At 46.2% G+C, this 115,343-nt stretch carries 99 protein-coding genes and 4 tRNA genes (1 of these 103 cut by a window edge); 27 read left to right on the top strand and 76 right to left on the bottom strand.

Annotation, left to right across the window (positions count from 1 at the left end; all coding sequences use genetic code 11):
- Positions 1-560 carry the 5' portion of a serine hydroxymethyltransferase gene (gene glyA, locus GQS64_RS06390; RefSeq protein WP_077991948.1) on the bottom strand. The gene continues 748 nt to the left of window position 1, outside the view, so the window shows 560 of its 1,308 coding nt (coding positions 1-560); its start codon is at positions 558-560; its stop codon lies off the left edge, out of view.
- Between the two features lie 384 nt (positions 561-944).
- Here glyA and argC point away from each other — a divergent pair, with 384 nt between their 5' ends.
- Positions 945-1,880 (top strand): N-acetyl-gamma-glutamyl-phosphate reductase, encoded by a 936-nt coding sequence (gene argC, locus GQS64_RS06385; protein WP_198231024.1) that lies wholly within the window; start codon positions 945-947, stop codon positions 1,878-1,880.
- Positions 1,881-2,032: 152 nt separating this feature from the next.
- Here argC and GQS64_RS06380 read toward each other — a convergent pair whose 3' ends face one another.
- The 6 genes from GQS64_RS06380 to pcsA form a co-directional block, all read right to left on the bottom strand.
- Positions 2,033-3,139 carry a COX15/CtaA family protein gene (locus tag GQS64_RS06380; RefSeq protein WP_198231333.1) on the bottom strand — a complete coding sequence of 369 codons (1,107 nt, stop codon included), beginning with the start codon at positions 3,137-3,139 and terminating at the stop codon, positions 2,033-2,035.
- A 124-nt stretch (positions 3,140-3,263) separates the two neighbouring features.
- The gene (locus tag GQS64_RS06375; RefSeq protein ID WP_198231023.1) at positions 3,264-5,033 is read right to left on the bottom strand and encodes a hypothetical protein; all 1,770 of its coding nucleotides are present in this window, start codon (positions 5,031-5,033) and stop codon (positions 3,264-3,266) included.
- Positions 5,034-5,157: 124 nt separating this feature from the next.
- A complete protein-coding gene (locus GQS64_RS06370; RefSeq protein WP_077991942.1) occupies positions 5,158-6,447 on the bottom strand; it encodes a L,D-transpeptidase family protein in 1,290 nt (429 codons plus the stop codon).
- Between the two features lie 180 nt (positions 6,448-6,627).
- Positions 6,628-7,044, bottom strand: a complete 417-nt coding sequence (locus tag GQS64_RS06365; RefSeq protein ID WP_077991941.1) for a DUF6163 family protein — start codon at positions 7,042-7,044, stop codon at positions 6,628-6,630.
- A complete protein-coding gene (locus tag GQS64_RS06360) occupies positions 7,044-8,093 on the bottom strand; it encodes an enoyl-CoA hydratase/isomerase family protein (protein ID WP_198231022.1) in 1,050 nt (349 codons plus the stop codon). Before GQS64_RS06360 ends, GQS64_RS06365 begins: the two co-directional genes overlap by 1 nt.
- A gap of 130 nt (positions 8,094-8,223) precedes the next feature.
- Complete coding sequence (gene pcsA / locus GQS64_RS06355; RefSeq protein WP_077994519.1) at positions 8,224-8,991, bottom strand: phosphatidylcholine synthase; 768 nt, start codon at positions 8,989-8,991, stop codon at positions 8,224-8,226.
- Between the two features lie 179 nt (positions 8,992-9,170).
- Between pcsA and GQS64_RS06350 the strand changes: the two genes are divergently transcribed.
- From GQS64_RS06350 to GQS64_RS06340, 3 genes are all read left to right on the top strand, one after another.
- Positions 9,171-10,388: a UbiH/UbiF family hydroxylase gene (locus GQS64_RS06350; RefSeq protein WP_077991938.1), complete on the top strand. Its 1,218-nt coding sequence runs from the start codon at positions 9,171-9,173 to the stop codon at positions 10,386-10,388.
- 140 nt (positions 10,389-10,528) lie between these two features.
- Positions 10,529-11,005: an NUDIX hydrolase gene (locus tag GQS64_RS06345; protein ID WP_198231021.1), complete on the top strand. Its 477-nt coding sequence runs from the start codon at positions 10,529-10,531 to the stop codon at positions 11,003-11,005.
- Between the two features lie 1,404 nt (positions 11,006-12,409).
- Positions 12,410-16,165: a vitamin B12-dependent ribonucleotide reductase gene (locus tag GQS64_RS06340; protein ID WP_198231020.1), complete on the top strand. Its 3,756-nt coding sequence runs from the start codon at positions 12,410-12,412 to the stop codon at positions 16,163-16,165.
- 342 nt (positions 16,166-16,507) lie between these two features.
- On the opposite strand, the gene miaA is transcribed toward GQS64_RS06340, so the two are convergent.
- Positions 16,508-17,377 (bottom strand): tRNA (adenosine(37)-N6)-dimethylallyltransferase MiaA, encoded by an 870-nt coding sequence (gene miaA, locus GQS64_RS06335; protein ID WP_198231019.1) that lies wholly within the window; start codon positions 17,375-17,377, stop codon positions 16,508-16,510.
- Between the two features lie 14 nt (positions 17,378-17,391).
- Here miaA and serB point away from each other — a divergent pair, with 14 nt between their 5' ends.
- A complete protein-coding gene (gene serB / locus GQS64_RS06330; RefSeq protein ID WP_198231018.1) occupies positions 17,392-18,291 on the top strand; it encodes a phosphoserine phosphatase SerB in 900 nt (299 codons plus the stop codon).
- A 429-nt stretch (positions 18,292-18,720) separates the two neighbouring features.
- Here the strand turns inward: serB and GQS64_RS06325 are convergent, their stop codons facing one another.
- The 8 genes from GQS64_RS06325 to GQS64_RS06290 form a co-directional block, all read right to left on the bottom strand.
- On the bottom strand, positions 18,721-20,217 hold the full coding sequence (locus tag GQS64_RS06325; RefSeq protein WP_077991930.1) for a Do family serine endopeptidase: 1,497 nt from the start codon (positions 20,215-20,217) through the stop codon (positions 18,721-18,723).
- 137 nt (positions 20,218-20,354) lie between these two features.
- Positions 20,355-20,540, bottom strand: a complete 186-nt coding sequence (locus GQS64_RS06320; protein ID WP_198231017.1) for a DUF2065 domain-containing protein — start codon at positions 20,538-20,540, stop codon at positions 20,355-20,357.
- Positions 20,540-21,436 (bottom strand): protease modulator HflC, encoded by an 897-nt coding sequence (hflC, locus tag GQS64_RS06315; RefSeq protein ID WP_077991928.1) that lies wholly within the window; start codon positions 21,434-21,436, stop codon positions 20,540-20,542. The genes GQS64_RS06320 and hflC overlap by 1 nt, the downstream gene beginning before the upstream one ends.
- A complete protein-coding gene (gene hflK, locus GQS64_RS06310) occupies positions 21,436-22,623 on the bottom strand; it encodes an FtsH protease activity modulator HflK (protein ID WP_198231016.1) in 1,188 nt (395 codons plus the stop codon). The genes hflC and hflK overlap by 1 nt, the downstream gene beginning before the upstream one ends.
- A gap of 112 nt (positions 22,624-22,735) precedes the next feature.
- On the bottom strand, positions 22,736-23,242 hold the full coding sequence (locus tag GQS64_RS06305) for a dihydrofolate reductase (protein WP_077991925.1): 507 nt from the start codon (positions 23,240-23,242) through the stop codon (positions 22,736-22,738).
- Positions 23,242-24,036, bottom strand: coding sequence for a thymidylate synthase (locus GQS64_RS06300; protein ID WP_198231015.1), 795 nt, complete (start codon positions 24,034-24,036; stop codon positions 23,242-23,244). The genes GQS64_RS06305 and GQS64_RS06300 overlap by 1 nt, the downstream gene beginning before the upstream one ends.
- Positions 24,037-24,517: 481 nt before the next feature.
- Positions 24,518-25,684 (bottom strand): M20 aminoacylase family protein, encoded by a 1,167-nt coding sequence (locus GQS64_RS06295; protein ID WP_198231014.1) that lies wholly within the window; start codon positions 25,682-25,684, stop codon positions 24,518-24,520.
- A gap of 50 nt (positions 25,685-25,734) precedes the next feature.
- A complete protein-coding gene (locus tag GQS64_RS06290) occupies positions 25,735-27,039 on the bottom strand; it encodes an MFS transporter (protein WP_198231013.1) in 1,305 nt (434 codons plus the stop codon).
- Between the two features lie 157 nt (positions 27,040-27,196).
- On the opposite strand from GQS64_RS06290, the gene GQS64_RS06285 reads away from it, so the two are divergent.
- Positions 27,197-28,099, top strand: a complete 903-nt coding sequence (locus tag GQS64_RS06285; protein WP_198231012.1) for a LysR family transcriptional regulator — start codon at positions 27,197-27,199, stop codon at positions 28,097-28,099.
- Positions 28,100-28,256: 157 nt separating this feature from the next.
- Here the strand turns inward: GQS64_RS06285 and GQS64_RS06280 are convergent, their stop codons facing one another.
- Positions 28,257-28,418: a hypothetical protein gene (locus GQS64_RS06280; RefSeq protein ID WP_198231011.1), complete on the bottom strand. Its 162-nt coding sequence runs from the start codon at positions 28,416-28,418 to the stop codon at positions 28,257-28,259.
- 224 nt (positions 28,419-28,642) lie between these two features.
- On the opposite strand from GQS64_RS06280, the gene GQS64_RS06275 reads away from it, so the two are divergent.
- The 5 genes from GQS64_RS06275 (at position 28,643) to GQS64_RS06255 (ending at position 32,980) form a co-directional block, all read left to right on the top strand.
- Positions 28,643-29,395 (top strand): transporter substrate-binding domain-containing protein, encoded by a 753-nt coding sequence (locus tag GQS64_RS06275; protein WP_198231010.1) that lies wholly within the window; start codon positions 28,643-28,645, stop codon positions 29,393-29,395.
- 67 nt (positions 29,396-29,462) lie between these two features.
- The gene (locus GQS64_RS06270) at positions 29,463-30,182 is read left to right on the top strand and encodes an ABC transporter permease (RefSeq protein WP_077991911.1); all 720 of its coding nucleotides are present in this window, start codon (positions 29,463-29,465) and stop codon (positions 30,180-30,182) included.
- Entirely contained in the window at positions 30,182-30,889 is a 708-nt protein-coding gene (locus GQS64_RS06265) for an ABC transporter permease (RefSeq protein WP_077994512.1), read from the top strand. The genes GQS64_RS06270 and GQS64_RS06265 overlap by 1 nt, the downstream gene beginning before the upstream one ends.
- Before the next feature lie 42 nt (positions 30,890-30,931).
- Positions 30,932-32,185: an NAD(P)/FAD-dependent oxidoreductase gene (locus GQS64_RS06260; RefSeq protein ID WP_198231009.1), complete on the top strand. Its 1,254-nt coding sequence runs from the start codon at positions 30,932-30,934 to the stop codon at positions 32,183-32,185.
- Between the two features lie 18 nt (positions 32,186-32,203).
- Complete coding sequence (locus GQS64_RS06255; protein ID WP_198231008.1) at positions 32,204-32,980, top strand: amino acid ABC transporter ATP-binding protein; 777 nt, start codon at positions 32,204-32,206, stop codon at positions 32,978-32,980.
- A 264-nt stretch (positions 32,981-33,244) separates the two neighbouring features.
- On the opposite strand, the gene lpxB is transcribed toward GQS64_RS06255, so the two are convergent.
- From lpxB to GQS64_RS06185, 14 genes are all read right to left on the bottom strand, one after another.
- On the bottom strand, positions 33,245-34,411 hold the full coding sequence (gene lpxB, locus GQS64_RS06250) for a lipid-A-disaccharide synthase (RefSeq protein WP_198231007.1): 1,167 nt from the start codon (positions 34,409-34,411) through the stop codon (positions 33,245-33,247).
- Complete coding sequence (locus GQS64_RS06245) at positions 34,404-35,276, bottom strand: LpxI family protein (RefSeq protein ID WP_198231006.1); 873 nt, start codon at positions 35,274-35,276, stop codon at positions 34,404-34,406. Before GQS64_RS06245 ends, lpxB begins: the two co-directional genes overlap by 8 nt.
- Before the next feature lie 2 nt (positions 35,277-35,278).
- Positions 35,279-36,106 carry an acyl-ACP--UDP-N-acetylglucosamine O-acyltransferase gene (gene lpxA, locus GQS64_RS06240; protein ID WP_198231005.1) on the bottom strand — a complete coding sequence of 276 codons (828 nt, stop codon included), beginning with the start codon at positions 36,104-36,106 and terminating at the stop codon, positions 35,279-35,281.
- Positions 36,107-36,115: 9 nt separating this feature from the next.
- Positions 36,116-36,595 (bottom strand): 3-hydroxyacyl-ACP dehydratase FabZ, encoded by a 480-nt coding sequence (gene fabZ, locus GQS64_RS06235; RefSeq protein ID WP_077991901.1) that lies wholly within the window; start codon positions 36,593-36,595, stop codon positions 36,116-36,118.
- 4 nt (positions 36,596-36,599) lie between these two features.
- On the bottom strand, positions 36,600-37,643 hold the full coding sequence (lpxD, locus tag GQS64_RS06230; RefSeq protein WP_077991899.1) for a UDP-3-O-(3-hydroxymyristoyl)glucosamine N-acyltransferase: 1,044 nt from the start codon (positions 37,641-37,643) through the stop codon (positions 36,600-36,602).
- Between the two features lie 47 nt (positions 37,644-37,690).
- Positions 37,691-40,105: an outer membrane protein assembly factor BamA gene (bamA, locus tag GQS64_RS06225; RefSeq protein ID WP_077991898.1), complete on the bottom strand. Its 2,415-nt coding sequence runs from the start codon at positions 40,103-40,105 to the stop codon at positions 37,691-37,693.
- 228 nt (positions 40,106-40,333) lie between these two features.
- Positions 40,334-41,482, bottom strand: coding sequence for an RIP metalloprotease RseP (gene rseP / locus GQS64_RS06220; RefSeq protein WP_198231004.1), 1,149 nt, complete (start codon positions 41,480-41,482; stop codon positions 40,334-40,336).
- A gap of 15 nt (positions 41,483-41,497) precedes the next feature.
- Positions 41,498-42,313 (bottom strand): phosphatidate cytidylyltransferase, encoded by an 816-nt coding sequence (locus tag GQS64_RS06215; protein WP_198231003.1) that lies wholly within the window; start codon positions 42,311-42,313, stop codon positions 41,498-41,500.
- Between the two features lie 76 nt (positions 42,314-42,389).
- Positions 42,390-43,139 (bottom strand): isoprenyl transferase, encoded by a 750-nt coding sequence (locus tag GQS64_RS06210; protein WP_255520164.1) that lies wholly within the window; start codon positions 43,137-43,139, stop codon positions 42,390-42,392.
- 9 nt (positions 43,140-43,148) lie between these two features.
- Positions 43,149-43,709, bottom strand: coding sequence for a ribosome recycling factor (gene frr / locus GQS64_RS06205; RefSeq protein ID WP_077991895.1), 561 nt, complete (start codon positions 43,707-43,709; stop codon positions 43,149-43,151).
- Positions 43,710-43,736: 27 nt separating this feature from the next.
- Positions 43,737-44,456, bottom strand: coding sequence for a UMP kinase (gene pyrH, locus GQS64_RS06200; RefSeq protein ID WP_077991894.1), 720 nt, complete (start codon positions 44,454-44,456; stop codon positions 43,737-43,739).
- 149 nt (positions 44,457-44,605) lie between these two features.
- Entirely contained in the window at positions 44,606-45,529 is a 924-nt protein-coding gene (gene tsf, locus GQS64_RS06195) for a translation elongation factor Ts (RefSeq protein ID WP_198231001.1), read from the bottom strand.
- A gap of 119 nt (positions 45,530-45,648) precedes the next feature.
- A complete protein-coding gene (gene rpsB / locus GQS64_RS06190; RefSeq protein ID WP_077991892.1) occupies positions 45,649-46,425 on the bottom strand; it encodes a 30S ribosomal protein S2 in 777 nt (258 codons plus the stop codon).
- 213 nt (positions 46,426-46,638) lie between these two features.
- Positions 46,639-47,463 carry a cell envelope integrity EipB family protein gene (locus GQS64_RS06185; protein WP_198231000.1) on the bottom strand — a complete coding sequence of 275 codons (825 nt, stop codon included), beginning with the start codon at positions 47,461-47,463 and terminating at the stop codon, positions 46,639-46,641.
- A 163-nt stretch (positions 47,464-47,626) separates the two neighbouring features.
- Here GQS64_RS06185 and GQS64_RS06180 point away from each other — a divergent pair, with 163 nt between their 5' ends.
- The 3 genes from GQS64_RS06180 to GQS64_RS06170 are packed head-to-tail and all read left to right on the top strand — an operon-like array spanning position 47,627 to position 49,287.
- Positions 47,627-48,088 carry a RidA family protein gene (locus GQS64_RS06180; RefSeq protein ID WP_077991888.1) on the top strand — a complete coding sequence of 154 codons (462 nt, stop codon included), beginning with the start codon at positions 47,627-47,629 and terminating at the stop codon, positions 48,086-48,088.
- A gap of 3 nt (positions 48,089-48,091) precedes the next feature.
- Complete coding sequence (locus GQS64_RS06175) at positions 48,092-48,811, top strand: glycerophosphodiester phosphodiesterase family protein (protein WP_077991887.1); 720 nt, start codon at positions 48,092-48,094, stop codon at positions 48,809-48,811.
- Positions 48,812-48,864: 53 nt separating this feature from the next.
- Positions 48,865-49,287, top strand: a complete 423-nt coding sequence (locus GQS64_RS06170) for an HIT family protein (protein WP_198230999.1) — start codon at positions 48,865-48,867, stop codon at positions 49,285-49,287.
- A gap of 94 nt (positions 49,288-49,381) precedes the next feature.
- On the opposite strand, the gene clpA is transcribed toward GQS64_RS06170, so the two are convergent.
- Entirely contained in the window at positions 49,382-51,727 is a 2,346-nt protein-coding gene (gene clpA, locus GQS64_RS06165) for an ATP-dependent Clp protease ATP-binding subunit ClpA (RefSeq protein WP_198230998.1), read from the bottom strand.
- A 6-nt stretch (positions 51,728-51,733) separates the two neighbouring features.
- Entirely contained in the window at positions 51,734-52,096 is a 363-nt protein-coding gene (gene clpS, locus GQS64_RS06160) for an ATP-dependent Clp protease adapter ClpS (protein WP_369805229.1), read from the bottom strand.
- A gap of 255 nt (positions 52,097-52,351) precedes the next feature.
- Here clpS and GQS64_RS06155 point away from each other — a divergent pair, with 255 nt between their 5' ends.
- Positions 52,352-53,806, top strand: a complete 1,455-nt coding sequence (locus GQS64_RS06155) for an SPOR domain-containing protein (RefSeq protein WP_198230997.1) — start codon at positions 52,352-52,354, stop codon at positions 53,804-53,806.
- A 42-nt stretch (positions 53,807-53,848) separates the two neighbouring features.
- The gene (locus GQS64_RS06150) at positions 53,849-54,124 is read left to right on the top strand and encodes a hypothetical protein (protein WP_198230996.1); all 276 of its coding nucleotides are present in this window, start codon (positions 53,849-53,851) and stop codon (positions 54,122-54,124) included.
- A 35-nt stretch (positions 54,125-54,159) separates the two neighbouring features.
- On the opposite strand, the gene GQS64_RS06145 is transcribed toward GQS64_RS06150, so the two are convergent.
- The 3 genes from GQS64_RS06145 to GQS64_RS06135 all read right to left on the bottom strand — a co-directional run bounded on the left by GQS64_RS06145 (position 54,160) and on the right by GQS64_RS06135 (position 57,011).
- Positions 54,160-54,591, bottom strand: a complete 432-nt coding sequence (locus GQS64_RS06145) for a DUF1489 family protein (RefSeq protein ID WP_198230995.1) — start codon at positions 54,589-54,591, stop codon at positions 54,160-54,162.
- Positions 54,592-54,601: 10 nt separating this feature from the next.
- Positions 54,602-55,999: an L-serine ammonia-lyase gene (locus GQS64_RS06140; RefSeq protein WP_198230994.1), complete on the bottom strand. Its 1,398-nt coding sequence runs from the start codon at positions 55,997-55,999 to the stop codon at positions 54,602-54,604.
- A 334-nt stretch (positions 56,000-56,333) separates the two neighbouring features.
- A complete protein-coding gene (locus GQS64_RS06135; RefSeq protein ID WP_198230993.1) occupies positions 56,334-57,011 on the bottom strand; it encodes a nitroreductase in 678 nt (225 codons plus the stop codon).
- Between the two features lie 96 nt (positions 57,012-57,107).
- Between GQS64_RS06135 and GQS64_RS06130 the strand changes: the two genes are divergently transcribed.
- Positions 57,108-58,076, top strand: a complete 969-nt coding sequence (locus GQS64_RS06130; protein ID WP_198230992.1) for a DUF1624 domain-containing protein — start codon at positions 57,108-57,110, stop codon at positions 58,074-58,076.
- Positions 58,077-58,120: 44 nt separating this feature from the next.
- On the opposite strand, the gene GQS64_RS06125 is transcribed toward GQS64_RS06130, so the two are convergent.
- On the bottom strand, positions 58,121-58,507 hold the full coding sequence (locus GQS64_RS06125; RefSeq protein WP_077991873.1) for a MerR family transcriptional regulator: 387 nt from the start codon (positions 58,505-58,507) through the stop codon (positions 58,121-58,123).
- 437 nt (positions 58,508-58,944) lie between these two features.
- On the opposite strand from GQS64_RS06125, the gene GQS64_RS06120 reads away from it, so the two are divergent.
- Positions 58,945-59,328 (top strand): hypothetical protein, encoded by a 384-nt coding sequence (locus GQS64_RS06120; RefSeq protein WP_198230991.1) that lies wholly within the window; start codon positions 58,945-58,947, stop codon positions 59,326-59,328.
- 655 nt (positions 59,329-59,983) lie between these two features.
- A complete protein-coding gene (locus GQS64_RS06115) occupies positions 59,984-60,367 on the top strand; it encodes a VOC family protein (RefSeq protein WP_198230990.1) in 384 nt (127 codons plus the stop codon).
- 155 nt (positions 60,368-60,522) lie between these two features.
- Here GQS64_RS06115 and rpoC read toward each other — a convergent pair whose 3' ends face one another.
- The 12 genes from rpoC to GQS64_RS06055 form a co-directional block, all read right to left on the bottom strand.
- Positions 60,523-64,731 carry a DNA-directed RNA polymerase subunit beta' gene (rpoC, locus tag GQS64_RS06110; RefSeq protein WP_077991865.1) on the bottom strand — a complete coding sequence of 1,403 codons (4,209 nt, stop codon included), beginning with the start codon at positions 64,729-64,731 and terminating at the stop codon, positions 60,523-60,525.
- A gap of 147 nt (positions 64,732-64,878) precedes the next feature.
- Positions 64,879-69,018 carry a DNA-directed RNA polymerase subunit beta gene (gene rpoB / locus GQS64_RS06105; protein WP_198230989.1) on the bottom strand — a complete coding sequence of 1,380 codons (4,140 nt, stop codon included), beginning with the start codon at positions 69,016-69,018 and terminating at the stop codon, positions 64,879-64,881.
- Between the two features lie 354 nt (positions 69,019-69,372).
- Positions 69,373-69,744, bottom strand: a complete 372-nt coding sequence (gene rplL, locus GQS64_RS06100; protein ID WP_077991862.1) for a 50S ribosomal protein L7/L12 — start codon at positions 69,742-69,744, stop codon at positions 69,373-69,375.
- 99 nt (positions 69,745-69,843) lie between these two features.
- On the bottom strand, positions 69,844-70,362 hold the full coding sequence (gene rplJ, locus GQS64_RS06095) for a 50S ribosomal protein L10 (RefSeq protein WP_077991861.1): 519 nt from the start codon (positions 70,360-70,362) through the stop codon (positions 69,844-69,846).
- A 319-nt stretch (positions 70,363-70,681) separates the two neighbouring features.
- Positions 70,682-71,383, bottom strand: coding sequence for a 50S ribosomal protein L1 (gene rplA / locus GQS64_RS06090; protein WP_198230988.1), 702 nt, complete (start codon positions 71,381-71,383; stop codon positions 70,682-70,684).
- A gap of 4 nt (positions 71,384-71,387) precedes the next feature.
- Entirely contained in the window at positions 71,388-71,816 is a 429-nt protein-coding gene (rplK, locus tag GQS64_RS06085; protein WP_077971159.1) for a 50S ribosomal protein L11, read from the bottom strand.
- A 167-nt stretch (positions 71,817-71,983) separates the two neighbouring features.
- Complete coding sequence (gene nusG, locus GQS64_RS06080; protein WP_077971157.1) at positions 71,984-72,514, bottom strand: transcription termination/antitermination protein NusG; 531 nt, start codon at positions 72,512-72,514, stop codon at positions 71,984-71,986.
- Between the two features lie 19 nt (positions 72,515-72,533).
- Entirely contained in the window at positions 72,534-72,746 is a 213-nt protein-coding gene (secE, locus tag GQS64_RS06075; RefSeq protein ID WP_077991858.1) for a preprotein translocase subunit SecE, read from the bottom strand.
- A 376-nt stretch (positions 72,747-73,122) separates the two neighbouring features.
- Positions 73,123-73,198: transfer RNA gene (locus GQS64_RS06070), tRNA-Trp, on the bottom strand.
- 47 nt (positions 73,199-73,245) lie between these two features.
- Entirely contained in the window at positions 73,246-74,421 is a 1,176-nt protein-coding gene (gene tuf, locus GQS64_RS06065; RefSeq protein ID WP_077991855.1) for an elongation factor Tu, read from the bottom strand.
- A gap of 162 nt (positions 74,422-74,583) precedes the next feature.
- Positions 74,584-74,657: transfer RNA gene (locus GQS64_RS06060), tRNA-Gly, on the bottom strand.
- Positions 74,658-74,680: 23 nt separating this feature from the next.
- A tRNA-Tyr gene (locus GQS64_RS06055) sits at positions 74,681-74,765 on the bottom strand.
- A 206-nt stretch (positions 74,766-74,971) separates the two neighbouring features.
- Here GQS64_RS06055 and GQS64_RS06050 point away from each other — a divergent pair.
- Complete coding sequence (locus GQS64_RS06050) at positions 74,972-75,805, top strand: TrmH family RNA methyltransferase (protein WP_198230987.1); 834 nt, start codon at positions 74,972-74,974, stop codon at positions 75,803-75,805.
- Between the two features lie 97 nt (positions 75,806-75,902).
- Here the strand turns inward: GQS64_RS06050 and GQS64_RS06045 are convergent, their stop codons facing one another.
- The 10 genes from GQS64_RS06045 to GQS64_RS06000 form a co-directional block, all read right to left on the bottom strand.
- Complete coding sequence (locus tag GQS64_RS06045) at positions 75,903-76,622, bottom strand: rhomboid family intramembrane serine protease (RefSeq protein ID WP_198230986.1); 720 nt, start codon at positions 76,620-76,622, stop codon at positions 75,903-75,905.
- On the bottom strand, positions 76,606-77,679 hold the full coding sequence (locus GQS64_RS06040; RefSeq protein WP_198230985.1) for a hypothetical protein: 1,074 nt from the start codon (positions 77,677-77,679) through the stop codon (positions 76,606-76,608). Before GQS64_RS06040 ends, GQS64_RS06045 begins: the two co-directional genes overlap by 17 nt.
- 134 nt (positions 77,680-77,813) lie before the next feature.
- On the bottom strand, positions 77,814-78,245 hold the full coding sequence (locus GQS64_RS06035) for a L,D-transpeptidase (RefSeq protein WP_198230984.1): 432 nt from the start codon (positions 78,243-78,245) through the stop codon (positions 77,814-77,816).
- A gap of 122 nt (positions 78,246-78,367) precedes the next feature.
- On the bottom strand, positions 78,368-78,871 hold the full coding sequence (locus GQS64_RS06030; RefSeq protein ID WP_077991849.1) for a hypothetical protein: 504 nt from the start codon (positions 78,869-78,871) through the stop codon (positions 78,368-78,370).
- 583 nt (positions 78,872-79,454) lie between these two features.
- A complete protein-coding gene (locus GQS64_RS06025; protein ID WP_198230983.1) occupies positions 79,455-79,883 on the bottom strand; it encodes a DUF2155 domain-containing protein in 429 nt (142 codons plus the stop codon).
- A 93-nt stretch (positions 79,884-79,976) separates the two neighbouring features.
- The gene (locus tag GQS64_RS06020; protein WP_077991848.1) at positions 79,977-80,375 is read right to left on the bottom strand and encodes an NADH:ubiquinone oxidoreductase subunit NDUFA12; all 399 of its coding nucleotides are present in this window, start codon (positions 80,373-80,375) and stop codon (positions 79,977-79,979) included.
- A 104-nt stretch (positions 80,376-80,479) separates the two neighbouring features.
- Positions 80,480-80,968 carry a GNAT family N-acetyltransferase gene (locus tag GQS64_RS06015; protein WP_198230982.1) on the bottom strand — a complete coding sequence of 163 codons (489 nt, stop codon included), beginning with the start codon at positions 80,966-80,968 and terminating at the stop codon, positions 80,480-80,482.
- Between the two features lie 5 nt (positions 80,969-80,973).
- Positions 80,974-82,473 carry an Asp-tRNA(Asn)/Glu-tRNA(Gln) amidotransferase subunit GatB gene (gatB, locus tag GQS64_RS06010; protein WP_198230981.1) on the bottom strand — a complete coding sequence of 500 codons (1,500 nt, stop codon included), beginning with the start codon at positions 82,471-82,473 and terminating at the stop codon, positions 80,974-80,976.
- 139 nt (positions 82,474-82,612) lie between these two features.
- The gene (gene tig / locus GQS64_RS06005) at positions 82,613-84,109 is read right to left on the bottom strand and encodes a trigger factor (RefSeq protein WP_198230980.1); all 1,497 of its coding nucleotides are present in this window, start codon (positions 84,107-84,109) and stop codon (positions 82,613-82,615) included.
- Positions 84,110-84,259: 150 nt separating this feature from the next.
- A tRNA-Leu gene (locus tag GQS64_RS06000) sits at positions 84,260-84,342 on the bottom strand.
- A gap of 937 nt (positions 84,343-85,279) precedes the next feature.
- Between GQS64_RS06000 and trmFO the strand changes: the two genes are divergently transcribed.
- Genes trmFO through GQS64_RS05985 form a run of 3 tightly spaced genes read left to right on the top strand, consistent with a single transcriptional unit; the run spans position 85,280 to position 88,044 of the window.
- Entirely contained in the window at positions 85,280-86,683 is a 1,404-nt protein-coding gene (trmFO, locus tag GQS64_RS05995; protein WP_077991843.1) for a methylenetetrahydrofolate--tRNA-(uracil(54)-C(5))-methyltransferase (FADH(2)-oxidizing) TrmFO, read from the top strand.
- Positions 86,680-87,354: a phosphoglycolate phosphatase gene (gph, locus tag GQS64_RS05990; RefSeq protein ID WP_077991842.1), complete on the top strand. Its 675-nt coding sequence runs from the start codon at positions 86,680-86,682 to the stop codon at positions 87,352-87,354. Before trmFO ends, gph begins: the two co-directional genes overlap by 4 nt.
- 60 nt (positions 87,355-87,414) lie before the next feature.
- On the top strand, positions 87,415-88,044 hold the full coding sequence (locus GQS64_RS05985; protein WP_198230979.1) for a YrbL family protein: 630 nt from the start codon (positions 87,415-87,417) through the stop codon (positions 88,042-88,044).
- 70 nt (positions 88,045-88,114) lie between these two features.
- Here GQS64_RS05985 and GQS64_RS05980 read toward each other — a convergent pair whose 3' ends face one another.
- The 8 genes from GQS64_RS05980 to GQS64_RS05945 form a co-directional block, all read right to left on the bottom strand.
- On the bottom strand, positions 88,115-88,393 hold the full coding sequence (locus GQS64_RS05980; RefSeq protein WP_077991838.1) for an HU family DNA-binding protein: 279 nt from the start codon (positions 88,391-88,393) through the stop codon (positions 88,115-88,117).
- A gap of 240 nt (positions 88,394-88,633) precedes the next feature.
- Positions 88,634-91,060 carry an endopeptidase La gene (lon, locus tag GQS64_RS05975; RefSeq protein ID WP_077991837.1) on the bottom strand — a complete coding sequence of 809 codons (2,427 nt, stop codon included), beginning with the start codon at positions 91,058-91,060 and terminating at the stop codon, positions 88,634-88,636.
- Positions 91,061-91,236: 176 nt separating this feature from the next.
- Positions 91,237-92,511, bottom strand: coding sequence for an ATP-dependent Clp protease ATP-binding subunit ClpX (gene clpX, locus GQS64_RS05970; RefSeq protein WP_077991836.1), 1,275 nt, complete (start codon positions 92,509-92,511; stop codon positions 91,237-91,239).
- A gap of 241 nt (positions 92,512-92,752) precedes the next feature.
- A complete protein-coding gene (gene clpP / locus GQS64_RS05965) occupies positions 92,753-93,391 on the bottom strand; it encodes an ATP-dependent Clp endopeptidase proteolytic subunit ClpP (RefSeq protein ID WP_077991835.1) in 639 nt (212 codons plus the stop codon).
- A gap of 438 nt (positions 93,392-93,829) precedes the next feature.
- Positions 93,830-94,651, bottom strand: a complete 822-nt coding sequence (locus tag GQS64_RS05960) for a hypothetical protein (RefSeq protein WP_198230978.1) — start codon at positions 94,649-94,651, stop codon at positions 93,830-93,832.
- 12 nt (positions 94,652-94,663) lie between these two features.
- Complete coding sequence (trkA, locus tag GQS64_RS05955) at positions 94,664-96,040, bottom strand: Trk system potassium transporter TrkA (protein WP_077991832.1); 1,377 nt, start codon at positions 96,038-96,040, stop codon at positions 94,664-94,666.
- Between the two features lie 3 nt (positions 96,041-96,043).
- Entirely contained in the window at positions 96,044-97,408 is a 1,365-nt protein-coding gene (locus GQS64_RS05950) for a sigma-54-dependent transcriptional regulator (protein WP_077991830.1), read from the bottom strand.
- 14 nt (positions 97,409-97,422) lie between these two features.
- Positions 97,423-99,690: a sensor histidine kinase NtrY-like gene (locus GQS64_RS05945; protein WP_077991829.1), complete on the bottom strand. Its 2,268-nt coding sequence runs from the start codon at positions 99,688-99,690 to the stop codon at positions 97,423-97,425.
- Positions 99,691-99,885: 195 nt separating this feature from the next.
- On the opposite strand from GQS64_RS05945, the gene GQS64_RS05940 reads away from it, so the two are divergent.
- Complete coding sequence (locus GQS64_RS05940) at positions 99,886-100,143, top strand: hypothetical protein (protein ID WP_198230977.1); 258 nt, start codon at positions 99,886-99,888, stop codon at positions 100,141-100,143.
- Between the two features lie 794 nt (positions 100,144-100,937).
- Here GQS64_RS05940 and GQS64_RS05935 read toward each other — a convergent pair.
- Positions 100,938-102,002, bottom strand: a complete 1,065-nt coding sequence (locus tag GQS64_RS05935) for a restriction endonuclease (protein ID WP_198230976.1) — start codon at positions 102,000-102,002, stop codon at positions 100,938-100,940.
- A 1,604-nt stretch (positions 102,003-103,606) separates the two neighbouring features.
- On the opposite strand from GQS64_RS05935, the gene rirA reads away from it, so the two are divergent.
- Genes rirA through GQS64_RS05920 form a run of 3 tightly spaced genes read left to right on the top strand, consistent with a single transcriptional unit; the run spans position 103,607 to position 105,849 of the window.
- On the top strand, positions 103,607-104,065 hold the full coding sequence (gene rirA, locus GQS64_RS05930) for an iron-responsive transcriptional regulator RirA (protein WP_198230975.1): 459 nt from the start codon (positions 103,607-103,609) through the stop codon (positions 104,063-104,065).
- 27 nt (positions 104,066-104,092) lie between these two features.
- On the top strand, positions 104,093-105,358 hold the full coding sequence (locus GQS64_RS05925; protein ID WP_369805246.1) for a bifunctional 2-C-methyl-D-erythritol 4-phosphate cytidylyltransferase/2-C-methyl-D-erythritol 2,4-cyclodiphosphate synthase: 1,266 nt from the start codon (positions 104,093-104,095) through the stop codon (positions 105,356-105,358).
- Positions 105,355-105,849: a CinA family protein gene (locus tag GQS64_RS05920; RefSeq protein WP_077991824.1), complete on the top strand. Its 495-nt coding sequence runs from the start codon at positions 105,355-105,357 to the stop codon at positions 105,847-105,849. Before GQS64_RS05925 ends, GQS64_RS05920 begins: the two co-directional genes overlap by 4 nt.
- Positions 105,850-106,308: 459 nt before the next feature.
- Here the strand turns inward: GQS64_RS05920 and GQS64_RS05915 are convergent, their stop codons facing one another.
- The 8 genes from GQS64_RS05915 to pdhA form a co-directional block, all read right to left on the bottom strand.
- Positions 106,309-107,658 carry a ferric reductase-like transmembrane domain-containing protein gene (locus GQS64_RS05915; RefSeq protein ID WP_198230974.1) on the bottom strand — a complete coding sequence of 450 codons (1,350 nt, stop codon included), beginning with the start codon at positions 107,656-107,658 and terminating at the stop codon, positions 106,309-106,311.
- 184 nt (positions 107,659-107,842) lie between these two features.
- A complete protein-coding gene (locus GQS64_RS05910; protein WP_077991822.1) occupies positions 107,843-108,304 on the bottom strand; it encodes a type II toxin-antitoxin system RatA family toxin in 462 nt (153 codons plus the stop codon).
- Between the two features lie 3 nt (positions 108,305-108,307).
- Positions 108,308-109,276, bottom strand: coding sequence for a lipoyl synthase (gene lipA, locus GQS64_RS05905; RefSeq protein WP_077991821.1), 969 nt, complete (start codon positions 109,274-109,276; stop codon positions 108,308-108,310).
- A gap of 73 nt (positions 109,277-109,349) precedes the next feature.
- Positions 109,350-110,810 (bottom strand): dihydrolipoyl dehydrogenase, encoded by a 1,461-nt coding sequence (gene lpdA / locus GQS64_RS05900; RefSeq protein ID WP_198230973.1) that lies wholly within the window; start codon positions 110,808-110,810, stop codon positions 109,350-109,352.
- A 93-nt stretch (positions 110,811-110,903) separates the two neighbouring features.
- A complete protein-coding gene (locus tag GQS64_RS05895; RefSeq protein WP_198230972.1) occupies positions 110,904-111,476 on the bottom strand; it encodes a hypothetical protein in 573 nt (190 codons plus the stop codon).
- Between the two features lie 2 nt (positions 111,477-111,478).
- Positions 111,479-112,834 carry a pyruvate dehydrogenase complex dihydrolipoamide acetyltransferase gene (locus tag GQS64_RS05890; protein ID WP_369805245.1) on the bottom strand — a complete coding sequence of 452 codons (1,356 nt, stop codon included), beginning with the start codon at positions 112,832-112,834 and terminating at the stop codon, positions 111,479-111,481.
- 52 nt (positions 112,835-112,886) lie between these two features.
- Positions 112,887-114,284 carry a pyruvate dehydrogenase complex E1 component subunit beta gene (locus GQS64_RS05885; RefSeq protein ID WP_077991817.1) on the bottom strand — a complete coding sequence of 466 codons (1,398 nt, stop codon included), beginning with the start codon at positions 114,282-114,284 and terminating at the stop codon, positions 112,887-112,889.
- Between the two features lie 17 nt (positions 114,285-114,301).
- Positions 114,302-115,342 (bottom strand): pyruvate dehydrogenase (acetyl-transferring) E1 component subunit alpha, encoded by a 1,041-nt coding sequence (gene pdhA / locus GQS64_RS05880; protein ID WP_077991815.1) that lies wholly within the window; start codon positions 115,340-115,342, stop codon positions 114,302-114,304.
- Position 115,343: the final 1 nt, after the last annotated feature.

Here is a 115,343-nt window from a genome sequence, read left to right as displayed (position 1 = left end):
TAGGCCGTGCCGCCAGCAAGTATAAGCTTGGGCTTATTTTCGCGGGCGATACGGGCGACTTCGTCCATGTCTATTTTCTGGTCGTCGCGTCTCACACCATAGGAAACCACGTTAAACCATTTGCCTGACATGTTGACCGGTGAACCGTGGGTCAAATGCCCGCCGGAATTGAGATCAAGACCCATAAATGTATCGCCCGGTTTCAGAAGCGCGAAAAAGACCGCCTGATTCATCTGGCTACCGGAGTTCGGCTGCACATTTGCAAAGGCTGCGCCAAACAGCTTTTTTGCCCGTTCTATTGCAAGATTTTCAACCACATCAACATATTGGCAGCCGCCATAATAACGTTTGCCAGGATAACCTTCGGCATATTTATTGGTAAGAACCGAACCTTGTGCTTCAAGTACAGCACGCGATACGATGTTTTCCGATGCAATCAACTCGATTTCATCGCGCTGACGGGAAAGCTCGCCGCGAATGGCATCATAGATCTCGGAATCAGTTGTTTGAAGATCGTCATTAAAAAAGCGCTTTTGCGCCACATCCACTTGGTCGCTCATGGGAAATATTCCTAACAATGAAAAATAGCCGCTCAATAATTATCACAGCGTTACAATATGTTATACGCTTTCACAGCCAATAGCCAATATTTAGCAAAAATTCTTCACAAAAATGGCCGGTTTTTACCAATTTTATTTGGCAATCATCTTTTTGCGGTTTTCACACCCCTGTTAGCAGTCCTGTTGATATAAACGCACAAATATTGAAAAACGCGCAAATATTGAAAAAAGAATTGTTTTTTTATTCCCTGAAGCAGGTATATTGGCTTTCTCCATAATGGCAATGTTCATAGGTTATATGTTCTTCCAAATTTCCAAAATCCGGTTTACTTCAATCCGGTCAATCATTTTGAACATATCGCCAAGACGCTCAGGTACAAAACAATGCGGACAAAAGTTTTTATTGATGGTGAACATGGTACAACGGGCTTACAAATCAGGAAGCGGTTGGCATCACGTGATGATCTCGAAATTCTTTCCATCCCTTTGGAAGACCGGCACAATGATGCTGCGCGTTTCGAGCGTTTGAACGAAGCCGATATTGCCATTTTATGTCTTCCCGACGATGCGGCGATTGCAACAGTCAATGCCGTTGCTGAAAACCACAAATTACGCATTATTGACAGTTCGACCGCTCACCGTATTTCGCCACAATGGGTCTATGGTTTTGCCGAACTTACCGAAGGGCAAGCAGAGCGGATTGGTTCCGCACGATTCGTCGCCAATCCCGGCTGTTATCCAACCGGAGCGCTCAGTATCATCCGGCCATTGCGCGAAGCGAATCTTATAGACGAGAATTTTCCGGTCTCCATCAATGCGGTGTCGGGCTATACCGGCGGCGGGAAAAAAATGATAAACCGGATGGAAAATCAGAATAGCGATGACAGGATTACTGCCAATTATTTCCTTTATGGACTCAATCTCCGACACAAGCATGTGCCGGAAATTCGGGTTCATGGGAAACTGGCAAAAACACCGCTTTTTGTGCCCAGTGTCGGACGGTTTCCTCAAGGTATGATTGTGAATATACCTCTTCACAACTCGCTTTTGAAAAAACACGTCACCGGCAATGATCTAAGAACAATTTTCAATGACCATTATCGTCATAGCAAACTTATCAGCGTCGCGACAGAAGAAGAAAATAACCGTTTGGTACGCCTTGATGCCGAGCTGCTTGCTAACACCGACAAGCTGAAAATATTTGTATTCGGCGATGATGCTGCCGGAATTTACAATATTTCGGCGGTACTTGATAATTTGGGTAAAGGGGCTTCCGGTGCTGCTGTGCAGAATCTTGATCTGATGATCGGAAAATCTTGACGCCGTAACATCACCAAAATCTAAAAATTAAAATGTAAAAATAAAGGTCGGCTATTTCTTTAGCCGGCCTTTTATTTAAGAATTCACTCTTTGGCTTTCCAGCGGACTAGAAAAACAGCGTTTCCGGTCAATTCCAATAGCCATGGTTCCGGTTACGCGCTTAACTCTCTCGCTTTATTTACGCTTGTTTCCGCCGGATAGGCACCTTTGGTCGCACGCCAATGGGCAACAGCGAATACAAGAACCAGTAACGCTACGCCCTGATGGATCAATCCCCAACTGATCGGAGCTTCGAGCAACAAGGTGATGATGCCGAAAACAGCCTGCACAATGATTGCTACAAGCAGCAGCATTGCACGCCTTGCATGTGTTGTTCCCGAAGCGAGCTTTTCAACCTTCAAAGCATGGACAAGCGCTGCCAACAACAGAAGATAGGCAAAACAACGGTGAACAAATTGCACAGTCAGTCTGTTCTCGAAAAAGTTCCGCCACGTCGGTTGATCGGCAAGCAAGCCTTCCGGCACCAACTGCCCATCCATCAAAGGCCAGGTATTATAGACCTTGCCGGCATGCAATCCTGCGACAAGCGCACCAAGGTAAATTTGTACAAGCACCATCAACACCAGCCAACCGGCAAATTTCTGTATGCTGCGATTGGCAGGCTTGTCGCTATAGTCGGCAAGTCCGCGTGAAACATATGTGACAAAAATCACCACAATACAAGCCGTGACAAGATGGATTGCGAGACGATATTGACTGACGCTCGTCAAATCACTGGCACCGAGACCGGAAGCAACCATCCACCAGCCAATTGCACCCTGAACGGCAATAATCACCGGAACGGCTATCAATTGCGGAAGAAAGGTTTTCTCTATCCGCTTCGTTGCCCAGAACCAGATAAGCCCGAATAAAGCAATAACGCCGACAAGACGTGCCAACAGGCGATGCGCCCATTCCCACCAGAATATTCCCTTGAATTGAGAAAGTGTCATTCCCTGATTGACGACTTTATATTGGGCTATCTGTTGATATTTCTCGAATTCGTCCTGCCATTCGGCTTCACCAATTGGCGGGATGACACCGTGAACCGGCTTCCATTCGGTGATCGACAATCCCGATCCGGTCAAACGCGTGGCACCGCCAACAATGACTATTGCCAAACACAGAATTAAAACCGCATAAAGCCAAAGCTGTATCATCTTGCGATTGCGTGCCTGTCTGGCATTCGGCACGGTTTCATCAATTGCGGTCATAGTCATCATCAGACGCTTTCACTTGATAATATGCGCCGGAATTATCCGGTTCTTTTTCCTATTGGTGCAGCAATGTTCTCAAGAAAACAAGGGTATAATCCGCGACAAGCCGTCGCGTCCGGCGAGTTTATCAACTGTCGATAAGCGTGAACAGCGGTTGATCCGAATATTTTGAAAACAAATTGCGCCAGCTATCCTGATCGTTCAAATCATGACAGGAAATAACGAGGCAATTGCTTTGTTTGAATATCTCTTCGACACCGAATTCGGACACCTCTGACATTGCAATCAGAATAACCGCATATTGTTCTTTCAGTGCGTCAATGAGTGTCGGTATATCGCTTGCAAAATCTTTCGCTCTAAGAAGACTTGCAATCCCCCTCGGTAAAATATCGACACCGGTGTCATAATCGCTATAAATAACTTCGGAAATCTTCGCATCTCCCGTAAGCACATCGGTAAAACCGCGGTGCGGACCAATCAAATTCCCGATTTCATTGGTTGAAATATCAACAAGCAAAACGGATTTTTCCACGCTCCTTAACTTCATTGACAAACGTGCCGAGGCTTGGGCCGCGTCTTTCCCGACAACCGTGACAATCCTCAGATTGAACTTTCGGATCTCGTCAACCAATCCGGCAAAGTCCAGTTTTAATTGTTCAGGTGCTTTTACCGGCGCGCTAGAAATATCGACACTATTTTTTGAAGTTTGCGATTTTTCCTGTCCGGAGACGTGTTTTCTTTCTTTCTTCCAACACTTTGCTAAAAAAAGGCTAGCGACAAGAAGAACTAAAAAAATGACAAGTGTAAAGATTGAAAGTGGCCACCCAAAACGGGACAAGAGAGAGCGTTTTTCAACGCTTATCGGACTGACTTCGATATTTTGGTTGTCCGCCAAGCCTCTATCATCTGTTTTTTTATCATAATCCGCCCATATAGACTTCAACTTTTCTTCCAGTTGATCGAGGGCTTGTTTACCCGATTGATTATTTATGTCACCGGCTTTAATAAGCTCGTCACGCAAACCGTTCTCGACCTTCACACAGAGATCGGCTTCGGTATAAAGGCGTTCAATAGCGAGATTTATATGGCGATCGAGTTCCTGCTTTAACGCATTTTGTTCGCTCATCATCGCTTCGATTTGCGGGTGCGTGCTGCCCAACTGCGTTTCCATATGGGCTATTTCTGTTGCCAATTTATTCAAATTTGCCCTTGTATTTTGAACAGCCGGATCTCTTGCAATAAAGTCGAGATCGAGCGGCGATTTTCCGGTCTCAAGCAAGTTTCCCAGAACTTCGATGGAAGCCATATAAGCAATGCGATTATCGACTGCGGAAATCAGCGCGCCATAAAGTTCTGCGTTACCAGCTTTATAATCGTCCGTTTTCCAATTGTTTTTGAAATTTTCGAGAGCAGATTCAAGATGTTTGTTGCGCTCCTCGCGTATTTTGGAAAGCTCGTTCCCGTTCCCGCGCTGATCGCTGTTTAAAAAGTCTTTTGTCAAAACGTTCAAAACATTTTGCAACATCAAGCGGGCACGTGTTCCACTTTCATCAGAAAAAACCAATTCGATATGATCGGGATATTCTTTGATAGAAAGCGAATGATAGAAAGCTGTCAGATCATTTCCAACGGCTGCATCCTTAAAAAAACGAGCCATTTTTTGATAAACGGTGTCGGATGGCAAAACTGGCGGCACATTTTCTTTTATGCCATCGGATGTCATGAAACCGGCTTTTTGCCGGATTGAAAATTCGGCTTTTGCATCATAGATTTCCGGCTTTGACAGGCAGTAAAGAAGAGCAATAACAAAACAAACGACTGTAGCCAACAAAACCATGACAATGTTTTGTGGCGTAAATTGCTTGAAGTAATTATCCGATCCGGCTTTTCTGGTCATTCCCGTTCAACTGGTACAAAGGCTGTTATGCTCCAGATAGACCAGAAGGAGTAACTATCCCCTTAAAAAAACAAAATAAAACCGCCTTGAAGGCGGTTTTTGATGTTTTTGTTATCAATTTTGCTCAACCGGCTGTATCAAGAGCCAATTGTGACGATCCGTCAAGGTGATAGATGTCGTCACGGAACTGGACCACGCCTTCGCCTGTCGACCATGCCGAAATATAGACAAAATGAAGCGGAATAGGATCCGGAATGTTAATCGGCGTATTCTGGCGGGAAGAAATCACCGCCTCCATACGTTCTCTGTCCCAACCCGGCGTATTTTTCAAAATCCATACATTGAGATCGCGAATGTTCTGGATGCGGATACAACCTGACGAATCAAAGCGCATCAGACTGTTAAACAGCGTCTGGATTGGCGTGTCATGCATGTAAACCGAATAAGGATTGGCAAAATTGATTTTCGTCGAAGACATCGCATTGATTTTGCCGGGATCCTGCCTGAACATCATGCCGACAGCTTCATCGCTATGCCAGTCAATGCTTTCGGGCGACACCTCTTCACCACGACTGTTGAAGACGTGGATGTTGTTGTCGGAAAGATAGGATGGGTTTTTCTGCATTAACGGAATAATATCTTTCCGGATAATGGACTTTGGTACAGTCCAGAACGGATTAAGAATAACCTGACTGATTTTTGAGTCCAACAATGGTGTTTGCCGGTCAATCTTGCCGACGACAGCCGTATGACGTTGAACGACAACGCCATTTTCAACCGCTTCGATTTGAGCGGCGGGTATATTGACCATAACAAAACGTTGTTCTTTCGATGTCATCTCGACTTTCGGCTTCAAACGCTCGACATTGATGTGGAGCTGGTTCAGCCGCGTCTGGGCATCAACATTCAACGATTTATATGTTGATTCACCGGTCACACCATCTGCCGGTAAACCATGACGGGCTTGAAAGCGTTTAACGGCAGCATCGACATAAGTATCGAAAGATTGAGACATCCCGATGCCGCTTTGAAGATCACCGGAAGCAGCAAGGCGCTGACGCAGTGCAATAACTGCAGGATGTGTTACACCAATTCGCAATTTCCCCTGTTCTGTCGGCACTCTTTGCCAACCACCGCGGCTCACGATCTCTTCATATTGCGCTATTGCCCTTTGTGTGTATTCAACAGTTGCAGAACTCAACACCGGCTGGTTTGAAGCAACTCTTGCTCCGGCGGAAGGGGCCGCGTCAAACTGGTCGTCCCAACGTGCGCGTCCGGATTGGGCAAACAACATATTGTTCGCCTGAGCAATTGTCGGTGCACAGGACAAAGCCGTTAAAGTGACCAGAGATTTCAGAAAAAGTCTTCGCCCGATAAGAGAGTTTTTGGCAGATGTCATATTTTTATGTGTCATTCCCGATTTTTCCAAGCACACCATTGCCGATAAATATCGACACCCATGCTAAAAAATATTTAATGGAAGTATTGTTGCGTTTTCTTTGCTTGATACATTTTTGTGTCTTTATCATGTCTAACGAAAAGTACACCTTGAACATTTCGATGATATAGACAGCTTCCCGTTAAAAATAGGTAACTAGAGTAACTTTTTGTTAGTTTTGAGGTGGAGCAAAACTTGCATCATAATAAATAGCAACAGAATCAGGAAATGGAATACCGCAAGTGAGGGAAAGAAAACAAAGTTCGCGCTATAGAGAGTAAATGCCAATGATTCCGTCAGTGCGGCAAAAAACCATAAAATAATTCCCCAGAGCGACCCCATCCATAGTCCGAGAGCCGCAATCGGGTAAATCACCGACAAAACAACGGTCAAAACCTGCCAAAGCCACGGCATCCGGTCGATACGCCACAATTCACCGGGAAATACGCCAACAAGTCGGATCCAATAAAAAATTGCAAATAAAAGAGCAATAACAGCAATACAGCGAAGAAAAATTGAATAAGCCGATAATACCAGATTTGGTTTAACCACTTGACGCAACTGGTTATCCATCAAATCTCCAATTCTTTCTCGATCGGCTGAAAATAGGAATCGACAATTTCATCGCTTACTCCGGCTAAACTATCCGGTTGCCAATGCGGATCATTGTCCTTGTCAATCAATACTGCACGCACACCTTCATAAAAATCATGGTTGTCCATCATATGATGGGCAATTCTGTTTTCAACTTTCAAGCAATCATTAAGTCCCAGCGGCTTACATTGCGTCATCGACCGCCAAATGACAGCCAGACTGGTCGGCGAGCGTTTCAAGAGAGTTTCAAGCGTTGTTTTTGCAAACTCGTTCCCCTCGCCTGCTTTCTGTTTTAATATGTTGATACATTCTTCAAGTGAGTCCGTACCGAAACATTCACCGATTAACGATCTTGTTTCGGCGCCGGTTTCAAAATTGACCTCGACAGAATATTTTTCCAGAGCCGGACGTGGATTGCCTTGTTCGATAATACTGGCTCGCAAATCTTCCAGATTTTCTTGCGATACAGCATGGGTGGCCAACCCTGTTTGCAAACAGTCGCCCCATTTGCATCTGGCACCGGTCAGCGCCAAATACATACCGAAATTTCCGCCCAAGCGTGAAAGAAAATCACCGGCGCCGACATCCGGAAAAAAACCGATAGCACTTTCCGGCATAGCGAAAAGTGTGTTTTCGGTAACGATGCGATGAGAACCGTGAACCGAAATACCTGCGCCACCCCCCATACAAATCCCGTCGAGTATCGCAATATACGGCTTCGGAAAACGTCCGATATAACCGTCAAGCTTATATTCGGAAGAAAAATAATTGTATGCCGGACGCCCTGCCTTGCCTTCTTTATAGGCCGAGACAACATCGCCACCGGAACAGAATGCTCGCCCCTCTCCCTCGACCATCACGCACAATACGTCATCATCGGTTTCCCAACTGCGCAACGCTTTTTCAATAGCAAGCACCATGTTTAAACTTAATGCATTCAACGATTCGGGGCGTGTGAGCCGAATGATTCCGGCGCGACCTTCTTTCAAAAACGTGACCTCGTTCCCGCCACCAAAATCAAGTTGCATCGCCCAAAACTCCTTAGGAAAACTGAAAGGCTTTCGCTATTTAAATCATTATGCACATCAAAATCAATCGACCTTGGCAGTTCCGAACGCACGCAAACGACAAAAATTAATTTTTGGTAAATTTTGGCGCTTAAGCTCTACGCGCCCCCAAGCCTGGAAACAATTGCATGACCGCACCGATAAGATAAATATACAAACCGGAAATTGTCATGCCGATTTTCACCCATTCGGGAGCATCGAGCCGATAACAAATGCCGATAATACCAAGCGCACACCAGATCAGAAAAATAGTGAGGTTAAGCGGGCGCAAACGCACCACCCTGACGGGATGCAGAAAATAGATCGGGAGAAATGAGATAATCGCCGATATGACCACGATGCTGAACGCTGCCCATTCGCCGGGTTTGACAATAAACAAAGTGAAAATCAACATGTTCCAGACAACCGGAAAACCTTTAAAAAAGTTCTCCTTGGTTTTCATACCTGTGTCGGCGTAATAAATCGCGGAAGAGACGACTATGATTGCGCCTGAAAGAAACGACAATCCTTCGCCCATAAAACCGCTTTGATAAAGTGCAAATGCAGGAATGAGGACGTAAGTAACATAGTCGATAATATTGTCGAGCAGCTCGCCCGACCATGTCGGAAGAACATATTTGACTTGCAGTTTTCTGGCGATGGGTCCGTCAATGCCGTCTACCAACAGCGCAAGACCGAGCCAACCGAACATCGCTGTCCATTCTTTCTCGGAAGCGGCAACCAATGACAGGAAAGCCAGAAACGATCCCGATGCAGTAAGAAGATGAACAGAAAATGCCCGTGCTTGTGGCATTGTTACTTTTTTATGACGTAACTTCTCAGCACCACTCTTTATTTTGCCGGCAAGTTTGTTTTTCAAAGCAGTATAGTCCCTCTTGTCAAATGTGATTATCACATTCCTGCATGAATTTTTATGCTCTTTGTATCACCGATCACAAAAATTGAAACAATTGATTGTAATTACTGGATTGATCCACATATTGTGTTAACACTGATAAGTGATTGTTCCCGAACATAATCCAGCAGAAAGGCTTGGCAATGGCAGCTCCGGCAGATAAAAACAAGAAGGCAATAGCAATCATCGGCGCGGGGCCGGCGGGCATGATTTCTGCGCTTGCAGCAGCGCAAAAAGGTTTTCGATCGTTTTTGATCGGCCCTGATACAAATGCCAATGATTTACGTACCACTGCCTTGATGATGCCGGCTATCAAAATTCTCGATTCTCTTAATATCTGGAAAAATTTGCAAGATGAAGCGGCAGCACTTTCAACCATGCGAATCGTTGACGGGACAAAAAGGCTCATCCGCAGTCCGGTCGTGAGCTTCCGTTCATCGGAAATCGGCGAAATCGCATTCGGTTACAACATGCCGAATGTGGCCTTGAACAGCGCAATCAATAAGGCCGTTCTTGACTGTGAACTCGTCGAAAGATTGGAACTTTCCGCAAAATCGGTTGTGCATTCTAACGACCACATAACGATCACTCTTGACGACGATACCACATTGGACGTTGGTCTTGTCGTTGCGGCCGACGGAAGAAATTCAAAAGCACGTATTGCTGCCGGAATTGATTGTCGCCAATGGAACTATCCTCAAACTGCGGTTATTCTGAGCTTTTCGCATGAATTTCCACACAATAATATATCGACCGAATTCCATACGGAAGACGGGCCGTTTACACAAGTTCCGTTGCCAGGCAACAAATCGAGTCTGGTTTGGGTTCTCAATCCCGAACGCGCCAATAAAATTCTTGGTCTTGGGCCGGAAGGACTTGCCCGTGCAATCGAAGAGCGTATGCAGGCAATGCTTGGAAAAGTGACCGTGATAACGCCGGCTCAGGCGTGGCCATTATCCGGTATTGTGCCGAAATCCTTTGCGACAAAACGAACAATTCTTGTTGGCGAGGCAGCCCATGTATTTCCGCCAATCGGTGCGCAAGGGCTCAATCTCGGCGTTCGCGATGCCATCAATATGGTCAAAGCCATAGAGAGCGACGTGAGCGATCCGGGGAGTGATCGGGTTATGGAAAACTACAATAAATATCGAAAAACCGATATTTGGGTTCGTACCGGTTCTGTCCATGCTCTCAACAAAGCACTTCTTTCCGATATGTTGCCTGCACAACTGGTCAGAAGTCTCGGCCTCGAATTGTTGAGAAATTTTGCACCGCTCAGAAATATTTTTATGCGTGAGGGAATGTATCCGGGAAATGGTATTCGCGCGATCGTCAAGACTTTTTGCCCGTCTCCCAAATAGATTTTGTAATAAAATATCAAAAGTTTTTGTGTTACACTTCAAGAGGTACTATGAGTGACAGAAAATAAATAACTTTCTCTGTCACAATACGAAAATTATTTTGATTGCTTTCAAAATGCTCATTGCGAAAAAGGTTTCACATGGTTCAATCTGCCGGTATCAATGGTGATCTGGTTGCTGCCGATAAGAAGATAGTGGTCGACGGCAACAATTTTTTGCAAGTTGGTGCACTGGTTTATCGCCTGCAAAAAGGGGCTGTCGAATTTCTGCTCATTACCAGTAGAGGTACCGGCCGCTGGATTATACCGAAAGGCTGGCCCATGCCGGGCCGCACTTTGTCCCAGGCAGCCCTTCAGGAAGCATATGAAGAAGCGGGTGTGCGCGGCATTGCGGAAATCGCATCAATAGGTTCCTATCAATACACCAAGAATGACATGCCGGGAGGCGAAAACGGGAATTTCAGTGTCGACGTATTTGCCGTTCTTTATTCCCATCAAGAAAAAAAATGGCCGGAACGGGGGCAGCGTATTTTTGAATGGGTTACTCCCGAAGAAGCAGCAAAGCGGGTTGTGGAACCACAACTGAAAAAACTGTTATTGGATTACCGCCCCCGTTGATAACGCCGTCCGCCTATTCTTGAACGGGTTACTCCCGAAGAAGCAGCAAAGCGGGTTGTGGAACCACAACTGAAAAAAACTGTTATTGGATTACCGGCCTCGTTGATAACACCGTCCGCCTATTCTTGAACGGGTTACGCCCGAAGAAGCAGCAAAGCGGGTTGTGGAAAAACAACTCAAAAAAACTGTTATTGGATTACCGCCCCCGTTGATAACACCGTCTGCGTATTCTTGAACGGGTTACTCCCGAAGAAGCAGCAAAGCGGGTCGTGGAAAAACAACTCAAAAAAACTGTTATTCGATTACCGCCCGCGTTGATAACACCGCCCGCGTATTCTTGAACGGGTTACTCCCGAAGAAACTGCAACCCGAGTCGGAGAACCACAACTCAAAAACTGTTATTGGATTACCGCCCCCGTTGAAAACACCGTCTGCATATTCTTGAACGGGTTACGCCCGAAGAGACCGCAACCCGAGTCGGAGAACCACAACTGAAAAAAACTGTTATTGGATTACCGCCCCCGTTGATAACGCCGTCCGCGTAGATAACACCGCCCACGTTGATAATACCGGTCCCGTTGATAAATGTTGTTACCCCACTATATTGTCTGCACTGGTGAAGGCAAATTTGAAATGCCCTGCCCCACCCCAATTTCTCGGGACTCATCGGTGAAGCTGTCAAGCAATCAATCCGGCGCATTCATCCGGTCAATCATGGTGATTCGATCAATCATGCTGATTCGGTTTCGGGAATTTCCCTATGTCACCATTTTATCAGCGTTTTTTAAAATTATGTTCCTATCGCGTTCATATTTTTAATACGGAATAGAGTCACGCTGTTTGAAAAAAAATAAAGCGTTGAATTATATCGTCCCCGTTATTCACATCATTTTTCCACTGTGAAACATACCATATCTAGTTGTTTGGTGATTTGAACAAACGACTCCTTGACGGCAATGGCGTTTTGCTCTTTTATGCATAATTGCTCCTGCATTGAAAAATGGAGGACGTTTCAAATCTGTAATCATGCGTAGTTTTGTGTGCAGTCAAAAGGTTGTAATTGCGAGCAGGAATAGCTCGCATTTTTGTTGTTGTGTGCACATAAAAAGGTTCACTAAGCGTTGTGTAAAACTTAAAAATTTATGAAAAATTTACTATATTTTGTGTTAGTTATCCGTTAGCACCACAGAATGTAGTGCATGCATCTTTTTTATACGAGATGTTTGACAGGTATCGGATATGGGCAGAACAGTGTTTCTGTTTGCCATTATCTCATACCGGTTGTTGAAATTGGGGGTTAGTCTCTGCCATCCGGTTTTGTGATGGGAGAGGTTTTGGAGAGATTTGTATCGGGCGGATTTTGCCGACCAGTTACAAACACAACATATTGAATAAGGACAGGCTATGAAAATCGCGCGCCATTTCACCAAGGAGGGACAATCTCCCTATTCAGGAATTGAATTCCATAAAGCGACAAGTGAAATAAAAAATCCGAATGGTTCGATTGTTTTCCGGCTCGAAAATATTGATGTTCCAAGCCAGTTCAGTCAGGTAGCGGCCGATATTCTGGCACAAAAATATTTCCGCAAAGCGGGTGTTCCGGCGGTTCTGAAAAAAGTCGAGGAAAACGGTGTTCCTTCGTGGCTTTGGCGCTCGGTTGCCGATGAAAAAGAACTTGCAAAGCTGGCAGAAGACCGTCGCTATGGTTCGGAAATGGATGCGCGTCAGGTTTTCGATCGTCTGGCAGGAACATGGACATATTGGGGGTGGAAAGGCAAATATTTCGATACTGAAAGTGATGCTCTCGCTTTTCACGATGAACTTGCTTATATGCTGGCGACCCAGCGTGTAGCACCTAACAGTCCGCAATGGTTCAATACCGGACTGTTCTGGGCTTATGGCATTGATGGCCCAAGTCAGGGGCATTTTTACGTCGATTGGAAAACCGGCGAGCTGACACGGTCCAAATCGTCCTATGAACATCCGCAACCTCACGCTTGCTTCATCCAGTCGGTTGCCGACGACCTTGTCAATGAAGGTGGCATTATGGATTTGTGGGTGCGTGAAGCCCGTCTATTCAAATATGGCTCAGGAACCGGCTCAAACTTTTCGCAATTACGCGGTCAGGGAGAAAAGCTTTCCGGCGGTGGAAAATCTTCCGGCTTGATGAGCTTTCTGAAAATCGGAGATCGGGCAGCCGGTGCAATCAAATCCGGAGGTACGACACGGCGCGCCGCCAAGATGGTTGTTGTCGATATCGACCATCCCGATATTGAAGCCTATATCGACTGGAAAGTGCATGAAGAACAAAAAGTTGCTGCTCTGGTTACCGGTTCCAAGATTGTCAAAAAACATCTTACGGCCATTATGAAAGCCTGCATCAATTGCGAGGCCGATAATGGAGATTGTTTTGATCCTAATAAAAATCCGGCTTTGAAGCGTGAAATCCGTGCAGCCAAAAAAGATCAGGTTCCCGAAAACTACATCCAGCGCGTGATCCAGTTTGCCCGCCAAGGCTTTCGGGATATGGAATTTGACACATATGATACAGACTGGGATTCGGAAGCCTATCTCACAGTATCAGGCCAGAACTCCAATAATTCGGTTTCCTTGAAGGACGAGTTCTTGCGTGCTGTCGAAAATGATAGCGATTGGAACCTTATTCGCCGCACAGACGGAAAGGTGCACAAAACAGTGCGCGCCCGTGACTTGTGGGATCGTATTTCCTACGCAGCATGGGCTTCGGCCGATCCCGGAGTTCACTTCAACACAACAATGAATGATTGGCATACGTCGCCGGCTGAGGGGCCGATTCGCGCGTCGAACCCGTGTTCCGAATATATGTTCCTCGACGATACAGCCTGTAATCTTGCATCCATCAATCTGTTGACCTATCGGAACCATGATGGCTCCTATGATCTTGATGCTTATGAACATAGCGTTCGCCTATGGACGATTGTTCTTGAAATATCGGTCATGATGGCACAATTCCCGTCAAAAGAAATTGCCAAACGTTCCTACGAATATCGCACACTCGGTCTGGGCTATGCAAATATTGGCGGCCTGTTGATGACATCCGGCATTCCTTATGATTCCGACAAAGGGCGCGCAATTTGTGGAGCACTTACAGCGATCATGACCGGCGTTGCCTATGCGACATCTGCCGAAATGGCCAAGGAACTTGGTGCATTCAAAGGATATAAGCCGAATAAGGAAAATATGTTGCGGGTTATCCGCAACCATCGCCGCGCTGCCTATGGTGAAACGACCGGCTATGAAGGATTGTCGGTCAATCCGGTCGCATTACTCGAAAAAGATTGTCCAGATCATAAGATGATCGAACGCGCCCGTAAGGCTTGGGACAAAGCGTTGGAACTCGGCAAGCTCTATGGCTATCGCAATGCGCAGGCCACAGTTGTCGCTCCGACCGGAACAATCGGTCTGGTTATGGATTGCGATACGACAGGAATCGAGCCTGATTTTGCTTTGGTCAAGTTCAAAAAGCTTGCTGGCGGCGGATATTTCAAGATTATCAACCGTGCTGTTCCCGAAGCTTTGCGCACTTTAGGCTATTCGGAAAGCCAGATCGCCGAAATCGAAGCTTATGCGGTAGGCCACGGAAATATCAATCAGGCTCCTGCGATCAATCCTACGACATTAAAAGCAAAAGGCTTTTCCGACGAAAAGATAGAAGTTTTGAACGAGGCAATGAAAAGTGCCTTCGACATCAAGTTTGTCTTCAACAAATGGACGCTTGGTGAAGATTTCTGCAAAAATGTCTTGAACTTTACCGAAGAGCAACTTGATGATGTTTCTTTTGAGATGTTACCGGCGCTCGGTTTCTCGAAAAAAGACATCGAGGCAGCCAATCTCCATGTTTGCGGTGCGATGACACTGGAAGGTGCTCCCCATCTCAAACAAGAGCATTATCCGGTATTTGATTGCGCCAATGCTTGCGGAAAGATTGGCAAGCGCTATCTTTCGGTTGAAAGTCATATCCGCATGATGGCGGCAGCTCAGCCTTTCATTTCAGGGGCTATTTCCAAAACGATCAATATGCCGAATGATGCAACTGTAGAAGATTGCGCCAATGCTTACATGTTGTCATGGAAACTGGCATTGAAAGCCAATGCGCTTTATCGAGATGGCTCGAAATTGTCGCAGCCTTTGAATGCATCGCTGATTGCCGATGACGATGATGAAGATGCTGTCGATAATCTGATTGAACAACCGGCGGCTGCCCGTACTGCGAAGGTTACCGAGAAGATCGTCGAAAAGGTTGTCGAGAAATATATTCATGAACGTGAAAAACTCCCCAACCGTCGGCAAGGTTACACGCAAAAGGCAATTGTTGGCGGGCATAAAGTTTATCTTAGAACGGGTGAATTCGGCGACGGCCGTTTGGGCGAAATCTTCATTGATATGCATAAAGAAGGCGCTGCTTTCCGCGCTATGATGAACAATTTTGCCATCGCTATTTCGCTTGGGCTGCAATATGGCGTACCGTTGGAAGAATATGTCGATGCATTTACATTCACCAAATTTGAACCGGCAGGAATGGTTCAAGGAAATGATGCAATCAAAAACGCGACATCAATTCTTGACTATGTATTCCGTGAACTCGCGGTTTCTTATCTTGGACGTTATGATCTTGCCCATGTCGATATGTCGGATTTTTCAAATACGGCCTTGGGCAAAGGTGTAAAGGAAGGAAAAACCAACCTTATTTCAACAGGTTGGACACGCGGGTACAAGTTGAAGCTTACCGAAACCAAAGGGCCGGTTGCCAAAATTGCAACGCCTTCTGCGACACCTTCTGCAAAGTCGAATGTTACGACATTGAAGACAGCAGCGTCAGTTCAGGCAAAGGCTTCACCCTCGCTGGAAACACATGGTGCTACGGCTTTGAAACCCGACTTGTCCGAGGAAGAGAACAAGATAAATAATTTGTTCGATGCCGACACTTCGGATGAAGCCAAGGCCGAAGAAATGGCCAATGAAGTGGCTGAAGCAAAAAAGCTTGCCTCCGACCGTAGAAAACAAGCGATGATGCAAGGCTATACCGGCGACATGTGTTCGGAATGTCAGAATTTTACAATGGTGCGTAACGGCACTTGCCTGAAATGCGACACTTGTGGTGCAACAAGCGGATGCAGTTGACCGTTTTATACGTCATTTGATCTTTTAAGCGGCTCCTTTCAGGAGCCGTTTTTTTAAATGCCGTGAAGCATTGATAAATAAAACCGTTTCATCAAGCGGTGAATTCAAAATACGGAATAAAAATTAGGACAAAAACAAAGCCTGAACCCGCCAAATTCTATATAAATGCCTCTCCTCACTGAGGTAAAATATTGCATCCGATTGATTGTTCTGGTCGCCGCTTACCAATAAAACTCTGGGGTTTTGACCGTTCTATCATGTCCCGAAAATGAATGTCATTTCTGTTGCAAGAAAGAGTTTCCAATCCCTTGCAAGAAAGATGTACCAGTCATTTCCATAAAGTTACCGGACTTTTTTCCAATCATCCCCTAATTGGTGTCTAAACCATGTCATTTGGCGTTTTGCGTAACGGCGTGTATTGGTTTTGGCTTCTTCGATTGCAGCCTGAATTGTCTTTCGGCCTTTCAGAACATCAATAAATTCCGGAATACCGATCGCTTTCATTGCAGGCATTGACGGGGCTAAACCCAATTTATCCAACGCCCGCGCTTCGTTCAAAGCACCATTTTCAACCATTTTATCGAAACGTTTTTCGATACGCTCATAAACCACGTTGCGATCGGGAAGTAACAGCAACTTTTCAACATTTTCATTTTCGAGTGCGGGTCTGGTCTTCCGACTTTGCCAGTAACTCAAGGTTTTTCCCGTTGCTTCATAAACTTCCAAGGCACGAATAATTCTTTGCCCATCACGATCGCTCAACCTGCGAGCTACCGGCTCGTCAATCGTCTCAAGCATCTTATAGAGGGTTAGCGAGCCTTCATTTTTCAATTTGTCACGCCATTTCTCGCGTGTGCAATCAGGAATATCGGGAATTTCTGCCAAACCTTCTGTCAAAGCTTTAAAGTAAAGCCCTGTACCCCCTACAAAAATGAGCGGAAGCTCGATATTTTCAAGAATCGCAATAGTATCCTTCAGCCATTTGCCGGTCGAATAGTGTTCGTCGGGTGCGATATAACCATAGAGATAATGTGGTATAAGTGCCATATCTTCACGGCTTGGTCGTGCTGTAATAATGTCCAGAACGCTATAGACTTGCATCGAATCGGCATTCACAATCACCGCTTCATTTTCTTGTGCCAATTTCAGCGCAAAATCCGACTTGCCGCTTGCCGTAGGCCCCGCTATCAAAGTAATTGTTCTTTTCTTCATGAACGGAGTTTTCCATGTCCCATAGCGAGTTACTTGTAGCCACGTTGATCGCCAATCCGGAAAAACCGGTATTGACACCACAGCTCGTTGATAAAGCCACTGATAGCATTAATGCAAGCAATGTCTATTGGCTTTGTGATGGAATAGCCTGCGACATCCCGCTGAATAACAATATCGCGCCGGATGAAGCACAAGCCACTTTACGAAACACCCTTCACGGCGAAGCTGTGGATGTTGCTGTTCAACGACAAGACAACAGGCGAAAGAAACTTCTGATCGCCGATATGGACTCAACCATGATCGGTCAGGAATGCATCGACGAGCTAGCCGATGTTGCGGGCTTGCGCGACTATATTTCCGACATAACGAAACGTGCAATGAATGGTGAAATTGCGTTTGAACCGGCGCTTCGTGAACGTGTCGCTTTATTAAAAGGGCTGCCATTGTCGATCATAGACGATGTGATTGAAAAGCGCATCACACTGGCAAATGGCGGCAAAGCACTGATTGCCACCATGCGTAAAAATGGCGCCTATACAGCACTTGTTTCCGGTGGCTTTACACTTTTTACCTCGAAAATTGCAAGTGCCATCGGTTTTGACGAACATAATGCCAATGAACTCGTCGTCGAAGGAGATCATCTCGCAGGACGGGTGAACGAACCTATTTTAGGCAAACAAGCAAAACTTGAAAAATTGGAAGAACTCTGTGAACGGTTACACATCTCGCCCAACGATGCGATGGCGGTCGGAGATGGTGCCAATGACCTTGCAATGCTCAAACGCGCAGGCTCCGGCGTTGCTCTTCATGCGAAACCGATTGTTGCAGAAGCTGCCTCCATTCGCATTGATTACGGTGATTTGACGGCCCTTCTTTATTTGCAAGGTTATCGTAAATCGGACTTTGTCGAATGAAAGCAACCTGAATTATCGCTTATCCGATGTTTTGGACATTATTCGATAAAACGGGCAACTGAAAACAGCTAGGGTGTTTACTGAACTCGCCCCTCATCTAATCTGGTAAAATATTGCCAAAACACGTTGAATTTACGCAACAAAACCGGACAGAATTTTTGTAAGGCACGCGGGACAAAAACATCTTTTTTGTCGATAAATCAAAATATACCCTATCGGAACTTGTGTTGTTGAATTCCAAAATATTGATCTAACCCTATACGAACAGGGTTTTACGTTTAGAAGTTTCCGAAAAAGAAACTCCGTATAGCCATTTTTATAATCCGGTCGTTATCAATCATTCTAGCGGTCAAAGCGATGACCAAGTCGCGGTCAGTTGCTTACCGATTGTGATGCAAATTGCCGATATTTCTGCTCAAGAGCGGATTTTCAATCAAGCCGCAAGGTCACAAAACGCAATTCACCATCTTCACCCGCAACCATTAACAAGGCGTTTTTACGACCATTGGCGCGCAATTGCTCCAATTGCTTGGAAACATCTTCTGGCGTTTTAACAAGCTGCTGGTTAATGTCTACAATAACCTCACCTGCACGGATACGCTTTTCATCGGCGGCACTATTCGGCGAAACCGCCGTGACAAGTACGCCATTAACACCATCCTTGATATGGTAGCGTTTACGCAATTCGTCCGTTATTTCCGACAATGTCATGCCCATTGCATGGATGGTATCCGCCTCATCGGCCTTCTTATTGCCGCCTTCATGGTCGTTGTCTGCGGACGAGTCGCTTTCTACTTCTTTTTCCTTCAAACGACCGAGCTTGACTTTCACACTTTTTTCCTGACCATTACGAAGAATTGTCACATCAACAATCTTGCCCACAGGGCTTTCTGCAACAATCCGTGGCAGTTCACGGGCGTCTTTGATAGCGTGGTTACCAAAGCGGATAATAACATCGCCATCTTTTAACTGGGAGTTATCGACTGTTTTGTCGTCGATTTTTCCGGCGACCAGCGCGCCCTGGGCTTTCGGCAATTTAAGACTATCAGCAATTTCCTGTGTTACCGGTTGTATTCTTATCGCAAGCGAACCGCGCCTTGTTTCGCCAAACTCTTTCAATTGGTCAAGGACACTGGTCGCCATATCGGAGGGAATAGCAAAACCGATACCGATCGAACCGCCGGATGGTGATATGATCGCCGTATTGATGCCGATAACCTTGCCATTCATATCAAATAGTGGCCCGCCGGAATTGCCGCGATTTATGGCCGCATCCGTCTGGATAAAATCATCATAGGGGCCAGCGCTAATATCGCGATTTCGTGCGGAAATAATACCCACGGTGACTGTTCCACCAAGACCGAACGGGTTACCTATGGCCATTACCCAATCGCCAATACGCGCATTATCCGAGTCACCGAACGAAACCGCAGTAAGCTTTTTTGCCTTTGGATCGACTTGCAAGAGAGCAAGATCGGTCTTGGCATCCTTGCCTAAGAGTTTGGCTTTGAGCTTGGAGCCGTCAGTGAAATTGACCTCGATTTCATCGGCATCGGCGATAACGTGATTATTGGTAACGATGAGCCCTTTTTCGGCATCAATAACAAAACCTGAGCCGAGCGATTGAACTTTCCTTGATTGGTTCAACTCGCTCTTGTCATTTTTGGGTGAAAAAAAGTCGTTGAAATATTCCTGAAACGGTGCCCCCTCTTCCACTTTGGGCAAAGCCGTCTTGTCACCCTGCTCGGTGCCTTTCACCGTCTGCGATGTAGAAATATTGACAACTGCATCAAGTAATCCGGAAGCAAGATTTGCTACCGATTCCGGTGCTTTATGTTCAAGCGCGACTTCTGCAAAACTTTCGGAATGAGAAAACCCGAATGCCGAACAAAGAACGACAGCTAGCATAAAGCGCTTTAACAACATATTAGCATCCCATCCGAGAGCGCCCCAAACAACGAGGCTCAAACCGTTTAAAACATTTTCAAGCTAAGGGGAAAGACCGAATTTTACCTAAAACAACCTTTATCCCTTTTAATAATGTTTGGCTTTTATCCTATCATTTACGATCGCGAAAGCCATACAATAATTAAACCGATAAGCATCGCGCAAAAACCGCTTATCCGTAAAATATGTTCAGGCGTCACATGTATTTGTGACGCCATCTTTTTTACAAGTCCCGGAAAGCCTGCATAAACAAGCCCCTCGATAAACAGAACAAGCCCGAAAGCCGTAACCAACAAGTTCATTAGTTGTTTGCCGGTGAATTAATTTTACCGGTAGCCAACGGATTGTGGAAATAATAGAAGAAATCCTCGTTAGGCGAAATCACCATCGGAGTGGTTTTCAACTTCTTATAATTTTCCATTGCCAACCAGAAATCATAAAATGACGGATTGGTTTTCCTTGCTTCCAGTAACAAACGGATACTTTCCGCCTGCCCTTCACCGCGGGTGATTTCGGCATCACGCTTGGCAGCAGCAACGATTTCTTCATATTCGCGATTGGCTTCCGCGACAATGCGATCGCGTTCCTGCTGGCCGCGTGCGCGAATATTTTCCGCTGCAGCCTCGCGTTCAGCCGCCATTTGGCGATAGACATCTTCCGATACGGCATCTGTCAAATCGGTCTTGCGAATTCTCACATCAACAATTGTAATACCGAGTGAACCGGCATCAGCGGAAAATTGTTGTTGGACTTCTTCCATCATGGCTCCGCGTTCATCCGAAAGAGCCGCTTTGAACTCACGTTTTCCGTAAACTGCACGTAGTGCATCTATAAAACGCGGTGCAAGGTTTTCTTCGGCTGCGACTTGCGGACGGCCGGAGCTGATGCGTTGCAAGAACAGTTTGGGATCGGTGATGCGATAGATGAAGAAGGCGTCGACTTCATAATAAGCACCGCCACGAACCTGAACAGACTGTGTCGGGACATCATACCGCAACAGACGATTATCGATAATCACTGTCTGGTCGATAAAGGGCGTTTTGAAATATAGCCCCGGTTCCTGTTCAACTCTTACGATCTGTCCGAAACGTTTGACGGCAATCTGTTGACGTGGATAGACGATAAACACCGACATCCAGATTGCCAACAATACGACGATAATGACACCAAGGCCAATGAACAAACGGTTTTGTTGCATTATTGCTGACCTCCTGTCTTATCAGAGTCGGAAGCGGAAGACTTTGTTGCGCTAGAAGTTGCCGGCGATTTGTTTTGCCCCGACATCAATTCATTCAAAGGCAGATAAGACACAGGACCACCATTTTTTTGATCGATTACAAGTTTATTCGGCGCATTCAGAATATTTCCGATTGTTTCCATATAGAGACGATAACGACTTGCGTCCGGTGAAACCGCGGCTTCATGGGAAATCGCTTCAAATCGTTCTGCACGACCTTTGGCCTCTTCCACAGTCTGCGCCTTTTCACCTTTCGCAACCTCGCGCGCTTTTGAAGCCTCACCATTGGCTTGTCCCAATTTCTGGAAACGCACCCGATTACCTTCTTCAATCATGCGCCCCCGTTCCTGTTCGGCTTGCTGAACAGAATTGAACGCAGCAGCAACTTTCGTAGGCGGAGCTGCCTCACTGATCGAAACACGATTGATTTGAACACCCAGCTGATACTTATCAACAGTCGACTGGATAATTTTTTTCACATTATCCGCGACCTCTTCCTTCTTATCGCGCAAAACATCATCAACAGGACGCCGACCGATAACTTCGCGCATGGCACTTTCAGCAACCTGACGAACGGTTCCTTCCTGCTCGTTGACATTGAAGAGGTATCTATCAGGTTCCGAAATGCGATAATATACTGAAAAATTTACATAAACGATATTCTGGTCGCTTGATAGCATCAGCCCGTCGCTCTGCTGGGGTTGGCCGGGTTTGCCACCTATTGCGATCGACTTTTCAGTGAGCGGCACCTTCAAATAATTTTCGATTGGCCAGAAATGGAAGTGAAGGCCGTCATTGATAATGCCGGGCTTCGGCACTCCGAACCGCAATTCGACTGCTTGCTCATTCTGCTGGACAATATAGAAACATTGAAAAAGCCAGAATATGATTGCAACGACGATTATGACAAGGACAATAGCACCACCGCCGAATTGCTTGAGCGTATCCTGACCTTTGCGTAAAATATCGTCAATATCGGGACCGTTGCCGCCATTATTTCCGCCGCCATTGCCACCCGAACCGAGCGGCTTTTTCCCCCACGGGTTTTTATTGCTGCCATTGTCGTTTCCGCCGCCACTCCACGGGCTTCCACCATTATTTCCGCCGCCTCCCCAGGGGCCGCCGCCATTCTGATTGCTCCAGGGCATAATCACCTCTTGCTCAGCGCAACATTTGCGCAATATTTATCGTTCCACTGTTATAGGGATGTCGACATCACGTTTCAACGCAATGATCGACCAATTGTCCTTTTTTTAAAACTTATTGGCGTTCATAGACAACAAATCTGGTAGGAAATGTGTCTTTCGACCCTTCCGGTACCATTTCACTCGACAAAGCGCGCCAATTTTGCGGATCAAAAGTCGGAAAAAATGTATCTCCCTCGACAGCCGCAAGTATTTCCGTGATATACATGCGATCGGCAAAGGGCAAAAATTCCTTGAAGATTGCCCCTCCTCCGATGATAAAAATTTCGTCTGTCTTTGTTTTATCCGCTTCCGCTTCGGCTATTTGGCGGGCTTCGGAAAAAGAATGCGTCACAATTGCGCCATTTCCGGCAAAAGATTTATCGCGGGTGATAACAATATTGGCGCGCTCAGGCAGTGGCTTTTTTAGAGAATCCCATGTTTTACGCCCCATAACCACCGGATGACCGATGGTGAGTGCTTTAAATCTCTTCAAATCCGTCGACAAGCGCCATGGCATTGTTCCATCACGACCAATCACGCCATTTTCCGCAACAGCAACAATAAGACTGATCTTCGCCATTACACGGCCACCGGTGCTTTGATATGTGGTGCGGCAACATAGTTTTCGAGTGAAAAATCCTCATATTGAAATTTGAAGAGATCTTTGACATCGGGATTGAGTTTCATGGTTGGCAATGGCAAGGGTTTTCGTGTGAGTTGCAGCTTTGCTTGCTCGAAATGGTTGGAATAAAGATGGGCGTCGCCGAATGTGTGGACGAAATCTCCTGCTTTCAGACCGGTGACGTGGGCAATCATCATTGTTAGCAAGGCGTATGAAGCAATATTGAAAGGTACTCCAAGAAATATATCGGCCGAACGTTGATAGAGTTGGCAAGACAATTTTCCGTCCGCAACATAAAACTGGAACATACAATGGCAAGGAGGCAAAGCCATCTCGTCGACCAGCGCAGGATTCCAGGCTGAAACAATCAACCGGCGCGAATAAGGTGTCTTGATAATCATATCGACAAGCTTGGCTATCTGGTCAATATGACGACCATCGGGGCACGGCCATGACCGCCATTGATATCCGTAAACCGGCCCAAGATCACCATTTTCATCCGCCCATTCATTCCAGATGGATACGCCGTGTTCGTTCAGCCATTTGATATTGGTATCACCCCGCAAAAACCACAACAACTCATAGATAATCGAGCGGACATGAAGCTTTTTGGTTGTCAGCAGCGGAAAGCCGTCGGCAAGATTAAATCGCATCTGGTAACCGAATACAGAACGCGTACCGGTTCCGGTCCGATCGGAACGGTCAATACCGTTGGCGAGAACATAAGACAGAAGGTCGAGATAGTTTTTCATAAAGCTTTGATAACAGATTCTTGTCGCTCAAGGGAATAGACATCCCGCGCCTTTGAAACACGGTTTCAACAATAAATAACGCTTTAAAAGCTATTATTCCTAATCGAAAATTCCGGAAGGAAATTTTGCCGGTTCACGATTTTTCACGGGCTTTGCGTGCCTATTTCTTTGATTTTTCAATTTATTGAAGCAGAAACGCTATCGTTTATCGTCAAGAAAATACGCTTCAAAAAATCAAGACCGGATATTCATTGTTGGGAAGTCTTTCGATGCTGACAGGAATAAAGCGCTATAAGTCGGCTGAAAAAACACTGTATGTTGTTGCATCTATTCGATTGACAGAAAATCGATTATTCCGGCATTCGAGATTAAAAATACCGGAATAACCGAATGAACACCCTTCTGCCGTTCTGTCATTGAATGAGATTGGAACTCTATTTCTGAAACCGGCGATAGAACCGCTAATGGATAATGAAATTTCTCAACAGAGATAACTTTCCACAAGTCGAACCCAGTAAGTGCTTGCCCGCAATAACAATTCATCGTTGAAATTATAATGGTCGCTATGCAGATTTGCTGTGTTCCCGTTGCCGATAAAGAGATAGCAGCCCTGTTTTTTCTGAAGCATGTAGGAAAAATCTTCGCTAAACGTAAAGGGTTGTGAACGTTCTTCTATAGCCTCCTTACCGAATGCTTCTTCAGCAACGCGGCGTGCAAATTCTGTTAAAGCTTTATCATTCTCGCATGCCGGATTGAGACGAAAATAATCAATTTCGCATTTTGCACCGAACACATTGGCCTGAAATTCGACAATTTCCCTAATGCGTTTTTCTAAAAGATTGCGTATTTTTTCATCATAGCTGCGGATTGTAAGTTTCAATTCGGCCGTTGCCGGAATAATGTTATAGGCTTCACCGGCATGAAAACTTGCAACAGTCACAACGGCAGATTGCAACGGCGAGACGTTGCGCGAGACAATGGTTTGCAATGAACTGACAATAGCCGCACCGACAACAATAGGATCAATTGCCGTTTCGGGTTGGGCTCCATGTCCGCTTTTTCCTTTGATGATAATTCTTGCACGGTCGGAAGCTGCGGTTGCAGCCCCCGGTATAAAACAAAAATTACCCGCTGGAATACCAGGCACATTATGATAGCCGAATATGGCATCACACGGGAATTTGTCGAAAATTCCTTCATCAACCATGCGCCGCGCGCCGCCAAGGCCTTCTTCTGCCGGTTGAAAAATAAGATGAAGCGTTCCGGAAAACTGTTTTGTGCGCGCAAGATAGCGCGCTGCCGTCAACAGGCTGGACGTATGCCCGTCGTGGCCGCATGCATGCATTTTTCCGGCATTTTTGCTGGCATAGGGCAATCCTGTCTGTTCATTGACCGGTAGAGCATCCATATCGGCACGAAGACCGAGCGTTTTTTTCCCCTCGCCTGCTTTCAAAGTCGCAACAATGCCGGTTCCGGCAAGGTGCGACAATTCATAGCCCCATTCCCGAAGCAATTTACCGACAATGGCCGATGTAGCCTTTTCCTCAAAACCTGTTTCAGGGTTAGAATGGATTTGATGTCGCAACTCGGTCATTTCCGGCAAATACGCCTTGATGGCATGGGCGACTTCACGACTATCTTCTATCATTTTCGATTATATCTGTTGCGCCTTATGAAAAGACGTAACAGATTTTTCTCCTATTTCATTTTCAATATTTTACCAGCATAGAAAAGCGCAATAATACTCACAAAAGCGGCGAACATGATATAATAGGCGATTGCTCTATTGTCTCCGGTTATACCGATAAGAGCGGTAGATATTGCCGCAGAAAAGCCACCGAAAATTGTGACCGCTATATTATAGGAAAGCGCAATACCGGACGAGCGAAAGGCTGTCGGAAAGAGTTCGGATAAAGCTGCAGAAGCGGGTGCTGTATAAAGTACCATCAAAACAGCATAAAAGAATTGCTGGCCGATAAGCACCCATAAATTCGGATAAGCCGATAATATCCAGAATGACGGATAGGCAAAAACAAGAATGGCTATTGCTGCGCCAATCATAATCGGACGCCTGCCGACAACATCGGACCAGGCACCGACAATCGGACAGAATAATAACACTACGCCCACCACTATCATGCCGAGATAAGGCGAAGTCAAAGCCATATGCAGATTATTAATGGCGTAAGTTGCCATAAAGGAGCTTGCTGTTTTGCTCGTCACTGTCCAGATCATAACAATGCCGATACCGATCAATAACGGTTTCCAACTGTTCTTGAGCAGAATCGTAAAAGGCACATGCTCTTTAACTGTTTTTTCCCGTTCGGCCAGAAATGCCGGAGATTCGTCAATCTGGCGGCGAACGTAAAAGCCGACAGGCGCAACCAGCATCCCGAAAGCGAAAGCGACGCGCCATCCCCAAAGAGCAACGTCTTCCCGTGGCAGAAATGCGGTAATACCCCAACCGATGATACCAGCCACAAGAAAAGCACCGGTTTGGCTGACCTGCTGCCAGGCGGCAAATTGACCGCGCTTATTAGCCGGAGCGGTTTCCACCAAGATTGACAAAGCCGAACCGATTTCACCACCTGCCGAAATACCCTGTATCAGTCGGGCAATCACAATAATAATCGGCGCCAGAATGCCGATATGTTCATAAGTCGGACATATCGCAATGATACCCATGCCGACAGCCATCAGAATCATCGTTAGAGAAAGTGCGGATTTTCTCCCGACGCGATCGGAATAAATGCCAAGCACAACGGCTCCAAGCGGACGCGTTAAAAAGCCGATAGCAAATGTAATAAATGTCAATAACATGGATACGGTCGGATTCCCCGTCGGGAAAAACTGGTCGGAAATGACATAGGCAAAAAGTGCATAAGCCCCGAAATCATACCATTCCAGCATTCCCCCCATCACCGCAGCAATGATTACTTTTCTGGAAACTGTCGGGTTTTCCACTTCGTTCGGATTTTTCATTCGGGCTTGGGCGTCTTGCATAAATTCTCCTTACAAACTGGCTCATGCGATAAAATACAGGAAACATAACCAATTCTCGATTGTTATTTCATAATAAAAGCCATAACAAAAAAGTATGGACTTTTACTTTTTGCAGAGTCATTGGGTAAAAGTGTTTCATGTAAGGGATTGGTCAATATTGGATATAAAGCAGATCCGCTATTTTCAAGCTATTGCGCAATATGGCAGCATTTCCGAAGCTGCAAGGCGTCTTTTTATTGTGCAACCGGCATTAAGTCGCCAGATCAAGGAACTGGAAAGAAACCTCGGCGCAAAACTCTTTATCCGCCGACAAAAGGGTATCGAGCTGACCAAAGCCGGAGAACAATTATTGCAGGATAGTTCGACTATCATGCAAGCGCTCAATCTAGCGGTTACAAACGTCAGAAGGGCAAGTGGTGTCAGGGAAACACTCCATATCGGCATTGCCCCGACATATACGTGGAACCCTTTGGTTGTAGGAATTATCAAAGATTTTTGTAAGTGCTATCCCGATATAAACCTTTCACTCGAACCGACGCTCGCCGTCGGTCAATCGGAGCGGCTCACCAAAGGAACGCTTGATGCCGGTTTTATGGCATGGCGGTTGAAAGCCGACACAACAAAAGCAGGCATTTTGCTTGCCCGTTGCAAACTTCTGATTGCCAGTCATTCAGAAAGTAGAATTTTTAAAAACAATAAAGCACTCAAATCACTCGAAAACGAAAAATGTCTGTTTTTTCCGCGTGAAATGTCGCCCGAATTTTATGATTTCCTGTTTGTCGAGTGCAGGAAAGCCAATTTCAGTCCCGACATTGTCACCTGTGCGACAGATTTCAATTCATGTCTCGGAATGGTATTAAGCGGCCTAGGCTACACATTTATCTCCAGCATATCACGTTATAATTGCCCCTCCGGAATCAAGCTTGACGCACATCCATTGCTTTCAGGGGAATATGATTTCGAGCTCGTTTACCGAAAACCCGTACGTAAGGAAGCTCTGCAATTATTGATAGACTTCGTTAAAGAACGTCAAAGCCTCAATCCCCTTCCCGTCGCATGACACCATAACAAAATGTTATCAACATTCATAAACAACAATGCTGACGGGGAGAAACTAGACTTTCAATAGCGTTCGGTTTCAGAGTTATCCATTGTTTCATTACCCGTTTTATTTATGCGTTATTTATTCAACATTGCATTGTCTGTTATAACCGGCTTTATAATGTTTTGTCAGATCCGGTCAGGTAATGCATGTTCTCTTTGGCATAGGCTACCGGCAATTTTTCAAGCCATTCTTTCTTGCCGCTTTCTACGCCAATCCCGCTGTTTTCAAATGCCGATACTATGTGTCGCGGATCTATCGTTGCAGTCCGCGTCATCAATGCGGGTCATAGATTGCTGCTATGAATTGTTTCTGCCTTTAATAAAGATTTTTCGCAAAATTTCTTCTTTTTAGCAAAAGTTTGCAACTGGGCTTGGGAAAACCCGCTTTTCTACCTGATATATCAGTGGATTAACGTTTTTCCGTTGCCCTTCACAAAAAGATCGCGTTAAGACTAACGAATGTGGAACCGTTTCAAGCAGAACAAAATAGGAGCGAGACATGAAAGTTCTAGCAGCCGGACTCATATTGGGTAGCCTTTTTATCAGCTTCTCTGCACAGGCAGAAAGTTTGCGATTGGCAAGTGAAGGTGCCTATCCGCCATTCAATTATGTTGATTCCGACAACAAGCTTCATGGCTTTGACATCGATATTGCTTATGCACTATGCGACAAAATGAAAGTTGAATGCATTGTCACCGCACAAGATTGGGACGGCATCATTCCGGGGCTGCTTGCAAAAAAATATGACGGCATCATTGCTTCCATGATTCCCACGGAAGAACGCAGGCAAAAGGTCGATTTTACAAACCGGTATTACACCACAAAACTTGCAGTCGCGGTTCGCAAGGATTCCGACATCAAGGATGTCGAACCCCAGTCTATGAAGGGTAAAACGATCGGCGCACAGGCCGGTACAGCCCAGGCCAATTACGCAGAAGATAACTATGGCCCTGCCGGTGCTGAAATAAAACTCTATCCAACCGCCGACGATGCGAATAGCGATTTGCTCAATAATCGTCTCGACGGCATTGTCCATGACAAATACCCGTTGATGAGCTGGTTGGAAAACGAAGGGAAAGATTGCTGTAAAGTCTTGGGCGAGCTTGATGGAACGAATGAACCGGTTGCCATTGCTATCCGGAAAAATTCGGATGAATTGAAAGCACGCTTGAATAAAGCTATTGACGAAATCAGAGCCGATGGGACTTACGAAAAAATAGCCAAAAAATATTTTCAGTTCGATGTCTATTAATCGTGCATTGTCTTAGTATAGTGAACGACCCAATCGACTGCTGTCCACAAATAGCCGGAGCCTTTTCATGATCGAATATTTGTCATTGCTTTCTTTTGGCAGTGGCGGTTGGGGAATCGTTATGTTGTCCGGTGCGGGGGTAACATTGTCGCTCGCGCTTTGCTGCCTGCCGCTTGGTCTTCCCCTTGGCCTTGTCTGTGCCATGATGATTCAGTCGGATGTGAAGATTTTTCAGCTTGTTGCCACTGTTTTTTCGGCAATATTCCGCGGCTTGCCGGAATTGCTCACATTGTTTCTGGTCTATTACGGATTACAAACCTTGGTGCAAACCCTCATGGCGCATTTCAATATAAATGCCGAATTTTCAGTCAATGCCTTTTTTGCCGGCGTTTTGGCACTTGGAACAGTATTTGCAGCTTTTTCCTGTGAAGTCTGGCTTGGTGCTTTCAAAGTACTGGATAGCGGCCAATATGAAGCGGCAAAAGCGCTGAGCCTTTCACGCGCGACAACATTTTTTCGCGTGATTTTACCGCAGTTGGCGCGCAATGCCCTGCCCGGTCTTTCCAACAATTGGCTGACACTTCTCAAAGATACGTCGCTGGTTTCAACCATTACTCTTGTCGATATTATGCGTCAGACCAATCTGGCAGTGGCCGCAACAAAACAGCCGATGTTCTTTTATTCGACAGCCTGTGTCATTTATCTTATCTTTTCGGCAATCTCTTCTTTCATTATCCGTTTTATGGAAAAGCGTGCCAATGCCTGTTATGAAAAGGTTTCGGCATGATGATACCCGACTTTTTACATTTTCTTGTCAATCCGGATATATTAACCCGTTATGGTTGGAAATTTGTCGACGGTTTTTTTGTCACAATCAAGCTTGTAGCACTTTCCTACACCGCCGGTTTTTTCTTGAGCATTTTCATAACGCTCGCCGTCCGCTCTAAATATTCGGCATTGCGTATCCCTGCGCGAATTTACATTCTGTTTTTTCGTGGTTCGCCGTTACTTGCCCAGTTGTTTTTGTTTTACTATGGAATCGGGTCTTTTACCGAACTATGGAAAAGCGTCGGGTTGTGGTGGTTTTTCCAAAGTTCGTGGTGGTGTTGTTTATTGATTTTTGCACTCAACACGGCTGGCTATCAGGCAGAAATCTTCCGTGGCAGTATGCAATCTGTACCAACCGGTCAATATGAAGCGGCAAAAGCTTTGGGACTTGACGGAAGAACCACATTTATCCGTGTCATCTTGCCGCAATCCATGATTATGGCATTGCGCCCGCTCGGAAACGAATTCATCCTTATGGTCAAAGCCAGCGCTGTCGCATCTCTTGTGACTGTTTACGACATCATGGGAGTAGCCAAACTCGCATATTCACGCACATTCGATTTTCAGGTCTATATCTGGGCAGCGGTGCTCTATCTGCTCATTGTCGAAGTGGTTCGACGCGCAATCGGCATAACGGAACGTCGACTGACACGGCATTTACGTTAGATTCCGTTTTTTTTGAAAAGAGACTTGCGGGACGTAGTTTGAATGGAAAAATTTGATGTTATCGTACTTGGTGCGGGAATTGTCGGCGTATGCACGGCTCTACATCTTCAATTCAAAGGGTATAATGTCTGTCTCGTCGATAAAAAAGAACCGGGACAAGGAACAAGTTACGGCAATGCGGGACTGATTGAACGCTCCAGCGTCATCCCCTATCATTTCCCAAGAGAATTTTCCCGCCTTCTTGCCTATGCCTTGAACCGGCAACCGGATGTCCGATTTGACTGGACCTATTTACCTAAAATAGCTCCCTGGCTTTTCAGGTTCTGGCAACAATCGTCACAGAAGAACCTTGAAATTGCCACTCAGGCTATGTTGCCACTCATAGAAAATAGTGTCAAAGAACATGACTTTCTTGCAGCCAAAGCAGGAGCAACGTCTTTCATCGAATCGAAAGGCTGGTTGGAAATTTACCATACGGAGAAAGCGTTTGATGAAGCGAAAAAACATCTTCTGACACTTCAACGTTTTCATCTTGCCTATGATATTCTCGACCGGCAAAAATTGCAGGAAAGAGTGCCATTCATCAGTTCGGCAATGATCGGTGCTATTCATTGGCTTGACCCGAAAACCGTCAATGATCCGGGGGGTCTTACTGCCGCTTATGCAAATTATTTTATAAAACAGGGCGGATCTTTTTTAAAACTCGATGCATTCAAAACAAAAAACAACGACGGCAGATGGCAGATCGAAGATCAGGGACACTCTGTTTCTGCGCCCGATATTGTTGTTGCACTCGGTGCACAGTCGGTTCGTTTTCTGAACCGCTTCGGTTATCATCATATTCCCTTCGCTATCAAGCGCGGTTATCACATCCATTACCGGAAGGTCGATCAAAACACGTCTCTTGCCCATTCCATCTGTGATCCGGTTTCAGGCTTTGTTCTTGCACCGATGCGTCAGGGAATTCGCTTGACCACAGGAATCGAATTTGCAAATCCGGAAGCGCCGGCCTATTGGACACAGATAAAACGAGTGGAAAAAATTGCCAAAAGCATTTTTCCGCTCGGCGAGACTATCGAAGCCCGACCATGGCTGGGTGAACGCCCTTGCCTTTCCGATATGCGGCCGGTGATCGGAAAAGCTCCGAAACATCATGGGCTTTGGCTCAATTTCGGTCACGCACATCATGGATTGACGCTGGGGCCTGTCAGTGGAAAATTGCTCGCCGGAATGATGACGGGCGAACAACCATTGACATCACCCGATCTATTCAGTCTAACACGTTTTACAAGATAGAAACGGAGAACAACTGCAATGACGGCAGTTCAGCAAACGAACGACACAAACACAGAAGGTGAACATGTTATCGTCATTGAAGGATTGAACAAATGGTACGGCGAATTTCAGGCACTTTACGATATTTCGCTTGATGTTAAAGCTGGAGAACGAATTGTTCTATGTGGGCCGTCCGGTTCCGGCAAATCGACACTTATACGCTGCATAAACCAGCTTGAAATCCCCGAACAAGGCAGCATCGGCATTTATGGCGTCGATATAATGAGTGCCCCTCAGCCGGAACAGAAAAAAGTTCTTCGCGAAGTGGGCATGGTATTTCAGCACTTCAATTTATTTCCGCATATGACAGTCATGCAAAATTGCATTCTTGCGCCAATGACCGTTCAGGGGCTTACAAAAGAACAGGCAAAAGAACGTGCCATGACTTACCTGAGCAAAGTGGGTATCGAAACGCACAGCGAAAAATATCCCTCGCAATTGTCGGGTGGACAACAGCAACGCGTTGCCATTGCACGTGCGCTCTGTATGGAACCGAAAGTTATGTTATTTGACGAACCGACCTCTGCTCTTGATCCGGAAATGGTTGGCGAAGTTCTCGATGTTATCGTCAAGCTTGCCGACACCGGCATGACTATGCTTTGTGTAACACACGAGATGGGTTTTGCCCGTGAAGTTTCGGAACGCGTACTGTTTCTGGAAAATGGTAAAATCATCGAAGACACAACGCCCGATAAATTTTTCACCAATCCTGATAATCAACGAGCTAAGGAATTTCTGGCAAAAATCAAACATTGAGCTGTTTACAGGTGAGAACTCTTGGTCCCAACCTGAGCCAAGCTTCAGCCACATTGGTTGAAGCGGCATTTCAGGCTATCCCTACACTCAAATCTCGCCTTTAAACCCGCTTCAATGCTGCCATGAAACAATTTTAACAAATAATCATTCCGGTTTTGTCAGAATAGACGTGCTCATTCGGCAAGATTGTGTTGGTGCGGGCGTTGAATGACTTGTCCCACACGCGCCCCGAATGTTGTTTTGGCGATAATGTCAGTAAGATAATTAATTCTGTTTCAGATATTTAAGAATGGCTTGTGAAGCGATTTCACCTGATGGCAAGGTGGTTGCCATAGTTTTCCTAATGAGAGAAAATCCGTCAAGTTGAGCCTGACGCACCGGTCCGGCAGCAACCAATTGTTCAATTTGTCTTGCAAGCATACCCGGACGCAAAAATTCGTTAAAATATTCCGGCACAACCGGTCGATCGGCGATGATATTGGGCAAAGCTGCACTCCACACTTTCACTCTGGGCAAAATAAAAGTTTTTGAAAACAGATCCGCTTTATAACCGAGCACCATTGGCACATCGGCCAATGCCAATTCAAGCGATACTGTACCTGAAGCAGCCAAAGCAGCGTCGGCCTTGGCAAATGCCGCCCATTTTTCATCCTCACCGGTAACAATATTGACTTTAACCGTCCATTCGCTTGCAAATTTTCGTACCTGATCGGCAAGACGCGGCAATGTAGGCAAAACAAATTCTATATCCGGCCGGCGCTTTTTCAATATTTCCAAAGCTTGCCCGAATATCGGCATCAAACCGCGAATTTCAAAATGTCTCGACCCCGGTAAAACGACAACTGTCGGTGCGTGCTTCACTTCCTCGATGCGAGAAGATCTCAACTTTTCAATCGCTACCAGTGGCGGATAAGTCAACAGACGATGTCCGACATAAGTTGCAGGCGGGCCTTGCAAATCGCGCATAACCTGTTTTTCAAACGGCAAAACGACAAGGACATGGTCAATATAGGGACACATTGCTTTCGCCCGTTCGGGTCGCCATGCCCAGACAGATGGAGCAATATATTTTATAATCGGAATTTCCGGCGAAAGCTTCCTTACTTTTTTTGCTACACGGTGCGTGAAATCGGGACTGTCAATGATAATGAGGCAATCGGGCTTTTCATCGGCAATAAAATGCGCCAAACGATGAATATGGAGGATCAGTTTCGGCAGTTTTTTCAAGACTGCTCCAAGTCCCATTAACGCTATATCGTCGACATTAAAGACGCTTTTTAGCCCAAGTGCTTCAAGGTGGCTGCCGCCAACTCCGATCAGCTTGATATTTCGCCCCGTCTTTCGCGCCAGTGACGAAACAAGATCAGCACCGAGAAGATCGCCGGATTCTTCACCCGCCACGATAGCAATTTTCAAACGACCGTCAGACATAATCGTTTTTTCCGAAAGTTTCGATAAACATCGAAGATTTGTCGGCTTGCTCGACCGTTTCTTTCAATGAAACAATGAAAGTTCGTCCGGCTTCGACTGCAACGCCCTCCAATAGACATTCGTTGGCGCGGATAATCGTTTCGGGACCGATTGTCGGTAGATCGGCCCGTTCATCCTGTTGCGCCTTCGTACGTTTCACAAGCACCCCGCCAATTGGCGGAATACGTTTTTCCTCACGCATTTCCTTGATACGACGTAACATATTATCGGTTCCCTCCGCCCCTTCGACAGCCACGACACGCCCCCTGACTGCGACTGCTCCCTGTCCGATATCAAGTTTTCCCAATATCGCCGCAGCCTTTGCTGCCAACATGATGTCGCGCCAATTTTTATCATTGGCGCGTTTTTTTGTCAGGTTAAAGCCTATCGGTGCCAATAATTGCGGAACAACCTCATGCGCTCCAACAACATGAAATCCATATTTTTCCACAACACTGATGAATGCTTTCAATAATGCATCATCACCCTGCCCCAACGCCCGGAATAATTTTGGCAAAGCCGAGATCGTTGTCCAATCCGGACGCAAATCTGTCAAATTCGGTCTGCTTTTTACGCCGCCAGCCAATATAACGTTCTTGACGTCGGCTTTTTTCAAAGCCTTTATCAATTTTGCCAGTTGCACGACCGATATTTCGCAATGATCGAAATTATAAAGGCTCGAATCGGCCTCGCCTTTCAAGGGAACCAGAAACGGTTTTTCGCCTCTTTCCTGAATGGCTTTGGCCACAGCCAAAGGTAATACACCATTACCTGCAATGATAGCAGTACGACCGGAAAGGCTACGTTTTGTGTCGCCCTTCCCCATATTCAATATCCAGTGTCGTCGCTGCTAATGGTATGTTGAAGTTTTGGCGTGCAAAAAGCGCGTTTGTGATCGGCTTCAATAAAATCGATAATGTCGATGACTGCTTTTGAATCGGGATAAGCATTGCGCACATCAATGGCTCTTTCCTTGACCGGTTTGGTTCTGTCAAAGAGCATGGGAACAGCATGGCGCACCGCATGAATTTCCTTATGCGGCAATCCCGACCTTTTCATACCGATAATATTCAAGCCTCCGAGCCATGCATGGACACCGATGGCAGAACCATAGGGAATGAGATCGCCAACCAATGCGGCCAAGCCGCCAACAAAAGCATGATGGCCAACACGAACAAATTGATGAACCGCGCCGCCTCCACCGATAATCACATAGTCACCGATGACAACATGTCCGCCGATCATCACATTGTTGGAAAAAGTGACATGATTTCCCAAAGCGCAATCATGTGCAACGTGCGCATAAGCCAAAAATTCGCAATCATCGCCAACGGTCGTTGTTCCGCGACTTGTATCAGACCCGCGGTGCATCGTGACACCTTCACGAATGATACAATTTTTTCCGATAACCAAAGTGGTGCGCCCACCTTTGTGTTTGTTGTTTTGCGGATCACCGCCCAGTACCGCATTCGGATAGACAAGACCATTTGCACCCAATGTAGTAGGTCCCATAATAACGACATGACTAAGTAGCCGAGAATTGTCGCCAATGACGGCGTCGCTGCTAATGTGACAGAATGGCCCTATTCTGACATCGGTTCCAAGCTCCGCACCTTTTTCGACAATCGCAGTTGGATGAATTTCAACACCGGCCATTCTTTTATCCTATTCTTCTTTATTATCGCCAACAGCAATCATAGCTGCGACTTCCGCTTCCGCCACACGGTTTCCGTCAACTTCTGCAACACAGGAAAAGCGCCTAATTCCACCATGTTGTTTCAATTTCTTGACATGAAGCTTTAACTGATCGCCAGGGACAACCGGTTTACGGAATTTTGCTTTATCAACCGTCATGAGATAAACAACACCGGGTTTTTCATCTCCCTGCACAAGCAAAGAAATTGCCCCTGCTGTCTGGGCCATGGCTTCAATAATGAGCACCCCCGGCATAATCGGATTTTCCGGAAAATGGCCGGTAAAATGTGGTTCATTCACCGTAACATTTTTGATACCGGTTGCCGAACGATCGCCGTCAATATCAACAATGCGATCAATGAGGAGAAATGGATAGCGGTGAGGCAAGATAGACAAGAGCTTGCGTATATCAACTGCTTCCAAACTGTTTTTCTCGACAGCAGCATTCATCTCGTCATTTCTCCTTATTGAACTTTGTCATATTTCTAAGAGCTGCAACTTCACGGAACCATTGTTTAATAGGTCGAGCGGGACTTCCTCCCCACTTTTCTCCATCGGGTATATCATTCATAACGCCGCTTGCAGCAGCAATCTGAACATGTGACCCGACCTTGACATGATCTGCCAGACCGACACTGCCGCCAAGCTGCGTCATGTCACCTATCGTGGAACTGCCGGCAATTCCGCAATGCGCTGCAATAAGACAATAGCGACCGATCTGGACATTGTGGGCAATTTGTACAAGATTATCAATCTTTGTACCTTCACCGATCACCGTATCTTTCAGTGCGCCACGATCAATCGTTGTATTGGCACCTATTTCCACGTCATCCTGAATGATAACCCGACCAAGTTGCGGTATTTTTTCAATTCCGCCCGGACCACCAACATACCCGAATCCATCCTGCCCGACCCTGACACCCGGATAAAGATGGACACGATTGCCTATGAAACTATACTGGATTGAAACCGAAGGTGCGATATAGCATTCTCTCCCCACGCGGCAATTTTCACCAATCACAGCAGTTGAAGAAACAAGTGTGCCGCTCCCCACTTCAGCGCCTCTCCCGATAACGGCACCGGCTTCTACCGTAACACCTTCTTCGAGCTTTGCTTCGGGATGAATAAAAGCTTGCGGGGAAATACCATATTCGCCGAACCATGGTGCCGGCTTTGCAGCAGTGGGAAACAAAATACGCCCGATCATCGCAAAATCGCGATGAGGCGACGGCGTTACCAGTGTAGCAATATTATCAGGAACTTTGGAAGCAACGTCTTCCGAACAAAAAACTGCAAGTGCCCGACTATCACGCAAAGCTTTTGCAAATTTTCTGTTTTCAACAAAAACCAGCGAGCCCGGCTCCGCATTATCAAGCGAAGAAAGATGCTCTATAACCAAAGCACTCTGTTCAGGATTGCGTAAAGCGGCACCTGTCAAAGCTGCCGCCTCGCCAACAGTCAACTGTCGGGACGGCGTAAAAAATAATGAATCCGCCATCAGAACACTTTCTCTCCCGACCCTGTCCGGTCGGGAGAAAGGAAAAATTAGAACTTGGTTGAGACACCAAAGTTGAAGTTCTGTGTCCGATCACCACTCTCTTTAGCAACAGGCCAAGCATAGTCAAAACGCAACGGGCCAAATGGAGAAGCCCACATCAAGCTGACACCGGCCGATGCACGCCATGCGCTATCATCACCCGTAACCGGATTTTCATTGGGAATACTCGGCTCATAATTATTGCCATATAATGTCGCGGTATCGGCAAAGAACGCGCCACGCATACCCAGACTATCCGGCACAACCGGCATCGGGAACTGGATTTCCGCTGTAGCATTCATATAGGTCGTACCACCGAGGAAGTATTTATCCCCATCCGAAGACCGTTGGCGTGCACCGATACCGTTATATTTGAAACCGCGAATCATGTCCGAATTGCTCTTGAACATATCGAAGATACGAACACCATCGTCACCGATTTCGTGAATATAACCGCCACCGACAGACAACAGCCCGACGAGATCATATGTTTCAGAAATCGTCTTGTACATCATAGCCTTACCGGTTGTCTTCAGGAAGTTGGCGTCGCCACCGATACCGGCATATTCCTGAATACCGCGAATGAAGAGACCATCATGTGGATTTTTCATGTCATCAATCGTGTTATAGGTCAAACCATAACTAACTGAAGAACGGGTCCACGGACTATTCTCGGAAGCCTCGATAATGGCACCGGAATAATCTTTCATTTCCTCTTGTTCTTTAGTTGTACCGTTTTGCGCTGCAAGTTTCCTATAGTGCCCCTTATGGTCGAGATTATATTCTTCCTGAACGTAGTTATAGGCGATACTACCGGTCAACTGTTCGGTAATCGGAACACCGAAACGAATTGAACCACCAGTTTGTTTAACATCATAATCGTCATTCATACGATATGTACGACGGAAAATATCAAATCCTGCCGACAAGCGATAACCGAGGAAATAAGGTTCGGTAAACGACAAATTGTAATTACGTGCGTCATCCTCACCGGCACCGGCACCAATACGAACATATTGGCCACGTCCCAGGAAGTTACGCTCCGTGATAGAAGCTTCAACCGAAGCCCCCGGCGAATCACCGCCGGTTGTATAACCGCCACCGATAGAAAATTCACCGGTTGATTTTTCAGTTACATCAACGACAAGGATAACTTGATCGGGTTCAGAGCCCGGAGCAGTCGAAACATTGACCGTCTGGAAGAAACCAAGCCCCTCAAGACGACGCTTGGCGCGCTGAACCATTGTCTGGTTATAAGCGTCACCTTCGTTCAAATCGAGTTCGCGACGGATAACATAGTCGCGAGTTTTGTCGTTTCCACGGATTTCGATACGTTCGACGTAAGCGCGCGGCCCCTGATCGATATTATAAACAATGGAAATTGTATGATTGTTGAAATCACGGTCACCGCGTGGTTCGACTTTGGCAAAAGCGTAACCGGAATCAGCGACCTTGTCGTTGATTGCCAAAACCGAATCTTCAATGCGCTTGGCCGAATAAACATCACCCTCATGGGTCTTGAGCACTTTCTGCATTGATTGGGTATCAACACCCTCGATCGTGCTATCAACCTGAACGTCACCTAATTTGTAGCGGGCGCCTTCATCAACAACAAACTTGATTTTATAAGAATTGCTTGCTTCATCAAAGGTCGCATCAGCCGAAACAATCTGGAAATCGGCATAGCCGTGATTGAAATAAAAACGGCGAAGAGCTTCCTGATCGGCCTGAAGACGATCATCACTGTAAACGTCGCCACGTGTCAGCCATGAAAGGAAGTTCGAGCGCTTGGTAGCGATAACATCACGTAAACGGCGGTTACCAAAAGCCTTGTTGCCTTCGAATGTAATATCATCAATCTTGGTCTTCTTGCCTTCTGTGATTTTGAAGACAACATTGACACGCCCTTGCCCCAAATCAACAGTCTGGGCAGAAACGGCGGCGTCATTACGACCTACATAACGATAGGCATCACGGATAGCCTGCTCGTCCGATGCAAGCTTGGCCGGATCAAAGGCTTCGCGTGGTTTAAGCGAGATAACACGCTGCAAATCCGGATCCTTGACCTTTTTATTGCCCTGGAAAAGCACCTGATTGACGACTTCGTATTCCTTAACGGTTACGACGAGCGTGCTCCCGACTTGATTCATCTTGACGTCGGAGAACAGCCCCATTGCAAAGAGCCGTTTCAAACCTTCATCAATATCGGTATTGGAAAAATTCTTCCCGACTTTGATACCCGTGTTATCACGAATCGTCTGTGCGTCAACACGCTGATTGCCATGAACCTCGATGGAGCGAACGACAGCCGCCTGTGCAACCCCCATCCCCAAGACCGAGACAGCTACAGTTGCCGGAACGGCCATTGCTACTGTAAGTGCCAGTGCAGATGCTGCGCTAAGAAATTTCGAATTCGCCGTCATTGGCTTCTTTACCCTTGTTTATTTGTTTCCGGACACATTGCGTCCAAAAATGCTTATATACCCCTAATAACGGGTTTTTTTATACAAGCAAGGCCTTCCGTTAAATTCTGCCTACTTCTTTATAAACCGTGGCATGTATGCCACGGCATTTCATAAATATGGTAAACAGTTTACACCATTTTCAATCAGAATTACCGTAGAACTTGATAAACTGTTAACACAGCTTAATCAACCGAACCAGCATAAATAATCATTGGATATTGCAAATAACATAAAAGCCATTACCGCAATAAAGCCGATTGTGAATATCGATTCCTGAATACGTTTTGGAACCGGACGCCCGATAATGCCTTCAATGACGTAAAAAACCAGATGCCCGCCATCAAGCGGAGGCAGTGGAAAAAGATTAATGAGGCCGATTCCTATCGAAAGAAATGCCGTAAAATTGAGCAGCGACATAAATCCCGTTTCGCTTACCTGCCAGGCGATTGTCGCGGTTTTTGACGGTCCGCTCAATTGGCAACGATCCTCTCTTCCGGCAATCAAGCGGCCGAGAAAACGCACAGTTTGCACAACAATAAATGCCGACTTATCCGTAGCCTCGCCAATTGCACCAAACAAACCGTAATCAATATGTCGTTCATAAGCGGGATCTAATCTTTGCGGATTATTCGGATCAACCGGCGCACCGGCCCCGATCATGCCGACACGCACTTTATTGCCGAAGCCGTCATCCCGCTCGGTAGGTTTGGGCGTTATCGTGACTGAAAAGGGTGCACCGGCGCGCTCCATACCGAAATTGACCGGATCATCTCCATGAAGAGAGACATAGGAGATGAGATCATCGAAACTTTCGACCTTTTGCCCGTCCATGGTTATGAAACGGTCGCCCGTTTTCAATCCGGCCGACATTGCCGGTGCACCTTCAACCAATGAGCCGATAACCGGTTCTACCGTTATTCTTCCGTACGAAAAAAAGAAAAACGACAAAACGACTACCGTGAAAATTGCGTTAGTAAAGGGCCCCGCAAATACGGTTGCAGCCCTCGCCCATGCACCGGCCGATGCAAAGGAGCCGGGAAGTGCTGCCGCGTCCGATTTCGATGTCATTCCGGCGGCATCTTCATCACCGATAAATTTCACATAGCCGCCAAGCGGTATGAGTGCGATACGCCAACGTGTTCCGCGTTTATCCGTTAAAGCACAAATTTCCGGTCCGAACCCCAGTGAAAAAGTGCTCGCGCCGATACCACACCAGCGCCCGACGAGATAATGCCCCATTTCATGGACAAAAATAATGACCATGATGACACATATCACTCCGATAACACGTAATACCGGCGCTCCGACACCGGTAATAAAACTCATCGTTTCCAAGAAAGGCTCCGTCATTCAGATCAGGTTAAACATATTGGAAGGGACAGTCATATCTGCAAAAATTGCACCGACAAGATAGAGCAGAATGGCGGCAAATACCAATCCGTCAACGCGATCCATAAACCCGCCATGCCCGGGTAGAAAATGCCCTGAATCTTTGACATTGAATTTTCGTTTCACCCATGATTCCGAGATGTCTCCAATTTGGGACACAACCGAAAGAGCAAAAGCAAGAACAGGAATAAACAGATTGGCAGGTGTTGTATCCGCTGCAAGAAACGCAACAAGACAGCCGCCTGCTGTACCGGCAAGAGCGCCTCCGATCGCACCACTCCACGTCTTATTGGGAGAAAACTTCGGCGCAAGTTTCGGCCCTCCCAACGAGCGGCCATTAAAATAGGCAGCAATATCGGTTCCCCAAACAATCGCAAAAAGAAAAATAATTGCGCCGAACCCGAACGGTTCTTCGCCTCTTAGATAAGTGAGTGAAGCCACCGGCAAGGTGGCGTAAAGATATCCACCTGCTACCCAGCCTGCATTGCCAAGCGACCTTAGTGCAAGGATAATCGCCCCCACAGCAATTGTAACGAATACAAGCGGAGCCGAATAATCAAGAACAAGCAGAACACCAAATACGACATAAAACACGCTTGCAAGAATATCATCGACTTTTTGCCAACGGCTCTTTGTGATTCCACGCCACTCGAAGAGCACGAAACCGCCAACACACCAGGCAAACAAGGCGAAAGCCGCTCCACCTTCCCATGTCAGAAAAAGTGCCACAACTGCAAAAATAACAGCCGTCAGAATTCTCATGAGAAGATTAGACATTGTTATTCCGCTCCATAAAAGAATTCATGAGGAACCAAAGCCCTGCACCCCGCATTTTTCATCATCCGGAACAATGTCATGGCAATTCTTCTTTTTCTTTGTCTTTTTCATAAACCCGTCCGAAACGGCGTTCACGCAACCAATAATCCGATACCGCAATATCGAGCTGTTCCTCGTTGAACTCCGGCCAATAGCAGGAAGCAAAATAAAGCTCGCTATAAGCAGATTGCCAAAGCAAAAAGTTTGATAAACGCTGTTCGCCGCTGGTGCGGATAATGAGGTCGGGATCCGGCATATCATATGTGTCGAGACAGCTTGAAAAAACCTTCTCGTCAATGTCATCTACATTGATACGCCCCTCGGCCACTGCTTTTATCATTTTCTTGGCCGAGCGGACAATTTCAGCGCGACCGCCATAATTGAACGCAACAACAAGATTAAGGCCATCATTCTCTTTTGTTGTCGTTTCCGCTTCCTGAAGCAATTTCGCAATTTCGCCAGGAACCCCTTCACGCTCACCGATGACACGTATACGGACATTGTTTTCGCGAAGCTCTTTCAAGTCACGTTTTATGAACAGCTTCAATAGCCCCATCAGGTGATTGACTTCTTCATCCGGACGAGACCAATTTTCCGATGAAAACGCAAATACGGTCAACCACTCGAGACCGTTACGACTGGCATGGCGGACAATCCGGTGAAGTGCTTCCATGCCGACCTTATGACCGGCAATACGGGGCAATCCACGTGTCCGCGCCCAACGGCCATTTCCATCCATTATGATCGCGATGTGACGTGGATAAAGCATTGTTTCAACCTGTTGCAGTGATAATCTTCAAACTTGCATGATTTCTGCTTGTTTGGCTGCAAGAATCTTGTCAATTTCACTGATTGTCGTATCGGTCAATTTTTGAATTTTGTCGGAAGCAATCCGGCTTTCATCCTGACTGATTTCGCTGTCTTTTTCAGCTTTTTTCAAACCTTCCATTCCGTCACGACGGACATGGCGAACTGCGACACGAGCCTGCTCGGCATATTGGTGAGCGATTTTAACAAGCTCCTTGCGACGTTCTTCGTTTAGTTCCGGCAAAGGTATACGCAATGTTGTACCGTCTGTAATCGGGTTAAGACCCAAAGAAGATTCTCTGATCGCTTTATCGACAGCGTTTACCATCGACTTATCCCAGACCGAAACCGACAACATACGCGGCTCCGGTACAGCAATATTGGCAACCTGATTAAGGGGAACAGTCGAGCCATAGGCCTCGACTGTAATCGGCTCCAGCAGGCTTACAGACGCCCGCCCTGTCCGCAAACCGGTAAGCTCATGCTTGAATGATGAAATGGCGCCATCCATACGGCGCTTGAGATCGTCGATATTTGTAGCGTCACTCATGCTAATTCTCCTTCAATTCGTTTGATATTATTCGGATACAACTGTGTATCGTCCGGTACCATTCAGCACATTTGCCAATCCACCCTTTTCGCCGATGGAATAGACAATGATGGGAATATGATTTTCACGAGCCAAAGTAATTGCAGTTGTATCCATAACTGCAAGTCCTTTTCTGATAACTTCTTCATGTGTCAAGCGGTCATAACGGGTTGCATTCGGATCCTTTTTCGGATCGGCAGAATAAATTCCGTCAACCTGTGTAGCTTTCAATAACACATTCGCACCAATTTCCGCAGCTCTGAGGGCGGCAGCCGAATCGGTGGTAAAAAAGGGATTTCCTGTGCCACCTGCGAAGATGACGACTTTACCCTGACTGATATAGCCGACAGCCTTTCGTTGCGAAAAACTTTCACAAATTTGCGGCATGGCAATGGCAGATAGAACGACCACATCCACGCCCAATTTGGTCAGCGATGTGCGCAGCGCAAGCGAATTGATTGCCGTTGCCAGCATCCCCATATGATCGCCGGTAACCCGATCGCCACCTCTCGACGCGACCGCAACGCCCCGAAAAATATTTCCGCCACCGATAACAACACCGACTTCGACGCCCATTTCATGAGCATCGGCAATATCTTTAGCGATACGATCCACCACCGAAACGTCGATACCAAAACTTTGCCCCCCCATCAAAGCCTCACCAGAAGCTTTCAATAAAATCCGTTTATAGAGGGGCTTATTTGTCATCTGTAGTCTCCGAATGCAAAATTTGACTGTGCCTTCGATACACGAAGGGCATCGCATTGTCACGCGATGCCCTCTCTACAACGTTTTTTTTGCTTCTCACAATGCTAAAAGCATCGCTTTCAAGCAAATAAACCGAATTTTGTCAGAAATTAGCCTTTTACTGCCGCTGCAACTTCCGCTGCAAAATCACTTTCGGCCTTTTCAATCCCCTCGCCCAGAGCGAAGCGGACAAAGCCTGTGATTTTTGCCGGAGCACCGATTTCTTTTTCGGCTTCCTTTAAGGCCTGACTTACAGTCTGATCAGGATTGATGACAAAAGCCTGCGAGAGAAGCACAACTTCCTCGAAAAACTTGCGCATACGGCCTTCTACCATCTTCTCGACGATATTGGCAGGTTTACCCGACTGGTTGGCCTGTTCGGAATAAATTGCCTTTTCACGTTCGACAGCAGCCGGATCAACCTCTTCGGCGGTGAGAGCCAACGGATTGGTTGCCGCAACATGCATAGCAACCTGACGACCGAAATGTTCGGCTGCATCTTTGTCACCATTGGTTTCGATAGCAACAAGAACACCGATTTTTCCTAATCCGTCGCCGATGCCGTTGTGAATATATGTAGCAATAACACCATTATCGACCGAAAGTTCGGCAGAACGACGGAATGTCATGTTTTCGCCGATCTTACCGATTGCATCTTTGAGAGTTTCGGCAACAGTCTTATCCGATCCCGGATAAACCGAAACCGAAATTTTTTCCAATGTACCGTCAGTACCCAAAGCGGCCTTGGCAATATTGCGAACAATATCCTGAAACGCATCGTTACGGGCGACAAAATCGGTTTCGGAATTTACTTCAACAAGAACAGCCTTTTTGCCGTCCGAAGCAACGCCGACAAGACCTTCGGCAGCCGTACGCCCTGCCTTCTTATCGGCCTTGGCAATGCCTTTTTTGCGCAACCAGTCAACGGCTGCTTCCATATCGCCATTTGTTTCTGCAAGCGCTGCCTTGCAGTCCATCATACCGGCGCCTGACAATTCGCGAAGTTCTTTCACCTGTGCTGCGGTAATGCTCATATTTACCTCTTAATCTTAATAACGGCGAAAGCGTGCAAGGATTATCCCTCGGCACGCCCGCGATCCTATATCCTTGATTTTGGCACCCTCTCGTTCAAAAGGGGGTGCCAATCTATTCATTATTCTGCGGCAGGAGTTGCTTCATTTTCCAATGCAGGTTCGGCCGGTGCTTCGGCCTGTGCACCAAGATCAACACCCATAGCGCCCTGCTGACGGGCAATACCGTCCAATGCTGCTTTGGCTACGAGATCACAATAAAGCGCAATGGCGCGTGATGCATCGTCGTTACCGGGAATCGGGTAGTTGATATTATCCGGATCGCAGTTTGTATCAATCACAGCGACCACCGGAATACCAAGACGCTTGGCTTCGTCGATTGCAATTTTTTCTTTGTTTGTGTCAATAATGAACAGAAGATCGGGAACCGATCCCATATCCTTGATACCGCCGAGTGCACGATTGAGTTTCTCGCGGTCATGTTCAAGATTCAAACGTTCTTTTTTGGTAAAACCTTGTGCCTCATTGGCAAGAATTCCATCAAGCTTGCGCAGACGTTGAATCGAATTGGAAATTGTTTTCCAGTTTGTCAACATACCGCCAAGCCAGCGAGCATTGACATAATATTGAGCCGAACGGTTTGCAGCTTCTGCAATAATGTCGGAAGCCTGACGTTTTGTGCCAACAAAAAGCACACGGCCGCCACGGGCAACAGTATCCGAAACCACCTTCAATGCATTATGAAGCAATGGAACAGTCTGTGCGAGATCGATAATGTGAATATTATTGCGCTGCCCATAGATATAGGGAGCCATTTTCGGGTTCCAGCGATGTGTCTGGTGACCAAAGTGAACGCCGGCTTCCAGAAGCTGGCGCATAGTGAAATCTGGCAATGCCATTTTTTTATCCTTTCCGGTTGAACCTCCACGGAAAGAGGCAGAAAAACTGCCACCGGCGGAAAATTGCGGATTTCTCCCGCAACTCCCCTATTTCCGTGTGTGGAATGTCGGGTTAATTAAGTGAAGTTGAAAAAACTTTCAAGTGTTTTTGACATCACTCATAATATTCTAACGAAAAATCGGAAATTCAACAAGCAGGTTTTGACCAACCGGCTATTCTTTACAGGTTTCTTTTGCTGGTTGTACGTCGAACAATTTGAATGTCTGCAATTTTCCGCGTACTGAAAAATTCCCGTAATCCATCACAAGGTCGCGGGTCACGCCGTTTTCATACAACAGAAAACTCGTGCGATAAACAGGTAAGCCATCCTGATTTTCGTCATCATTGAAATAGGAAATCGTTACCGGCCAATAGGGTTCGTTACCGAGCTTTCCCATGACTTTGGTTTCATTGTCAGCTTTGGCTTCCACCCTATCACCTATCACCACTGTCGCGTCCGTCAAGCGGTCGGCATCGTCCGAACCGTCAAAAAGCGTGGTCCGGTAGAAGTGGCGACCTGCTTTTGCCTGACGGATAACTTCTATCGTTTGAATTGTAGGAAATGCAGCCGATTTCAGTTTGACTTCTTTTTCTTTGGGCTTCTTCAGATTGACAACCATTTCGCCTTTGGCAATTTTGGCAACGCCATCTGTTTCGCTGGTCACTTCCTGATCTATGATGGTTTTGCTGACAAAACGAAACTCTTTGCCATTTGCCGTCTCGAAGCTTGTCATTTGCTGGTCGGTAAGCCGTGCCGGTGAATCAGTCATATCAATCCGTGTGACAAATCGAAAACGGGTTGTATAACCTTCGCATGATGAACCGTTGAATTCATAGGCCATACGGCCGACGAGACCCGAAATACCGGATTTATCCGATGCAGTTTCGAGCTGTAGATCATAGATTGCCGTATGGGGAACCATGACAATTTTATCTTCGGCCTGCGCTACGCCAAGACCCAGAATAAAAAAAGCAATGGTAACGAGAATCCTTGGCATCCACATATTCCTGTTTTTAACTGAGCTTGGCGTTATCATATATGCTAGATACAAAGCGAGTAAATTTCTTTTTTTAAACTTCGCATTTCCATATAAAAAGAAATGCGTTATTGAGCGAATATAAATCAAGCGAATATGAAATGACGGGATAAAGAGGTAGAAAATGTCCGACACGATTGAAAGCCGTTTAGAAAAACTAGGCATCAAAATCCCCGCTGCTGTACAACCTGTAGCAAACTATGTGACCGCCAGACGTTCTGGTAATCAACTCTATATCTCAGGCCAGCTTCCGCTGCGCGATGGCAAACCTGTCGCTATCGGAAAAGTCGGCAGAACAGTGAATGCCGAACAGGCAAAAAAATCGGCAGAAGCCTGTGCAATCAATATTCTGGCGCAAGCACAAGCTGCTCTTGGTGATTTGGGTAAAATAAAACAGGTTGTTAAAGTCACTGCCTTTGTCGCCGCCGATCCCAATTTTACCGATATTCCGCAAGTGGCTAATGGTGCATCGGATTTGTTTGTCAATGTTTTGGGAGACAAAGGAAAACACGCACGTTCAGCCGTCGGAGTTGCGACACTGCCCATGGACGTACCTGTAGAAGTGGAAGCTATTCTGGAAATTTGAGCGATGCGGCTTGACTGGTTAACAAAACGGCCCATTGCCAATTGTGGTCTTCATGGTTGTGACAAAACGGTTCTGGAAAATACACTCCCTGCATTCGAGCTGGCAGCCCTTGAGAATTATACGATTTGTTGCGACGTTCAATTGTCTCACGACGGAGTGCCTATGGTTTTTCACGGCGCTTCGCTGGAACAGGTAACCGGAAAAAACTTGCGTATTATCGACTTACGGTCATCCGAAATCGAAAAAATTCGCTCGGATGACGGCAAGCCGCGTATTCTCCCGTTCGAGACTCTTCTTCACAACATTGGTGGAAAAGTGCCGATTCTGGTAAATCTTGAAGGGAACGACGGTGAAGATGCAGGACTGATCTCGCGAGTGACCGAATTGCTGATTTCTTATCCCAACAGCTCGGCAATCATGTCGCAAGATGTACACATTTTACGTCGTGTACGTTTTGCCGATCATGCGATACCACACGGGATAAAAGCCGAAGGAAATCGGCGTTCAGAGATAGAAGAACATTTTGCAATGCTGGCTCATGATATGGAGTTCGTTGCTTATAATTTTCGCCAATTGGCAAATCCGTTTGTAAGGTTTGCCCGCGAAAAACTGGCAATGCCGGTTCTTGCATGGACAATCCATAACGCGGAAGAATGGGAAAGAGCACGCATTAATGCCGATCAGATGATCTTTGAAGGGTTTAAGCCAACTGGAATTAATTAAATCGTTTTTTCAATTGGTTAAATACAACTGTTAATCTATCGAACGAGGAAAAAATGCAACAGGTCTATGACGAAAATAATATTTTCGCAAAATTGATTCGTGGGGATATTCCTTCGATACGGGTCTATGAAGATAATGATGTTGTCGCCTTCATGGATGTGATGCCGCAGGGAAAGGGACATACTCTTATCGTCCCGCGTAAAGGTTCACGCAATCTCTTGGATGCCGATCCCGAAACGCTCTCCAAAGTCATCAAGGTCGTGCAAAAAATTGCCAAGGCCGTAAAAAAGGCCTTCAATGCGGATGGCGTTACAGTTATGCAGTTCAATGAACCGGCGAGCGGCCAAACAGTTTTCCATCTTCACTTTCATGTCATTCCACGTTTTGAAAATGTGCCGCTAAAACCCCACAGTGGTGAACCGGTTGACGCCAAAACACTGGAACAATCGGCAGCAAAAATCCGTGCAGCCTTATAAAAAGCTGTTTTTTCGGGTTCTCTTTTACCTGGCTAATAGTTGAAATTATTCTAAAAAACCTGACCGATCATTCAAACAGTCGGTCAGGTTTTTCTTAATCGGCTGGTGTCGTTTTTTTAACCCGTCGCTTATCCGTTTTTATTGATCGGGTCTGTTTTTTATTTGCCTGTGTTTCGTTGCTGATTATCTTCAAGGCAAGCTTGTTCTTATCGTTTTCATCAGTCATTACTTTGACTGTTCCACCGTGACGCAGCTTGCCGAATAGTATTTCTTCAGCAAGAGGTTTCTTGATATATTCCTGAATGACACGCGATAACGGGCGCGCTCCCATATGTGAGTCATACCCCTTATTGGCCAACCATTTTGTGGCAGCCGCACTTAGTTCAAACGTAATATCGCGGTCGGCAAGCTGTGCTTCGAGTTGCAAAATAAACTTCTGCACAACCTGATGGATAATCGGTTCCGACAACGGTGCAAACGGAATAATAGCATCAAGACGATTACGAAATTCGGGCGGAAAAAGCTGGTTGATTGCTTCGACATCATCGCCCTCGCGTTCTGTTTTTCCGAAGCCGATTGCGGATTTTGCCATATTCGCAGCACCGGCATTGGTTGTCATGATGAGAATGATGTTGCGAAAATCAATCTCTTTGCCATTATGGTCGGTGAGCCTGCCATGATCCATGACCTGTAACAGAATATTATAAAGATCGGGATGGGCTTTCTCTATCTCGTCAAGCAAAAGCACAGCATGAGGATTTTGGTCGACGGCATCGGTCAACAACCCGCCCTGATCGAAACCGACATATCCGGGCGGTGCGCCAATCAGCCGTGAAACAGTGTGCCGTTCCATATATTCCGACATGTCAAAGCGTAACAATTCGATTCCGAGTGAAGCCGCAAGCTGTTTTGCAACCTCGGTTTTTCCAACCCCTGTAGGACCGGAAAACAGATAGCTGCCAATCGGCTTGTCAGGCTCTCTAAGACCGGCACGGGCGAGCTTGATAGAGGCTGCAAGAGCTGAAATTGCCTTATCCTGCCCGTAAACGACACTTTTCAGCTCTTTTTCGAGATTTGCCAGCGTCTTGCGGTCATCACGCGATACAGTCTTTTGAGGAATGCGCGCCATTGTTGCGACTGTTTCCTCTATTTCCTTGACGCCAATGGTTTTTTTCCGCTTATCTTTCGGCAAAAGCATTTGCGCAGCACCGGTTTCGTCGACCACATCAATAGCCTTATCGGGCAATCTTCTGTCAGACATATAACGCGAAGAAAGTTCGACAGATGCTTTCATCGCTTCATCGGTGTATTTGATCTTATGGAAGTTCTCGAAATATGGCTTCAAACCCTTCAATATTTCGATCGCATCATCAATCGAAGGCTCGTTGACATCTATCTTTTGGAAGCGGCGCGCCAATGCACGGTCTTTCTCAAATATTTGGCGATATTCCTTATAGGTGGTCGAACCGATGCAACGGATAAGCCCCGAAGAAAGTGCCGGTTTTAACAAATTGGCAGCGTCCATACTACCGCCCGACGTTGCCCCTGCTCCGATAAGGGTGTGGATTTCGTCGATAAAAAGAATAGCACCCTTATAGTTTTCAAGCTCCTTAACGACCTGTTTGAGACGTTCTTCAAAATCACCGCGATAACGGGTACCGGCGACCAGCATTCCCATATCAAGGGAAAAAATCGTTGCATCGTTCAAAACTTCAGGCACTTCACCATCAACAATGCGTTTTGCCAAGCCTTCGGCAATTGCCGTCTTGCCAACGCCGGGATCACCGACGAGAAGCGGATTGTTTTTTGAACGACGACACAAAATCTGGATTGTCCGCGCAATTTCTTTATTGCGACCGATGAGCGTATCAATTCTTCCCTGACGGGCACGTTCATTAAGATTGATACAATATGCCGATAACGCATCTGTTTCTTTTGCGGCTGCTTGTTCACTACCGGGCAGTTCGTCATCGGCACCACCGAGCGGAAAACTCGCGGCGCCATTTTCAGACGCTATACCATGAGAAATAAAGTTCACGGCGTCATAACGGGTCATTCCGAGTTCTTGCATAAAATAGGCGGCAAAACTTTCCCTTTCGGCAAAAATCGCTACAAGCACATTTGCTCCGGTAACAATATCACGCCCTGCCGATTGAACATGAATTACGGCACGTTGAATAACACGTTGGAACGAATTTGTCGGCTTGGTATCCTCGTCGTCGCCAATTTGTGCATCAAGTTCCGACTCGACATATTGTGTCAATCGCGAGCGCAATTGTTCAATATCGACATTGCAAGCCTGAATAACTGCTTTAGCATCGACATCATCAAGCAATGCCAGCAAAAGATGTTCGAGCGTCGCATATTCCTGATGTGCGTCGCTCGCTATCATGAGTGCTCTATGGAGTGTCTTTTCAAGGCTGGTTGTGAAAGATGGCATGGGGGATCACTTTCTTTCCATTACGCATTGTAAAGGATGCTGGTTTTCGCGGGCACAATCCATAACCTGTGCAACCTTTGTTTCTGCCACTTCATAAGAATAAACACCGCATTCGCCAACGCCGGTGTGATGAACATTCAACATAATACGCGTTGCGTCTTCACGATTTTTACGGAAAAACTTCTGTAAAACAAATATAACAAAATCCATCGGCGTATAATCATCATTCAAAAGAAGGACGCGATAAAAGTCCGGCTTTTTAACCTTGGGAAGCGTTTTGGTAGCGATACCGGTTTCAAAATTTTCCGGATTATCGCCAGCTCTTTCATCATTATGGCCGCTTAATCTTTCAAACTTGCTTTGTATCACTGTTGCGTTTCTTTCTCTATCGAATGCAATTTATGTAATGTATTTTTATCAGATTATAAGGCCTCGGATAGCGGGTTTGATAACAGTTTTATATCATTTTCCACCATTTAGGTTCCGCTTCGACTATTTAGATTCAAGAAAAATTTTGCCCTTATAAATAAATTGGTAACGCTGTCGGATTAGTCTTCCTGCAACCGAAGCGGCAGAGCCTACTCTGACGCTCATTCTGTTTGGCGAAATCAAGGGTAATTCAAAGTGCAAAAAGCCTACCAAAAAGTAGCTAATTTTTTCAGAACAGCCGCCATTGCAACACTCGTATTTTCTGTTTCTATCACTTGTGCAAAAGCCGCTCCCCAGAGTGCTTATGCCGATAAATATGCAGCAATAGTGATTGATGCCAATACCGGAAGAACCTTGTTCGAGGCAAACGGAAATGCACGTCGTTATCCGGCCTCCCTTACAAAAATGATGACGCTTTATCTGCTTTTCGAGGCTATGCAATCCGGAAGGGTTACGCCAAACACACCAATTCCGGTTTCGGCCTATGCTGCTTCGCGTCCGCCCACAAAAATCGGCTTTCGCGCCGGCCAGACAATTCCTGCCGAACTTGCCGCAAAAGCTTTGATAACCAAATCGGCAAATGATGTCGCAACCGCTATCGGTGAATATCTTGGCGGTTCGGAACCCCGTTTTGCCCAGATTATGACAGCAAAGGCAAGAAGGCTCGGTATGATGAATACCAATTTTGCCAATGCATCCGGTTTACCGGACGAACAAAACTATTCGACTGCCCGTGACCTCGCCATTCTTTCACTCGCTTTGCGTGAACATTTCCCGAAGCAATATGACTGGTTCAAGACAACGAGTTTTCAATTCCGCGGCCAAACAATCAACGGTCATAACCGCCTTGTCCGCGATATGAAAGGCGTTGACGGTATTAAAACCGGTTATACCCGTATGTCGGGTTCAAATCTGGCAACGTCCATGCGCCTCGACGGTCGTTCCATTGTTGCGGTCGTGATGGGAGGACGTTCCTCGGCATTGCGTGATGTGCATATGGCGGAACTCTTACGCCGTTATCTGCCGGAAGCCAGTCGTGGTAAAACACGCGCTCCGCTCATGGCTGCCACCCAATACGATTTACCGGAAGTCAATAACGCTCCCATTCCGGTAACAAAAGCAAATATGCCGAATGTCAAAGCCGATAAAATCGCGGTTATTGCAAAAGCGGATGTCACAAATGTCGCAGCCGACACAAGTACAGCAGTCGCCGACGCACCAACCGCCAAAAAACCGGATAATGCTTCGGATGTTTTGACAGCACTTGCGAGCACATCCCAATCCAATGCACCTGCCGTAAAAGAAGCAACCGAAGCGGTCATTTCAAAACCACAAGCCGGAACTGCCCGGTCCGGTGCTATTGATCCTGTTATCACCGCATCAGCTCCCGCGAATGCCGGTCAAAATGGCTGGGCCATCCAGATTGGCTCCCTGCCCAATCAACAACAGGCAACAGACATGCTTTCCAATGCCTCCGACGCCGCCCGTTCCGCTCTTTCAAACGCAAAACCCTATACTCAAGTGTTTGATAAAGACGGCCAACGTTATTATCGCGCACGGTTCGTCGGATTTAATTCAAAAAAAGCTGCCTGGGACGCATGTTCGGTTTTAAAGAAAGCAAATTTTAACTGCTATGCGATAACACAATAATCAAGAACAATTTTCGAGTTTTGCGTAAAAGGTAATTGAGCCATGGAAAATGCAACTGATATGGTGTTAAAAGCCCGTTCTCACAATTTCGAGAACCCGTTACTCACTTTGCGGTCGCTTCAGCAAGCAGCCTTGAAATTGCACGGTTTGAAAGCCACGCCCAATGGCTTGGGCACACGGTCCCTGCTCGGTCTGTTGATTTGCCAAACGCAACGTAACCGCCGCATGGCTTTGCCGCCGGTTCGCGTTCATTTGCGCGTTGCAAGCCCGCGGGGGTCGTTCGGCGTAAAACTTCGCCTCGGTTCAACCAACAGTTAAAAACCGGGTGTGTGATTGCGCATTCCATCGAAAGATTATAACAGCCCCAGATCTGCAAGTTCCTGCCTCAACGCAGGAGGTAAGCGGTTTTTGCTTCCGTTCAAATCATCCTTGGGTGCTTCATCTATCTTGAGATAACGCCACCCTTGAAAGGCACGTCTTGGCTGCCATTCTGTCGGAATAATCTTGTCATCAAGGACAAGCTTACAACGATGAATTCCCTCCTCGTCGGTAAACGGGCGGATGTCCAGAAATTTTTGTCGACACTGGATATTACCTTTCATAACCCAATAAAGCGACCCCCCGTCGAGGAGTTCATCATTTTTTTTGGGAACCATGCGGGTAATATGATACTGTTCCGGCTTTTCTCCCGCCAAACGTAATTCGGCAAGCCGAAAATCAACCCAGGCTGCGAGGTCTTCAATCGAGGAACAACCAACGCATAATTTTACCATGTGAAGCGTCATAATTGAAGATTTAGCAATCCGTCACATTAACTGCAAGGCCACCTTTGCTGGTTTCCTTATATCTATCGCTCATATCGTGTCCGGTTTCCCTCATTGTCTTTATGCAAGCATCAAGTGACACAAAGTGGTGACCGTCACCATGAAGTGCCAATGAAGCAGCCGTTACAGCTTTGACGGCTCCCATCGCATTTCTTTCGATGCACGGAACCTGAACGAGACCGGCAACCGGATCACACGTCATTCCGAGATGATGTTCAAGTGCAATCTCGGCCGCGTTCTCGATCTGCTTGGGCGAACCTCCCAAAACGGCTGTCAAGCCTGCGGCTGCCATAGAAGAAGCAGAACCCACCTCCCCCTGACACCCGACTTCAGCACCCGAAATCGACGCGTTGGATTTGATAATTCCGCCGATTGCTGCAGCGGTGAGCAGAAAATCACGAACCCCGCTCTTACTGGCATCGGCACAAAAGCGCAAATAATAGCTGATCACTGCCGGAATAACGCCCGCCGCGCCATTGGTGGGCGCTGTAACAACGCGCCCTCCTGCTGCATTCTCTTCGTTAACAGCAATAGCATATGTCGACAGCCAATCATTTGCCGACAACGGGCTCAACTGATTCTTTTTGCTGTCACCGATCAGTTTCTCGTAAAGCTTTTTTGCCCGACGTTTAATGTGGAGACCTCCGGGCAATTCTCCCTCATGACCAAGTCCGCGTTCAACACAGCTTTTCATTACGAGGAATATTTTGTCGAGCCCCTCATCCAGATCGCTGCGCGTCATACGTGTTTCTTCATTGGCGCGTTTCATTTCGGCGATTGTCAAACCTGATCGGGTTGCCATATCAAGCATGTCTTTCGCAGTGGCGAAAGGAAAAGGCACTGAAGAGCTATCGTTACTGCTGTTGTGCTCGATCCGGTTTATTTCGTCTTCTGTCACCACGAAACCGCCGCCGATAGAATAATAAACGCGACGCAACAGCACATTTTGCATCTCGTCGAGGCCTTCAAAAACCAGACCATTGGTATGCGCCGGCAACGGCGTCTTGTAATCGAATATCAGATCCGTTTCAGGAGAAAAACGATATGCAGGATGTCCATGCGGATGAACCTCTCCGCTTTCGTATACACGACGAACAATACTATCCATCGCGTCGGGATCGACAGTTGCCGGCGCCTCTCCCGACAAGCCGAGAATGACCGCTCTGTCAGTCGCATGGCCTACGCCGGTAAAAGCCAGCGACCCATGTAGAAAGGCTCGCAAATGCACAATTGACGAGTGGCTCGGCTTTGGCCAATTACCCGACAATATCTCTTCAAGAAACATATTGGCCGCAGTCATCGGGCCCATTGTGTGCGAGCTCGACGGACCAATTCCGATTTTAAAGAGTTCAAAGACCGAAAGAAACATGGAATTAATCGAACACGTCAATGTCCAACAATCAGGAATTCCCCTACATAAAGCTTAAAAACCCACTGTAAGGTAAATAAGGGAAATAACAGCAACAAGCGCTATCGTTGCTTTTATAGCGATGCTCCAACAAGATTTCTCAATGATTTCATCCATAAAGCACCTATAAAATAACAAAACAATCAACCTGTAACTGAATTGTCTCAAGCTATAATGGTGAAACAGCAAATAGACAACATTAAAAAAAAACTAAAAAAAATAATTTTCAACAAAATTTTTGAGCGCGTTCCAACATCAGGAACTCAAAATATCCCGCTTTACACACAATCCGGCATCACTCGACAAAACGTACAAACTCTTCGAGTGGCACACGTTCGGTCGGGAAATTATTTTCAGGCGCGTTTTCATCACGATAGCCGAGAGCAAGTCCGCAAATGACCTGTCGTTCGGGAGGAATATCCAGTTCTTGCGATATTGTGTTATGATATTCGGAAAAGGCCGCCTGAATACAGCTATCAAGGCCGAAACTGCGCGCCACCAATGCAATTGTCTGGATAAAACCTCCCAAATCCAGCCAACTGCCAAGTTCCATATCCCGATCCATTGTGAAAATAAGACCGACAGGCGCTCCAAAAAACATGAAATTTTTCGCCTGCTGGCGTTCGATTTTGCTTCTTTCCGAACGTGCAATTCCAAGCGCCCGATAAAGGTCCCAACCGACTTTACGCCGTCGCGCGAGATAAGGCTCACGCCACGAACGGGGATAGAATTGATATTCACATTCTTCTTTTATGCCGGAAACCGACATGTCGAAAAGTTTCCGGCCAAGTTTTTTCAATGCTCCATTATGAACGACAATCACTTGCCAGGCCTGTATATTCGCTCCCGAAGGCGCGCGCGAAGCCAGTTGTAATATGTCTTCCACCAGCTTCCGGTCGACATCCTTTTCCAGATAAGCGCGAATTGATTTTCGGCTTTTTACGACGTCGCAAAATTTTTCAATTCTGGTCATTTTTTATGTTCCACCCACAGGAAAAATGAACACACAGGCTAATTTACCCAAGCAAAGCAAAAACTTTGTGATAGATAGATAGCAAAGGATACCGATATGAACCAGCCTGAAACCATTAAAATACGATTACAAAAGGTTGATCTTATTCGTGGGCTCGCACTCATTGGCATGGTGGTTTACCATTTCAGTTGGGATTTGAGCTATTTTTCCTATATTGCCCCACAAGTTCCGGCGGAAGGCAGTTTGCGCGTTCTGGCGCGTATTGTCGCGTTTTGCTTCCTGTTTATTTCCGGTTTCAGTCTCTTTCTTGCACAGGGAAAACAACTCCACGTTTCAACCTATTTCCGACGCTTGTCGATCATCGTACTGGCTGCTTTTGTTGTTTCTATCGTTACCTATTTTATCATGCCGCAAGGCTTCATCTATTTCGGAATATTACATGAAATAGCTGTGGCGACGGTCATCGGCTTGCTATTTTTGCATACGCCGCTTGTGTTGAATTTTTTGGCTATTTTTATTTTCGTTCTACTGCCGTTCATACTGAAATCCGATGTTTTCAACGCACCTTATCTGTTATGGACCGGATTTTCGAGCTATCCCCGACCCTCATTTGATTATGTTCCGGTTTTTCCGTGGTTTGGCGCAGCTCTTTTAGGGCTTACAACAGCCCGCATCTGCGACAATTTTCAACTATTGCCATATTTACAAAACGGCATCCGCCCACAATGGCTCAACAAATTCTTGCAGCTCATCGGGCGCCACAGCCTCATATTTTATCTGGTTCACCAACCTGTTCTGTTAGCTATCCTCTATTGTATCTCTTCTGTTTTTCCCCCTTCCCCCGAAGCCTTAAGGGCACCAATGGAGAAAGCTTGCGTCAGCGAATGTCGTCAAAGTCAACCAAACGGCCACTTATGTTCCGATTTTTGCACTTGTGTGTTTGACAAAATCGAAGCAGGAAAACTGATTTCTCCATTGTCTAAAGGAGAAATAACAGAAACAGATGAAAGGCTACAAAAACCGGTCAATGAATGTTGGGCAGGAATTGTAAATAAACTTGATTAGATGGCACGCTAAAACCATGGGGAAGACAACCGGTTGCCGGACTTCTAACGATTGACATCGCGTTCGGCCAAACGCTCGAAACATATTTCCTCAATACGCTCAAGCTCGTGTAATGATTCATCAATGTCCCGACGCATCTGTTTGAGATCTTCGCGTTTTTCCTTGATATCGTGCAAGACATTCTCGACCTTTATTGCCTCATCAAGTGGAGCTGTTGTAACTGTCAAGAGCGAGGCGATTTCGGCAAGCGAAAAATTGAGCCGCTTGGCTCTGAATATTTGTTGAAGACGATGGCGATCAAGCTCGGTGTAAAGCCGTGTACGCCCCCGACGCATCGGAACAATAAGCCCCTGATCTTCATAATAGCGCAATGTTCGCGTCGTTACACCGAATTCCCTTGTCAGTTCACCGATTGAATAATATTCATGCATAAGTCAACTAAACAGGGTACGATCAAAAACCTCACGAACCCTCATCTATCCCTCTTTGTTTTCCACAATAGTTTTGCAAACCGATGGTGCAATAGCGGATAGCTGCAAAACAAATATTGTTGAAATCAATTATATGTTTAACATAGCGGGCAAAACAACCGATAATGAAAACTTTCGCCAGAAACTTGCAAACCCGTTTAACATAAATAACCGGTTGCGAAACCGGCCTTCCCCGTCAACAGTTAATAAAATCATTAAGCGGAACACTGAAAATAGATCAACCCTATATAGCGTTTCAAAACAAAGCCAACCCGATTCATGCAGTATTTTTTAAAACAGTGATGCAATTATGCTCTATATGAACCTGCAAAACCCGTTTATGATAGAAACCGACCAATCTTTATCGTTCAAGAGTACTCCTTCTGAAGTATGCCATCATGAAGAAAAAAAAATGGATCATCGGCTTTATTGTACTCGTCATTGTCGCCATTCCCTTGTCATTCAACTACCTCGTCGACCGGCTCGGACGTTCCGAACTATATGCGTTTGCACAGGACAAAAATTATTGCAGAACGCCTGATTGCGAGGAAGGAATTCAATACGTTACCGAACTTCTCCACAAACAATCGGGCATTGAAGAAAAAGACGTTCCCTGGTGTATGGCCACCAACCGTATCTATTACACGGATCTTTATTCTCTGAATGGTTTGAAAGTAAAATTTACCAATTGGATGTACCAGACATGCGAGCGTCACGAGCTTACTCTCGACGATGCAAATATCGAAATCGGCGACCACCATCACGATGAAGAGGACCATTGATCCTTTCCAGACGGCGATGATCCTTCAGGTGAATGATTTTGCCAACATCAACGGGGACATTGATAAATCAAAGCCCCGATTTGTCGAACGTTCCGGATTTTGTAGCGCGGCTTTACCGACTTTATCGCCTCCCTCGTTCATTAACGCTTCTCGCTTTTGCTCGCTCTTTTCCAACAAGCTGAAATGCACCGGACACATGACCAGTATCTATAAAAACGGATTTAAAAAATTTGCCATTTGTCATCACAATTTTTCGGTTACGGCGTATGGCCTCTTTTACAATCGCTGGAGAGGCAAAAATACCTCCAATAAAAGCATTACTGTTTCATAAAAAAATAATGACATTGCTATTGCTAAAAATTTTCAAAGTTAAAACCGGTTTTATTCCTGTTTTTTCAGTGATTTCATATTTTTTTGAACAATAATACATAAAAACAAATAAAAATTACTTAAAAACCATTTCAAAAATGATGTCGCTATTTTCTCTTAGACAACCATCAAACATTATTTTAAAAAATTCGCATCCCTATATTGGAATAGATAACGAAGAGATAAATATTCATCATAATGAAATGATGTCATCCACTTTATCGGGAACGATTTCTGCCTATATTCCGAACAATCATCAAGAAACAAACTATTCCGGAGACTCTCTATGTTTATAGACCACATTGACCATATTGTTATGACCTGTATCGATTTGGAAGCGACCAAACGCTTTTATACCGACGTTTTGCAACTGAAACTCGAAGTTTTCGGAGAAAACCGTTTTGCACTCCGCTTCGGCAATCAGAAGATCAATCTCCATCAATATGGCAAGGAATATGAACCGAAAGCTCACCTACCCGTTCCGGGTAGTCTCGATCTCTGTTTCATATCAAAACTTCCGCTAGACATGGTCATTACTCAACTGAAAAAGAGCAACTGTCCTATTGTTGAAGGTCCTGTCGAGCGCACCGGAGCGAACGGGAAAATCCTTTCCGTTTACATACGTGACCCAGATTTGAATCTCATCGAGATTTCCGAATATCTGAAATGATAACTGATCGGACAATTTCTTTCTAAAAACCGGCTTTCCTCTTTCAAGCCCGAATTTTTTTAAACATTAATAGACCGATTTAAACATTAATATACAGAAAAGCCCGACCGTTAAGTCGGGCTTTTCTTTTTTCCAAAACCAGCCAAATAGTGGGCTTATTCAGCAGCCGTATGTGTCATATCCGACAACATCGCATTTGCTTTATCGCCGCCATTTGCCTTGCGATGTTCGTCAACGATCAAATCGTCACGAGCTGTGGCAATACGACGGATTTGGGCAATTGTGCCACCTGTACCGGCAGGGATAAGACGACCAACGATAACGTTTTCCTTCAAGCCCTGCAAGGTATCCATCTTTCCGGCAACCGCAGCTTCTGTAAGCACGCGTGTTGTCTCCTGGAAGGAAGCAGCCGAAATAAACGACGGCGTTTGCAACGAAGCTTTTGTAATACCCAACAAGACAGGATTACCGCTTGCCGGTTTCTTACCTTCTTCGATGAGCCGATCATTGACTTCCTGAAGCTCGATCCGGTCGACATTGTCACCCGGAATATAGCCAGAATCACCGGAATCGGTAATTTCGACTTTTTGCAGCATCTGGCGAACAATGACTTCGATATGCTTATCGTTAATCACAACACCCTGAAGACGATAAACCGACTGGATCTCGTTGACGAGATAGGAAGCCAATGCTTCCACGCCCTTGATTGCCAGAATATCATGCGGTGCCGGATTACCGTCAAGGATGTAATCACCCTTTTCTATCTGGTCACCATCCTGCAGATGGAACGGCTTGCCCTTCGGAATAAGATATTCGACAGGCTCGACCGTGTCATCATTCGGTTCGATCGTGATACGCCGTTTGTTCTTGTAGTCGCGTCCAAAGCGGATTGTACCATCAATTTCAGCAATAATGGCATGATCCTTTGGACGACGGGCTTCAAAAAGCTCGGCAACACGCGGAAGACCACCGGTAATATCCTTGGTCTTGGCGCTTTCCATCGGCAGACGTCCGATCACGTCACCGGCTTTGACATGAGCACCGGGTTCAACCGAAAGAATGGTTTCCACCGACATCATGTAACGCGCATCACCGCCCTTCGAGAGCTTGGCAATCTTGCTGCCCTTCTTATCCGCATAGATAACAATGGCAGGTTTGAGTTCTGCACCACGGGGGTTGGCGCGCCAGTCAATAACCTGACGTTTGGTGATACCGGTTGATTCATCGGTTGTCTCTGTAACAGACAGACCGTCAAGCATATCCTCGAACCCGACATAGCCCTCGACTTCAGTCATGATCGGACGGGTATACGGATCCCATTCAGCAATACGTTGGCCGCGTTTAACCACATCGCCATCATCGACGAAGATGCGGGCACCGTAGGTAATACGGTGGGAAGCACGTTCCTTGCCATTTTCATCCTTGATAAGGATAGCCATATTACGGCCCATAACGACCAGATGGCCTTCAGAATTGCGAACAACCTTACGATTGCGCAGTTCAACCTTACCTTCATAGGATGCTTCCAGATATGAAGTATCAACAACCTGTGCGGTACCACCCAAGTGGAATGTACGCATTGTCAACTGTGTACCGGGTTCGCCGATAGACTGTGCGGCAATAACACCCACTGCTTCACCCTGATTGACAGGTGTACCACGTGCGAGATCACGACCATAGCACTTGGCGCAAACCCCGACGCGGGTTTCGCAAGTCAGTGCCGAACGGATCTGGACAGACTGGATACCGGCAGCTTCAATCTTGGCAACGTCTGCTTCCTCGATCATGCGGCCGCCTTCAACGATAACTTCACCCGTAGTCGGATGAATAATATCATGAAGTGCGGTACGACCAAGAATACGTTGGCCGAGAGAGGCAACAACCTGACCGGCATCGACGATCGCCTGCATTGTCAGGCCCTTATCCGTTCCGCAATCAACCTCGGAAATGATAGCATCCTGAGCAACGTCAACAAGACGGCGCGTCAAATAACCGGAGTTCGCAGTCTTCAAGGCTGTATCGGCAAGACCCTTACGGGCACCGTGTGTCGAGTTGAAGTACTCGTTCACAGTCAGGCCTTCTTTGAAGTTGGAGATAATCGGCGTTTCGATGATTTCGCCCGAAGGTTTAGCCATCAAGCCGCGCATACCGCCCAACTGCTTCATCTGGTTCGGCGATCCACGAGCACCGGAGTGGGACATCATGTAAATCGAATTCATCGGTTTTTGACGTCCTGTTACGGGATCGAATTCAACCGCCTGAATACGTTTCATCATCTCGTCGGCAACACGATCGGTACATTTACCCCAAGCGTCGACAACCTTGTTGTACTTTTCGCCCTGTGTAATAAGACCGTCATTATATTGCTGTTCATATTCCTTGGCCAAAGCCTCGGTTTCCTGAACCAGTCTTGCTTTGCTTTCCGGTATAACCATATCGTCCTTACCGAACGAAATGCCGGCACGGCAAGCATTGGCAAAGCCCAAAGACATGATGCGGTCGCAGAACATCACTGTTTCTTTTTGCCCGCAGTGACGGTAAACATGGTCGATCATCTTGGAAATGTTCTTTTTGGTCATTTCCTGATTGACGATATCGAACTTGATGTTTGGATTTTTCGGCAATGTTTCACCGATGATAAGCCGTCCCGGTGTTGTGTCGTAAATTTTCGAGACAATATTGCCATCGGCGTCAACACTTTTAACGCGGCCTTTGATCTTTGTGTGAAGCGTTACAACTTTGCTATCCAACGCATGTTGCAATTCACCCATATCACCAAACGCCATGCCCTCACCCGGTTCATGTTCGCAAACAATCGACAGGTAATAAAGGCCGAGCACCATATCTTGCGAGGGAACAATAATCGGCGCGCCATTGGCAGGATGCAGAATATTGTTCGTCGACATCATCAGGACGCGGGCTTCAAGCTGGGCTTCAAGCGACAGCGGTACGTGGACAGCCATTTGGTCGCCATCGAAATCCGCGTTGAAAGCGGTACAAACCAGCGGATGAAGCTGGATGGCTTTACCTTCGATCAGGGTCGGTTCAAAAGCCTGAATACCCAAACGGTGCAACGTCGGAGCGCGGTTCAAAAGAACGGGGTGTTCACGGATAACCTCTTCGAGAATATCCCAAACTTCCGGACGTTCTTTTTCAACGAGCTTCTTGGCTTGTTTTACGGTTGAAGAAAAACCTTTTGCATCGAGGCGTGCGTAAATAAACGGCTTGAACAGTTCCAAAGCCATTTTTTTCGGCAAGCCGCATTGATGCAACTTCAGTTCAGGACCTGTGACGATAACCGAACGACCGGAATAATCGACGCGCTTACCAAGCAGGTTTTGACGGAAACGTCCCTGCTTGCCTTTCAGCATATCCGAAAGCGATTTCAGCGGCCGCTTATTGGCACCGGTAATGACACGTCCACGACGACCATTATCGAACAGAGCATCGACAGCTTCCTGCAACATACGCTTTTCATTGCGTACGATAATGCCGGGTGCGCGAAGTTCGATCAAACGTTTCAAACGGTTGTTACGGTTGATAACGCGACGATAGAGGTCGTTAAGGTCGGATGTCGCAAAACGGCCACCATCAAGTGGAACCAGCGGGCGTAAATCCGGCGGAATAACCGGAATAACCTTCATAATCATCCATTCCGGACGATTTCCGGACTCGATGAAATTCTCGACGATTTTCAGACGTTTCATCAATTTCTTGATTTTCAAATCCGATGTCGTCTCTGCAAGTTCCGCACGCAGATCGGCAGCTATTTTCTGCAAATCCATTGCTGCGAGCAGCTCGTAGATCGCTTCTGCACCGATCAGAGCGGTAAACTGGTCCGGCCCGAATTCGTCAACCGCCATCATATATTCTTCTTCGGAAAGAAGCTGATGCATTTTGAGCGAAGTCAATCCGGGTTCGGTAACAATGTAGTTCTCGAAATAAAGAACACGCTCAATATCCTTGAGAGTCATATCAAGAAGTGTACCGATACGGCTCGGCAGTGATTTCAAAAACCATATATGTGCGACTGGAGCAGCAAGTTCGATATGCCCCATACGCTCGCGGCGAACACGTGAAAGAGTAACTTCAACACCGCATTTTTCGCAAATAATGCCTTTATATTTCATGCGCTTGTATTTGCCGCACAGACATTCATAATCTTTGATCGGCCCGAAAATACGTGCGCAGAAAAGCCCGTCACGTTCTGGCTTGAACGTACGGTAGTTAATGGTCTCAGGCTTTTTGATTTCGCCATAAGACCAGGACAGAATCTTCTCAGGGCTGGCGATTGATATCCTGATGGAATCAAACGTCTGTGTAGGCGCCTGAGGATTGAAAAGATTCATGACCTCTTGGTTCATGCCGTTCTCCTTCAGGGGTTTTATCTAAAACCCGTTGCGATAGTCATTTTTGTCCATTGATAAACAAAAACCTATCTCAGTAGAAATCTATTTGTTCGACTTAACAAAAGCCAATGGAGGTGCGCCCTCTTGGGCGCACCTTTCCGATTACTCGGCTGCATCCGGCAAGTTTTGCTGCTGAGCCAATAATTCACGCGTATCATCAAGCTCGACATTAAGCCCAAGAGACCGCATTTCCTTAACCAGAACGTTGAAGCTTTCCGGTATGCCGGCTTCAAACGTATCATCGCCACGAACAATAGCTTCGTAAACTTTGGTACGTCCGGCAACGTCGTCAGACTTCACTGTCAGCATTTCCTGCAAGGTGTAAGCGGCACCATAAGCTTCAAGTGCCCAGACCTCCATCTCGCCGAAACGTTGACCACCGAACTGTGCTTTACCACCCAACGGTTGCTGGGTAACAAGCGAGTAAGGTCCGATCGAACGGGCGTGAATCTTGTCATCAACCAGATGGTGCAGTTTGAGCATGTAAATATAGCCCACTGTCACCTGACGATCGAAAGGTTCACCGGTACGGCCATCAAACAGTTGAACCTGACCCGATGTTGCAAGTCCTGCTTCTTTCAACATCTCGTTGATGTCGGCATCATGTGCACCATCGAAAACCGGTGTCGAAATCGACACACCATGGCTCATCTGGTCGGCAAGGCGAACAATGCTTGGATCATCGTATTCGCGGATCGGCTCGTTACGGTCATTATCGGGAATAATATCCTCGATCCGTTGACGTAACGGCTTGATGTCTCCGCCTTTGCGATAAGCTTCCAACAAATCGCCTATCTGCTTGCCAATACCGGCACAAGCCCAACCAAGGTGGGTTTCGAGAATTTGCCCGACATTCATTCGGCTCGGAACGCCCAGAGGGTTCAACACGATATCGGCATGTGTACCATCTGCAAGGAACGGCATGTCTTCAATCGGCAGAATGCGCGAAACAACACCCTTGTTACCATGGCGACCGGCCATCTTGTCACCCGGCTGGATTTTGCGCTTAACAGCAACAAAAACCTTGACCATCTTCATGACGCCCGGAGGCATTTCGTCACCACGCTGGACTTTTTCAACCTTGTCCATGAAGCGACGCTGGAGAGCATCCTTGGATTCGTCGTATTGCTTGCGCAATGCTTCGATTTCACCCTGAAGCTTTTCATCCTCAACGGCGAATTGCCACCACTGTGAACGCGGAAACTCTTTCATGACGGCTTCAGTAAGGCTTGTGCCTTTCTTGAAGCCCTTAGGCCCTTCAATAGCTGTTTTTCCATTCAGCATATCGACAAGGCGTGCATAAACGCTGCGGTCCAGAATGGACTGTTCGTCATCACGGTCTTTCGCCAAACGCTCGATTTCTTCGCGTTCGATAGCCATTGCACGTTCGTCCTTTTCAACGCCGTGGCGATTGAAAACACGAACTTCAACGACTGTACCGAATGCCCCCGGAGGCATACGCATTGACGTATCACGAACATCGGAAGCCTTTTCACCGAAGATGGCTCGCAAGAGCTTCTCTTCCGGTGTCATCGGGCTTTCACCCTTCGGTGTGATCTTGCCAACGAGAATATCACCAGGTTGAACTTCGGCACCGATATAAACAATGCCGGCTTCATCGAGGTTTTTCAGAGCTTCTTCCGAAACATTCGGAATATCACGTGTGATCTCTTCCGGTCCAAGTTTCGTATCACGGGCAGAGACTTCGTATTCCTCGATATGGATCGAGGTGAATACATCTTCTGCAACCATCCGTTCGGACAATAGAACAGCATCTTCGTAGTTATAGCCGTTCCATGGCATAAACGCGACGAGAACGTTACGACCAAGAGCCAGATCACCGAGATCGGTCGACGGACCATCAGCAATGATATCGCCCTTCTCGATATGGTCGCCAACGCGAACCAAAGGACGCTGGTTGATACAGGTCGACTGGTTGGAGCGCTGGAATTTGTGCAAACGATAAATATCCACACCCGATTTGGTCGGGTCGAGATCCTGTGTTGCACGAATAACAATACGCGTTGCGTCAACCTGATCGACAATGCCACCACGTTTGGCTGCAATGGCTGCACCGGAGTCACGAGCAACGATCGGTTCCATACCGGTTCCGACAAACGGTGCTTCGGCGCGAACCAGAGGCACAGCCTGACGTTGCATGTTGGAGCCCATCAAAGCGCGGTTCGCGTCGTCGTTTTCGAGGAACGGAATAAGCGCTGCAGCAACAGAAACCAACTGCTTCGGCGAAACGTCCATGAGGTCGATATTCTCGCGCGGTGCCATCAACACTTCGTTGGCATGACGACAAACGACGAATTCATCAACAAATTTGCCGTCATCCGACAGGTTGGAATTTGCCTGTGCCACATAGTGCTTGGACTCTTCCATAGCCGAAAGATAAACGACTTCGCGTGTAACCTTGCCATCAATGATCTTGCGATACGGACTTTCAATAAATCCATATTTGTTGACACGGGCAAATGTTGCAAGCGAGTTGATAAGACCGATATTCGGACCTTCCGGTGTTTCGATCGGGCAGATACGACCATAGTGGGTCGGGTGCACGTCGCGAACCTCGAAACCGGCACGCTCGCGGGTAAGGCCACCCGGTCCCAATGCCGACAGACGCCGCTTATGGGTAATTTCCGAAAGCGGATTGGTCTGATCCATAAATTGCGACAACTGCGACGAACCGAAGAATTCACGCACAGCAGCAGCAGCCGGTTTTGCATTGATAAGATCTTGCGGCATAACCGTGTCGATCTCGATTGAAGACATACGCTCCTTGATGGCGCGTTCCATCCTCAACAGACCGATACGATACTGGTTTTCCATCAATTCGCCGACAGCGCGGACGCGACGGTTACCGAGGTTATCAATATCGTCGATTTCACCACGACCATCACGCAGTTCGACAAGTGTCTTGACAACTGCCAGAATATCTTCTTTGCGCAAAATGCGGATCGTATCCGGACAATCAAGATCAAGACGCATATTCATCTTGACACGACCGACGGCCGAAAGATCATAGCGTTCCGGATCAAAGAACAGCGAATTGAACATCGCTTCGGCTGTTTCAAGTGTGGGCGGTTCACCAGGGCGCATAACACGATAAATATCGAACAATGCATCCTGCCGGCTCTGATTTTTGTCAGCCGCGAGTGTGTTGCGAATATATGCGCCGATATTGACATGGTCGATATCGAGAACATTGATTTCGTCAACATTCTGGTCAAGCAAAATCTGAAGAGTCTTTTCGTCAATCTCGTCACCGGCTTCAAGATAGATTTCACCGGTTTCGTAATTGACAATATCTTCGGCCAGATAGGAGCCATAAAGATCGTCTTCTGTTGCCTTGATCTCTTTCAACCCTTTTTCGACAAGTTGCTTTGCCGCACGAGCTGTGAGCTTTTTGCCTGCCTGTGCTACAACTTCACCCGTATCGGCATCAACAAGATCAGCCAGCAACTTCATTCCCTTATAGCGTTCAGCCGAATAAGGAATGCGCCAACCATCTTTGGCACGCTTGAAAGTAACCGTATTATAGAATGTCGACAGGATTTCCTGTCCATCCATTCCGAGCGCCATCAGAATACTTGTGACAGGTATCTTGCGGCGCCGATCAATACGTGCGTAAACAATATCCTTGGCATCGAATTCAATATCGAGCCATGAACCACGATATGGAATGATACGAGCAGCAAACAACAGTTTGCCGGAAGAATGGGATTTTCCCTTATCGTGATCGAAGAATACACCCGGTGAGCGGTGCATCTGGGATACGATAACACGTTCCGTACCGTTGACGATAAACGTACCGTTATCTGTCATAAGGGGCATATCGCCCATATAGACATCTTGCTCCTTGATATCTTTAATATCTTTGGAACCGGTATCTTCATCAATATCAAATACGATCAAACGCAGCGTTACCTTGAGAGGTGCCGCATATGTAAGATCGCGCTGCCGACATTCTTCAACGTCGAACTTTGGTGGATCAAATTCGTAACGGACGAATTCGAGCATGGATGCACCCGAAAAATCCGTTATCGGAAATACCGACTTGAATACTGCTTGCAAGCCTTCGTCTTTTCTTCCCCCTTTTGGTTCATCAACCATCAGGAATTGGTCATAAGAAGCCTTTTGAACCTCAATAAGGTTCGGCATCTTGGCCACTTCGGGAATCTTTCCGAATACCTTGCGCACGCGCCTGCGACCATTAAATGAAAGGGTCTGAGCCATCGTCGCTCCTCGATTTGTGCCTTTCAGGAGCTTTCACTCCTTAAGAACAATACATCATTAATTCGCTTAAAGCGAACCAGTTCAAGTAGATCATAGCGATCTACACTTTACTCGTTTTACATCAGACATCCGGAACCGGATGTTGATTGGCAACCCCCATGCAACCGGAGCGCCTTGTTTTCTCAAAGACCGACGACCAACCATCCAATCGTTGATTCTAATGTCATGTCCTTGAACGGTTTAAACCCGTTTCCTGACAGCCACCGAACTGTCAGGAAAAGGGTTCAATCCAAAGCTCGTTTCCATCCTTGCGGATGTGGAACCGGTGAGCGAAAGCCCACCGGTTTTGCGAACTTATTTAAGTTCAACCTTTGCACCAGCTTTTTCAAGCTGTTCTTTAAGTTTCTCGGCTTCGTCCTTGGAAACGCCCTCTTTAACGGGCTTCGGAGCACCTTCAACCAAATCCTTGGCTTCTTTAAGGCCAAGACCTGTAATGCCGCGAACTTCCTTGATGACGTTGATCTTCTGGGCACCGCCAGAAACGAGGATAACGTCAAATTCGGTTTTTTCTTCAGCAGCCGGAGCAGCAGCGCCAGCAACAGCAGCAACAGCTACCGGTGCAGCAGCCGAAACGCCCCATTTTTCTTCGAGCATTTTGGAAAGCTCTGCGGCTTCCAAAACGGTGAGGTTGGAAAGGTCTTCAACGATCTTTGCGAGATCAGCCATTTTTATATTCCTTCAAATAAAAGGTTTAACCAATTGTTTAACAGCGAACCGACTAAAAAGACTTGTTTTAAGCGTCTATAGCCGGCTTGCGAAACAGCCTTAAGCCGCTTCGTTCTTGCGGGCATATGCGCCAATAACACGTGCAACCTGACCGGCAGGTGCCTTGACAACTTGAGCAATACGGGTAGCCGGTGTGGAAATCATTCCAACCAGTTTCGCACGCAACTCGTCCAGAGACGGCAATGAAGCCAAAGACTTCACAGCGTCTGCGTTCAAGTTCGTAGCACCCATAGCGCCACCAAGAATGACAAGCTTGTCATTAGCTTTAGAAAATTCGACAGCAATTTTCGGTGCTGTCACCGGGTCCGAAGAATAGGCGATCAGTGTCTGTCCGGTGAACAGATCTGAAATCGACTCCGAATCCGTGCCCTTAAGAGCGATCTTGGCAAGGCGGTTTTTTGCGACTTTAACGGCGCCGCCAGCTTCACTCATTTTGGAACGAAGTTCGTTCATTTGTGAAACTGTCAGACCGGAATAGTGAGCCACAACGACCGAACCGGACTCTTTCAAAGTCCCATTGAGCCATGTGACAAATTCGCGTTTTTCCGCTCTATCCACTGTCTCTCTCCATTTAACAGGTTCTATCAAAAACCTGTCGGGTTGCCTTGAGATAACAGAAACCATTTCTGTTATCAGTGAGGATCCTGTCCCCTTTTTCACGCTTTTTTTGAAAAGCACTCAAAGGCAACGCTGGTTCAAACCTTTTAGTCTCGAAAACATCAAGGTCATTACCCCAGTCTCATGCAGGTTCAAATTCTATTAAGACACTTAATGTGTCACCCACAATCTCGGACAGGACATTCCGGGTTTCCCCGGTATGACCCGGACTTCCTGAAAAGCCCGGATTAGTACGCCAGTAACAAAACTGGCTGAATTCTTATTGCTCCGGACGAACCGTTGCCAAATCGATCTTGACACCAACACCCATAGTTGAAGAAAGACCGACGCGCTTCAGATAATCACCCTTGGCGCCTGTTGGCTTGGCTTTCAAAACTGCATCGGCAAATGCTTTCGCATTCTGGGCAATCTGCTCGGCACTAAAGGAAGCTTTACCAACACCGGCATGTACAATACCGGCTTTTTCAACACGGAACTCTACCGCGCCGCCTTTGGAAGCCTTTACTGCAGCCGCAACATCAGGTGTAACCGTACCCACTTTCGGGTTCGGCATCAAACTACGCGGTCCAAGAATTTTACCCAAACGACCAACCAACGGCATCATATCCGGTGTAGCAATACAACGATCGAATTCGATTGTACCGCCGTTTACGGTCTCGAACAAATCCTCGGCCCCAACAATATCGGCACCGGCTGCTTTTGCCTCTTCAGCTTTATCACCACGAGCAAAAACTGCAACGCGTACGTGACGACCTGTCCCATTCGGAAGGTTGACAACGCCGCGAACCATCTGGTCTGCATAGCGAGGATCAACACCCAGATTCATGGTGATTTCAATGGTTTCGTCGAATTTGGCGATCGCACGGTCTTTCACCATCTTGACCGCTTCATCCAGAGGATACAACTTGTTGAAGTCTACACCTTCACGGATTTTTTTAAGTCTTTTTGCTATCTTCGCCATAATCTTAGCCCACCACCTGTAGACCCATCGAGCGGGCTGAACCTTCAATCATACGCATAGCAGCCTCAACGTCATTGGCGTTAAGATCTTTCATCTTGGCTTGCGCAATTTTGCGAACCTTGTCACGGGAAATCGTGCCGGCAACTGTCTTGCCCGGTTCCTTTGAACCCGATTTCAAATTTGCTTCTTTTTTCAAGAAATAGGAAACCGGAGGCGTCTTCATCGAAAAAGTGAAAGACTTGTCCTGATAATAGGTAATAACGACCGGTATCGGAGAATTCTTCTCCATTTCCTGAGAAGCAGCATTGAATGCTTTACAGAATTCCATAATATTAATGCCGCGCTGACCAAGAGCAGGTCCAATTGGCGGAGACGGGTTGGCGGCCCCTGCCGGTACCTGCAGCTTAAGCTGGCCTGCAATTTTTTTAGCCATAATAATCTGCCTTTTTAACTATGCCGAAAATCGGCGGTTTATATAACCGGATAACCGGTTTTGCAGTTTTGTGGTCTGGCTCATATAACCGGCTAAAGTTATAGTCACCTTCCACAATCCAATTTCAAAAACACCCCACTTCCGACGGGTGTTCTTTGAAAAATCAATCAGAGCTTTTCGACCTGACCAAAGTCGAGATCGACCGGAGTAGCACGTCCGAAAATCGAAACCTCCACCTTCAGGCGGGATCTTTCATCCTCGACTTCCTGAACGATTCCATTGAATGAAGCAAATGGACCATCAGCAACACGAACCTGTTCGCCGACTTCAAACGAAACAGAAGACTTCGGACGTTCGATCCCTTGCTGAACCTGATTAAGAATCTGATCCGCTTCCCGATCGGTAATCGGAACAGGCTTGGAGTCAGACCCTAAAAAACCTGTTACCTTCGGCGTGTTTTTTATAAGATGATAAACATCATCCGTCAAATCCGCACGAACAAGAACATAGCCGGGGAAAAATTTCCGTTCCGAATCAACTTTGCGCCCACGACGGACTTCTACAACTTTTTCCGTCGGAACAAGAATTTTCTCGAACAGATGATCCAAGCCTTTCAGCTTTGCTTCCTTTTCAATAGCCTCTGCAACCTTTTTTTCAAAGTTCGAGTAGGCCTGAACAATATACCAACGAGCAGCCACGGTTACTTTCCTTGAACTATTAGCTGAAAAGACGTTTTAGAAGATCAATACTCTCCCAAACGCCAAAATTCATAATCTGGTCTGCAATGAAAAAGAACGCAGCCGCAAAAGCTGCCATCAAAACAACCATAACTGTCGAAATTGTTGTTTCGCGACGTGTCGGCCAGGTTACTTTTGCAGTCTCGGCACGAACCTGTTTGATAAAGGTAATGGGGTTTGTCTTGGCAGCCATCACTTTCCCTATGTTTTCCTGATTATATCGCGAATCACAAAATCTACTTTAAACATGCCAAAACCGCGAAAGGCCAATCACCCAGCCTCACGCGATTTCCTTATTAACACTAAATAAAGCGTTATTCATAAAATTACAAGCCAAAACTTCGTACAATTAATAACCGGAACCGGTAATAACCGGAATTGACCGAAAAATGAATCACGGCAAACAGTGATTATTCGTTTAGCAACAAACCGGTGGCGAATAGCAACGACAGTTGCGACCCTTTTGCCGACTTTTTTCAAAAACACCTGTCTATAAAAAACAAAAATGCATAAGCAGGTTTTATAAAAAAACCACACCCATACATCTATCCGGTATTAATTGGAAAAAATGGCAGGGGCAGTAGGGTTCGAACCCACGACCTGCGGTTTTGGAGACCGCCGCTCTACCAACTGAGCTATACCCCTTCAGGTCAAGACAGACATACCAAACTGCATGTCTGTCTTTCTCTTGACTATTCAATGATTTTGGAAACGATACCGGCACCAACTGTGTGGCCACCTTCACGGATAGCGAAGCGGAGCTTCTCTTCCATAGCAACCGGAACAATCAGTGTAACATCCATCGTAACGTTATCACCCGGCATAACCATTTCTGTACCTTCCGGCAATGTTACAATACCGGTAACGTCTGTTGTACGGAAATAGAACTGCGGACGGTAATTGGTGAAAAATGGTGTGTGACGACCACCTTCATCCTTTGTCAAAATATAGGCTTCTGCCTTGAACTTGGTGTGCGGTGTAACAGTACCGGGCTTTGCCAATACCTGTCCGCGTTCGACACCTTCACGTTCAATACCACGAAGAAGAGCACCGATATTGTCGCCTGCTTCACCTTCATCAAGAAGCTTGCGGAACATTTCAACGCCGGTCACTGTGGTCTTTGTTGTCGGGCGAATACCAACGATTTCTACTTCGTCACCAACCTTGACAATACCGCGTTCAACACGGCCGGTCACAACTGTACCACGACCGGAAATCGAGAACACGTCTTCAATCGGCATCAGGAAAGGCTGGTCGATCGGACGCTTCGGAGTCGGGATATATTCATCAACTTCATGCATCAAAAGACGAACAGCATCTTCACCGATTTCCTTGTTGGTGCCTTCAAGAGCAGCCAATGCAGAACCCTTGACAATCGGAATCTCGTCGCCGGGGAAATCATATTTTGAAAGAAGTTCGCGAACTTCAAGTTCAACCAGTTCCAACAGCTCTTCATCGTCTACCTGATCGACTTTATTCAGGAAAACAACAATAGCAGGAACGCCAACCTGACGGGCAAGAAGAATGTGTTCGCGTGTCTGGGGCATCGGGCCATCAGCAGCAGAAACAACAAGAATTGCACCGTCCATCTGGGCAGCACCGGTAATCATGTTCTTGACATAGTCAGCGTGTCCGGGGCAATCAACGTGGGCGTAGTGACGCTTCTCTGTCTCGTATTCTACGTGTGCTGTAGAAATCGTGATACCACGAGCGCGTTCTTCCGGCGCAGCATCAATCTGGTCATACGCCTTGAACTCGCCAAAATACTTTGTAATCGCTGCCGTCAACGTTGTTTTACCATGGTCAACGTGACCAATCGTGCCGATATTTACATGCGGCTTCGTACGTTCATATTTGCTCTTTGCCATCGCCGTCGATCTCTCGTCTTGTTAACACCCTTACAGGGTTTCAGAACCGAACATTACCGGATTAAAACTTCAAACCGGCTTACATCTAATAAACGGAAACTTCCGTCTGGTCACAATGGAGTTTTACCCCAATATTTTATTGCTTTATCGCTAACGAACGCTTGGAGCGGGTAGCGGGAATCGAACCCGCGTATTCAGCTTGGAAGGCTGCTGCTCTACCATTGAGCTATACCCGCACGTTGACTCCGGCTCCGGTAAATGGTGGAGGGGGTTGGATTCGAACCAACGTAGCATAAAGCAACGGATTTACAGTCCGTCCCCTTTAACCACTCGGGCACCCCTCCATTAAATACCTAGCGGAGTTGCGCGATAAGGCATATACAACCAGACCAAATACATAAAGAACTCGTTCTGTTTGTGTGGGGCGTTATGCCGTTTAGCATTGCCTCTGTCAACAGGTTAAATTCCGTTCTTTTCATTTTAATATCAAAAAATTCTTTTTTCACATTTTTTAGTATCGGATAGGACAAGCAATCGGCTATAGAAAACCATGAACGAAAAAACTCCAAAAGATTCCCATTACGCCCGACTACGCCGCCAATATCGTGACCGTTCGGGCTTAAGGGGTGAAAAAAACAACCGCCCGAAAATTGAACCGTCACCCTTTAATGACGGAGAACTCCGGCTTTATGGCCTCCATACGGTTGCTGCCGCCCTTCGCAATAAAAAGCGCAAACTCAAGAAACTTTCTGTCACAAAAAATGCGTTTGACCGTCTTGGTCTCGACGAATCAGAATTAAATTGTCCGGTGGAAGTGGTTGCACCGAAAGTGCTTGATTCGCTTGTCGGTAGCGAGGCGGTACACCAAGGTGTCGTTCTCGAAACAGAACCTTTGAAACCACGCTCGCTTGACGAACTCTCCGATACCGATCTTGTTATCGTGCTCGATCAGGTCACCGACCCGCACAATGTCGGCGCTATTATGCGTTCGGCTGTTGCATTCAATGCCGGTGCTCTTATTACAACGAACAGGCATTCGGCACAGGAAACCGGAGTCCTTGCAAAAGCAGCCTCCGGTGCTTTGGAACTTATAGACCACATTGCCGTGCGCAATCTCGCAGACGCACTCGAAGAACTACACAAAGCCGGTTTCACGAGTTTCGGACTTGATTCGGAAGGACCACTTCCTCTCGAACCAAGTTTGAAAGGCGGTCATATTGCCCTCGTTCTTGGAGCTGAAGGAAAAGGCTTACGACAAAAAACACGCGAAACTGTTTCTGTGCTTGCCCGCCTTGATATGCCGGGGGCGATAAAATCCCTGAATGTATCCAATGCCGCAGCCATTTCGCTTTATGCTGCACGCAATTATCTCACAAAAAAATAATCCGGATTTCATTCCGGATTTTTTCAACGCCGGATATATCAAGCCGGTTTTTTCATCAAATTGAGAAAACACCATGTCGACCGGAATCAGGTGGCTGCTAAAGTTCCTGATTTCTGCGTTTGTCAAATATTCCTATGAGAAAGAAACCGGCTAACAGCCCGCCAATATGTGCCACCCAGGCGATTGAAGTTTCTTCCCCCCCGATAGATGGTGTCGCAATGCCGGTAATGATGTCGATGATGATCCATGTACCGATAAAAACGACGACATTCTTCGAGACCAGTGATTGACCTATGGATAAAATCGGTCCGGCAAATTCCGACCTTTGTCTATATCCTTGATTTTGCACCTGCCTAAAACCGTAGCGTGCAGCAGCTCCCATCATACCGGATATGGCACCTGACGCACCAACCATCGGCACATAACTATCGGGATAAATGTATAAATGCGCAAACGCGGCGGCAGCCGAACATACACACCAGAAGACAATAAACCTCAAACTGCCTATCCGGTTGGCAAGCGGCGAGCCGAATATCACAAGCCACATCATATTGACGCCAACATGCATGAGGCTTGCATGCAAAAATGAATAGCTGACCGGTGTATACCAGAATTTCAGGAAAGCGTGACTGAAGAAATCGGGAATAAAAGCGAGATAGGTATAAAATATATCGTAGTTTCGGGGTGAAAAGAAATATTCCGGAATTAAAAAACTGAAAGCACATACCGCAACGATGATAACGATGATGGTTGGTATATTGAACAGCGGTGTATGTTGCCTTCGGTTAAAAGCGTGGTCGTTATAGTCGTTGTTCACATTCAGTCTCCTGACATCGGAAATGTTTTTGTGCGTAACGCGGTATCAAACGTACATATATAATTTCGGCAACAAGTTCGACGCAGGTTTGTGTCAAAACAACGCCGGTAATCAGAGCGCGTCCACCAGAGGGTGCTATAGATAGCAAAAGTGGCAACAAAACCAGAGAATTTCGCGTGGAAACACTAAAACTCAGAGCAATTGCCTTTTTCCTGCCAAGCCTCATTAATTTTGCAGTTAAAAAACCGATAAATGGCGCAAGAAAGGCATATAGTGCATAAAATAAAACCCCGTATAAAAATGCACCGGATAATTGCTTTTTATCACAACAAGAAACGGGTTCAGCATTATCGAGCATAGGTAAATTTTCGCCCGATAGCCGATTATTCAGGCCAAATAAACTCGTATTTTCCGCAGCAGAACAGCAATTTTTGAATGTCGAAAAAATTTCCGAACTGGCATAAGTAGCGATAGCCATCAATGTGAGTGCGGTAACAGGAACGACACTTTTTTCCATGACCGAAGTCGAAGTGGAAATGAATTTGTTATGACAGGATATTCCCTGAAGAAGCCAGGCAATACATAACGGTAAAACCAGAACCGAGACAACCGAAAACAAAAATTCACCGATTTTTTGCCGTTCATCTGCAAGACTTTCAGTATTCCCGAAGCCCATTCCCCCCCAAAGAAACAAAAAGCACAGTTGGACGATCAATAAAACCGGAAGCATCGCAGTCAGAGCTGTGGCATCACCTTTTGCCATACGGCAAAAAGACACAACATAATCCACACAAGGTGCGCAAAGCAGGATTGCCCCAAATAGGGAAAAGTAAAGATAAGGATTGTTGCCGGATGTTAATGTCGAAAAAGAAAGCTGTTTATCCGGAAAATCCAGCCACGACAGCCCCGACCATAATAATAAAAACACGAGAGCCGGAATAAACAGGAAATTTCCGACGATTAACCCCGCAATAAAACGTTTGTCACTGAAACTATTGACAATTGCTGCGCACGGAACCTGCAAAAATGTGACAAGCAGCAATAGAGGTAAGATCACTTGTAATGCTCGATTGGCAAACCCTGATATTGGCGAAAAGCATCCGGTAACGAGCCCTATAACGATTGCTACGCAATAAAACCATATTTGATAATGTTCAAAAAATGCTGGCCAGTTCCGGTGATTACAAACCATTATTTAATCACAATTTTCAAATTTTCCGGCCCCGCTTCTTGCAGCATTTTATAGAGTATCTGCGCATTTGCCGTATTCAGGCGTATGCAGCCATGGCTTGCAGGGCTACCTAACCTGCTTACATATGAAGTTCCGTGGATTGCATAGCCTTCGTTATAGAAAATCGCATAAGGCATAGGCGCGTTGTCATATTTTCTGCTCCGCCACATTTTATGCATTCTGACGGGTCTGAAAGTTCCGCTTGGCGTCGTATAACCTTTACGGCCTGTCGATACTTTCCAATGATAAAGTGTCTTGCCGTTTTTTTTAACGACCATTGTTTGTTCCGATACATTCACCAACGCCAATAGGTCGTCTGCCAAAGCAAAATCTGTCAAAAAAAATGACGGTACCAACACTCCCATAAAAACAGCAGATATTTTCCAACGCATTGCATCCCCACCCCACTTTACTTTCAAAAAATTCATAGCCCAGCGTAAAACGCTAAAAAACTAAAGGAAATGAAAAAAATAAAAAATCGTTGAATTTTTACCTGATAAATTGATTTTGATATTCAATATTTCGGCATGGATTGCATCTGGTCAAGAACTTGCTGAAAAGCTCTTTTATCAAGAAATCCGTCAACATAATTCCCGCGCCCGACAAGTTTAAAAATAAATCCGCTGACAGCATATTGGCGAAATTCATCTTCAGGAATAAAAATGCGACCTTTTTCCGAATTTGTACATCCGATCGTACAAACTATATTCAGTTTTTCCCGTGCAACATAACGATAGTTTCGTTTCTGCGACCATGCCAGACTAATATCAAGATCGTTGCTGTTTGTAGACGTTGCGATCGTATCAATGACGTAACCTTGATTGCTTATCCATTTTGCCTGCATTTCCAGTTGTATCAAAGGATTGTTCGTAAAATAGAAACTTTTGGAGCTAAGTTCCGTAACACGCGTATAATAATCATGTGTTGTTGAAGGTTCTGTCGTCCACTGGCAGGCGGTGAGACAACAAGCCAAAATCAGATAAGCAAGACTCTTTTTCACAAAACGAATTGACAGCATGTTGCGCCTTCTGAAACACTGCGATTTTCCGATTGAAAGATTAATGCGCGACGCTTACGCCAAGCTTAAGCCTTGTTGTTTGAGATATAAAAACGCAAATAAATCGAAAATAAAGGCAATCCGCTTCTGAAAACAACGAACATCACGCCCGAATATTAACTTTTCAACTTCGCAATGTGTAATTCAAACTGCTTGAAGACTTGAAGTCACAATTATTGACGGGGCCAAGCTTTTTATAATTTTTAATATCCATTTCATATAAAACCGGATTAAGCGGCCTTTGGGTGAAAAATAGATTTCCTTTCGGGATAACCTTGCACCAAAAGCAAATTCCTCTCGGAACATTCCGGATTCAAACCTTTTCAGATGATCGATGCTTTTGCCTGAAGTTTTGAAAAAACAAACGGCTATCCTGCGTAAAGTGCTGATTTCAACCAAGAGATTTCCGGAAAATGACAGCTTCCAACCGGTTAATACCGATTTCAGACAACATTCGCATTGTTATGGGGGGGAAATAGCACGGCGATTGCCCGCCCATTACATGAACCGGATGAAATGAATAATAAATGCCAATTCAGAAAGATCACTGAGGTGCGGGAACTTTCGATTTTTGTTTGCAGTCTTTCAGCCAAACATCATAAATCGGGTGCTCGACAGCATTAAGACCAGGGCTGTCGGCAAACATCCACCCCGTGAAAATGCGTTTTATTTTTTTGTCCAACGTGATTTCATTGACTTCAACAAATCCATCGGTACGTGTAGCCTCATCTGCCGAGTTCGAGTAACAGACACGCGGGGTTACTTGCAACGCACCAAATTGATATGTCTCGCCGATATAGACATCGAATGTTGTAATACGGCCGGTTATTTTATCCAGCCCCGAAAAGACGGCAACCGGATTGCTTAAACGTGTTGTTTCCTGAGAAAATACCGACGTGGTGCCAGCTAGGATACCGGCAACGCCAATCACGGCAAATAAGCAACTTTTTGGAAACGGTTTAAAAAATTTCATAGCACCGCATCAACAACTTCAATTAAAGCCCGAAGCTTATCTGCCAATTATGGCAATATGGCGGAAACCTTCGGTTTGTCCGCCACTGTTTAATTATTTACCCGGTGTCCAGGCATCATAATCGCCGGTCACATGTGGCCGCTCACCATGATGTGTAATCGAGCCTTTTGGCGTATAGGCCTGACTTGTGCCGGTGAGATTTGGGTGATGCGGCTTTTCCCATTCACGTGCGTGATAATTTTCAGCGCTTGGTGGTGTATTTGTCCGATGATGGATCCAGCCATGCCAACCGGCGGGAATTGTCGAAGCTTCGGAATAATTCTTATAAATGACCCAGCGACGTGGATAACCGTCTTTATGAAGGCCACCTTCATAATAGATATTTCCGAATTCGTCCTCGCCGACGCGCTTACCATGTAGCCACGTAAAAAACCGCGTATTGATGGTGTTACCATTCCACCACGTAAAAACCTGTTTCCAGATACCAGCCATTTCAGTGCGAGCTCCTTCAGTCCAGCCCATAAGCTTCAAACGAATAACAAACTTTAAATGTTATGCAGCCCGACAGCATTAAAAGCAAGTTATTATTCACATTGTCAAAATAGCGTTTTCTCGAACACAATATCGTCGTTCGAGACATTGTCGCTATTTTTCCCCAGTCTTTTATAGCCTTGTTCTTCAAAGAATTTTTGCGCCCGCTCGTCTTTTTTATTGAGCGAGATACGAATTTTCCGCGCAGCAGGAAAGGCTTCTTCAAGTTCTATCAACAAACGTTGACCGATCCCCTGCCCCTGACTTTCCGGCTTTACACATAAATGAAACACAAGAGCTATTTCCGAATCACCCTTGACAGCACCCTGCGCTGCATAAGCCACCCCGTGAAGCAGTTCGCCATCATCTGCAACGATAAATTCGGATGCGGGACGGCTGAGCATTTTCTTCAATATGTCGGGCGTATAATCATGGGAGATTCTACGGTCTACCTCTTCACGTCCGACGAGATCATCAAATACAGCATGCCATGTTTCGATCAAAAGATCATGAATAGCATTGATATCATCCTTGGATGCAGTGCGAATCCACATGATCGTTATTCAATCCCAAGTTTTGCCTTTATCAATTTGTTCACCACTTGCGGGTTTGCCTTGCCACCGGTCTTTTTCATAACCTGACCAACAAACCAGCCTGCCAGAGTTGGTTTTTCTTTGGCTTGTGCAACCTTATCCGGATTGGCAGCAATGATTTCATCGACAGCCTTTTCGATAGCTCCGGTGTCGGTCACCTGTTTCATTCCACGTTCTTCAACGATTTTCGCAGGATTTCCGCCTTCATTCCAAACAATTTCAAAGAGATCTTTTGCGATTTTACCTGAAATCGTACCCTCTTTGATAAGGTCGATAATTCCGCCAAGTTGATCTGCACTCATTGGAGATTGCGAAATATCAAGACTTGCCTTGTTCAAAGCGCCGAGCAAATCGTTAATCACCCAATTGGCGGCAAGTTTGCCATCACGACCTTCGGCAACGGACTGAAAGAAATCCGCAATCGCCTTTTCGCTTACAAGAATAGAGGCATCATAGGCACTCAAACCCATTTCATTAATGAAACTTGATTTGATTTCGTCCGGCAAGGCCGGCAATCCGGCTTTCAGGTCGTCGACAAATTTCTGGTCGAAAACCAAAGGCAGCAAATCGGGATCAGGAAAATAACGATAGTCATGCGCTTCTTCTTTGGAACGCATCGGCCGTGTTTCACCTTTGGCGGAATCAAACAGCCTTGTTTCCTGATCGATTGTACCGCCGTCCTCAAGAACCGCTATCTGTCGACGTGCTTCGTAATCGATTGCCTGCCCGATAAAACGGATCGAATTGACGTTTTTGATTTCGCACCTTGTGCCGAAATCCTCTCCCGGACGACGCACCGAGACATTAACATCGGCACGCATTGCGCCTTCATCCATATTGCCGTCGCATGTGCCAAGATAGCGCACAATGGTACGCAACTTGGTCACATAGGCTTTTGCTTCATCCGATGAACGCAAATCCGGCTTGGAAACAATCTCCATCAGGGCAACGCCAGAGCGGTTAAGGTCAACGAATGACATTGTCGGGTGTTGGTCGTGAATAGACTTTCCTGCATCTTGTTCGAGATGGAGACGTTCGATACCGATTTCTACATCCTCGAACTCACCTTTCTTGTCCGGCCCCACCGAAATGGTGATTTTTCCCTCGCCGACAATCGGCTGCTCAAACTGTGAAATCTGATAGCCTTGGGGTAAATCGGGATAAAAATAATTTTTGCGATCGAACACCGACTTCAAATTGATTTTGGCATTAAGTCCTAATCCGGTTCGTACAGCCTGTTTTACGCATTCGAGATTAATGACAGGTAGCATTCCCGGCATCGCCGCGTCGACGAGTGACACATGCGCATTGGGTTCGGCTCCGAATTTTGTAGAAGCACCGGAAAAAAGTTTGGAATTGGAGGTTACCTGTGCATGTACTTCCAACCCGATAATGACTTCCCAGTCACCGGTAGCTCCAGAAATGAAACGTTTCGGGTCAGCTGTGCGGGCATCAACGATTGTCATCAGAAATCCATCATAGTTATTTCAAAATAAAATTGTCTCTAATGGCTAGTCCAAACAAGCGCCAAGTGCAAGTAAAGAGTGTCGGGCTTATAAAAAAGGCCCGGAAAAACCGAGCCATAAATTCGCTTTCAAAAGCAAATCAATCTTTTTTGGCTGTTTTCTTGGCAGCCGGCTTTTTGGCCGGAGCTTTTTCTTCACCCTGAGATTTTGAAGCAGCTTTCTTTTCATCCGACTTTTTGTCGTCGGACTTCTTGCTTTCAGCCTTCTTCTTGGAGCCGGATTTCTTCGGCGACGTTTCGTCTTCGTCCTCTTTCAGCAGTTCTTCAGCCGTTACTTTCTTGTCAGTAACTTTGACTTTGCCCAAGAGATGATCGACAACCTTTTCTTCAAAGATCGGTGCACGCAAATTGGCAACTGCATCGGGAGTGCGACGGAAAAATTCGATAATCTGCTTTTCTTGTCCGGGATACTGACGAACCTGATCGTAAACCGCACGTTGCAACTCATCTTCCGAAACGTTGATTCCGGCCTTTTCACCGATTTCGGACAAAACAAGACCAAGGCGGACACGGCGTTCGGCAAGCTTGCGATATTCATCACGAGCTGCTTCTTCTGTTGTCTCCTCATCCTCGAAAGTGCGACCGGCCTGCTTCAATTCATTGGTAATCTGTGCCCAGATATTATTGAATTCCACATTGACCAAGCGTTCAGGTGTCTCGAAATCATAATCATTGTCAAGAGCATCAAGAATCTGGCGTTTTACCTTTTGGCGGGTAATTGTACCATATTGATTTTCAATCTGCTCACGAATGACATCGCGAAGCTTTTGCAGTGATTCGAGACCAAGCTTTTTGGCGGCCTCATCGTCGATCTTGAGCTCGTCCGGTTTTGAAACTTCCTTTACAGTAATGTCGAAAGTTGCTTCCTTACCGGCAAGATGTTTTGCATTGTAATTATCAGGGAATTTTACCGTGATGACCTTTTTATCTCCGGCTTTTACGCCGATAAGCTGTTCTTCAAAACCGGGTATAAACTGTTTTGAACCAAGAACGAGTTGGGCATCATTGTCTGCACCACCCTCGAACGGTGTTCCGTCAAGCTTGCCAAGATAATCGATCGTTACCCGATCACCCTCTTCGGCTTTACCTTTCTTTTCCGTATAAGTACGGGTTGAAGAAAGAACGCGCTCGACCTGTTTATCAATGTCGGTTTCAGGAACTTCAACAACTTCACGGGTAACAGCAATACCGGAAACATCCTTGAGATCGAATTTCGGCAAAACTTCATATTTCAACGTAAAGACGAAATCGGCGTCTCCGTTCAAAACCTTTTCGGCTTCTTTTTCATCTTCGCTCATATCTATTTCCGGCTGGGTAGCCGAACGTTCATTACGATCCGAAAGAATTGAACGGGGTGTGTCCTTCAAAATTTCGTTGATGACGTCAGCCATGAAAGACTTGCCATACATCTTTTTCAAATGGCTGACAGGCACTTTACCAGGGCGGAAGCCGTTCAGCTTGACCTTGTCTTTAGCGTCGTCAAGACGTTCATTTAATTTTGCTTCCAGATCTTTAGCCGGGATCACTACCTTGATCTCGCGCTCCAATCCCTTATTAAGCGTCTCGGTAACTTGCATCGAACAACCTTCATTTTTCTAAGGACAAGTGCTTAAGCCCTGTCCGATACCAATTCTGCTCCAACACTAAAGCGTCAGAATACCATGAAGCGGGCTTCCGCCTCAAGCGTAACCCCGCAAAAATTCTCTTTGCATTCAAGGTTGTTGCTGTGGTGCGGATGAAGGGACTCGAACCCCCACGGTTACCCGCCAGAACCTAAATCTGGTGCGTCTACCAATTTCGCCACATCCGCAAATCCTGACAATCAGGTTTGCAACAAACCATAGGCAAGCGGCGTCTCTATATCATTCAATTTCTATCAATCAAAGGAAAAAAGCCGACTCTTGCGTTTTTTAACGCTTATTTGGCGTAGAAGATAGATCAAAATCACACAATCCGGTTTGTTAACAAACGATAATCGGAAAACCATTTCAACAAAATGCCGCTTTGAAGATCTGTAAAACACGTAAATCTTCTGTCTTCATCGAAATTTCGGGTTTGCTCCGTAAAAGCCTGAATAAAAGTCGAACAATCATCCGTTCAGCTTTAGAAAGAAGTCAGCGTCTGTTTATTTTTTCGATGAGATGCGATCGTCGATAGACCAGTCGACTGCGACGAACAAAAATTTGAAATGCACTCGTTGCGCATCCCGTTTGGAGTTTTTTGGGTTACCTATAAACAACGAAAAAATATTTCCGATAAACATCGGTCGGCAACCTCCCCATCCAGACCAACCGGACTTTTCATTGCCCCGTTTCCTTGAAAACCGATATGAATGATTGATTCGCGAGCGTTAGAAATTCGGTTGTTGAAAAGCCGATTGATCGACTTAGTCCAATTTTTGTTCACGTCCAAAAGTCCGGCGATAATCCATGCTATGTCAGGCCATTTTATAAGAATTTTCCGGTTACATTCATTAAATAACGGCTGAAGAACGATTAGTAATCAATTACATCCTGCGGCCTCACATAGTCAAAAATTCGAGAATTTTTGTCGCTACCGTTTTCCCTTGATAGGCCTGAATATCGGCATTGAACCTATTGCCTATACGAGCTGAAAGGCTCTCATTATATCCGTGCTTTTTCTGCCATAAGATGATATTGACCGGCTTATATCCGGATTTTTATAGGGTAGCGCCGGATTTTATAATTTAACACCCTGATTTTTATAATTTAACGCAAAGAATGCCAATGTCGAATTTTTCCAACAAGCCGATCCATGTTATCGGCGGCGGTTTATCAGGTTCGGAAGCTGCCTGGCAGATAGCAGAAGCCGGTATTCCGGTGGTTTTGCATGAGATGCGACCGGTCAAACAAACACCGGCACACAAAACCGCGGGGCTTGCCGAACTTGTGTGTTCCAATTCACTTCGCTCGGATGACGCTGCCACCAATGCGGTCGGTTTGCTTCATGCCGAAATGCGGCTTGCCCATTCGCTTGTCATGAAAGTTGCCGACGATCATCAGGTTCCTGCCGGAAGTGCCCTTGCGGTGGATCGCGACATTTTTTCCCGAACAATAACAGAGAAAATAGAAAACCACCCGCTCATTGACATTGATCGGGGAGAGCTTGCAACACTTCCTCCGGAAGAATGGGGTAACGTTATTATTGCAACCGGCCCGCTAACCTCTCCCCGTCTTGCAGAGGCTATTTCCACTGTTACCGGCGCCGATGCCCTTTCCTTTTACGATGCTATTGCTCCGATCGTATATAAAGATACGATTGATATGGATATTTGTTGGTACCAGTCCCGTTATGACAAAGTTGGACCAGGGGGTACAGGCAAGGATTATATCAATTGCCCGCTCGACAAAGAACAATATGAAAACTTCGTGAAAGCGTTGATGGAAGGCGAAAAAGCCGAATTTCATGATTTTGAAAAAGTGCCCTATTTCGATGGTTGCCTGCCAATCGAAGTCATGGCCGAGCGCGGGAGCGAGACTTTACGCCATGGCCCGATGAAACCGATGGGACTTACCAATGCGCATAACCCGACTGTAAAAGCTTATGCCATTGTCCAGTTGCGACAGGACAATGCCTTGGGAACGCTTTACAATATGGTCGGATTTCAAACCAAGCTCAAATATGGGGAACAAACGCGCATTTTCCGCTCTATACCCGGACTTGAAAATGCAGAATTTGCACGTCTTGGCGGTATCCATCGCAACACCTATCTCAACTCGCCTGTTCTGCTCGACGAAACTTTAAGGCTGAAAAAGCTTGAACGGTTGCGCTTTGCCGGTCAAATGACGGGGTGTGAAGGCTATGTGGAATCGGCAGCAATGGGGCTTGTTGCCGGACGCTTTGCAATTGCCGATTATAATGGCGTGAAACCGAAACTGCCGCCGGTCACGACGGCGTTCGGTGCATTGCTTAATCACATAACCCGTGGGCATCTTCCGACAGAAGACACCGGCAAACAATCGTTTCAACCGATGAATATCAATTTCGGACTGTTTCCACCGGTAGAGGTTGAAAAACAGGATGGTATACGTTTACGTGGAAAAGAAAAAATTCTGGCGAAAAAACGCGCTTTGACAGCACGCGCACTCGCTGATTGCAAAACATGGTTGAACGAGGGGAAAATCCAATGAGTATCTCGCCCATAATTGTCTTCGATCTTGACGGAACACTTGTTGATTCAGCACCGGATTTGCTTGACAGTCTCAATTTCTGTCTTAGCCAAGAAGGGCTGAAGACTTTCGCACCCGATGATATTCGCCGTCTCGTCGGCATGGGTGGACGGATTATGATCGAGCGTGCACTCGCATTCCAGAACATCAAACCGGATGAGAACCATGTCGAGCAGTTACTTGCAACTTTCCTGCGTCATTATGCTGAAAATATGCCCGGTAAAACGCAATTCTTTGCTGGCGCAGATGCGTCACTCGACGCGCTTTCCAAAACAGGTTACAAACTTGCTGTCTGTACCAACAAACATGAAAAACTGGCACGTCGTCTGCTAGAGGGAATGGGGGAAGCAGGCCGTTTTGCAACCATTGTTGGCGGAGACACATTTACCTATCATAAACCGGATGCACGCCATATCCTCTCCACCATCGAGCGTGCCGGTTGCAGTCCTGAAAAAGCTCTGATGGTCGGCGATAGTCAGGCAGATATTCTTGCCGCTCAAAGTGCCGATATTCCGGTGATCGCGGTCGATTTCGGCTATACAGACAAACCTGTCAGCGCATTTAATCCGACGAAAATAATAAGTCATTTCAATGAATTGACACCGCAACTTGTTGCCAAGTGTCTTGGCTGACATTCCAGGCGACAGGAAGGCTATATTTTCCGGATTTTACGACAGCGAGATCACGTCAAAATGGATTATATCCTTACTTTATCGGATAAAAAGCCGTTATTTGAAGGGCTAACGCGCTCGGTCTATGTCAACGAGAGTGATCCCGATTATCTGATAAAAATTCCGTCTAAAGCATGGCGGGAAAAAATTGCCGGATTTTCACCATTGCGTCAAATGCGAAAAGCCGTTGATATAAACACGCCGAACACACGTGAAATCCGCGAATATATGCGTCATTTTCCCGATCCCGAAAAAGCACAGAATGAAAAACATCTGATGCAAATAGCAGGTATTGTTTCCACAGACATCGGTTGGGGATTGCTTGTTAAAGCTGAACGGGATTTGTCGGGAAACTATGCCAAACCGTTTGGCGCGCACAAAGCCGAAATTCCACATTATCGCAATGAAATCGCGGATTTTATTGACTGGGTAAAGACAACCCGCATCATTTGTTACGACCTGAAATTCGACAATATACTCTTAAGTTCAAGGAACGGCAGCCCTACCCTTGTATTGGTCGACGGAATTGGTGAAACGGGGATCATATCGCTACGCAAGTGCTGCCAGAAATATAACCGTGCCAAGAATGTTCATGAACTTCAGGAATTTATCGACGAACTGAAGCAATATATGGATTTGAAAAATCTGTAGAATAATTCGATCTAGACAATAAAAAGCCCGACACTTGGAATAAAGGTCGGGCTTTTAAAATGATTTTTTATTATTTACTGTTGACGGCGTCCTTCAAGCCTTTACCGGCAGAGAACTTCGGAACGTTGCGGGCAGGAATGTTGATTTCTGCGCCAGTAGAAGGATTGCGTCCTTTTGTAGCCGCACGGTGGGAAACTTCAAATGAACCGAATCCGGGAAGACGAACGTCACCGCCATCTTTCAAAGCATCGGTAACGGAAGCAATGAAGGCGTCCACAGCCGAAGCAGCTTGCGTTTTTGTTATGCCGGCTTTTTCAGCTACAGAGCTGACCAATTCGTTCTTATTCATTGGATAATTCCTTTCTTTCTATGACCGGACAATATTGATTCAACCGGTTGGGTGCGAGTTTATTGAAAACTATGGCAAACAGAAGCCAATTTCGACAAAAAAAGCCCGAATTAACGGGAAAATCACAGTTATTCACGGAAAAAATACCGCATTTAACACTTGTAAAACAAGGTTAAAAAGAAAAGGCAGCAGAAAGCTGCCTTTTCCGACGTTTGTTTAACCATTTAATCGACTAGTGATTCAGTGTGCAATCGAAGCAACACCGTCTTCATCACCTGTAATATTGCCGCCAACAGCGGGGGTTGTCGGCTCTACCCATTCGATCGGTTCAGGCCGGCGAACCAGAGCGTGATCGAGAACTTCACTTGCAAAACTTACCGGAACAATTTCCATATTGTTTTTAACGTTATCGGGAATATCGACAAGGTCTTTGGCATTCTCTTCCGGAATGAGCACCTTCTTGATACCGCCGCGTAACGCCGCAAGCAATTTTTCTTTCAAACCACCGATTGGCAAAATCCTGCCGCGTAAGGTAATTTCACCAGTCATCGCAATATCTTTGTGAACAGGTATGCCGGTGAGAACAGACACAATGGCTGTTACCATAGCAACACCTGCCGAAGGACCGTCCTTCGGGGTTGCCCCTTCGGGTACGTGAACGTGAATATCACGACGCTCGAACAATGGCGGCTCTATACCGAAATCGACAGCACGCGAGCGGACGTATGACGCAGCAGCCGAAATTGACTCCTTCATAACATCACGCAGATTACCGGTGACTGTCATCTTGCCTTTACCCGGCATCATGACGCCTTCGATGGTCAAAAGCTCGCCACCGACTTCCGTCCACGCAAGTCCTGTAACAACCCCGACCTGATCCTCGCCTTCAATCTGTCCATAACGGAACCGTTTGACACCGAGGAACTCGTCAATGTTGTTATCATCGACCTTGACCGCCTTCTTTTCTTTTTTGACGATCTCTGTCACTGCCTTACGTGCAAGCTTCATCAATTCGCGTTCAAGGCTACGCACACCCGCTTCGCGCGTGTAGTATTGTATGATCGAACGGATTGCCTCGTCAGTCACGACAAACTCTTTCTTGGAAAGAGAATGTTCCTTCATGACTTTCGGCAGAAGATGGCGTTTGGCAATCTCCATTTTTTCTTCTTCCGTGTAACCGGCAATACGGATGATTTCCATACGATCCATTAACGGTTCGGGAATATTCAGCGTATTGGCAGTCGTCACAAACATCACATCCGAAAGATCATATTCGACTTCGAGATAATGGTCCATAAACGTGTTGTTCTGCTCAGGATCAAGAACTTCCAGTAAAGCCGATGAAGGATCACCTCTGAAATCCTGCCCCATCTTGTCAATCTCGTCGAGAAGGAAAAGCGGATTGTTCTTCTTCGCCTTTTTCATCGACTGGATGATCTTGCCAGGCATGGACCCGATATAGGTACGACGGTGACCGCGAATTTCCGCTTCATCACGTACACCACCCAATGACATACGGACATATTCGCGCCCTGTTGCTTTGGCAATCGAACGGGCAAGCGATGTCTTACCAACTCCGGGCGGTCCGACAAGACAGATAATCGGCCCTTTTACCTTTGCTGCACGGCTCTGCACAGCCAGATATTCGACAATACGTTCTTTGACCTTCTCAAGACCGAAATGTTCTTCATCCATGACATTTTCAGCATAGTCGAGATCATTCTTGATCTTGGATTTTTTGCCCCAAGGGATACCAAGGAGCCAATCAAGATAATTGCGGATAACTGTCGCTTCAGCCGACATTGGTGACATATTGCGAAGTTTCTTGACTTCACCTTCTGCCTTTTCGCGGGCTTCCTTCGACAATTTGGTTTTTTTGATACGCTCTTCCAGTTCGGAAATCTCGTCATGGCCGTCTTCGCCATCACCCAATTCTTTCTGGATAGCTTTCATCTGCTCATTGAGATAATATTCGCGCTGGGTTTTCTCCATCTGGCGTTTAACCCGCGAACGTATCCGTTTTTCAACTTGCAAGACAGAAATCTCGCCTTCCATAAAGGCAAGCGCTTTTTCGAGCCTTTCACGGACAGATAACAATGCAAGCATTTCCTGTTTTTCGGAAAGCTTGATTGCCAGATGTGAAGCGACCGTATCGGCAAGTTTTGTTGCGTCGTCTATCTGGCTGACAGCACCGATGACTTCCGGTGAAATCTTTTTGTTCAATTTCACGTAATTTTCAAAGTCGGAAACAACCGAGCGCATCAAAGCCTCGATTTCGACTTTATCTTCTTCCGGTTCATCAAGAGGCGTTGCATAAGCCTGATGATAGTCCGGATTATCGGAAAAACCGCTAATCTTGGCGCGCTTAACACCTTCAACCAGAACTTTTACTGTACCGTCCGGCAACTTTAACAATTGCAGTACATTTGCCAATGTACCGACATCATATATATCGTCGGCCTTCGGATCATCATCAGAGGCATTCTTCTGGGTTGCCAGAAGTATTTGCTTATCCTGACCCATCGCCTCTTCAAGAGCACGTATGGATTTTTCGCGACCAACGAAAAGCGGCACAATCATATGGGGGAAGACAACAATATCGCGAAGCGGCAAAACAGCATAAAGCTTATCGCCGACATCCGCCGTCTTCTCTAAATCATGTTGCATAACATTTCCTTTCTGGAGCCTGAGGCTCGTTTGCAACGTCGGCACCCCTTAAAATAAGCAAATGCCCACGCACAAAGGGATTAGGTGGTGTGTTTCCACCAATAAATCAAGAGCTACGCGAAACCGGAACACAACACCGTTCAAACTTTGAATTGCCAACCGATATAACCGTTCAATCAGGCAGAGGCATTTTCTTTCGGATGGTCTCTCTCGGCATAGATATAAAGCGGACGCGCTTTGCCTTCGACAACATCACTCGAAATAACCACTTCCTGAACGCCTTCAAGGGTTGGAAGTTCAAACATCGTATCAAGCAAAATCTTTTCCATAATGGAACGCAGACCACGTGCGCCTGTCTTGCGTTCGATTGCTTTATTGGCAATTGCACGCAAAGCATCATCATGAAAAGTCAATTTGACATCTTCCATCTCGAACAGACGTTGATATTGTTTAACCAAAGCATTTTTCGGCTTCGACAAAATCTGAACCAATGCGTCCACATCAAGATCTTCCAATGTGGCAATAACCGGCAAACGTCCGACAAATTCCGGTATCAAACCGAATTTTAACAGATCTTCCGGTTCAAGATCATGGAAAATCTCGCCTATACGACGTTCATCAGGCGCTTTGACCGTGGCACCGAAACCGATGGATGTCTTTTCTCCACGTGCGGAGATAATTTTTTCAAGGCCTGAAAACGCACCGCCGCAAATAAACAGGATGTTTGTTGTATCCACTTGCAAAAATTCTTGTTGCGGATGTTTGCGTCCACCTTGTGGCGGAACCGAAGCAACCGTGCCTTCCATAATCTTCAACAATGCCTGTTGCACACCTTCGCCCGATACATCACGGGTAATAGAAGGATTATCGGATTTGCGTGAAATCTTATCAACCTCGTCGATATAAACGATTCCGCGTTGGGCACGCTCTACATTGTAGTCGGCGGCTTGTAACAGTTTCAGAATAATATTTTCGACATCCTCACCGACATAACCGGCCTCTGTCAATGTTGTTGCATCGGCCATAGTAAAGGGCACATCAATAATGCGCGCGAGCGTTTGAGCAAGGTAGGTTTTACCGCAACCGGTAGGCCCAACCAGAAGAATATTGGACTTTGAAAGCTCGATGTCATTACTTTTCGACTGGTTTGCCAGACGTTTGTAATGGTTATGGACAGCAACAGCCAGAACACGCTTTGCATGCGCTTGCCCGATAACATAATCATCAAGAACCGACATGATTTCCTGCGGTGTCGGAACGCCATCGCGAGCCTTCACTCCTGAAGATTTGTTCTCTTCACGAATGATATCCATACATAGCTCTACACATTCATCACAAATGAACACTGTCGGCCCGGCAATCAGTTTACGCACCTCATGCTGGCTTTTGCCACAGAATGAGCAATAAAGCGTATTCTTTGAATCGCCCCCGTTATTACCAATTTTGCTCATTTCATTTTTCCTTTCGCCCGAATTGCATGAAATATTTTGCCTTTTCGGTTAAACTTTTCAAGACCATTCCACCAACAAACTAAAACAAATATCAGGTTCGACCATATAACTTGCCGCTGTTTTCTCTGTCATAGGTAAATGCCAAACGTTATTTTTCCATAAATTCCGGAAACAGCAATTTGAAGAAGGGGTTGCCCCCTACTTTGTTCTTAGCCGTCAATCATCCCATTTCAAGCTTGTCTCAAGCTTGATCGTTTTTTTCTTCTTCGGCTTCGGCGCGGTATTGAATGACCTCGTCAATAAGGCCGAATTCTTTGGCTTCATCAGCCGTCATAAAATGGTCACGATCAAGTGTGCGTTCGATTGTCTCATAATCCTGTCCGGTATGATGGACATAGATTTCATTCAAACGCCGTTTCATTTTCAATATATCCTGCGCATGACGCTCGATATCGGAAGCCTGCCCTTGAAAACCACCCGACGGCTGGTGCACCATAACGCGGGCATTCGGCAAAGCAAAACGGTGCCCTTTCGCACCGGCAGTCAGCAATAGCGAACCCATTGAAGCTGCTTGCCCCATGCAAAGAGTAGAAACAGCAGGACGGATGAACTGCATTGTGTCATAAATAGCCATGCCGGAGGTGACAACTCCACCAGGCGAATTAATATAAAGGCTGATTTCTTTTTTCGGGTTTTCCGCTTCAAGGAACAGCAATTGGGCGCAGACAAGCATAGCCATACCGTCTTCGACAGGACCATTTATAAAGACAATTCTTTCCTTCAACAAACGGGAAAAAATATCATAGGACCGTTCGCCGCGATTTGTCTGTTCTACAACTATCGGAACAAGATTGAGGGCAGTCTGGATCGGATCACTCATTTTCACTTCCATATTATACGAATCGTCATTTACGACCTGAAATGTCGTTATAACTAGAATATCAATCCATTAGAAGATCAATAGATTGTTGTTTTGCCTTTTGAAACGCTTGTTTACCCGCACCTACACCGACCGGCATAACCGGATATACCGAAAAACGGAAAAATTGCAGATTTCTTCAAATGAAGGGAGACAGGCTTATATGTGTTATCGGCGCTGTAATTTCAATCCCCGATGCGAGGAACAAAATAACAAAACAATAAACACAGCTTTTTTGAAAAATGACCGGACATTCAAACCCATAAATTAAAGTATGCCAAGTCGACAAAATGCTCACAAACGCGAAATCAGGTACGACGGGATAGCACTCCGGCGCAATGCGGCCGAACTATTTATATAGCTGATTTACCAGCTCTCTATATCAGCAATTCGCCAGTTTTAATTATTCTTTTCCTGTTCCAGAACTTTATCAAAGCCGGAAATCCGTTTGACGGCCCAATCGTAAAAACTCCCGCTTTTTATAGGATCTCTTGTTCTTTCCTTCTTATGGACATGAAAGCCGATAAAACGGGGATCATTCAATGGCTCAAGTCCGTAAGCAGGATCGAAAATGCGTTCGGTGTCGCGTCCGGTCCAATAATAAAAGGTTTCTTTTTCCTTTGCTTCTTTAAAAAAGCCATATCTTTTGGCAAGGCGGGATATGCCATCATTGCCAAAGACAGTAATTCCCAAACGCCCCGGAACGACCGGTAATTTTTGCCTCTTGAGACACCATGGCAACCAGACACCGCGGTGAAACCCCAGCCAGTTCGGAACCATTCGGCCACTTTCGAGATAATCGTCAAACTCTTTGATTATCGGATTATCCGCAGGCAGATAAAGCGCCGAAACACCGACACGTGAACGATTTTCACGCGCAAGCCAAACTTTGCCCTCTTCCGGATGAAATTGTTTGACGAGATAAACATCAGTATCAAGCCATACGCCGGCAGAATTTTTCATGAGCCTTACACGAAACAAATCGGAAAGCTGGACAATTGTGCGAATGGGTTTGAAGTCGGGGAAAGTGGGGTCTAACCGATAAAGCGTTGAAAGTGGCAATATCGGCTCTGCCTCCAGAAGCTCTACCCCTTCCGGAACATTTTCAACATTCCCGTGGCTATAGAGTTTCACATGCTGTCCGGTTTTGACCATGGAAGAAAGGCATAGCCAATCAATGGGTCGCAAACGATCTCCATACCAGAAAGTGCAGATGTCCATTGAATGCCCCTTTTAAAAATATTCCAGACTGACCCGAAACAATTGTTCGACATCACGCACTGCATCGGCCATTGCAAAAATAACCACCATATCACCGGCTAAAACCCGCGTATCGCCTTTTGGCCTTATCATCGTGTTGTCACGATAAATCGCTCCTATTCGTAGTCCCTCCGGCAGTGCGAGTTCGGACAAAGGTTTGCCCACAAGCGGCGAAGTTTGCATGGCTTCTGCTTCAATTATTTCAGCTTCGCCGTTTAAAACGGAATAGACCGAGCGGATACGACCGCGACGCATTTGCTGGAGCACTTTGGAAATTGTGACACTACGTGGATTAAGATGGGAATCAATGCCGACACTTCGGGTAAATTCCTGAAAAGCCGTATTATTGATGAGTACCATGTTCGACTTGCAGCCAAACATTTTTGCCATGATAGCGCTTAGCACATTGACCTGATCCTGATTGGTCAATGTCACGATCAAATCGGCCTGATCGACATTCGCTTCCTGTAAAATTGCCGGATCAAGCGCACTGCCATTCAAAACTACCGTACGATCAAGCTGGTCGGTAATGGCCAAAGCCCGTTCTTTATCGGCTTCAATAATACGCAGCCTTGCTTTATGTTGGCGTTTTTCCATAGCACGGGCGACATAAAGTCCGATATGACCACCGCCTGCGATAATGATGCGATTGGCCGCCTGTTCATCATGCCCGAACAATCCCAAGGCACGACGAACTTGACTGCGTGATGCTACGAGATAGGTAATATCCCCCACCTTCAATTCGGTATCTGCATGGGCAATAAAGAGTTTCTTTCCCCTTTTTACCGCAGTAACAGTCGTCAAAAGATCGGGAAAGAGATCGGTCAACTGCCTGAGCGGCGTATTGATAACCGGACAATCCTCCATACATTCAAGCGCGAGAGCGACAATATCGTCATAGCTGAAATAAAGAACATCCAAAGCACCCGGCAATGCAATACGGCGCAATACCATTTCGCCAACCTCGATTTCAGGCGAAATAACCACATCAATCGGCAAAGCATCACGCTGGAATAGGCCCTGATATTGCGGGTCGAGATAGGATTGGTCGCGAACGCGGGCAATTTTTGTCGGCACGTTAAAAAGTGCATGGGCAACCTGACAGGCTACCATATTGACTTCGTCAGAAAGTGTCACAGCGATAAGCATATCCGCTTCATCGGCTCCGGCTGCACGTAACACATCGGGACGCGCACCATGTCCGACTATTCCGCGGACATCCAAAGTATCGCGGATTTTTTCAATCAGCTTCGGTTCGATATCAATAACCGTGACATCGTGCTGTTCGTTCGACAAACGCTCCGCTATCCCGTAACCCACCTGACCGGCACCGCAAATGATGACGCGCATATTTTAAGAAACTCCAAGCGATTTGAGTTTACGATGCAATGCTGACCGCTCCATACCAACAAATTCGGCAGTACGCGAAATATTGCCGCCGAACCGGTTGATCTGCGCAACAAGGTATTCTTTTTCAAAAAGCTCCCGTGCCTCACGCAACGGCAATGCCATGATATGTAAATCCGAATCTGTCGGGGCGCGCGGCAATGTATCGCCCACTTCGGCAGGCAGAAGTTCGGCCGTAATCGGCCCGTCTCCACCTTCTCCACGTGCCAGAATTAACAGACGTTCGATGTTGTTGCGCAACTGTCTGATATTACCGGGCCAACTATGAGCCTGTAGAATTGCCATTGTGTCATCACCGATCTCGCGCGGCTTTATGCCTGCCTGTTCGGATATTTGGTGAATAAAATAATGGACGAGTTCGGGAATGTCCTCGCGGTGACTGGCGAGTGGCGGAACCGCTATCGGGACAACAGCCAGACGATGGAAGAGATCTTCGCGAAACCGCCCTTCGGCGATCAACCCTTCAAGATTTTGTGCTGTTGATGAAATCACCCTCACATCGACTTTAACACGTTTACTTCCCCCCACGCGCTCGAATGTCTGATCTGTCAAAACCCGCAAAATCTTGTTTTGTGTCTCTCTCGGCATATCGGCTATTTCGTCGATATAAAGGATACCGCCATGGGCTTCTTCGAGAGCACCGACTTTACGCTCTCCACCATCCATTTCTGTACCGAACAGTTCGATTTCCATGCGTTCAGGTGTAATTGTAGCGGCATTGATCGTCACAAAAGGCCCATTGGCACGACTTGACAATGCGTGAATGGCACGCGCTGTTGTTTCTTTACCCGACCCTGAAGGCCCTGTAATCATGATACGGCTATTGGTGGGGGCTACTTTTTCAATCGTCTGGCGCAAATGGTTCATAACAAGCGACTTGCCGAGTAATTCCGGTGTCACGCTTGATTGTTTACGCAACTCGTTGACTTCACGCTTCAACTTGGATGTTTCAAGCGCCCGTTCGGCAACCAAGATCAAACGATCGGCTTTGAAGGGTTTTTCGATAAAATCATAAGCACCGCGTTTAATAGCCGAAACAGCGGTTTCAATATTACCGTGACCGGATATCATCACGACAGGCAAATCCGGATAACGGGTCTTGATCTTGTCAAGCAATGCCAGGCCGTCGAGGCGGCTACCCTGTAACCAGATGTCGAGAAAAATCAATCTCGGTACACGATTCTCGATCTGCTGAAGAGCCTCGTCGGAATTAGCCGCAAGGCGCGTTTCATGCCCTTCGTCCTCAAGTATTCCGCCGACCAGTTCGCGTATATCCGCTTCATCATCGACAATCAAAATATCCGAAGCCATCTCACTTAACCGTCCTATTTCTCGATATTTACTTCTTCGACATCAGATTCACCAATATCTGCTGCCGGAAAGACCATACGGATCATGGCACCACGGCCATTGTAAAAATTCACCGGTGCATCATGCAATTCCATGTAACCTCCGTGGTCTTCAACTATTTTTCGTACTATCGCGAGTCCAAGCCCTGTCCCCTTCTCTCTGGTTGTTATATAGGGTTCCAATAATTTTTGTCTTTGTTCCTTGGGCAAACCTTTGCCATTATCTATGACATCAGCGACCAATTTATCACCCTGACGATAGGAACGAACAAGAATATGCCCCTCGATATTTTTTTCGAGGGCAACCGCATCTATTGCTTCACTCGCATTTTTAATAACATTCCCGAACGCCTGTCCGATCAAACGGCTATCAAACTCTCCCATGAGCGGCTCATCTCCCAAATCGCGCTCGAATTTGATGTCATGACGGGACACCTCGACAAGAAAAAACGCCTCCCTTAATGGCTCACGCATATCGAGAAGCCGCATTTCCGGTTTCGGCATACGGGCAAATGAAGAAAATTCATCCACCATTCTGCCGATGTCGCCGACCTGCCTGATGATTGTATCAATACATTGGTCGAAAACCTCGCGATCATCAGTAATGACTTTGCCATAACGGCGGCGTATCCGTTCGGCAGATAATTGGATAGGCGTAAGCGGATTCTTGATCTCATGGGCAATACGCCTTGCCACATCGGCCCATGCACTTGATCTTTGTGCTTCAACGAGATCGGTAATATCATCAATTGTCAATACCCACGATTGGCCGCGACCATCATTTTCTTCCATGGTAACCTGTACATTATAAACGCGGTTACGCCCGTCCTGAGAGAGAGTGACTTGTTCGCGATGATTTTTTCGTCCCGAAGACCGTGCAACCTCAAACACCTGCCCGATCTCCGGATTAAGCGACATCAGACTTTTTCCAATGACTTCCTTCGGGTCAAGAGCGAACATTGTCTGCGCGGAACGATTGATAATTGTAATATCACCATTTTCATCAATTCCGGCCACACCGGCATTGACACCTGCAAGCACTGCTTCCGAAAAACGGCGTCTCTCGTCAATCTGGTCACGTGCAGAAATCAACTCGTTGCGCTGACTTTTAAGTTCGCTCACCATATAATTGAATGTTCTGGAAAGCTGGCCGATGTCGCCATCCTTGGCGCGCACAGGGACGACAACATCCATATTGCCGGAGGCCACATCATCGGCTGCGCCTATCAGCAGACGGATTGGCCGCACCAAGCGATCGGCAACCGCAATTCCCGTCCAGATCGCAGAGATCAACAGGCTTAGAAAAAGACAAAAATAAAGAACGGCAAAAGCAATTTGTGTCGGAACACGATTTTCGTTCAGATCGTGGTAGCGAGCTGTATTCGCCTCGGTCAAACGCAAGGCCGCCAGAACGCGTTGATCCACATCGCGTACCAGATAAAGAAACGTATTCGGAATATCATTGAGTTTCAGTATAATTCCGAAATAGTCGTGTTCACCCGGTTGAAAAGTAAAAGGGCTACCTTTTGTTGCCTGCACGATAAGGTTCGCTGGCGGAATCGGGAGTTTGTCTTCTCCTCCGAGATTACTTTGCAAAAAAACAGTCCCGTTCGGGCTTAACAAAAATGCGCCTCGCAAATCGCGGCCGGCTGCATGGCGGGTGAGTTGCAACCGGTATTCGGTCGGATTCAAGGCCAACAATTGCCTGTTATCGAGTGCCAATGCCATGGCATAAGAAGAATTTTTCAAATTTTGCAGTGTTTCATCTGCATAACCATTGGCAAGATCTATCGACGAAGCGACGATCTGCCGTGTTGTCGTATCGAACCAACGGTCAAGCCCCTGATTGAGAGTAACACCGGCGACAATTGCCACAACAACCGCCGGAAGCGTCGCAACCAGCGCAAAAAGCGATATGATCCGGACATGCAACCTTGATGCAGCCCGTCTCGCCTTCCAAGCCTGAATGATCGGCATAAGCTCATAAACTGCGATAGCAATAAGCCCTAACACCCAAACGCTATTAACTCCGATAAGAACCAGAGTTACAAAGGTACTTGGAATAATCGGCGTGAAGCCTAACAGGATTGTGAAAGAAACAACTGCTGTTAGCAATGCAAGTGCAATGACCATAATACCAAAGAAGGCATGCATATTGCGTAGTTTGCCGCTATATATGCTTTTTTCTACAGGCTTTGCCAATTTGCGATTCTTCCCATTTCCAGCAATTGTCGTCACAATCATGCAACACTTTGTGGCGAAAATGCAACAGAAACAATCAAATGACGATCAAATATAGGTAAATTCGGCAATCGGCGTGAAAACGGAATTTTTAAATGACGTTATTTGTCGTTTCCCCGATCATCGGGATTGTTTCCTGACCCAAAAAATCAAATCACGTCCACCTGTCCCAATAAATGAGGCGGGAAATGGCTACAAGTGCTGATATGCTTGAAGCCGAACGAGTTGATTGATGTAGAACCCGGCAAAGTAGTCGGGGCATCTATAATTCAGATTACAGAAAAGCCTGATGGAGAACATTTTGTAAAAGTTTTTACTGATGGCGTTAAAGCTGCATTTGACTTGACAAAGACCGGAGACCGTTTATTTCCGACCGATCTTCAAGACTATCAATTATCAAAGATGACAGGCGGTTACAGTGATACGATCACCCTCTTTTTCTTGCGTGATGGCTGAATGGTGCTCCTATGATATGTCTGAAAAATCTTTTCAACGTGGCCTAAAAGAGCTCATTAGAAAAGCGTTTTTATATCCCGAATCTCCAAATCAATATTGGGTAAATCCTGCTCTTTTTTAAGGGAGATCGAGTTTCCTTTATGCGTGAATATCGAAAAACACCAAAGGATAAATAAATAACCACTAAAAGCCCGATGCATAACACTGCACCCATAAAAAATCCGACGCCAACTCGATTTACCAAGGATTAAATGGTTCTGCCCGTGCTGTTCACTGAGTGCCAAATGGCCGTACTCATGTAGGAGATCACTATATGCCCGCCTCAACGCCCAACCAAGCCGCGAAAAAATTTGGAATATCTCGCTGAACCATTATGTGGGCTATTGAACCACATAAACTTCACGCCATCCGTGACAATTGCAATCAATGGTAAACTGATGACGTAGATATTGCCCATTGGGGGGGGTGCGCAGTGACCCTGCCTGACCTATTGCCCAAGCAACGATCATCCCTGCGCACTCTATTCATGTGATACACATGCGTTTAGCGGTTTTAGAGGCTGAACTTAAAGCCGCTGCCAGCATCATTGATATTTTAAAAAAAGACCGTAATGCGTGGCGAGCGCAAACACAAAATGTATCTCGACCTTGGTGGAAAAAATAGCACTGTGATGAACTACTTTTTTCGATTTATATTGGGATATAATATAACAGAATATGATATTATATCTTTTAGGTCGTTAACGGACAAAAGACCTCCAATCCTAAAGTATTTTTATATAAATTACACCCAGATTAATTAGATATAGAAGCGAGAAGCATACCTTTTGTTATTATTTGTTTTATTTGAGATAATTTTACACAATCGGCTGCTATTTTGTATTCTTTTTTTATGTTCTCTATAGCTTTTTTAAGATCTTCACTGATTGTATCCGCTGTTGTTAAAACATATGCAGCTATAACTCGTCCTTGATCTTTCCGTAAATCAATTGCTTGAATCAATTGTTCTGCCACTTGAACGCCTATTTCACCCTTGTAGTTTTTTACTTGAATAACGATTATCCATGGAAATTGTTCATCAAATGGATTTTGGATGTTAATTACAATATCAGCTCCACATTCCGATGGTCCGCCCGTATGCTCAATCTGAATATTTTTCATTAATGGATCCAAAGCATAGCACAAAACAGGTTCCCACTCTGCTCCTTGTAAAACACTACGTAATTTTTTGAAGATCGTCTCTGATAAATTATCTACACTTGTTGTAATCAACGTGTCCACGACGCCCTTAGCGCGCTCCACATGATCACTCCCTTCACGCAAGAGATATTCTTTTCGATCATTCACCAATGAAATAATCTTATCAACACAGTCTTTGTATGGATTAATATTCCACAATCTTCCCCGACATCTTAAAGACTGTCGCAATGCGGCATCAACATTTTTATTAGAATAGGGAACTCCACCTTTTGTGATAACTTCAACAGGAAGCATATGCCTCAAATCATGAACGTCTGTATCCTCGCTATAAGAATAATCACCAGTGACACGACACAAAGTAAAAGAGCTATTATTAGGCATATTTGGCACGAGGATAATATCACCTACCTGAATATAAGTCTTAGAATATTGACAATATTTACCAAGCATCTTTATGTTCCATAATGCGTCTTCTTCATGAGATGAAAATTCTTTCCGATTAAAATTAGAAGCTTTTAGTTTATCATATATTTTTCTTAAATCTTGTTCGTCACAATAGCCCCACCCCTGCCGAAGTATGCCTTTATTCTCCAATTCATTTCTTACAAAATTAATATGTTCTTCTGAATCTCGCGAAGTACGCATTGCCCAATAATTCATCAAGTTTTCCTTCCCTTAATTTAGAGCTCCTACTTGGCTTTAAGTTTGTCTAAACGGTTCAATGTTAAGTTTCAAAATGGCAAGTTTACCCAAATATGAAGATTAACTTAAACCACTTCGTATTTCACTATTTTTAACCTCTAAAAACTTTTAAATCACAAATACGCACGGCGACTTCACACGTGAAATGCAATGGTGCAAGCAATAAAAATGAAGATTTTTAGAGGTGTAAAATTTGCGAACAAAAAAGAACCCTTCTACTAAGCCTTTTAGGTCTTTTTTTTTACATTTTATCAAATAATTTTTTGAACGGATTTGTTCTCTGGCCTGTCCGTGTTGTTTTACGATTGGTTTAACGTGTTCGATAGCCTATTCAATTGCCCTGTTTGTACTTGATAACTCTCCGACCGCTGAATTAATGAATTCAACAATTCGGTTAATGTTTTCTCGATATTCGTTAGCCGCTCGACACCTCTGGCGGCGCATTACCTTTATGCCATCTACGTCCGTAATGATTAGGTCGGTGAGTAGCGTGCCGTGGCTCCTTAACCTTCAAGAGCCTTTTTCCTTTATGCCAGCTCCCATTCGTATTTGAAGTTTTGCCAATGTTGATGTCTTCAAGCGATGTCAAAGGCGCCCCCCTTGTCAGTTCGCATTCAATCACACATAGTGTCATGACAAGAGTATACTGGCTAAAAACAGATTGGCTGCATAAACGTTGAAATCCTGTTAGATTTTTCAATAAGGAAGTCGGTTTTACAGATTACAGACCTTCGGGTCGCTTACGCAAGTTCATCCACAGATGCTAACGCAACTGATGGATAAAACCGATTATGCAAAATTCCGATTGTCTTTTTGTTTGCTCCAGCACGTTTAGCCCGGTCAGTCACTAAAGCGCTTTTTGAATAGCACGTTCCTTCCGGTCGTTATTCTACGCTCGCGCCTGCTCAATGGAAAGTTTTTCCTACCTCTCACCAAGACAATGCAAGCATTTATAACGTTTATCAAACTTATCTAAAATGATTGATTAAAAGAACGATATTGGATTTTGACTAACTGTCTTGAGAATTCGGGAACATATGATGTCCTAAATCCTTGTTCTTATATTATGGAACTTTTTAAACCGAATGAGGTTTTTCAAGACTATATGCCATTTATAATGGAATAAAAAACGTTAATCCGCTTACACAGAATTTCATGGACAGAGATTTTCATTCCACTTTGTTAAAACCACTTAATGGCGCATTGAAGAACCAATCACACCTTTCACATGCACAATGTATCAAAATCAACCTCGATTCATTTTTGAATTATTGTTAGGGCTGATTTTTGGTTGTGCCCGCTCACTGAACAATCAAAGGGGCATAAAACAAAAATTTGCCTCGCTATAGGTAGACTGACAATTAAACGCCGAAAAAAGGCAGAAATTGAGTGCATTGGGCAGAAAAGCCGTTTTTATTAGAATCTTTCCGAAGTGGGGGTGGATTAGTCACTCCCTCTATGTTTTAGTAAAACCTTCTAAAAAAAGTAAAGAAAACATCTTCACATTTTTAAGAATCGTTCTAAATTATATAGAGATGATGTGAAAACAGAAAGGATTGGAAATGCGGCTCACAAAACAGACGAATTATGCCATCCGGATGTTAATGTATTGCGCTGCCAACGAGGGAGAGTTGAGCCGTGTGCCTGAAATAGCCAAGGCTTATTCGGTTTCCGAGCTATTCTTATTCAAAATACTTCATCCGCTGGTCGAAGCCGGTTTGATGCAGACAGTGCGTGGACGCAACGGCGGAGTGAAACTCGCCAAGCCTGCTGATGAAATTTTTGTTTCCGATGTGGTAAAGGTCACCGAAGAAAATTTCGCCATGGCCGAGTGTTTTGAAAATGGCGCTATCGAATGTCCTTTGGTTAATTCTTGCGGTCTCAATGCTACATTGAGCAAGGCATTGAACGCTTTTTTTGATGTTCTGAAATCGACTTCTATCGCCGATTTGCAACGCCCCAATTTCAGAGAACGTCTCGGTATCACCGAAGGCGAAGAACATGTAAAAGCATTGAATTAATATCTATTAAAAGGTAAATGTTTTTGCATTCCAATTTTTCTGAAGGGGATTATCATATCCAATGCAGCCATTATATTAGCGGCCGGTAGAGGTGAACGCATCGGTTCACCTGAAAACGGACCGAAACAATATCGGATGATTGCCGGTCGCGCTGTTATTTTTCACACGCTAAAGCATTTTATTGACAGCGGGCTTTTTTCAAACATTGTGCTCGTCATTCATAAGGACGATGAACAATTATGCAAAAAGGCGATTGATGGCATAAGCGATGCAATTACCATTGTGCATGGTGGAAGTACACGGCAAATATCAACGCTTTGCGGACTGCGTGCGTTAAACGCAATGCCGGAAGATAGACACCCTGAATATGTTTATATTCACGATGGCGCGCGACCATTTGTATCAGAAGCGCTTCTTGAACGCATTCAACACGCGCTTGCTCCCGATTGTGGAATTTTACCTGCTGTTGCTGTCTCTGACACGTTAAAACGCGCTGATGACAATGGCATGGTTATCGGGACGATCAAACGCGATCATCTTTTCGGGGCGCAAACGCCCCAAGCGTTTCCCTTTTCCAAAATATTAGAATTGCATGAAAATGCTGATAAGCTTGGGCAAACCGGTTTTACCGACGATTGCGCCTTGGCGGAATCGGCTGGACTTCCTATAAAGATTGTAGAAGGCAGCAGTGACAATATCAAAATTACCTGGCCTGCCGACCTCGCTTTAGCGCAATTACGCATGAAAACAGAAAACATGACAAACGAAATCAACGAAGCCCCCTCTTCCTTACAATTTCCGGACGTGCGGACCGGCAACGGATATGATGTCCATCCCTTCGAGACAGGTGACGGTGTTACGCTGTGTGGTGTGAAAATCGCTTATGAAAAAAAGTTGAGTGGTCATTCGGATGCGGATGTCGCTCTTCACGCCTTGACCGATGCGCTTCTTGCGACGCGTGGAGCCGGAGATATTGGCACACATTTTCCCCCTTCCGACCCACAATGGAAAGGTGCTTCATCGGATATTTTCGTGCGCCACGCTGTTTCAATTATCAAAGATGCAGGCGGGCGGATTGCTAACGCCGATATTACGTTAATTGCCGAAGCACCGAAAATCGGGCCGCACCGCGCAGCAATGACCGAAAAACTCATGGATATGCTTGGAATTTCTGCAGATCGTATTTCTATCAAAGCCACAACCAATGAAAAATTGGGTTTTGTCGGGCGTAAAGAAGGTATTGCCGCTATTGCCACCGCAACAGTTGTTTATCCGGGGAGTATTCCAGAATGACACTTATTGCTGAAGACAAAGCAAAAAAAGTTCTAGCCGCTTGTCGTTTGCACCATTTGAAGCTTGCAACCGTTGAATCGTGCACAGGTGGCCTGATTGTCGGCAGTCTTACCGACATAGCAGGCTCTTCGGATGTGGTTGAATGTGGATTTATTACCTATTCCAACGAAGCGAAAACTGCACTGGTCGGTGTTCCTTCTGCGATGATCGAAAGCTATGGCGCCGTGTCGAAGCCGGTGGCTATTGCTATGGCCGAGGGTGGTATCAAACATTCGCGTGCCGACATTGCCGTTTCTGTGACAGGCATAGCCGGCCCCGGCGGTGGGAGTGCCGAAAAACCGGTCGGTCTGGTTCATATGGCGGTTGCTTTGGCAAATAGGCCGACACTTCATTATGAAGCCCGTTTTGGCGATCTTGGCCGCGAAAATGTTCGTCACGCAACCGTTGAACGGGCATTGGATCTTTTATTGGAAGCGGTTGCAAAAGCCTGATGCCCGTCTCCGTCTTTTAGCAATGTAGAGGATTCGATTTTACCCTGCGTCCCGATATGCAAAACAACTAAATCCATCGTCCGGCCGAACAACAGAGTTTTCATATATAGTCTGCAATCGAGGTTCAATATAGTCTGCAAGCAGCATCCGCATTTGCACGAAAAACCGGTAAAACGGCATTTAAACGATTAACGATTGCCGAAAAGAAATTCGGGTTAACGCCGGAAGCTTATTGCCAGAACGACATTGACAGTGAAGTTATTTACCGCCTTTTTCCTCGCCAGATGGCTTGCAAGGTTCAACCAATTGTTCTTCCATTAAAACACATTCATTGATCTTCGCCCGATAATTGACAGATTGTTTGACGAACTATAGCGGGGTGTTACCGGAGCGGGCAATCTCAACTGCTATTGGCTCTAAAATTTTGTCGTAACAAACAAAATTGGTTCCACCGCCTGTTCAACGCAATTCAAATAATTCGCGATGAAATTTCTGACGGTCAAACCCGCATTGAACCATTTCATTTTCCAAGGTTTCACCAAAATTTTTCGGACCACAAAACCAGATTGATGATTGTTTCCAATCCGCAAACATTTTTCGCAACAGAGTTCCGTTAAATCTTCCCTGTTTCGGCGTTAGCCAGAGCGTTAGAACGACACCCGCCGACCGCGCCAATTGCGAAAGCTTTTTCTCGTCATCATCATCAAGTGCTTGAGCGATATAAACAAAATTTATTTGAGAATTGCGGTTTTCCTGTCGTGAGGCCAATTCGTCAAGTCTGGCTAAAAATGGTGTAATTCCAATTCCTGCGCCAATCCATATCTGGTCATGCGATTTATCATCAGAAAAGCAGAACTTGCCATAAGGACCTTCAATACGCACTTTCTTATGAAGCAGATTTCGTTTCAAAAGTTTATCTGTGTAATCACCAAGTCCTTTGACAAAGAACGTTAGCAAGCGGTTTTCCGGATTCCAGGAAGAGGCAATCGTGAACGGATGTGCTCCCTCTCCTTTATCCAATGTCACAAAGGCGAATTGGCCACTTTTATGCCCCGACCATTTATCGGAAACTTTCAGCGTCAGATGCATGACATGATTTAACGTATCGATCCTGTTGCCTACGATTGTCGCCATGATTTTACGTCCAAAGCCCGATCTTTTCAGCAATATTGTGATGGCAGCAATAGACCCGAAAATTGACAAGCCGAATACAAGAAGCCCGAAAGGTTCGCTCCAATAGGTAAATTTCGTCAAAATAACCGCATGAAAAACCAGAACGAGATAAACCGCCGCGAAAATTGTATGGACATGCGCAAATAAACGGTAAGGAATACGTTTTATGAGTGCGATAAGACAAAGCACTACAGCTATATAAAACGCCCATTCCCCGAAAACTTCCGCATTTTTTCTGAATGCAGAGAAAACATATTCAAGCCCGACTTTTTCCGGCATTGTAGCCAAATCAATATGGCGGGAAGGCCTTGTCAACCACCCCCAGCCGACGGCCCATTTTGTTCCTTTGGCAAGGAGAAAATGCATGATGGCCGTAAGAAGTGCGGTGATACCAAGCCATTTATGGAGCCGATAGGCCTTGTCCAACCCGCCCAATGCATCATCTATCACTTTAAGACGACAGGCAATCACCACATCAATGCTCATTGCCACGAAAGCGACAAGTCCTGTCAATTGAATGGCCTCGGACCGGAAAGCAAAATAACCGCGAGTGATGCCAAAAATTTCACCGGTTGCCAACCACACCGCAATAGAAATCAGGACGATCAAAAAATACGAAATCTTCAAGTTTCTCATTATAAGCTAAAACTCATTTTCTTCATTACAAGAAAATAGAATCCAACTCACAAAAAGTAAACTTAAACTTATTTAATCTATTGATTTCATTAAACTTTATTTATTTTATCAAGTTTTTAAGGGTGTTTTTCAACCGGCTTTCAAAACAGGATGACAAGCGGGAAAAACCGCGCTGATAAAATAATCAGGCTTGAGCCAAGCCATATATTTTATCGGCACGCGCTTCAAAAGCTTCGGTGAAGCGTTTGAATGCAATATCGAACATGGCGCCCATAAGCACGCCAAGCATCCGGCTTTTGAACTCGTAATCGATATAGAATTCGACATCGCATGATTTACCGTCTTCGAGCGACTTGAATATCCAACGGTTTTCAAGATAACGGAAGGGGCCATCAATATAACGTACGTCAATACGTCTTTCAGCGGGATTAAGTAAAACCTGAGTGGTAAAAGTTTCCCTTATCATTTTATAGCCAACAGTCATATCGGCGGTAAGCAATGTTTTATCGCTTCGTTCTTCACGCGAGCGAATATTAAGGGATTCACACATAGGTAAAAATTCCGGATAGCACTCTATATCCGAAACGAGATTGAACATCTCCAGATCGGTATGTTTGACTTGCCGGTGGGTATTGAATTTCGGCATTCTTTATCCGCGTTTTTGAGCCAGTTTTTCCGCCCGCGCTTTTCTGAGTGCTTCAAAATCTTCACCCGCATGATGTGACGAACGGGTTAGCGGGCTTGACGACATATGAAGAAATCCCTTGGTTTTGCCGATAATAGCATAGGATTTGAACTCTTCCGGCGTAACAAAACGGATAACAGGATGATGTTTACGCGTGGGCTGCAAATATTGGCCAATGGTCATGAAATCAACATCGGCGGAGCGCAAATCATCCATCAATTGAAGGACTTCATTCCGCTCTTCACCAAGTCCAACCATAATACCGGACTTTGTAAAGATCGACGGGTCAAGCTCTTTGACACGTTGTAAAAGTCTGATCGAATGAAAATAGCGCGCACCCGGACGCACCGTCAGATACTTTGACGGCACGGTTTCAAGATTATGGTTAAACACATCCGGCTTGGCCGCTACCACAGTTTCAAGTGCGCCTTCCTTATGACGGAAATCAGGGGTGAGAATTTCAATGGTCGTACCAGGAGACTTTCTTCTGATTGCATGAATGACATCAGCATAATGCTGGGCTCCGCCATCGGGAAGGTCATCGCGATCAACAGAGGTGATAACCACATGTTTGAGTGCCATTTGTCTGACTGCATCGGCAACCCGTTCCGGTTCATCTTTGTCAACAGGAAGAGGTATGCCGGTTGCAACATTACAAAAAGCACATGCGCGCGTGCATATTGCACCCAAAATCATGAAACTTGCGTGCCTCTGCGTCCAGCATTCGCCCACATTGGGACAACCGGCCTCTTCGCAAACCGTCACCAGATTGTTATCACGAACAATATGACGGGTTTCGGCATATTGCCCACGTAACGACGGCGCCTTCACCCTGATCCAGTCAGGTTTTTTCAGAACCTCTGAATCCGGACGATTGGCTTTCTCCGGATGCCGTACCCGCTTCTGCGATAAAGTGTCAACAACGGTTACCATTTAGTACCTCACGCTCTTTCCCACTTCATATGGAGTATAAGCATCAAGATTGCAATTCACTTCTTGATGTTTGTCAGGCGTTCAACACCTGACCATATGCATCCAGAACACTTTCCTTCATCATTTCCGAAAGTGTGGGATGAGGGAAGACTGTATGCATCAATTCTTCTTCGGTGGTTTCAAGATTCATAGCAACCACAAAACCTTCAATCAATTCTGTTACTTCTGCACCAACCATATGTGCACCAAGCAATTGGCCGGTTTTCTTGTCAAATATGGTTTTGACAATTCCCTGATCCTCGCCCATGGCAATTGCCTTGCCATTAGCCGAGAACGAAAAATGCCCGACCCTTATCTCGTAGCCTGCGGCCTTGGCCTTTGCTTCCGTAAGCCCGACAGAGGCAACTTGCGGTGTGCAATAGGTGCAACCGGGAATCTTTTTCTTGTCCAACGGTTCGGCCGTTTCAAGCCCTGCAATATGCTCGACACAGATCACACCTTCTTCTTCAGCCTTATGGGCAAGCATCGGTGCCCCGGCAACATCACCGATAGCATAAATACCGGCGACATTGGTGCGTCCCCATTCATCAATCACAACACAGCCGCGTTCGGTTTTTACTCCTAACGCTTCCAGGCCGATGTTTTCTATATTGCCCTGCACGCCGACTGCAGAAATCAAACGATCGGCAGTGATTGTCTCGGTTTTGCCATTTATATCAATATGGGCTGTCACAGAATTGGACGTTTTCTCGATTTTCGAGACTTTCGCTTCGGTCAGAATCCGGATGCCCTTTTTCTCCAACTGCTTGCGGGCGAAAGCGGAAATTTCCGCATCTTCAACCGGCATGATTTGCGGCATCATTTCCACAACTGTAACTTCCGCCCCCATGTCACGATAAAAGGAGGCAAATTCGATTCCGATAGCGCCCGAGCCCATAACGACAATGGATTTCGGCATGGTTGCCGGAACCATCGCCTCAAAATAGGTCCAAACCAGTTTGCCGTCGGGTTCGATACCAGGCAAAGTGCGCGGACGCGCGCCGGTTGCGACAATAATATGTTTGGCCTGATATGTCCCCTCGCCCAATGTGCCCTTGGGAACGGGATTTTGCGGCTGCATAATTTTTTTGGTTATTTTTCCGACAACGATTTCGCCAAGTCCACCGTCTGTCGCGGCCTTTGTCAACTTGGCTTCGCCCCAGATAACATCAATCTTGTTCTTCTTCATCAAATAGCCGACACCTGCGTTAAGGCGGGCAGAAACATTGCGGGAACGCTGGACAACATCCTTTATATCCGCTTCGATCGAACCATTGAGTTTCAAACCATAATCTTTGGCATGTTCGCTAAAATGCTTGATTTCTGCTGTTCTAAGCAGTGCTTTTGTCGGGATACATCCCCAATTAAGACAGATGCCTCCGAGGTGTTCGCGTTCGACAATTGCAGTTTTAAAGCCTAATTGTGCTGAACGGATTGCGGTCACATATCCGCCGGGGCCAGAACCTATAACAATAACATCATACGAATTTGCCAATTTTTCCTCCATGGGGAAAGATAGAGCGAGAGGCCGGGAACGACATGCACCAATGGTTGAAGCCCTTTGCCAATTGCTTTTGTGTTGTTTTCATCAATGCACACCATCAAGTGGTGACACAAGAGGGACAGACGCCGCGTCGAAGAAGGCACATTCCATCTCGTCAGCAATATCCGGTGAGAAACTTGCGAGCTTTCCCGATTTGGCAACAGTGCCGTTAAAAAGCCCGCTACGCAAGGGATGGATTGTTTCTGCCGCATGAGGCAGCGAAACAAAAATAATTTCCGATGGTTCGCTTTGCAGTAGATGAGAACGGGAGCGGACGTTTTCAGCCGGTCTTTCCATTCCTTCACTTGCTGCCAATCTTTTCCTTGCAACACATGTTTTCACGTCATTTGTTGCAAGCATAATCATTCCGAGATCAAACGGCCAGCCAAAGCCTGAAACCTTGGAAAATCTCGTCGAACCATCACGAATTCCGATTGAAGTTGTATCGTTGAAACAGTTCATGCATCTGCACAATGCCGCCTCTACAACTTCAACCGGGCCTTCAAATTGCTGTTCCGGCACACGGGGCCAACGAATTTCGTTTGCGTGACGTGTTTGGTTTATCGGATTTAATCCCCGTGACGGGGTATCTCCATAAGCCGGAACAGTTTTTTTCATTATTACACCAACATGCTCATCGGGTTTTCAATGAACTTTTTGAAGGCTTGTGCGAGTTCTGCTGCGAGTGCACCGTCTACTGCGCGGTGGTCGGTTGATAATGTAACCGACATCACAGTGGCAATAGCCAATGCACCGTTTTTGACAACAGCACGCTGTTCACCGGCACCGATCGCAAAGATCGTTGCATGTGGCGGGTTGATAATGGCGCAGAAATCTTTGACACCATACATACCCATATTGGAAACGGCAGTTGTTCCACCCTGATATTCTTCGGGTTTCAACTTGCGTTCGCGCGCCCGTTTTGCCAGATCTTTCATTGCATTGGAAATCGTCGAAAGCGATTTTTCCTCGGCATGTTTGATGATCGGAGTAATCAAGCCGTTCGGAATGGAAACGGCGACCCCGACATCCACAAATTTATGGCGCATCATACCGCTATCAAGCCACGAAACATTGGCATCCGGAACGGCTTTAAGTGCCAAAGCAGTCGCTTTGATAACCATATCATTGACCGAAAGTTTATAAGCCGGTTTTTCGCCTGCACTCGTTTTAACCATCGGAGCTGCCGCATTCAATTCGGCACGCAATTTCAACAAGGCATCAAGCTCGCAATCGATTGTGACATAAAAATGCGGAACTGTGTGTTTTGATTCAACCAGACGTTTGGCAATGGTTTTGCGCATACCATCGTGAGGAACAATCTCGTATTCATCGGTATTGAAGAGCTTCAATACCTGTTCGTCCGATGACGAGCTACCAGCCGAAGCGGGAGTTTCGACAGCCTGTGCAGTCGCAGGCGCAGCCTTACCGGTACCATTTGCCAATGCCGCATCAATATCGCGTTTGATGATGCGTCCATGTGGTCCTGTACCTGAAATAAGCTCCAATTGAAGCCCGTTTTGTTTTGCAAGCCGGCGAGCCAACGGGGAAGCGAAAATCCGGTTTCCTTTGTCTGTCACCGGAGCTTTGGAAGCCGGAGGCACAGCAGTTGCCGGAGCGGGATTTGGACTGGCGGCTGCGGCAACAGGCGCGCTCGCATCGGCTTTCTGCGGGGCAGCAGCAGGCGAAGCCGGTTGCGCGGTTGCCGGAGAAGGTGAAGCCTGTTTCTTTTCTTCGTCTTCAATCGCTTTAATAGCATCCTCGGCACTTTCACCATCTTCCGCCAGAATACCGATCAATGCATTGACTTTCACGCCTTGTGTGCCGGCAGGAACAACGATTTTTGCAAGTGTTCCCTCGTCTGCCGCATCCACTTCCATCGTTGCTTTATCGGTTTCGATTTCGGCAACCGTATCACCGGGGGAAACCTTATCTCCGACTTTGATGTCCCACTTTGACAAAGTTCCTTCTTCCATAGTCGGAGAAAGCGCCGGCATCGTAATTTTAATAGCCATAGTGCAGTCTCCTTCAGGCTTTGTAAGTGACAGATTTTACAGCGTCGACGACCTCGGCAACGCTCGGCAAGGCAAGCTTTTCGAGATTCGCCGCATAAGGCATCGGAACGTCCTTGCCGGCAATTGTGGCAATCGGTGCATCAAGATAATCAAATGCCTGCTGCATCACACGGGTAGCAATTTCAGTTCCGACAGATGATTGCGGGAAACCTTCTTCGATGGTTACCAGACGACCTGTTTTCTTCACCGATTCGATAATTGTCGGCAAATCCATAGGACGAACTGTCCTCAAATCGATCAACTCGACATCAATTCCGAGTTTCTCGAATTCAGGCAGTGCTTCAACTGCATAATTCATTCCCATGCCCATACCGACGATCGTAACATCGTTACCGGCCTTATGGATACGGGCTTTTCCTATCGGCAAAACAAAATCATCCAGTTTCGGTACATCGAACTGATGGCCGTAAAGCAATTCGTTTTCAAGGAAAATGACCGGATTATCATCGCGGATTGCAGCTTTTAAAAGACCTTTTGCATCTGCGGCAGTATAAGGCATGATAACCTTCAAGCCCGGCACATGACTGTACCAGGAAGCATAGCACTGGGAATGCTGGGCACCAACGCGCGAAGCCGCTCCATTCGGACCACGGAAGACCATCGGTGCGTGCATCTGTCCGCCTGACATATAATGTGTCTTGGCAGCCGAATTTATAATCTGGTCGATTGCCTGCATCGCAAAATTGAACGTCATGAATTCAACAACCGGACGCAAGCCACCAAAAGCCGCCCCAACGCCAAGACCGGCAAATCCCTGTTCGGTAATTGGCGTATCAATGACACGTCGTGCGCCGAATTCATCAAGCAGCCCCTGACTGACCTTATAAGCACCCTGATATTGCGCAACTTCTTCGCCAATCAGAAAAACCTTGTCATCACGGCGCATTTCTTCTGCCAAAGCTTCATTCAAAGCTTCACGAACCGTCATTTTGACCATTTCTGTTCCTGCCGGAATATCCGGATCGGACTGGACAACAGGTTGCGAAGGTTTCGGCGCAGCAGCAACAGACGCGGCTGGTGCAGCTTGAGCAGGTGCAGCAGGTTGCGGTGCTTTGGGAGCCGCTTCTTTTGCAGGATTAACCGCATTTTTAATGTCTGCCACTGTTTCACCATCTTCCAGCAGAACAGCAATAGGCGTATTGACTTTCACACCCTCTGTTCCTTCCGGAACAAGAATCTTGCCGATTGTTCCTTCATCGGCAGCATCGACTTCCATCGTTGCTTTATCGGTCTCGATTTCGGCAATAACATCACCGGCTTCGACTTTATCGCCTTCCTTTTTGACCCATTTTGAAATTTTGCCTTCTTCCATTGTGGGCGAAAGCGCCGGCATCAAGATATCAATAGACATAGTCGCTTTCCTCGCTATTAAAGAAGAACATCGGTATAGAGTTCGGAAACATCCGGTTCAGGATCGTTTTCCGCAAAGTCTGCTGCATCGGCAACAACAGCACGAACCTTTTTGTCAATCTCTTTCAGTTCGTCTTCGGTTGCCCAACCCTTTTTAATACAACGGTTCTTCACCTGATTGATCGGATCATGTTCGGTCTTGACTTTTTCAACTTCTTCCTTGGTGCGGTATTTTGCCGGATCCGACATCGAGTGGCCGCGATAACGGTATGTTTGCATGTCAAGAATAATCGGGCCTTTGCCTGAACGTGCCCAGGCGACGGCCTCATCGGCTGCCGATTTTACAGCGCAAACGTCCATACCATCGACAACATAGCCGGGAATTTCAAAAGACAAACCACGACGTGAAAAATCGGTCTCGGCAGAAGCACGAGAAACTGCCGTTCCCATTGCATATTGGTTGTTTTCAATCACGTAAACGACAGGAAGTTTCCAAAGCGAAGCCATATTGAAGCTTTCATAGACCTGCCCCTGATTGGCCGCACCGTCACCGAAATAGACAAGCGTTACATTGTCGCGTCCCAAATATTTGTTGGAGAACGCCAAACCCGTTCCGATCGGCACTTGGGCTCCGACAATGCCATGCCCGCCAAAGAAATTTTTCTCCTTGGAAAACATATGCATCGAACCGCCCTTTCCCTTGGAAAAGCCGTCTTTGCGGCCGGCAAGCTCGGCCATAACACCGCGGGGGTTCATGCCTGTCGCCAGCATATGACCATGATCGCGATAGGAAGTAATAACCTGATCGCCTTCCTTGATCGCTTTGACTGTGCCGGTTACCACCGCTTCTTGCCCGATATAGAGATGGCAGAAGCCGCCGATAACGCCCATGCCATAAAGCTGACCGGCTTTTTCTTCAAACCGTCGGATTAAAAGCATATCGTGATAAAACTGAAGTTCTTCTTCTTTGGTAAATTCCGCCGGCTCAGGTGATCTGGCGGTATTGGTTAATACGGTCTGCGTCTTTTTCGCAGAAGTTTTTTTAGCCCGTGCTGCCATA

This window comes from Bartonella sp. P0282, assembly GCF_048452985.1.
In the GTDB taxonomy this organism is placed as follows: domain Bacteria; phylum Pseudomonadota; class Alphaproteobacteria; order Rhizobiales; family Rhizobiaceae; genus Bartonella; species Bartonella choladocola.
Note: the sequence above shows the minus strand (reverse complement) of the source record. Positions and strands in the feature narration are given on the sequence as shown.

Bases quoted from the DNA above. Each gene is read 5' to 3' on its own strand.
- argC (WP_198231024.1), top strand. From the start codon at position 945: ATGCGGACAAAAGTTTTTATTGATGGTGAACATGGTACAACGGGCTTA.
- GQS64_RS06380 (WP_198231333.1), bottom strand. From the start codon at position 3,139: ATGACTATGACCGCAATTGATGAAACCGTGCCGAATGCCAGACAGGCA.
- GQS64_RS06375 (WP_198231023.1), bottom strand. From the start codon at position 5,033: ATGACCAGAAAAGCCGGATCGGATAATTACTTCAAGCAATTTACGCCA.
- GQS64_RS06370 (WP_077991942.1), bottom strand. From the start codon at position 6,447: ATGACACATAAAAATATGACATCTGCCAAAAACTCTCTTATCGGGCGA.
- GQS64_RS06365 (WP_077991941.1), bottom strand. From the start codon at position 7,044: ATGGATAACCAGTTGCGTCAAGTGGTTAAACCAAATCTGGTATTATCG.
- GQS64_RS06360 (WP_198231022.1), bottom strand. From the start codon at position 8,093: ATGCAACTTGATTTTGGTGGCGGGAACGAGGTCACGTTTTTGAAAGAA.
- GQS64_RS06350 (WP_077991938.1), top strand. From the start codon at position 9,171: ATGGCAGCTCCGGCAGATAAAAACAAGAAGGCAATAGCAATCATCGGC.
- GQS64_RS06345 (WP_198231021.1), top strand. From the start codon at position 10,529: ATGGTTCAATCTGCCGGTATCAATGGTGATCTGGTTGCTGCCGATAAG.
- GQS64_RS06340 (WP_198231020.1), top strand. From the start codon at position 12,410: ATGAAAATCGCGCGCCATTTCACCAAGGAGGGACAATCTCCCTATTCA.
- miaA (WP_198231019.1), bottom strand. From the start codon at position 17,377: ATGAAGAAAAGAACAATTACTTTGATAGCGGGGCCTACGGCAAGCGGC.
- serB (WP_198231018.1), top strand. From the start codon at position 17,392: ATGTCCCATAGCGAGTTACTTGTAGCCACGTTGATCGCCAATCCGGAA.
- GQS64_RS06325 (WP_077991930.1), bottom strand. From the start codon at position 20,217: ATGTTGTTAAAGCGCTTTATGCTAGCTGTCGTTCTTTGTTCGGCATTC.
- GQS64_RS06320 (WP_198231017.1), bottom strand. From the start codon at position 20,540: ATGAACTTGTTGGTTACGGCTTTCGGGCTTGTTCTGTTTATCGAGGGG.
- hflC (WP_077991928.1), bottom strand. From the start codon at position 21,436: ATGCAACAAAACCGTTTGTTCATTGGCCTTGGTGTCATTATCGTCGTA.
- hflK (WP_198231016.1), bottom strand. From the start codon at position 22,623: ATGCCCTGGAGCAATCAGAATGGCGGCGGCCCCTGGGGAGGCGGCGGA.
- GQS64_RS06305 (WP_077991925.1), bottom strand. From the start codon at position 23,242: ATGGCGAAGATCAGTCTTATTGTTGCTGTTGCGGAAAATGGCGTGATT.
- GQS64_RS06300 (WP_198231015.1), bottom strand. From the start codon at position 24,036: ATGAAAAACTATCTCGACCTTCTGTCTTATGTTCTCGCCAACGGTATT.
- GQS64_RS06295 (WP_198231014.1), bottom strand. From the start codon at position 25,684: ATGATAGAAGATAGTCGTGAAGTCGCCCATGCCATCAAGGCGTATTTG.
- GQS64_RS06290 (WP_198231013.1), bottom strand. From the start codon at position 27,039: ATGCAAGACGCCCAAGCCCGAATGAAAAATCCGAACGAAGTGGAAAAC.
- GQS64_RS06280 (WP_198231011.1), bottom strand. From the start codon at position 28,418: ATGACGCGGACTGCAACGATAGATCCGCGACACATAGTATCGGCATTT.
- GQS64_RS06275 (WP_198231010.1), top strand. From the start codon at position 28,643: ATGAAAGTTCTAGCAGCCGGACTCATATTGGGTAGCCTTTTTATCAGC.
- GQS64_RS06270 (WP_077991911.1), top strand. From the start codon at position 29,463: ATGATCGAATATTTGTCATTGCTTTCTTTTGGCAGTGGCGGTTGGGGA.
- GQS64_RS06265 (WP_077994512.1), top strand. From the start codon at position 30,182: ATGATACCCGACTTTTTACATTTTCTTGTCAATCCGGATATATTAACC.
- GQS64_RS06260 (WP_198231009.1), top strand. From the start codon at position 30,932: ATGGAAAAATTTGATGTTATCGTACTTGGTGCGGGAATTGTCGGCGTA.
- GQS64_RS06255 (WP_198231008.1), top strand. From the start codon at position 32,204: ATGACGGCAGTTCAGCAAACGAACGACACAAACACAGAAGGTGAACAT.
- lpxB (WP_198231007.1), bottom strand. From the start codon at position 34,411: ATGTCTGACGGTCGTTTGAAAATTGCTATCGTGGCGGGTGAAGAATCC.
- GQS64_RS06245 (WP_198231006.1), bottom strand. From the start codon at position 35,276: ATGGGGAAGGGCGACACAAAACGTAGCCTTTCCGGTCGTACTGCTATC.
- lpxA (WP_198231005.1), bottom strand. From the start codon at position 36,106: ATGGCCGGTGTTGAAATTCATCCAACTGCGATTGTCGAAAAAGGTGCG.
- fabZ (WP_077991901.1), bottom strand. From the start codon at position 36,595: ATGAATGCTGCTGTCGAGAAAAACAGTTTGGAAGCAGTTGATATACGC.
- lpxD (WP_077991899.1), bottom strand. From the start codon at position 37,643: ATGGCGGATTCATTATTTTTTACGCCGTCCCGACAGTTGACTGTTGGC.
- bamA (WP_077991898.1), bottom strand. From the start codon at position 40,105: ATGACGGCGAATTCGAAATTTCTTAGCGCAGCATCTGCACTGGCACTT.
- GQS64_RS06215 (WP_198231003.1), bottom strand. From the start codon at position 42,313: ATGTCTAATCTTCTCATGAGAATTCTGACGGCTGTTATTTTTGCAGTT.
- frr (WP_077991895.1), bottom strand. From the start codon at position 43,709: ATGAGTGACGCTACAAATATCGACGATCTCAAGCGCCGTATGGATGGC.
- pyrH (WP_077991894.1), bottom strand. From the start codon at position 44,456: ATGACAAATAAGCCCCTCTATAAACGGATTTTATTGAAAGCTTCTGGT.
- tsf (WP_198231001.1), bottom strand. From the start codon at position 45,529: ATGAGCATTACCGCAGCACAGGTGAAAGAACTTCGCGAATTGTCAGGC.
- rpsB (WP_077991892.1), bottom strand. From the start codon at position 46,425: ATGGCATTGCCAGATTTCACTATGCGCCAGCTTCTGGAAGCCGGCGTT.
- GQS64_RS06185 (WP_198231000.1), bottom strand. From the start codon at position 47,463: ATGCCAAGGATTCTCGTTACCATTGCTTTTTTTATTCTGGGTCTTGGC.
- GQS64_RS06180 (WP_077991888.1), top strand. From the start codon at position 47,627: ATGTCCGACACGATTGAAAGCCGTTTAGAAAAACTAGGCATCAAAATC.
- GQS64_RS06175 (WP_077991887.1), top strand. From the start codon at position 48,092: ATGCGGCTTGACTGGTTAACAAAACGGCCCATTGCCAATTGTGGTCTT.
- GQS64_RS06170 (WP_198230999.1), top strand. From the start codon at position 48,865: ATGCAACAGGTCTATGACGAAAATAATATTTTCGCAAAATTGATTCGT.
- clpA (WP_198230998.1), bottom strand. From the start codon at position 51,727: ATGCCATCTTTCACAACCAGCCTTGAAAAGACACTCCATAGAGCACTC.
- GQS64_RS06150 (WP_198230996.1), top strand. From the start codon at position 53,849: ATGGAAAATGCAACTGATATGGTGTTAAAAGCCCGTTCTCACAATTTC.
- GQS64_RS06145 (WP_198230995.1), bottom strand. From the start codon at position 54,591: ATGACGCTTCACATGGTAAAATTATGCGTTGGTTGTTCCTCGATTGAA.
- GQS64_RS06140 (WP_198230994.1), bottom strand. From the start codon at position 55,999: ATGTTTCTTTCGGTCTTTGAACTCTTTAAAATCGGAATTGGTCCGTCG.
- GQS64_RS06135 (WP_198230993.1), bottom strand. From the start codon at position 57,011: ATGACCAGAATTGAAAAATTTTGCGACGTCGTAAAAAGCCGAAAATCA.
- GQS64_RS06130 (WP_198230992.1), top strand. From the start codon at position 57,108: ATGAACCAGCCTGAAACCATTAAAATACGATTACAAAAGGTTGATCTT.
- GQS64_RS06125 (WP_077991873.1), bottom strand. From the start codon at position 58,507: ATGCATGAATATTATTCAATCGGTGAACTGACAAGGGAATTCGGTGTA.
- GQS64_RS06120 (WP_198230991.1), top strand. From the start codon at position 58,945: ATGAAGAAAAAAAAATGGATCATCGGCTTTATTGTACTCGTCATTGTC.
- GQS64_RS06115 (WP_198230990.1), top strand. From the start codon at position 59,984: ATGTTTATAGACCACATTGACCATATTGTTATGACCTGTATCGATTTG.
- rpoC (WP_077991865.1), bottom strand. From the start codon at position 64,731: ATGAACCAAGAGGTCATGAATCTTTTCAATCCTCAGGCGCCTACACAG.
- rpoB (WP_198230989.1), bottom strand. From the start codon at position 69,018: ATGGCTCAGACCCTTTCATTTAATGGTCGCAGGCGCGTGCGCAAGGTA.
- rplL (WP_077991862.1), bottom strand. From the start codon at position 69,744: ATGGCTGATCTCGCAAAGATCGTTGAAGACCTTTCCAACCTCACCGTT.
- rplA (WP_198230988.1), bottom strand. From the start codon at position 71,383: ATGGCGAAGATAGCAAAAAGACTTAAAAAAATCCGTGAAGGTGTAGAC.
- rplK (WP_077971159.1), bottom strand. From the start codon at position 71,816: ATGGCTAAAAAAATTGCAGGCCAGCTTAAGCTGCAGGTACCGGCAGGG.
- secE (WP_077991858.1), bottom strand. From the start codon at position 72,746: ATGGCTGCCAAGACAAACCCCATTACCTTTATCAAACAGGTTCGTGCC.
- tuf (WP_077991855.1), bottom strand. From the start codon at position 74,421: ATGGCAAAGAGCAAATATGAACGTACGAAGCCGCATGTAAATATCGGC.
- GQS64_RS06050 (WP_198230987.1), top strand. From the start codon at position 74,972: ATGAACGAAAAAACTCCAAAAGATTCCCATTACGCCCGACTACGCCGC.
- GQS64_RS06035 (WP_198230984.1), bottom strand. From the start codon at position 78,245: ATGCGTTGGAAAATATCTGCTGTTTTTATGGGAGTGTTGGTACCGTCA.
- GQS64_RS06030 (WP_077991849.1), bottom strand. From the start codon at position 78,871: ATGCTGTCAATTCGTTTTGTGAAAAAGAGTCTTGCTTATCTGATTTTG.
- GQS64_RS06025 (WP_198230983.1), bottom strand. From the start codon at position 79,883: ATGAAATTTTTTAAACCGTTTCCAAAAAGTTGCTTATTTGCCGTGATT.
- GQS64_RS06020 (WP_077991848.1), bottom strand. From the start codon at position 80,375: ATGGCTGGTATCTGGAAACAGGTTTTTACGTGGTGGAATGGTAACACC.
- GQS64_RS06015 (WP_198230982.1), bottom strand. From the start codon at position 80,968: ATGTGGATTCGCACTGCATCCAAGGATGATATCAATGCTATTCATGAT.
- gatB (WP_198230981.1), bottom strand. From the start codon at position 82,473: ATGACAATCGTTGATGCCCGCACAGCTGACCCGAAACGTTTCATTTCT.
- tig (WP_198230980.1), bottom strand. From the start codon at position 84,109: ATGCAAGTTACCGAGACGCTTAATAAGGGATTGGAGCGCGAGATCAAG.
- trmFO (WP_077991843.1), top strand. From the start codon at position 85,280: ATGTCGAATTTTTCCAACAAGCCGATCCATGTTATCGGCGGCGGTTTA.
- gph (WP_077991842.1), top strand. From the start codon at position 86,680: ATGAGTATCTCGCCCATAATTGTCTTCGATCTTGACGGAACACTTGTT.
- GQS64_RS05985 (WP_198230979.1), top strand. From the start codon at position 87,415: ATGGATTATATCCTTACTTTATCGGATAAAAAGCCGTTATTTGAAGGG.
- GQS64_RS05980 (WP_077991838.1), bottom strand. From the start codon at position 88,393: ATGAATAAGAACGAATTGGTCAGCTCTGTAGCTGAAAAAGCCGGCATA.
- lon (WP_077991837.1), bottom strand. From the start codon at position 91,060: ATGCAACATGATTTAGAGAAGACGGCGGATGTCGGCGATAAGCTTTAT.
- clpX (WP_077991836.1), bottom strand. From the start codon at position 92,511: ATGAGCAAAATTGGTAATAACGGGGGCGATTCAAAGAATACGCTTTAT.
- clpP (WP_077991835.1), bottom strand. From the start codon at position 93,391: ATGAGTGATCCGATCCAGACTGCCCTCAATCTTGTTCCGATAGTTGTA.
- GQS64_RS05960 (WP_198230978.1), bottom strand. From the start codon at position 94,651: ATGGACATCTGCACTTTCTGGTATGGAGATCGTTTGCGACCCATTGAT.
- trkA (WP_077991832.1), bottom strand. From the start codon at position 96,040: ATGCGCGTCATCATTTGCGGTGCCGGTCAGGTGGGTTACGGGATAGCG.
- GQS64_RS05950 (WP_077991830.1), bottom strand. From the start codon at position 97,408: ATGGCTTCGGATATTTTGATTGTCGATGATGAAGCGGATATACGCGAA.
- GQS64_RS05945 (WP_077991829.1), bottom strand. From the start codon at position 99,690: ATGATTGTGACGACAATTGCTGGAAATGGGAAGAATCGCAAATTGGCA.
- GQS64_RS05935 (WP_198230976.1), bottom strand. From the start codon at position 102,002: ATGAATTATTGGGCAATGCGTACTTCGCGAGATTCAGAAGAACATATT.
- rirA (WP_198230975.1), top strand. From the start codon at position 103,607: ATGCGGCTCACAAAACAGACGAATTATGCCATCCGGATGTTAATGTAT.
- GQS64_RS05920 (WP_077991824.1), top strand. From the start codon at position 105,355: ATGACACTTATTGCTGAAGACAAAGCAAAAAAAGTTCTAGCCGCTTGT.
- GQS64_RS05915 (WP_198230974.1), bottom strand. From the start codon at position 107,658: ATGAGAAACTTGAAGATTTCGTATTTTTTGATCGTCCTGATTTCTATT.
- GQS64_RS05910 (WP_077991822.1), bottom strand. From the start codon at position 108,304: ATGCCGAAATTCAATACCCACCGGCAAGTCAAACATACCGATCTGGAG.
- lipA (WP_077991821.1), bottom strand. From the start codon at position 109,276: ATGGTAACCGTTGTTGACACTTTATCGCAGAAGCGGGTACGGCATCCG.
- GQS64_RS05895 (WP_198230972.1), bottom strand. From the start codon at position 111,476: ATGAAAAAAACTGTTCCGGCTTATGGAGATACCCCGTCACGGGGATTA.
- GQS64_RS05890 (WP_369805245.1), bottom strand. From the start codon at position 112,834: ATGGAAGAAGGAACTTTGTCAAAGTGGGACATCAAAGTCGGAGATAAG.
- GQS64_RS05885 (WP_077991817.1), bottom strand. From the start codon at position 114,284: ATGTCTATTGATATCTTGATGCCGGCGCTTTCGCCCACAATGGAAGAA.
- pdhA (WP_077991815.1), bottom strand. From the start codon at position 115,342: ATGGCAGCACGGGCTAAAAAAACTTCTGCGAAAAAGACGCAGACCGTA.